The following is a 115343-nucleotide window of genomic DNA, read 5'->3' on the forward strand; positions in this document are numbered from 1 at the left end:
AAGTTATCGATTTAAACGCGCAGCCCCAAGATCTTCACTTAAAAGGAGCCGGCCCGACGCCCTACTCTAGGCACGCTGATGGGCGAGCCGTACTGCGTTCTACCCTAAGAGAATATATTGGCGCTGAGGCACTGCATTATTTAGGTATTCCTTCTAGCCGTTCGCTGTGTCTTTTTACCAGTGCTGATACCATATACCGAGAACGCGCCGAAACCGGTGCCATGATGATAAGAACAGCCCCTAGTCATATACGCTTTGGTCACTTTGAATATTATTTTTATGCTAGCCAAACTGATAAGCTACAACGCTTGCTCGATTTTACCATTGCGCATCATTTTGCCGAATGCAAAGAGGCGACAAACCCTTATGCAGCGTTACTAGGCGCGGTAGTAAGGCGTACCGCTAGATTGGTCGCGCTGTGGCAAACCCACGGTTTTGTACATGGGGTAATGAATACAGATAATATGTCTATTCATGGCATTACCTTTGATTATGGCCCATTTGCCTTTTTGGATAGCTACGAGTCTGGCGCGGTCTTTAATCACTCTGACCATCAAGGCCGTTATGCCTTTAATCAACAGCCGAGTGTGGCCCTATGGAATTTAAACGCGCTGGCTCATGCCTTTTCAGGTCATTGCTCGGTAGATGAAATAAAAGCCGCTTTATCTACCTTCGAGCCCAATTTCATTTCACAATATCAACACCTGATGCTCTCTCGTATGGGTCTTGAGACTAGTGAGCAAGAACAAAGCCTTGCGCTAATGCAGTCATGGCTACAAATACTTGAAACCGAAAATCAAGATTACACTTATAACTTTCGTCAGTTGGTATTAGCAGATGTAAGCAGTATCCAGTGTCCTTTTCGCGATACATTCGTTGACCGAGAAAAACTAGATGTATGGTGGGAAAGCTACCGCCAACTGCGTTTAGCAAGAGAAGAAGACACTGAGCTCTTGTCGCTAAACCCAACGGTTATCCCTCGCACGCATTTGCTTCAACAGGCAATTGAATTGGCCGAAAAGGGTGACTTTTCACTTTCTGAAGCCTTGTTAGAAGCTACAAGCACCCCCTTTGATACTAAATGGGACACGCATCCATTTTCAAAGCCACCTTCATCATCGAGACACACGAGCTTGTCATGCAGCAGTTAACTATTCAAAACATTAAAGCTTCAGCGAAAATAAACGGGCAATCTCTGTTTATCGATACGCCACTTCCCGCTACGCCTTTAAAAACTCAGCAGTGGGAGCAAACCTTCTGTTCACTTTTTAATTTAACGGCAACGCATCAAGAGTGGGGAGCCGATCGCTATCAAGTTACGTTGAGCAACGGCGGCTTCAGCTGCATGTTATTTATTGAGTGGCTCTGTGAAGCCATTTGGCTTGAACCAATAGGAAGTTATGAAAATGCGCAAGACCTGTACGACTATCTATTTAATGAAACGTGAATGACTTTTCATCATTCTTTTCATTATTTCTTTCCCCAAAATCAGAATCTTCCGTTACTATTAGTTTACTGATCTTTGAGAATTTACGTTAATAAGGTAGCTATGCCATTCACAAGAAAAGGAATGTTGGCATTCTTCATTGCTTGTATCACCTTATGTACATGGGCGTTAAGTGACGCCATCCAAAATTCAGCTGTCGCGTCAGAGCTTACCATTGACCAGTCTTTTCGTGTTGCCACTATTAACGAAAGCAGTTCGTTTTTTGTCGCACACAAATCAATGACGTATTTAGATGTACTTCACCCGTCTAGCCCCTTAACCAGCAGTATTCCCCTTGATAGAAATAATAGTCGACTGTGGATTTCTAATGAATTGAGGAACGAGGGGTTTAGTACTATTCCCCTCGTGCTAAATATCGACAGGCTAAATATTAACGACCTGCAAATTTACCTGCTTGATGGTAATGCACGAATTATTAAGTCTTACCGTTACCAAGCGGGTAAAGGGGACTTTTCATTAAAAAAACCCTTCTCTGCCATTCGTCTAAACTTCTCACTCACGCCACAAGAAAATGTCAGGCTTGTTATTGGTGTGTATGACGATGGCCTTCGTTATTTCCCTATATCACTATGGGAAAAACAAGCGATTCAACAATACGATGAAACCATGCTGATCTTACTTGGTATCGTGCTGGGAATGCTCACGGTATTAACCGGCTACTTCCTGCTGTCATATTTATATCAGCGCACCCCAGCTCGGTTCTGGCTAGCAGTAACCAATTTTGTCTTATTTGCGCTGTTTTTTATGGCGCAAGGCGGGCTCGCGACATGGCCTTCTTTAACCAACGCGAGCGAAATAACCTTTGCTGTGCTCATTAGTCTTAGTTTTGTAACACTAGCTAAAGTGACCCACAGTTTGTTTTCTCCCATTCCATTAGTGCTAAGACTACTTAGCTTTGCACTCCCTATTGGTATGGCTATCGCGGCGGTGGCAACAAGCGCATACGACGCGACCCGCATCCTTTTTGCCGCCAGCCCTTTTATTGCTGCTTATCATATTAGCTTAGCGTTTATTTTTAAGGATAAACAAAACCTCGCATCCAGCCGGCTGTTCGCCTTCGCCTGGGTGTTCGTATTCATGCTGTATGCTGTATTCGTAAAAATCGCCTTCGACGATGCCTTTTACACCGCGCCCATTGTCATGATTATTTTAACCCTACTGACCTTGTCTTTGCTTTGCATTGGCTTTGCTGTTGAATTAAAAGAGCAAAACGTGAGCAGGCTACAATTGTCTGAAAGTGAAGCTACTATTAGTAGCCTTCATCACTTTTATGATTTGTTTAGAAATTCCAGTGAAGGTCTATACACCTCAACCTTAGACGGTGAATTAAAAACGGTTAACCCTGCCATGTGTGCCCTCTTTGGCTATCCAGATGAAGCGAAAATGTTAGCCCAGGTGAAAAACACCAAGCAGTTTTACGCCAACTCAGAAGACCGCGACGTATTGGTAGGAGAGCTACTTCATAGCGGGCAGGTAGCGGCGCGGGAAATTAAAGGTATGCGCGCCAACGGCAGTGCATTTTGGTTTTCTATATCTTGCCAAGTACGAGAAAACGACAATGGTAGCTTTTTGTATGGCTCTATTATCGATGTAACCGAGAAAAAGCAGTCAGATACTAGCCTACAATTTATGGCTACTCACGACTCGCTAACGGGGGTTTATAATAGACGACAGTTTGAAACTACGCTTACCGCTAGGCTAAGCGAAAAGTCTCCCATTCCGCCGTGCGTGCTGTATTTGGACTTAGATCGCTTTAAAATTGTTAATGATACCTCTGGTCACAAAGCCGGCGATGCCCTGATTAAAGACATTGCCCACTTGCTAGAAAAGTCACTTCCCAATGAGGCAATGCTGGCGCGTATCAGCGGCGATGAGTTTGGCGTAATATTTGAAAATCAGCCTGAAGAACAAGCTTATTTGCAGGCAACCACATTGTTAAATGCCGTTCAGGCTTACCGCTTTTCTTGGGAAAACCGTATTTTCAGCTTAGGGGTTAGCATTGGTATGGTAGTGTGTACCGACCCAGATGCCAGTGCCGAGCAATACATTTGCATGGCTGATGCCGCCTGTTATTACGCTAAAGATCAGGGGCGTAATCAAATTCATAAGTACAGCAAAGACGATGAAAGTACGCTGCGCTACCAAAATGAGCTTGATTGGGTAAACAGCATTCATTCGGCATTATCAGAAGACAGATTCCTACTTTACTACCAGCCGCTTAGACCATTAAGCCGACCTAATGACGGCCATTATTATGAAGTACTTCTGCGTATGAAAGAAACCGACGGTCGCATTGTTGAGCCCGCCGCATTTTTGCCTACCGCTGAACGTTTCGAGATGAACGTTAAAATAGATAAATGGGTCATTGTTAATACCTTTAGTTGGCTAAATGAGCACCCCGAGCATTTGGCTGAATTAAAGCGCTGTAGTATTAATTTAAACTGCCATTCCTTAGCCGACAGAGACTTTAAGCTCTTCGTGCTAAATGCGTTTGAACGTTACAACATTCCGTACGATAAAATTTGCTTCGAGATGATTGAGTCTGTCGCGATTATTAAAATGGAATACACCATCGACTTCATGCGTACCTTCCATCGTTTGGGCTGCTCCTTTGCATTAGACGATTTCGGCAGAGGGTTTGCGTCATACGGTTATTTGAAACATCTACCTGTAGATATTGTCAAAATTGACGGTACTTTCATTAAAGACATGCGAGCAGATCCTGTTGATGTGGCTATGGTGTCTTCCATTAAAGATGTGGCAAAAGCCTTAGGAATGCAGACCGTAGGTGAATTTGTAGAGTCTGATGCCACTATGACGCAGCTAGGTAATATGGGCATCGATTTCGCCCAAGGCTACGGTGTAGCTGAGCCCGCTCTGCTTGACGACTTCAAACCGTTATAACCTAAAACCGATTAGGCTATGGTATTGCTACACTTTAAAAGGGGTATATTGTAACATTCGCGGATTAATGAATGGGGAGCTGTACCTGTCTTAAGTCCTTGTAAAAGGCAAGAACACCCCCACATAACGCTTATGATCCAGGTGTAGAAGTAACATGAGCAGCAAACAACCTAAATACGAATATGTCAGTTCCGCAAAATTACCTACTCGTCATGGTAATTTTAAAATCCATGGTTTCGTTGAAACCAGTGGACAGGAGCACGTGGCGCTTTCCTATGGTGAATGGAAAGAAAACGATGTGGTACCCATCCGCATTCATTCTGAATGTCTAACGGGAGATGCCCTTTTCAGCACCCGTTGCGATTGTGGTTTTCAGTTAGAAAAAGCCATGCAGAACATTGCCGAAAATGGTTTTGGCGTTTTACTTTATCTTCGTCAGGAAGGTCGAGGTATTGGGTTACTGAATAAAATTCGCGCTTATAATTTACAAGATAGCGGCATGGATACGGTTGAAGCCAATGAACATCTAGGTTTTGATGCCGATTTACGTAGCTATGATATTTGTAAGCTAATGCTCGATACCTTAGCTGTGCATCGCGTTGAGTTGATGACCAATAATCCTAAGAAGCTAGCGGCATTAAAATCGTTAGGCATTGATGTAGTGGCACGTAAGCCTATCGATCACGGTATTACGGAAGACAATAAGAACTACATCAAAACCAAGACTGAAAAGCTTGGTCACGCATTCGACCCCCACTCTTTCAAATAAGTCACTTTTCCATTCAATCTATTCCAACCTGAATGACAATAATTCAGGTTGGTTCAGGTTACGTTAATAACCGATGGGCTATAACAGATACAGACTTTGTGACATTGCCTGTAAAAGTGCTTAGTTTAAGCACTCTCATGCAGAGTAATGTAAGGAGAACGTATGAAAAAACTGACTTTAGCTTTACTCGTAGCCATGGGAACTCTATCAACATCATTCCCCATGCTCGCATCGGCAACGGTTGAGCCAGAAACTAGTGTAGATAACTACCAGTATTCAGACGCTGAGCTAGATAGCCTACTTGCGCCCATTGCGCTCTACCCTGACACCTTGCTTACTCATATTATGATTGCGGCCACCTACCCTCTTGATGTAGTGGCAGCAGACAGGTGGCGTCAAAGCAATTTGCACCTTACCCCTGAACAAGTAGAGCAAGCGCTAGATCCGGTTACTTGGGATCCGAGTGTAAAAGCCTTGGCTGCATTTACCGATATTCTGCACACCATGGCCGAAGATCTAAACTGGTTACAAGCGCTTGGTGATAACGTGCTAATTAGTGAAGCCCGTGTACTGGATAGAGTACAGTTGCTTCGCCAACACGCCCTTAACACCGGTAACTTACAATCGAATGATTATCTTGAAGTAGAGCGTGAGATAGAACAAGAACGTAGCGTGATTGTTATCGCACCTCGCCATAGAGATGTGGTTTACGTGCCTTACTACGACCCGCTTATTGTGTTTGGGCTTTGGTCTCATGCCATAGCGCCTGTGCACTGGCATCATAGGGTTAGCTACCGTCATCGCGGGAATTTTTTCTGGGCACCGCAGGTTAGGCTTTCAAGTTTCTTCTATTTTGGCGGTATTCGTTGGACCAATCGCCATGTAGTGATCCACAGAGAACCAGTGCGTCACTATTACAAAGGCACCCCAAATAAACGCGTTTATAGCAAAGGTTATCAGCGCTGGCAGCATAATGCTGACCACCGTAGAGCTCGCTATTCTAACCGCGTGGTACATAGTGCGCCTAAACGATATAGCGCCACTCGCTCAGTGAAAGTAAGAAGCCACGAGCGTGGTAACACTAGGGTTATCAACGCTAAGTCTTCAAGGCACACGCAGACAAGCGTCTCTCAAAATAATCATCGAAACATACAACACAATAACCAACTTAAAGGACAAACTTCGCACAATGTAAATGTGGCAAACAAGCAGTTAAAAACACCACGCACGGTGACTCCTAGACATAGCACTACGACGCGAACAGTCACGACCACTAAAACCGTGAAGCGTGAGAGTAATAAGGCTTCAGGGCAGAAGTACCAGCAAGGCGCTTCTACCCATGTAAAGCGGACGCAAACTAGCGCTAAAAACACGCAAGCTAGGGATACTCGTACAGCGTCTAACCGTCCGTCAATGTCGCAACAACGTACTACACGGAATGTTGATCGCAGCGCGAGTCGCGACAGAAGTGTAAGTCGAGAGAGAAGTGTAAGCCGTGAAAGGAGCGTAAGCAGGCAAAGCAACGTTAACCGTAACAGAAGCGGGCAAAGTAAATCTCATTCACAGAAGTAGGTTGAGACTAAATCGGTTGGGGCAAACACGCCTCTAACCTAAAAGCCAAACGCGCCTTGTTCATACAGGCGCGTTTGTTTTTAATGGCAAGCGGCATTATCTCTGCGTAGTATAAGTTAAAATTTTTGATAGTATTAGGTTTTCATGCACGCAGCCTCACCTCCTCAAGCCTTGTTATGGGCTTATTTACTATCTCCCAATGGTGACGTTACAACCATTGAAGCGAAGGCTATTCCCGACGCCTTAGCACAGTGTGCATCCAGCGATAATTACCTTTGGCTGCATGTACAGTCAGATGCTGAAGACGCTGGCGCCTTGTTGCAATCTAGTGGTTTACATCAAACCGTGATAGACAGCTTACTTGCGTTAGAAACAAGACCAAGAGCCATGACGCTGCATCAAGGTACCTTAGTGTATTTGCGAGGCATCAATAAAAACCCTGATGCCGACCCAGAAGATATGGTGTCGCTACGTACATGGTACAACAGCCGCATTATCGTAAGTGCTCGACGTAAAAACAGACGATTAGCCTCCATTCAAAATCTTCGCGATGAAATAGCCTCTAAACAGGTGCCTATTAGCCCATCGGCACTTTTGCTTAACATGATCACAAAAGTCGCCGATACCATTTTGGACACGGTTGATGAAATGGACGAGAGCCTAGTAGGGTTTGAAACCCGTGAACAACTTCGAAAGGAAGATAGGCAAAATTTGTCTATCGTAAGACGCCAAGCCGCATCTATCAGGCGCTACCTAGCGCCACAACGTGATGCGTTGGATGCCCTACTTCGTTTGCCCGATGCGTTATCGCAAAATCAGAGTTTTGAACTGCGTGAGCAAACCGACCGCATGAGCCGATATGTAGAAGACATGGACTTATTGCGAGAAAGAGCAATTGTACTTCAAGACGAATTGCGAAACCGCATAGCGGAGCAACAAGGTGTTCGCATGTATGTCTTGTCGATGGTAACGGCTATCTTTCTGCCTTTGTCTTTTTTAACGGGAGTGTTTGGCATGAACGTTGGAGGATTACCTGGCACAGAATCTGCCAATGCTTTTCTATATTTAATCCTTGGAATGGGTGCACTAAGTCTCTGCATGTTGGTCGCAATGCTATGGAAGCGATGGCTTTAATAGCGCGTATCTATCCTATCAAATTCATTAAAAATAATTAATTTTCAAGGTATTAGTATAAAGGCTAATAGATTTTAATTTTTTTAATCGTATGATTGGTCAAAATAGCGCTCTTAGCATTTTTTGCCTACACTTAGGCAAACTGCTTTAGTGGAGAGAAAACAATATGCAGTACCCTTGGATACAAGAAGGACACAAGATCTTTCGAGTAGTTATACTTATTCAATTAGTCATTTCTTTTATCATAGGCTTTGTGACAGGCGATATCATCACAGCCGTGGTGCTTGGCATTCCTATCGCTGCTCTGCCTCTATACTTCAGCTTTCAACAGCCTCAGTCAGTTATCAGCCGTCATGCAGTAGCCATTGGCATTCAATTACTCACAGCACTGCATATTCATCAAACCTTCGGGCTTATTGAAATGCACTTTGAAATATTCGTGACATTGGCGTTTCTTTCTTATTTCAGAGACTGGAAGGTAATTGCGACAGCCACTGCCGTGGTTGCGGTACACCACATCAGCTTTTATATTCTGGCTACGCAAGGTGCTCCTGTATTTATCTTCCAAGAGGGAGATCTAACGTTCCCTATTTTATTAATGCACGCGGCTTTTGCATTAGCGGAAGGCGGCCTTTTGATGTACATGGCCAAACAAGCCCATCAAGAAGGGGCTGGCGCCGCAGAATTACGTATTGCTATAGAAAATATGCAGAGAACTGAAGGGCAAATAGATTTATCAGTATCCTTCGAGCGAGAAAACGAGATACTTCGTCCATTTGGCGAACTTATTGACCAGGTTAAAGACTTAGTTGCTTTAGCGTCTTCATTAATGAATGAGGTCGTTAAAGGTTGTGAAAAAATGGAAACTGCGGCGAGCAATATGTTCGAAATTAGCCGTAATACCGACCAAGAAATTGCCATGGTGTCAGCTTCGTCTGAAGAAATTGCGCAAACCATGCAGATGTCTGCCGAACAGACAACACGAGCTAGCGACAAAGCGTCTGCGGCAGAGGCCTCTTCAGGTTCAACTCGCGACTCTATTGTCACCACCAGCAGAACTATAGATTCGCTGCGTAGCACGCTAAATAACGCTGCAAAAACTAACACTGCACTTAACGAACAATGTTCGCACATTTCAGAAGCCATGCGCGCCATTACTTCAGTGGCAGAGCAGACTAACCTGTTGGCGCTTAACGCGGCTATCGAATCGGCCCGTGCTGGTGAGCACGGTAGAGGGTTTGCTGTGGTTGCCGATGAAGTACGTACCTTGGCTATTCGTTCAAAAGAAAGTGCTGACCAAATTACCTCGGTTACCGAGCAGTTAGTAAGTCAAACGGCAAGTTCGGTCGACCAAATGCAAACCTGTATTCAGCTTGTTGATGAAGCGGTACTATCGGCTGATACTGCCACCCAGGCAATGTCTGAAATCACGACGCAAATTCAGTTTGCCAGTGAGAGCATGACAGAAATTGCGACCTCTGCCGTTGAGCAAGAAACTGCATCGGCTTCCATCGCAGAAAGTACAGCACGATTAAGTGAACTGACTTCTGAAGAGCTAGCTACGGCGGAATCGTTATCAGCAGAAGTGGAAATTTTGTCTCAAATTTCACAACAAATGCGCGGTGCTATAGGTCGCTTTAAGCTGTAATGTCGAAAAAGGGAAGTTGGACGCTGCTGCTTGTATGGGCAATCAGCTTACTAAGTGCTGTTTTGTTTTATAGCCAGCGTCAGATTTCTGAGTTCGATCCTAAAGGCACTTTACTGCATCAATCAACAAGCGTCACCTTTGACGCTTCTTTGATAACGCTGCTTAAAAACTATGATGTGCCTGCTGGCAGTATTGTTCATGTGGGTACGCAGGAAAATTGTTACTGCGACACCCTTACCGATCCCCATCAAACTCAGCTGATTAACAAACTAGGTCAATTAGACTACAGCGGTTTTAGGCTAGACATTGAAAATGTGCCAGAACTCGCCGCTATATTGCCTTCTGTACCTGCACTTATGGTTGTGGACACCCAATATAACCTTCGCTACTTGGGCCCTTATGCAACAGGCTATGGCTGCTTCACCGGCAAAAATTTAGTGGACGAAATTAGTGGGTATGCATCAAATTCGTCTTACATAAATGCTGTGGTAAAAACCGAAGCCGATGGGTGTTTTTGCAGCTCGCACCGTTAGGGGTGAGATAGCCCTTTTAAATGTGCTACCACACTGCGCCCAAGCGCACTTAAATCGTACCCCCCTTCAAGCGTACTCACAACACGGCCATTACAGCAAATATCAGCAACACGCCTGATGCGCTGGCTCACCCAAAAATAATCGTCTTCGGTAAGGCGAAGGTGCGCCATAGGATCTTCAGCATGGCCATCAAATCCTGCCGATATAAAGATAAGCTCAGGCTGAAAATTCTCTAGTGCATTAAACCAATGGGAGATTTTTTCTCGAAACACCTCGCCGGTAGAACCTGCTTCAATTGGCACAGATAAAATATTACTTGCTGACACAGGCGCACCGCTATGAGGATAAAACGGATGTTGAAAGCTAGAGCACATCATTATGCGCTGATCCCCTGCAATAATATTTTCAGTACCATTGCCGTGATGCACATCAAAATCGATAATAGCCACACGAGAGAGCTGATAGTTTTGTAAGGCATAGCGAGCAGCAATAGCCACGTTATTAAACAGACAAAACCCCATTGAACCGTCGTAGGTAGCGTGATGCCCTGGCGGACGAGCCAGACAGAATGCCTGTCTATCATCACCCTGCATAGCCCAATCTACGGCATTACAACCCGCCCCTGCCGATTCCAAAGCCGCAGGCAGGGTGTATTCCATCAACCCAGTATCATCATCTAGCCAAGTAACTGGGTTACTGTCGTTATGATTTACATCGGGATGTGCCTTTGTGGCTGCTGACAAGTGTTGTGCACGGGAAAACACACTTTTCACATACTCTGGGCTATGTGCCAAGGTAAGATAAGCTTCAGCAATAGGCTTTGCATCAGCGTGTTCACACACCATTTCTAAACCTGACGCTAATAGCTGGTCGTCTATTGCATACAATCTATCAGGCGACTCAGGATGCTCTGGCCCTAAGTCGTGCTTAATACCATGTTTTGTGCGATAAATTCGAATGGTCATGGTAACTCACTCACATTTAATACCAATTCAACGTCACTGGGGTCACCGGTAAAAAGCCGTTTAAACTGCATTTGTTCAAAGATTGTGATCATGGGGGTATTTTCTCCCCTAACATAGGCCACCATTTGATTTATTTCACGGGCTTTCGCTATACGAATAAGCTCGTTCAATAGCCTACTTGCCATGCCTTTACCCTGCTGTGTTTCTCGGGTTACAAACGCCACCTCACAGGAGTTATTACTGGCGTTGTAATAAAACCGGCCTACGGCATGAATGGTAATTCGAGACCCTTCTTGACGCACTATGCACAAAGCCACGTCAGAGGTTTGATCTACACTCACCAAGTTACACGACTTCTCTCTCGACATTTGTTTGGGGTCGTAGTTGTAGCGAAGTCGCAAGGTTTCTTTGGTGTGCGAATAAAAGAACTCTTGAAGGCGGCGTTCGTCAGCGGGATTCAGCGGGCGCATGTAAAACTTCTCGCCTTGAATATTTAGCCTTTTAAGCTGAATAGCGCCTAGTTCTGGAATATCTGTCGGGTACTTTTCTTGGTAATGCGGCACCCAATAATGTTGCCTAACTTCTTCTAATAGCTGAGATCTGAACTTAGGGTGTGCCACCCGAATAAGCTCTAGCGCCCGCTCACGAATACTTTTACCTTTAAGCGAGGCAATACCGTACTCGGTAACAACATATTGCACGTTTCCCCGCGAGGTTACTACCCCAGCCCCTTCGGCAAGACGCGGCGTAATACGAGATATGGTTTCATTTTTAGCCGTTGATGGCAGCGCAATAATAGCTTTGCCCCCTTTGCTAATAGATGCACCGGTGACAAAATCGACCTGACCACCAATACCACTATAAAAATCATAGCCCAGTGAATCGGCTACCACCTGCCCCGTTAAATCAACTTCTAAGGCACTGTTAATTGCCACCATATTGTCGTTTTTAGCCACATTGGTGGGCTTGTTCACATAACTGCTAGGGTAAAATTCAATATGCGGATTGTTGTCGATTAAATCGTAGAGCTTACGAGTACCAATGGCGAAACTAGTGACTACCTTTCCGGGGTGGAAGGTTTTTTTCTTATTGGTCACTGCGCCTGATGCTAGCAGCTCAATAATACTGTCGGTAAGCATTTCGCTGTGAATACCTAAGTCTTTGTGATGACAAAGGTACTTAAGCGTGGCACTGGGAATTTTGCCTATACCGAATTGCAATGTAGCGCCATCATCAACCAGCATTGAAACGTACTGGCCGATACGCTCGGCTACGCTATCAATAGGTGGCGGCATCACTTCCACTAAGGGCTCGTTTGCTTCAATACATGCGGTAATTTCACTGACGTGAATATAGGAATGACCAGCGGTTCGGGGAACTTGCGGGTTTATTTGTGCAATCACGTATTTGCTTTGGCGCACTGCCGACATGGCAATATCAACCGCCGCACCTAATGAGCAATAGCCGAATTCATCAGGGGGACTGACATTTACCAGCGCGGCATCTAAAGACAGGGTGCCATCACTAAACAAACTTGAAATTTCAGAGAGAAATACGGGGGTGTAATCGGCTCGGCCTTCATCAACGGCTTGCCGCATGGCTTGACCACCAATAAAGAAAGTATTGGCTTTAAATAGATTTTTGTACTCATCGTTCACCCAGCGCGTATCGCCAAGTGCAAGCATGTGTACTAATTCAATATCGCTAAAGCCATCGCTATTATCAATTAAGTGCTGAATCAGTGCGTAAGGTACTGATGCATTACCACCTACAAATAATCGACAGCCTGATTTTATCAGCGCTTTCCAATCTGGTTCAGACGGTAAACCTATTGCCATACCCTCGGCCTTATTCCCGCTAATCTGTACCACTATAATGACACATTTTTCCCGTTGTGCGTTACCAAGCTGGCAAGACAACGGGAAAAACGTTAAAGCGGCAAATCATCCACTAGTTCAATGTAAACGGATGCAACCAATTGCGGAAGAAAGGTGATATGGCAAACATGCTCTTTGACAGTCTGTGACCATCTTCAAGCAGCAACAGTTGGGAATTACGCAGCTTCGCGTAATCAATACTGTGGGCAACGGGAATGACATCATCATTCCAGCCGTGGATAACACTGGTTTTACCGGTGTAGTTGTACTCTTGCACTTCATAGTTTGGCATATACAGCGCTGGCGCTAATAAGAACAAGCCCCTTGCAGATACACGCTCAGCAGCCACTAAAGACACATAACCGCCCATACTAGACCCAACCAGTATGACTTCATCGCCTTGCTCTTCTACCGTATCCACCAACCGGGTAATACGATCTTCCGGCGAAGGTAAATCTTGGTAATCCACACTAATAACATTAAAGCCAACATCGCTAGCTACATTAGACAATGTAGTGATCTTACTGCCCCAAGGGCCGCTTTCTTTTCCATGAGAAAAAATGACAGTTGTCATCGTAAAACCTCAACGTCTAAGTTATTTATCTTGTTTATGAAACAGCTTTTCAACCATTACGTAGAACATAGGTACGAAGAAAATGGCTAAGAAAGTGGCAGCAAACATGCCCCCCATCACCGCAATACCTATCGCGTTTTGGCTTGCTGAACCTGCACCACTAGCCAAAGCAAGGGGTGTTACACCGAGTATAAAGGCCATAGATGTCATTAATATTGGGCGAAAACGCTGAGAAGCTGCGTTTGATACCGCCGTCATTAAGTCTATGCCTTCTTCATATTGGTCTTTTGCGAACTCAACAATAAGAATAGCATTTTTCGCCGCCAGACCCACCGTGGTCAAAAACGCAACTTGTAGGTAAACATCGTTTGGCAGATTGAATAAAAACGCTGCTGTCACAGATCCTAATATACCTAAAGGTACCACCAGCATTACCGCAAATGGCACAGACCAACTCTCATATAATGCCGCTAGACATAAAAATACGATGAGAATAGAAATAGCATACAGCATAGGTGCTTGCGAGCCAGCTTGTTGTTCTTCAAAAGATAACCCTGACCACTCAATGGCATAACCGTCAGGTAATTGCGCAACCAGCTTCTCCATTTCTTCCATGGCTTCACCGGATGAAATACCTTCAGCAGGGCTACCTTGAATGTTGACCGACGAAATACCGTTAAAACGCTCCAGTTTAGGCGAGCCATAAACCCACTGGGTAGAGGCAAAAGTACTGAAGGCCACCATGTCACCGTCGGCGTTGCGTACAAACCACTTATCTAAATCGTCTGGCGACATGCGATATTGAGCATCCGCTTGCATGTACACCCGTTTAATACGGCCTTTATCAATAAAGTCATTAACGTAGCTTGAACCCCATGCGATTTGTAGCGCACTGTTTATTTCGCTTAAATTTAACCCCAATGCAGAAGCTTTTTCACTGTCTATATTGACCTTAAACTGAGGTACGTCGCTTAATCCATTCGGGCGAACACCCGCAAGTTTAGGGTTTTGTGCGGCCATACCTAACAACTGATTACGGGCATTCATCAAGGCTTCGTGACCGTTGCTTCCGCGATCTACAAGTTGCATATCAAAACCTGTGGCGTTACCCAATTCCATAATCGGCGGCGGTACAATAGGAAATGCCGATGCATCTTCAATCTGACTAAATGCCCCAAAGGCCCGGCCTACTAGTGCAAATGCTGAGTCGTTTTCGTCTCGCACGCTCCAGTCATTCAAGTTAACAAAACCCATACCCGCGTTTTGTGCTTGGCCAGCAAAACTAAAACCAACGACCGTAAATAAGCCGTTTACTGCACCTTGCTCTTGGTCTAAGAAAAAGTCTTCAGCTTTTTTAACCGATTCTAATGTACGACCCGCTGTAGCCCCAGGCGGTGTGCTTATTAGCACCATTAAGCGGCCTTGGTCTTCATCTGGCAAAAACGCGCCTGGTAGTTGCGCAAAAATATAAGCCATGCCCGCGACTAAGATGCCGTACACTGCAAAGTAACGTTTTGCGCGCTTTGCCATATGGGTGGTGGTGCGCTGGTAACGGTCTCGCCCTTTGTTAAAGGTGCGGTTAAACCATCCAAAGAAACCTTTGTCTTTGTCGTGTTCTGGATCGTGTTGTTTTAACAATGTGGCACATAAAGAAGGTGATAAAATGATAGCCACTAAGACTGAGAATCCCATGGCTGATACGATAGTAATTGAAAACTGACGATAAATAGCGCCTGCAGAACCACTGAAAAAGGCCATAGGAATAAATACTGTCGACAAAACTGCCGCAATCCCTACTAACGCGCCTGTGATTTGAGACATAGACTTTTTAGTCGCCTCAGCAGGTGGCAAGCCTTCCTCTTCCATAATACGTTCGACATTTTCTACCACGACGATGGCGTCATCTACCAACAAGCCAATGGCCAATACCATAGCAAACATCGTCAGCACGTTAATGCTATAACCAAACGCAAGCAGTACCGCAAATGTACCGAGTAAAACAACAGGAACCGCAATGGTAGGGATAAGGGTAGCGCGCCAATTCTGCAAAAACAGAAGCATAACGAAAAAGACCAATACCACGGCTTCGATTAGCGTGTGAACTACCGATTCAATTGATAGTTCGATAAAGGGTGACGCATCAACCGGATAAACAACTTTTACGCTATCTGGTAAATTGCTGCGAAGCTCTTCAACACGTTGTTTTACTGCATTAATCGTATCAAGCGCATTCGCACCTGACGCTAAACTTATCGCCATGCCCGAAGCAGGATGACGATCGTAACGAACAATGACATCGTAGCTTTGTGCACCAAGCTCAACTCGCGCCACATCACGCACACGAACCTGAGAACCATCGGTATTAACTCGCAACACAATACTTTCAAAGTCGTCCACGGTTTGCAGACGAGACTGTGCTTGAATAGTTGCGTTAATCTGCTGACCTTGAATAGCAGGTAGCCCACCTAATTGACCGGCTGACACATCAGTATTCTGAACTTCTACCGCACCTTGAACATCTACAGGCGTTAGGTTGTAGCTATAGAGTTTGTCTGGATCTAACCAAATACGCATTGAACGCTGGGCGCCAAAAACACGTACGCTACCGACACCATTAACTCGAGATATTGGATCTTGAAATTGAGAGACTAACAAGTCACTTAAATCATATTGACTCATTTGCCCTGTTTCGTCATAAAAACCAACAGCAAGTGAGAACGCAGAGTTAGATTTGGCAACGGTTACACCTTGTTGTTGCACTTGGGTAGGTAACAAAGGTAGTGCAGATTGCACCTTATTTTGGGTTTGAACCTGGGCAATGTCTGGGTCTGTGCCTGGTTCAAACGTGAGGCTGATGGACATACTACTATTTGAACTACTAGCCGAAAAATAGCGCAGGTTATCTATGCCTGAAAGGTTCTGTTCAACCACTTGTGTTACTGAATTTTCAACGGTTTCAGCTGACGCACCAGGATAAGATGCCGTAATAGTGACCGTCGGCGGAGCGACTTTAGGGTATTGTTCAATAGGCAGGGAAAATATAGCAAGTACCCCTGCCATCATGGTAATGATGGCAAGTACCCAAGCAAAAACAGGTCTGTCGATAAAAAAGCGAGCCATAGTAAACTGATCCTATCTTAACGTGAGCCGCGTGACGGTGACTGCCACTCGCTGGTGTTTACTTTGCTACCGGGTTTCACTTTTTGGTAACCAGAAACAATTAATCTATCGCCTTCTTTAATACCCGATGTGACAATATATTGGTCTTTATAGATGTCGCTCGTTTTGAGTGCGCGAGCTTCTACTTCGTCATTACTGTTCACTACATATACAGATAATGAGCCGTCTTGTTGACGCATAGTGGCGCGCTGAGGCACTAACAACGCTTGTTCTGTACCCGTAATAACATGGCCTTTCACGAATAAACCTGGTAATAACAAGCCATCTGGATTTGGCATTTCGGCGCGAAGGGCAACTGACCCCGTACTTTCATCTACGGTCACTTCTGAAAACTTCACACTACCTGTGTGTTCGTATTTTTTACCTGTGGCTTCATCGAGAGTTAGCTCAACAGGCATAGAGCCTTGTTCTTGCATGGCCTGGCGAAGGGTGAGTATGGCGCGACCCGACTCCTGCATATCTATAAAGATAGGGTTCAACTGAGTGATTGTGGCAAATTGCTGCGTTTGGTTAGTCGTCGCTAGTGTACCTTCAGTGACGAATGAGCGACTGATACGACCGCTAATTGGCGCATACACTTTGGTATAACCCAAATTAACTCGTGCTAAATCCACCGCTGCTTCAGCAACAATAATGGCGGCTTGCGCTTGTTCTTTTTGCGCAATCACATCGTCGTATTCCTGGCGACTAATTGCATTTTGTTTAATAAGGTCGTCGTAGCGACGAGCTTTTGCTTCTAACGTTTTCAAATTCGCTTCGGCACTTTTAACATCAGCAATGGTGCTGTTTAACTGAGCACGGTAGCGTGCATCATCAATTTGATAAAGCTGCTGGCCTTTTTCAACTTGTGCACCTTCTTCAAATAGACGCTCTGTAATTACCCCATCCACTTGAGGACGCACTTGAGACTGACGAGACGGTGTGACCCTTCCAGGAAGAATCATTTCATGGGTTACCGATTGGCGAGCAATCGTAAGTACCGACACAGACTGTGGCGGCATACCTTGCTGCCCTGCACCCGCCTGTTCAGACTCAGACGAACACCCAATCGCACCTACCAACAAAGCTAGGGTAGTGATGACATAAAAAACGCGTTTCATAATAATTTCTCGAATTTTAAAAACTAACGGTTACCGGCAAACGAGAACGTTTAACCCATAAACTTAAATTTTGAACCTGTCTCAACTTAGGTAGCATTCATGCGCTGAACTATAAATACCTTGGCATTACTCAGCGCGATCACATCAACTGGACTAATGAGATCGTACGCTCCAAATGCAGCGTGACATTACAGTAATTCAACAATGTAACAACCTGCTGTGACGAAAGGATGATTTACCTGCCAGCATGAACACTGGAATATCCTTACTCGCGTATATACCTGACACAAGTTTTACATTGTGTGCGCTTATACTTAAGATTAAAAGTAAAGGGAGTTGAAGATGCTGATCTTGTCGGTCAGCTGCATCGTTTTTATACTATATCGCACTATTAAGCATGTAAAACTCGCTTTTCATTCAATTTTTAGCGTTAGAGCCCGTAATATCGCAATAAAGTTTGGTACGCTGAAATAACATCTTGCGCCGCTTCATGGCTGCCCCCCTTGTCTGGGTGCACTGTTATTAACTGCTTTCTATACTGCCTTTTGAGGGTGGTTAACGTAATAGTTTCTGCCTCATCGATATTGAGTATCGCATGACAGTGCGCAATATTTTCTTTTGAATCATAAATAGGCTCACCGCCCATCATTTGCTGCCAAAAACCATTCAATAAGGCTTCTACATCGGCTTCGCCAGTACTGGTTAAGTTTTGCCAGTTCAGATAGTAATCAGCAAGTGAATCGCTTTTACCCAATGTGGTGGCGTTACGCTCACCGTCGCTTTGACTACTCGCTTTTAAGGGCAGTAGCACTATACGGGTAGCATGAATATCTAGCTCGCCCACCAAGGCATCACGCCAAAGGTTCCTTAGTAAATATAGGGTATGAAACAAGATGAAGTGCGTATTGAACAAAGCGAGGGAGTCGCGCAGCGCATTGTCATTAAACAACTGATAAGGAGGTGACTTAAGTTGCGAAATTAGCGCGTACTCTGTCATCCCTTCTTCAAACTCTGCTTTTTTGGTGGAAAGTATGTCTAACAACAACTCCACTTTTTGCGCATTAGTCGCGTTAAAAGAAGGTATCTCTTGAGCATTCCCCATGGTAAACCTCATGTTTGTATCAGCCTATAGCATAGCAGAGGATGCTTACTTCCCCTTATCTAAAAACGCACTTGGGCTTCTGGTACCTTTGTAATTTCACTGCTTTATATGATTTTTGTAATATATCAAAAATTCCTCTTACAAATTTAGTTGAAAATTTGAACCAAAATAGCCAAATGGCTGTTAAAGTTATGTTATTCAAAGCAACAATAATAATTAGGAGCTCACTTGAAAGCACTCATTGCATTGACCAGCATTATTGGATTTTTAATGGTGGTATTACCAGGCCCGCTATATCAATACGCAGGCGTCGATTTAGGCATCGCATTTACCTCGCTGCGCTATGGCGTATATGTGGGTGGTGCAGCCATTATACTTATCATTCTACAAGTACTAATAAAACGTAAAAGCGTCAGCTGGGGAAGTACATTTGTTTTCGCTGTATTAGCGTTAATTGCCGTTGCCATGCCAGTTAGCATGATGGGCAAAGCCAGTACCGTACCGCCTATTCACGATATTACTACCGATGTGACCAACCCTCCGGCGTTTGTGGCTATTGCACCGCTGCGTGAAAATGCACCAAATCCTATTACTTACGAAGGTGGTGAGGTAACGCGTCAGCAAATCGATGCTTACCCTGAAATTAGAACCCAATTATTGGCGCAAAGTATTGATGAAGTCTTTGCCGCTAGTGAGCGTACTATTGACGCACTAGGCTGGGAGCGTGTTGCCGATGGCGCACTGCCCTACACTTTGGAAGCGACTGATACCACCCAGTGGTTTGGATTCAAAGATGATGTGGTTATTCGCCTTAAAGTTAAAGACGATAATACCCTGGTAGATATTCGTAGTAAGTCTCGGGTTGGTAGAAGCGATTTAGGTAAAAACGCCGAGCGCATCGATACCTTTTTAACTGCACTTCGCGCCCAACTAAACCCTAGCTAGACGCTAACTAATCGTTACCCTTAGGCTATACACAAAAAAGCTCAGGTACTACCTGAGCTTTTTTATACCCGACATTCTGATAGTGGTATTAGTGGGCTAATTTCAATACCACCACGCCTGCCACGATAAGGGCTGCGCCGAAGTAGCGCGCGATAGAAGTAGGATCGCCATAAAACACGACCCCAACTAAAAACGTTCCTGCTGCGCCTATGCCTGTCCACACAGCATATGCAGTACCTATGGGAATATTTTTTTGCGCCATCCATAGACAAAAACCACTGGCCGCCATAAACCCTATCGCTAACGTTATCCCCATCACGCGGGTTTCAGCTTCTTGAGACAGCTTCAATCCTACAGGCCAACCTATTTCCAATAAGCCCGCCACAATCAAATAAACCCAGCTCATTTTTTCTCCTTTTACCCTCAGCCTTTCACCAATCGCTTTCACTACTGGCTTTGCACTACAAGCTAGCCAATTGAATGCTTACCGCCCCTAATACTGCTGCGTTCAAGCGGTTGAACCAACGCCAAAATGACGGGCGCTGCATATGGTGCGCGAATTTAGCGGTTAGGGTACTTAGCCCAACAAACCATACAATAGATGCCCAAATTGCACCGAAGACAAACCACCATTTATCCAGTTGCCACTGGCTGGCCAAATTTCCCATCAACAACAGCGTATCTAAGTAAAAATGAGGATTCAACCATGTCACCGCCATGGCAATAAGGAACGCTCGCTTAAATGACGTTTGCTTCTTCGACATTTCAAGCACAAGCGCATCATCAGCCATAGAGGCTTTAAGCTTGTTAAACGCAAACCACAAAAGAAACACAACGCCGGCCCACTTAGTTACTGATACCAACAAAGGATATTCTTGTAACAGCAACCCGAACCCCATTGCTCCTAAGCTAATAGAAATGGCATCGCTCACGATAAACAGCAGTACGAACAACCCTGTCCATTGACGCTTCAAAGACTGTTCGATTAAAAAACTATTTTGTGCACCAACGGCAATTATTAGGGTGCCGCCCATCACAAAACCACTCAACGCTGCCGCAAACATGAACTAGACCTCAAAAATTGAAATGAATGAATAAGATGCGTTGATTTTAGCCACTCTTTTATACTAAATTAAATTAATAATTTTTCTTTGTTATTAAATTAATTAATACCACTGTAAGTGCTTAGTTATAAAGAGAACGAGCCTTTATCATGCTTGATTACGCCGCCCTACATAGTTTTCGCGAAGTACTACGCTACGGCAGTTTTGAGCGCGGTGCACAAGCGCTCAACCTGACTCAGTCGGCAGTTTCACAAAAGATAAAGCGACTAGAACAACAAGTGGGCGGGCCGGTTTTAGTACGAATGAAACCGTTAAAAGCCACGCCACTTGGCGAACAACTCTTGTCCCACGTGCAAAAAGTGAGCGTATTAGAAGAGCAGCTAACCACACGCCGCGGGGCGGCGGATCATGCTTCGCCACTGAGTGTCGCAGTAAACAATGATGTGCTAGCTACATGGTTTACTGAGGTGATGGCAAGATTCAGCGAGATACGTTCTAACCCCGTACATATTTATAATGCTGATCAAACCCAAACCCGCACCCTATTGCAGCAAGGTAAAGTCATGGCCTGCATTAGCCAAACTGGCACTCCCATTACCGGCGGGCAATCAGCTAGGCTGGGTACCATGAATTATCAACTCTATGCATCACCTAGCTTTATAGAACGTTACCTTAAAAATGACGTAAGCCCTGAACGGGTAATGGGCACACCGGGCTTACTTTATGACGAATTTGATGCCGCCCTACTCACCGATTATCAGCGAGAGTGTTTAGACTTCGCACCGTCACTCACCACATGTCATTGGTATCCGTCGTCTCATGGATTTGCAAAAATGGCCGTAGAAGGCGTAGCGTGGGCGTTACTGCCAACCTTACAAGTTAAACAAGAAGTTACATCGGGCCAGCTCATCTCGCTATTTCCTAGCAAACAATTAGGTGTGCCTTTGTTTTGGCATTGGACAGAACAGGCATCAAATGCCCTTGGCGATTTTAGCCAAATGGTTAAACACATATCAAAAGAACAGCTAAAACCATGAAGTACAATAAACACATCGCGTATTACCACCAGCATGCTTCAAAGCTTGCTTCACAATACACTAGCGTTGCATTTGAGGATGTACATGGCGATTGGTTGTCACATATACCATCGCTAACCCATACCACTATATTAGACATAGGTGCGGGGGCAGGCAGAGACGCGAAAGCCCTGGCTGATATGGGAAATCACGTTACCGCTATTGAGCCTGCAAGCGCGATAATGCAATCGGGCATGGCCTTTACAGGAGAGTCGGTAACGTGGATTAAAGATACCCTGCCCTTACTGACATCACAAAAAAAACAACACTACGGGTTAATTTTAATTAGTGCCGTTTGGATGCATCTAACCCACGTTCAGCAACAGCAAAGCTTGCAACGATGTAGCCAATTGCTTTTTGCCGAAGGACATTTAGTAATTACTTTACGACACGGCGAATTTGATGACGAACGGGTAGCTAATCCGGTGAATGTAAGTGACACCATCGAGTTCGCAAAATCTTGCGGCTTAACCTTAATGCATAACATCGCCTCTAGTGACAAATTGCACCGTCAAGGGGTGAGTTGGCAAACATTGATCTTTACAAAATAAGCAGAAATGTCGCTTCACTCCGAACACTTTTCATACTAACCTAGTGCTCGATTGCAGGTTAAATAAGCAACATAAATCCCAGCAACGTTATTCAAGCACAGTTAATTAAGCAAAGTTGTAGCCATCCGGAGGGCTTTTTTTGGCTGTAGTAAATAGACGTACCTGTTTCTTAATACTTTTCGCCGCATTGGGGATGCTGTTTAGCCTTTCTTTTTCTGTGTCTGCAATCCCTGAGACTGAAGCCACAGCTGCTTCTGACACTACACCAGGTGCAATTAGCGAGAATGCATTACGTGATTTTGAAGAGTCCATTTTTCTGCATCCTCAGCAAACCTACCGCAAATTAGTCACACTCGCGCAAGCAAATGACTTCAGCAATGAAGGCCGAGTTTGGTTACTGCTACGAAAAGCACAGTCCGAAAATGTATTAACCCTATACAAAGAAATGGATGCCACCCTAGTTACTGTTGCACCGCTCGCCAATGTAATGACCAACGAGCAGCATGCGCTGTGGCTTTATTTACGAGGGAGTCGGATGCACCAAACAGGCAATATTTCAGGCGCTATCGACACTTTAAAGTATGCAGTTGAAGTCGCCAAAGAAAACACTAACAGTACTATTTATGTGCTCGCTATTAGAGAATTAGGTTATGGGTTTGCACTTTCAGGGGACTACTACCGCGCCACCCTCATACTGCAAGATGCTTATAAAAACCTTGTCACTTTAAACAACCCCTTTTTTAATGGGTTATTAGAAGAGAGCTTAGGCGACACCTATAACTATTTGGGGAATTACACAAAAGCCATTGAGTATTACGAAGGTGCTCTTACCTTCTTCGAGTCAATTGGCTACCAACCCCATGTTGCCAGTACCTTGTTGGGTTTAGCTATGGTGAACCGGAAACTAGAGAGTTGGGATGATGCACTTTCCTATTTTAACCGTTACGAAATAGCACTCAGCTTTACTGACAATCACAGCGAAAATTTCTATTTGCATTATGGCCGCGCCATGACGATGGCAGAAAAAGGAGAGTGTAACCTTGCTATTGGTGCTATCGATGATGCATTGAGCTTATCGGGGCCCATTGATTACAACGCAGAACTATACAAAAAGCGCGCCCTATGCAATTTGACCCTTGATAACTTGTCTGCAGCTAAACAAGATTTATCGAAAGCACGCACTATCTTTAACGGCATAGAAGCATTGCACAATACGCAGTGGCATTTAGAGCTTGATTACATTGCAGGTTTAGTGGCATTTAAAGATAATCGCTTCGAGCAAGCTTTTGAATATATTCATATGTATTACAAAGACTTTCTTGAATTGCAGCGATTAAACAATTCAGAATATGTCACGCAAGTACAGGCTACGATGGAGGCCGAGCGTAAAGACAAAGAAATAGCCCTATTAAAACAACAAACCCAACTGCAAGCGGTAACGGCAAGGGAGCAATCGCTGAAAGTACGACAGAAAAATATGATGCTATCAGGAGTAGCATTAATATTTGCCTTATTGCTTATTTTTGTGATTTTCCAAAATAAAAACGCAAAAAAACTACTGGCGTTATCTATTCGAGACGAGCTTACTGGCCTGCACAATCGGCGTTATTTCTTTGATTACTTTGAAAATAACTTGGTTAAGCTGAACCCCAACCATGTTGGATTGGCACTCATTTCTTTCGACATAGACAACTTCAAACACATTAACGACAACCTTGGTCATCACGTGGGCGACGAAGTCATTAAAACCGTGGCGCAAACTGCAGCAAATACACTACGTACTAATGACGTTATTGCACGTATTGGGGGAGACGAGTTTATTATTGCCCTTCCCCGCACCACACTGTTACAAGCTAAAGAAATAGCCAAACGAATTCTCGAGAATATTAGAAGTCACCGTTTTATCACGAAAGAAGGCGCAGATTTTAGTGTAACGGCTAGTTTGGGCGTGGCTTATCATGATCAAAATAAGTTTATTGCTTTAGACGTAAAATCACTAATGGAGTCTGCCGACACAGCGCTATACCAATCTAAGCGTGCTGGCAAAAATCGCTTCACGGTTGCAGCTTAGGAAAAACGCGTGCAAGGCTTTATTTCTGGCAAAACTGACCTATTATTTAGGTAACCTTCAAGAAAGGGACGTTATGATCAAAGCGATATTGTTTTGCCTAGGCTTTTGTTTAATTTCATTTTTCAGCTGTGCAAACACGGGCTCTCGCCTAACTGCAACGGGCGGCATTACCGGGTTTGAAGGTACCGCTGGTGGTGGTATCACCCCTTGGGCCTTTATTAGCGGCTATGGCAGTAAAGAAGAAATTAACGGCACCGCCAACGTTCAATACCTACATTTAAACGACTACACCTTAACCACCTTTGGTGCCAGCTTAGGCATTTACGACCGCATAGAATTAAGTGTGCAGCGCCAAAGCTTGGATATTTCATCTGGTATTACTAGCAATGTCTTCAGTTTACTCACCGATGGAGCAATTAGCGCCGCCCAATCTACCCGTATCGACATGGATATTGTGTCTGCAAAAGTGAAAGTGTTGGGTGATGGTGTATTTACTCAACGTTCTTGGATGCCCCAAGTGGCTGTTGGTGCCCAATATAAAAAGCACCGAGATTTTGATACCACCCTTCTATTGCCTGATGGCAGCGGCCCACTTCCCAATCAAGGTGTAGCACGCATACTGGGCGCTAAAGATGATAGCGGTACTGACTTTTTTGTTTCTGCCACCAAACTTTATTTAGGCCACATTAACGGCTTTAACTTATTGACCAATTTAACTGCCCGCTATACCAAAGCTAACACCTTTGGCTTACTTGGTTTTGCTAGTGAGAATGACGATAGTTATAAAGTGGAATGGGAAGGCTCCTTAGCGCTGCTAACTAGCCCTTCAACCGTAATCGGCGTTGAGTTTAGAACTCAAACCAATCGCCTAGGCGGGTTAGCTGAAGAGGATACGGTAACCGACGCCTTCATTGCTTACTTTCCCAATAAGTCATTTTCCCTCACCGCAGCTTATGTAGATTTGGGCAACTTGCCTATGCAGCCTAGTTCGACAGGCTTCTATCTAACTGCCACTGCAAATTTTTAAGTTGGTGATGATGAGTAGCTATTTACAGAAAAAAAGAATAACGACAGCCGCAATCGCGTTACTTTTAAGTATGTTAGGAGGTATAAGCGGGTGCACTTCTACGCTAACGGCAAGCCAAACTTCTGCTAGTCTGTACGATGAAATAGGTGGCAGTAAAACCCTTAACACTGTGTTTGGTGTTGCTATTAATCGAATTTATAAAGACCCTGTTATAGGGCATTATTTTAATGGCGTGCCTAAAAGTCATTTACGCAAACAACTGGTATCACAAACTTGCGAGCTTATTGGCGGCCCTTGTGTTTACGAAGGCAAAGCCATGTTAGAGACCCACAAAGATTTAAATATTAAAGAACGAGAATTTTATATTCTGGTGGAGTACGTTCAGGGCGCTATGCGAGATGTAGGGCTGACTTATCAGCAAGAAAATCAAATACTGCAAAAATTAGCCCCGATTAAATATGAAACTATTTATCTGTAATTAGTGAGAAGGTGCCCAAGACAGTTGTCTTATAAAATCTAAATATTAACTCTTACGAATAAAAAAGCTGCGTCCAATACGTTATCTTACGCGTAAGGTTAATATCACCATCAAAAAAGACAACTTTTCATGTATTTACGCTGTGCTCAATTGCCTTTACGTTTCTCTTCCGTTTCCATTGCGCTTGCATTGTCATCAACACTTTTCATACCCGTTAGTTACGCACTAGACGATCCCGACGCGGTACCAGAACCAGATATTGAACGCATACGCATTCAAGGCAGCACGCAAACACAAAGTGGGCAATTTGTTTCAGCCTCTCAAGGTTGGGTATCGGGCGATACATTAGTCGAGCGCCCCATGCTTCGCACAGGCGAAATGCTAGAGTTTATTCCAGGCATGATGGTGACCCAGCACAGTGGTTCAGGTAAAGCGAATCAGTACTTTTTACGGGGCTTTAATTTAGACCATGGTACCGACTTCGCAGTCAGTGTAGATGGCATGCCAGTAAATATGCGAAGCCATGGCCACGGACAGGGTTACTCAGATCTTAATTTTGTAATTCCTGAAATGGTAGACAACTTAAGCTATTTTAAAGGCACCTACTACGCCAACATTGGCGATTTCTCTAGCGCTGGCGGCGCGTATTTTAGTTCTAAAGATAGCCTTGAAAGTAACCAACTGTTTGTAACCTTAGGTGAAGACAACTATCGCCGTGCCGTAACCCTAAATTCAGCCAGTATTGGTAAAGGGACGGCTATTGCCGCTTTGGAATACCAAACCTATGACGGCCCATGGACAGACATTAACGAAGACGTAAAGAAAAAGAACGCTAATTTACGTTATATAGTGCCTTTATTTGATGGTGAATTAGCCATTAGCGGCATGGCTTATGAAAACAATTGGAATAGCGCCGACCAAGTCCCTGCTAGAGCTATTGAAAGCGGCCTAATAGACCGATTAGGCTCGATTGATACTCAAGTAGGCGGTGATTCGTCGCGATACAGTTTGTCAGCGCAATACAGCAGCGACACGATAAATGCATCGCTTTATGCTATCGATACCGACCTTACCCTTTTCTCTAACTTCACCTATTTCTTAGATAACCCAGATATGGGAGATCAATTCGAACAAGCTGATGATAGAAAAATCTATGGGGGTGAATTATCTACAACACTTCCTCTTTCTACTCCATTTACCGTTGTCGAAGGAAGCAGTATTACCTTGGGTGGGCAATGGCGATATGACGATATCGATAATGTAGGGTTGTATCGCACACAAGACTTGCAGCGTATAGGTACTAATGGCGAAGGTATCATTCGTGAAGATGCGATAGAAAGTAGTTCTTACGCTGCCTTCGTCCAGTCAACAATAATGCTCTCAGATGCACTGTCTCTATCACTAGGTGGACGTTACGACTACTTTGACGTAGAGGTAGACGGCCAAAGTGAAAACAGCGGTAGCGAAAGCGAGGGTATGTTTAGCCTAAAAGCGGGCCTGAAATATCGCGTTACCGACACGGTTACCACCTTTGCCAACATAGGCCAGGGTTATCATTCGAACGATGCTCGAGGGACTACCATTACTCAAGACCCGGTCACAGGTGAAGCCGTAGAGCCCGCACCGTTATTGGTTCGCTCACTAGGTTACGAAACCGGCATTAACTGGACTGACGACAAAACGTACAATATTTCAGCTGCGCTTTGGCAGTTAGAATTAGACAGTGAGTTAGTATACGTAGGTGATGCGGGCTTTACCGAAGCAAGCCGCCCCTCTAAACGTTACGGGGTGGAGCTAAGCGCTTATTACTGGTTAAGTCATCACCTTACTGCCGATGTAGAAGCGGCATACACCAAGGCACGCTTTAGCGATACCGTTGATGGTGAAGGGGATCATATAGACGGCACAGTACCTGTAGTAGTCAGTGCGGGTGCTACGTGGTACCAGCGAAGCAATCAAAAAGGCTTCAGTTATACCTTGCGTGCAAGGTACTTAAGTTCACGCACAGTAGATAGCTTTGATGTTATTGAACCGCCTTCAACCTTTTTGTTAAACACCCAAGTTGCTTATCAACATAGCGATTGGCAAGTGGGTTTAGAGGTATTGAACCTGCTTGATAACGATGCACACGACATCGATTATTACTACGCCTCTCGTTTACCTGGCGAGCCAGAAGAAGGGGTAGAAGACTTACACTACCACCCCGTAGAACCAAGAACCGTTAGGCTTACCTTTGGGATTAAGTACTAGTTTGATAATGCCGCGCAAAGTGCTTGTTGTAATACATCATTTATAAAGTACTTTGCGCAGCATACAAACAAATTTTTCACTATTCAGCATAGGTAAAAACGTCTTCTTTTTACCTGAATATTGATTGACTTAGCGTTCATTTTTCGTTCATCTCACATCCCCTATTCTTCTTATTAGTTCTCCCAACCTAATAAGGATATTCAATGTATAAACTACTTATCGCTCCAACCTGTTTTTTAGCAGCCAGTGCTGTATTTGCGGCTGATAAACCTATTAATAATGCCCCCTCCTACGACTTTGCGCAGGTTTCATTAGTGCAAACGGAATTTGCTGATATAGATATGTTTACCCCGAAAGGCTTTGAGTTCAAGGCAAGTAAAGAATTTGGCATGAACTTCTTTGGCGAAGCCACCTACTTTATGGCTGATGACAAAACCCAAGGGGTAAACATGGATGTGGATCGCTGGAAAGTAGCACTTGGCTACATTCACCATTTCTCGAACCGCACAGTACTAGACGGTAAAATTGGCTATGGTGAAATTGATATTAAAATAAACGACAGTGACAATGCCGTTTCAGCAGGCACCGAGTACTTTACCGGTGAAGCCAATATTCGACATATGATCACAAACAATCTGGAAGTATATGGCGGATTAGAATGGCAGAAGTGGGATGAAGGTTCTGATCAAAAAGCCTATAAATTAGGCACGCAATACTTTTGGGATTCAATAGCAGTTGGCGGTGAATATAACAAATTCTCCGATTCTGAAGTGTTTGCCGCCTTTGTTCGCTATTCCTTTTAAAAACCCTTAATCATCTGATTAATATAAATAAAGCAGTGGAAAAATTGCTTATTTCACTGCTTTACTTTCACCTCTTCATACTATTGATGAATACCTTTAATGTTGATTATGGCCTATAACATAGCGGCTTGAAGCACCCTTACGAATCATTAAAGAATAATCATCGTTATGAGGAATTTTAACATGGAAGAATTTATTGCATCACTTGATGTTGATCAGTATCTCCCTGGCGCACTAGCGTGGGCCACCAATATACTACTTGCGTTACTTATATTAATTATAGGCATGTGGGTAGCAGGCAAAGCCTATAAGGGCATGGTTGCACTAGCCGGTCGATACCCCCAATTAGACGACACCCTATTTAAGTTTTTTGGCAGCGTAATACGCTATACCATCTTAGCGTTTGTGGGCATAGCCGTACTTAACCGCTTTGGTGTACAAACCGCTTCTATCATTGCATTACTGGGCGCAGCCGGGCTTGCCGTAGGCCTAGCGCTACAAGGCACACTGTCTAACTTAGCCGCTGGCGTTATGCTTCTTATCTTCCGCCCATACAAAGTAGATGACTTTGTAGAAGCAGCAGGCAAGTTTGGGAAAGTCACCGAAATAGATATGTTCACGACTATTTTGCAAACTTTCGATAACCAACACATTATCATTCCAAATAGCCAAATTTGGGGCGAGCAAATTACCAACCACTCACACCATGAAATTCGCGGTGTAGATATGACCTTTGGTGTCGCTTATGGTGAAAGTATCGATGCAGCTCGCGCCGTTATCGATAAAGTACTTGCTGAACACCCGCATGTACTTAAAGAGCCAGCACCGTTTGTTGAAGTTGAAACCTTAAACAACAGTTCGGTAGACTTCATTGTGCGTCCTTTCTGTGAAGGTCAGCACTACTTCGATATTCGTTACTCAGTGCCTGAGCAAATTAAGAAAGGGCTTGATGAGGCGAACATTGAAATTCCATTCCCACATCGTAAAGTTATTTTGGTTAACGAAACTAACCAGTAACTAGTTTTGATGTGACACAGGTAAGCACAAAAGCAGCTATGTAAAAATAGCTAAAAGTGACTGTTCAATGTTACTGAACAGTCGCTTTTTAGTATGCGCATTTTGACTTAATTTATGACTTGATTCATAACTTGATTTATAACTATTGATAAACATAAATAAACTTTGCCAAGTTATAAATAAAGATTGCCAATTGAATTGTGTCGAGAACACCTTTGCTAGTAGTCTGAAATGGGATATCGAATAAAGGCTCTCATTGAAAGTGCTCTACTCAACTTAAGCAGAACACTCTTCTAAAGCAATTCCCATAATTAATTTGTGGGATATCGCTGTTAGTGGTACGCAGTAGCTCTGAATAATAATATCGTATATAAGCTTCACCCATATAAGCTTTTCACTACTCCCAACGACCAATATCTTGTTTTAACGTTCAAAAAGACGACTCTCGGCTTGTACTAACTTCTTAATAGCCAGTGACTCAAAAGATCGCGTAGAAACAGGTTCACATGATCAGTTACAGCGATTCAAAAATTTCACCAGAACTACTCAGGCGATTCTAGCCGTTATTTTGAGGCCTCCGTCACTAGCATTATAGTTGCGCCTCCTACTAGAGCCGATGGTCTTTAGGGTTAGACTAAAATTGAGCTTTACACCATAAATATATTGGCAACTGAAATTAGCACTAATCAAAAAGCTATTCGATGATTGAGGCCTTTAATTTAAAGCTGACAATTCCATTTAGGTCAAAAGTTTTAGATTTAACATTTCCTGCCATATTGTTTGCTTTTTGACTATGTTGGCGCTCACGCAAGACAAATTATTTTTCATGGCACGAATATCGCTGGAAATATGCGTTGGTTTTCTTAAATGAATTTCCACTGACTAATCATTTGGTTATCAATCTGAATTGTAGAAGGCAAAAAATATGAACATCGATAGAGCTCAATCTCCTAACAGCGCCATTCACACGACAATAGCTCAGACTACTGGGGAGAATAAACCTAAAGACAACAGTAGTTTTAGCGGTGTCATTGTTCACGAATCTGAAATAGTTGATACAAGTAGTCAACACAAGATACAGCAGTTAGAAGAACTGAAGTCAGACATCGCAAGCGACTCAGGTCTTAACGAGAACGATAGAGGAGCACTACTCTCCCAACTAGAAGAGCAAATACTGAAACAATACGCCAAATCGTCAGAAGATAAAGATGAGAAAATAAAAGCAGATAGTGCTCAAAGCCAAGCGGAGCGAACTTTGAAACAACTGGAAATAGCTTATAGTTCTGAAACAAACAAGCCTAATCGCAATCAAAGCTTTTCTGAAAAAGTTTAGACTGAACAATTGAATCTCAATGAGACGTTCCTGAAATTGATTTCAAAACGTTGACCTTGATTCTTTGTCATTCACGATCAACAAGTTAATAGGTGAAACATGAACATTGGAAGCACATTAACCACCCTGACGGCAAATTATGTACATAAAAGCGGAAATGCGTTACCGCATGGCCAAGTAAATGACTTACAGCCACAGCAAAGCGAATCAATCATACGAAACTTGGCAAAATCTATTGATCCCACTAATATGACTCGCAATGATGCTCGAACCATAGCTGCAGCGCTATTCCCCAATGACCCAGGCGCAGTATTTGAAGCACAAGGTTTAGTGCTAATCAACGACACTGGTCAACTACGGCCAGCTGTTGAATCAGACCCGATCATGAACGAAGAGTTCAACATGTTTGATTCATTAAAAAGTCAGATTGAGTTCAATAAATCTAAAGGATTTTCAACTGTGTCGTTGGAGAAAGGCCTGGAGTTTTTAGAAAAATTCAAGATTGCGCAGAAGTTAGGCTCAGTCGATACTTTCATATAGGAGCTCTCATAAAGTTGTTTCTTAGGGGAGGTTTACACACTCACATGCTTAGTTTTGTTATTCGTTGTACGCTCAAAACTAGCATTTTGTTGTTTGATAGTCGAAACAGCTCGAGGCAAACAAAAAAGACAGCCAACCAAGGAAATCGAACCAATCGCTGGAAGAACTTCAAAAAGGTCTGGGCTGAAAAGAATTTAGCTCAAACCTAATCTGACAGCAGCAACTAAAACAGGTAAGTGCCAGATCAAGTATGAGCTAGTACAAATTATAATGTTACAAATTATAAAATGCTGAATCCTCACTATTGTTAGTGTAAAACGTTACTCAAAAAAAGCTGCAGCGAATTGACTATTCACATCCACGCATTACCAGAATAGCTGTTGCGGTACACTTTAAAAAGGCCCCTTCAAACATCTAAGATAGCGGCCTCTTATGAAAATTTTAGGACCTTAGAAACATATTTTCTCGAACCTAGAAGAATTAATCCCATTAGTGATAGCGCAAATGCAGATGGCTCTGGAACATTTGTTACCGGTGCATTTGAACCACTGACCAGCTCTGCTTTTAAATTATCTATACCAATAAGGTTATAATGGCCAAATTGCGTATACTCAGTGCTACCAAACAAGCTACCGCGTCCTAGCCCTACCCTTAACGTATCGAAGAAATCTTCATCAGACCAACCTAATGTTGCGGGTATGCCAAAATTGCCAAATCCTACTTCTATGTCTCGAAACAACCCTGCTCCAGTTTCAACGCCATCTCTTAGTGTTTGCCAAACCAAATTACTAAGCCTTGCACCAGTCCCTGAGAAAACATCCATTTCGAGTCCACTGAAGAGGAAGCCTTCCTGAGATGTAATCTCAACAAACGATCTATTGCCGCCATTACTGTAATAAATTCCCTCGAAGCCAAAACGCCCATAGGTATCATCTACCGAGACGTTTAAACCTCCTTCTTGGTAATTCAATAGCGATTGTCCAAAGACCAGTTCGTCAAAAGTCGCCTGATTTGTCGCGCTACTAACGGCACTACCAGCCCCTTGAGAGGTAATAATTGCGGCATTTACTATCGAAGATGATGCGAGTAAAAAGAAAGAGACCAAGCCTCTTTTGAAACCAACTTTCATTTTATTGCTCCTAAAGCGATTAACTGCATTCCATGTTATTTAACTAAATTGTGCCCCCCTCAATTGACATGAGAATCTATCAACTGAAGGAGTGAGAAGGCTATTTCAAACGGAAGGCTTCGGATATGACTTTTACTGCCAATTTGTTAGCACGAAATAAGAATCTGATTGCTCTTACCTTCATTCACAAGGAATGACTGTTTGATAGGAAGCAGAAATTGCACAAAGGCGCAATTTATGAGAGGAGATATTAAAGCTTTCTGGATGTGGCTCTCATCTAATTTGCTTTAGTATCTTACTTTTAATATTAGAAGCTAATCGAGGTCTTTTAACAACCATGGATTAAGAAAAGAGCAGCGGCTGCGCTGCTCTTTGAGATGTCTTTGCTGAGTTATTGCGGCGTTTCGGGGCTTGGTAGCCTATAGTCCTGTGACGCCTGAATTAATGCTCGACGCTTCGGTGCATCTGCCAAGGGTTGCCCATGATATTCGAGCGTCCCCCACGCTCCGAATTTACTTGTGGCACTGCCCATGTGGCTGAACACGGCAAATAAACTTCCACCGTTTTCAAACCAGACTTTATAGTATTCATTGTAAATCGCTTCCATCACTGGATGCCTCTGGAAAGCGGTTAATTTATCCATCAGTACACTATCGTTACAAAAGTCATATTCGAGCGATTCATTGTATCCGCACAGATAATGCTGCCCTCCTTCATAAGCAAAAAGCAACATTCCTCGCTCATTAGCCATAGCAGCATGTCTTGAAATACTACCCCTTACGTCATCATGATGAATATCGTCGTAAGCCATTTGTTGTAGCTCCTCAAACGAAGCGTTCACAAAAAAGTCACGTCTTTCTTGTGTATCAATTTGCGGGTAGCCTCCAAAATAAGGCGCAATCGCAAGAGCATCAATAGTCTGATTGTTAGGGTTAATTTGCTCATCATCTAATGCTAGTAAAGATTGCTCCGTGCGATATATCCAAGAACCTTGTCCGGAGAGAATCGTAATAATTCGATGGCTTTGGTCCCCGAACACGTCCTTAAATATCGTAAAGATTTCCAATGAGCGCTTTGTTTGTAGACGGCGTGCGGATACTTCAACATTACACTCGCCAATGGGAAGTTCTGGGTCGTCAAATTCGATACGAGTAATTGGGTCCTCACAAGCGGCTTGTTCTAACCAAGTTGTCTGAGGAAACATCCAGTTCCACAATTCGTTTGAATACTCAACAAAAACATATTTGTCTTCATCTAAATTAGTGAGTACTAATTCTGCATAGGCTCGAACATAATTGTCATCGGCCCTATGCGGCAGCGTCACCCAAGGATGAACATCCAAGTGATTTACTAGTGCCATCAAGGTCGCCGGAGGGTGACCCGCAAATGCGCCTCCATTACAAACAGTTCCTGGACAATCATTCCAAGTATAGTATTGTTGAGGAGTTAGATGGCTAGCATCAATTGCCGCATTGCCGTTGGTAAACATCATATCCATTAATCTTACGACGCTAATATCATCCAGACTCGCAGGAAGCCTTTCATTGAACGGTTGATTTTCGTAACTCGAAAAGTCGTCCTCGTGAACCATTACGAAACCGTGCAGTGGGTCTTCCGCAGCCGATTGCTCAATCCCAAGAAATACTTCGTCGCCAAATTGGTATATATGATGTCCAGCAGAAACCTCTTCGATGAGTCTCGCTCCAAATAAATTGAACTCCCCTTGCCCTTCAAACAACACGTGATAGTTACCTGCATTACGCCTTTCACCAGAACTAATCGGCATAACAACAGTCTGCGGTAGATCGGTGCCAACAACAGAAAAAGGCACATGAGTTGGGTAACCATCACTTCGTTTTGGAATTTGGTCGAAGTAAATATCATTTTCGAACCGAGTCCCGTTCACGTCCGAAGTCTTCCAAGGGTCCGCTGCTCGCATTTTGTCTTTATATATATCAGCCGCGGTATAATAAACCTCACCTGTTAAATTCATTCCCATTAAGGATTTACCACCAAGGGCTTCTGTAAGTTTAAGGCTAGCCCCGGTGTTGTAAATTGGTTGAGACGGCAAAACATCCTGTCCGTTTACCGTGATTCTTACCATTCCTGAAGCTAGTCGATTGGCCTCATCCTGTATGGTATAACTGAGACTGGCTTCTCCGACGAACTCAGGGTTGGGTGTAAATATAACATCCCCTATTTCGGCTGCTTGCTCAAACGTCCCATGTGTCGGTTCATGAAAGTCGACGATACGAAGTTGACCTAGACTGCCTGTATCGTTTGCTAACAAACTGTCACCGTCAATGAATAGCGGAACGCCCACTTGGGTAGTAAGTGTGTCATCTACGGCAACCAGCGAGTCAGCCTCTCCAGCGACTAGAATATGCACCTTTGCATAGGCCATATCGGAGTTGGGGGTACTGCTTACCTTGAATCCATAAGTAAAGCTTGCTGTGCCAACGAACCCCTCGTTGGGTTCGAAAGTCAGACTGGAGCCTGATTGATTTCTGCGAACTATCCCACCTTGCCAATCATCTATATAGGCTATCGTTAGCTCTTGAGGTTTGTTTGTATCATTACTAAGCAAATCACTTTCTTCAATCGTTAGGCTATCGGAAGAAAGCAAAAAATTATCATCGGTGGGATGGATTACTAACGGTACTTCGTTAATATCATTCGTGACGTCAATACTGACTCTACTCCATGATTGTCTCGCTTCTTGATCTATGATGCCATAGACAAAACTGGCAGTACCTATGAAGTCTTCATGGGGTTGAAAATGGATAACCCCCGTTTGTTGGTCATAACTTACCTCTCCAAATTCAGCATCATCAATGTAATTGACATCGATTATCGACCCCTCTCCCACACTGTCGTTTTTAGTAAGAGAAAGTACGGATATGGAAATGGGCGAATTTACATATGCGACAAAAGTATCGGAGACGGCGACGGGACCTGACGCACTAGCTGCAAAGCTAACCGACAGTATTGGTATGAAGATAAAGGGAAAACGAACCATTTAGTTACCTCGAAAAAGTCAGAACTATCGTAAAATGGACGTCGACGATAGGTTGGTTGAGATATTTTTGCCATAACAGTCTGTGCCAATTCGTTAGCATTGATTGGTATTTAAGACCCAAAGGTAATTTTCGCAAAATTGCCAGTATACGCTGTCGACAAAGCACTTTTTATAATTCGTCAAAGGCCTGAAAATAGCGTAGAGCACCATTCGTATTGTCCAAGAAGAAGGCGGCGTAATTGAAGATACCCAAGTAAGAAGTTTGACTTGGAGGCTAACGTTTCGGCCAGGTCAACCACTCACTTCAACTAAGTGAGCCTGAATGATTGGTATTTATATATAGAGATGTTAACACTTTGGCAGAATTTGCTATCTAAAGGCTTTCTAAATTTTTTTAGAATTACCAAAATTAAATTGCGCAAAGAGTAACAAGTAAAAACATGAAGACTTACGTAGTTGTACTGTTAGTTTTAATACTGCTTAGCCAACGCGCCGTCGCGTCAAACGACGGCCTGACGGAACTGAATAATAGTGAAATCATAGATGCGGCACTAATATATATGCGACTGAATGCAAAAGTTGATGTAGATGCCGAGTGCTCTGCAAAGGCTAAGAAGAAGCTCGATCAATTCTATGCTGACTACACTGCAAAAGAACACACTGATGAACGCTTAGAAGACTATAACCTTTGGGGAATAGAATACTTCAATTTAGGGCGTCTCTATCAAGTTCGAGGCTGTCAAAAAATGGCAAACATCACCTATCAGTCAGCGGAGTATTTTGCAAATATGCATGATGATGATGACTTACACAAGATGATTCGGGATATGAAGGCGCAATGATAAGTAGATCACAGATCCTCATAACCATAATGGTTTTTATCTTTGCAAGCGAGGCGAGATCGTGTGACCAAGTGTTGGCTGAAGAAATATTTTCACTGATCAATGAGCGGCTAAACTATATGGAATCGGTTGCTGAATATAAAAGCAGTACTGGTATTCCTATTGAAGATAAGGAAAGAGAAAAAGTTGTTATCGACAACGCTATCTTGTCTGCTCGGAAATTAGGCATCGATGGCGAATCCATCCAACAGTTTTATGAGGCACAGATTTTAGTCGCTAAAGCAATCCAGTACAGAACTAGGGCTGAGCTATTACACGAGCCTGTATTGGTAACGCAAGACTTGAACGACAAAATACGACCAACACTGTTAGTGATAGGTGATCAACTAAATCACAAACTGGCTAGATTTATTGTCAACTGCCGATTTTCTCTAGAGCACAAGAACCTGTTCATTGAGAGTCTTGACCAAACATATTTGTCTACAAAAGATAAAACGGCTTTGTTCGAGGCTCTGGTTAAGATAAAGCCCACTTCATAGCTTCGTTGGAAATACGGAAATGTTTGCCAAGAACAAACCTGCTTGCATGAGAAACCCTATGGTCACAGCCAGCAACGATTTAAACTCTGCAGGCACACGACTTGCCAGTATCGATGCCCTAAGAGGCCTTGTTATAGTTATTATGTTCATTGATCACCTAAGAGATTATTTCTTTAGTTATCTAATTATCGATGATCCGATAAACGTTACAACTGCTGATACCGCACAGTTTGTCATACGGCTTTTTAGTTCGGTGTGCGCACCTATGTTCGTTTTATTGACGGGAATTTCAGCCTATCTGTATGGTCAAAGTCATAGTAAACGTGAAGTATCAACTTTTTTATTAAAACGCGGTCTGTTCTTAATGCTGTTGGAATTAACAGTTGTGAACACCGCATGGACAGGAAAAATCCCTCCTGATACGTTTTATTTACAAGTGATTTGGGCCATTGGATTGAGTATGGTTGCGTTATCTCTGTTTATACACTTGCCCAAACCAACCCAGTGGTTAATTGTTTTAACGGGTATCGCCGGTCACAATGTCTTGGACGGTTTTGTACTTTCAAGCAACCATAGTTTACATACCGCTTGGTCACTTTTTCATCAAAGGGACTGGATTATGATTACAGATTCAGTCAGTGCTCGTACAAGTTACCCTTTATTACCATGGCCCTGTGTCATGTTGCTAGGTTATCAATTAGGAAAGGTATTTGAGCCTAAAATAAATAGCAAAACTCGCCAATTGAGTTTAGCAAAGCAGGGATTGCTATCTTTAGCAGTGTTTTTTCTTGTACGTACAGTAAACGTATACGGCGACAAGCAGTGGACTGCAAATGGAGATGGAGGCACTACCTTAATGAGTTTTTTCGCACTAACAAAATATCCACCGTCTCTGTTGTTTTTGCTCTTTACTCTGGGCGTGGGTTTGTTGCTTATGGCCTGCATTGAGCGCTGGAAGGACTCTAGACTTACGCATTTATTGGTCCCTCTTGGGACAGCACCTATGTTTTTTTACATCTTACACCTCTATCTGATTGGTATTACCTACTTGTTGTGTGTTAGCTTTTTTGGCGCTAACCATGGCGAAAGGTTTGGTTTTGATAAAATGTGGCAACTTTGGACAGTATTCGCGATTTTAATGCCGCCACTCTATTATGCGACGTTGTGGTTCGGGCAACTAAAACAACGACGTAAAGATATACGTTGGCTGAAGTACTTTTAAGTATCAAACTAAATATATTCACATAGCAAATTCAATTATAAGTTTTATGTTCATACGACTTTTAGTTTTGAAAGGAATCTCATAAGAACATTTGTTAAAATTCAATTTAGTCAAAAACGACCCGTGGACTTGACCGCCGCATCCCAGCCAATAGTCGTTGTCTAATAGATCAATCTCAGAAAGACACTAGTTTATAGAACAGATCTTGCACTGCGAAAAATATGAAGTATTTAAAACTAAACGGTGGTTTTTCGGGGTTGATATGAAGCGACATCTGGCAATGCTTTTAAGGGTACCGTATCGTTGATTTGTTCGTTTAACTTGTTTAACTGCTGCTAAATGCAGACTTAAGTAAACCAATACCAGCAAATGCAAATACGCCCGCAACCACTCGGTCAATCCAATGCCCAATTTTACGGTACATATTCATTACCCCATTCATAGAAAATAAGAATGAATACATGGCATTTACAAAAAAACCGATCAACATGCATAGTATTACAGCAGAGATTAAGAACAATCTATCTTGTCCTTCCCCAAGCCCGAAAGAAAGTGCAGCTATCCAAGCAACAACCGTCTTAGGATTAGATGTGTTCAGTATAAACCCTTTCCAAAACCATTTTGTATAGCTCAGTTCACTAGTCATATTACTCAAAACTTTGTCTCTTGGAGTTAGTGATGATTTGAAAGAATTATAGGCCAACCAGAGAAGATAAACGCCGCCTAGAAGCTTTAGCGACATAAACAGATAAAGTGTACCCTGAAGAACAGCCCCCAAGCCTGTAGCAGCAACTATGCCCCAAATCAGTAAACCAAGCGAAAGCCCTGCTCCATATACAAGACTCACTCTCCTACCTTTACTCATCGCTAGCGTCGCATTGGATATTGTTGCAGGACCTGGGGAAACCGCGATAAAAAAGAATGCTAAACCAGTAGTAGCTAGTAATGTGACGTCAATCATTTTTACCCCTTTTTTAATAACTTATCGTCAAATCAAAAGTCTGACATCTCACGTCTTCGAATAAATGTATACCGACGGAATCCCATGATATCTGTCAATCATTGTAGAGCCACTCACCAACAAGTGACCGCCAATTGAAATTAGGGGAATACCATAGGCTATATTCATATTATCTTTGACATTGTGCACGAGACTAAAGTCCCGTCTATCAAATATACATAATCCAAATTTGTTGTTAACGGTAATAAAATGCTCGTCGGTTTGCACAAATGAAGTAAATTCATACTTCCTAAAGTCTCTGCCGAGTGGCGTAAAACTCAAAGTCTGGCCGGATTCTAAATCAATCTCATGATGGGCACCTAAAGTAAAGTTGACTAAGCTATTACGCGTTTCGCTTAGTAGATATCGACTGTCTTCCAATTTTGAAATTGATCCAATCGTAGGCGCTTGAACCCATCGAAGCTGACCTGTATTTTCATCCACGGCGTATACGGCATTGACATCTTCGCAACCATTGCGAGGATCGTACTCAAATTCACCAAGTTTAACTTTTTCTTTTAACAATGCTTTGCCATGAAAAATCATTAAAGACGAAACACGTTCAGGCTCTAAACGATTGTCAATAGAATGACCGATTGGCAGTGTGAGCTGCCATTTCAATGATTGACTGTCCGTGTCAAAACAACTGAGAATACTTTTGTCTTGGCTGACGAAAAATACGTAGTCAGTAATATCACTCCGCACGACCTTGTAGTAAGTATCACTTATCTCAACGTCAAATTGTTTATCAGTTAAAAAGTTATAGAAACGCCAGTACCCCTCATTTTTATCGAAAGAATAAACAACATACGAACCGAGAATGTGCTTTGTTCCGCTTCCCAAAAATGGAGTTGTGTAGTCCTCTTGTTGTCCTTTGCCTAACAAGCGAATGGTGTTGTCTGACAAATCTAATAGAGACAGCGCGTTATTGTGAGACCGCGTTAGCTGCACTGCAGGGTCAAAATCTGATACGAATTGCTCATCGCGGTTTTGTAGGTTAAATGAAGTAATCGGCCCATTCTTTTTTATATCAAAGAACTTTAGGTCAACGTGATCGACAAAACAGTCACAGAGTAGGATTTTATCTTCTGATAATGAACCCAAAAACGCCTTATTTGCCAGATAATGCTGCAATTTGTACATCGCTATGTTCCTTCAAAACTAATGTGCTTATAGCTTGAGCACGATTTCTACTCGGCGATTTTTCGCCCGGCCGGTATCTGTGTTGTTCTCCGTTGCAGGCGAGACAAAACCGATACCAACACTGGTTAATTGAGTGCCTTTGACTTTAAATCGTTCGACTAAAGCTGCTTTCACCGCATCAGCTCTAGCTTGCGACAGAGAAATATTGTATTGATAACTTCCTTTGGTATCGGTATGGCCAACAATGTAAAAGGCTGAATTAGCATTGGCTTTGACATAAGAAGCAATCGCTTCCATCGAACTATCGGATTGTTCGGTCAAGGTCGCACTATTGTATTCAAAATAAATGCCTGAAAGGACCGCGCGACCAGATTCGTGAACATCCTTAGCAATCTTGCCAGATGTCAGGACCATTTCTTTTAGTTGCAAATCACTCTGTTTAAATACATCAACAGCGTATTGAATATTAGGGGAGTAAACAGACTTAGCGACTACCATCCATACACTTTCGGCTCCCTTGGTCGCGCTGAGCATGCCTACTGTTGCTTTGTTGAGATTGTAAAAGTTCTTAAATGACTGAAATCGGCTTTTTGCTGTTTTTTCCGTCACGATTTGTTGATGGAGAAAGTAACCGCATTCTTCAAATTGGGACTCAGCAAGACAAGATAAATGAACATCAAATCCTTGTTTTTTTAATCCTGCTTCAAGTGAATAAAGCACCTCTGATACCGTGGCATTCGTATCGCTTGGCACGTCATAAATTATTGTAGTGCGGTCGCCGGCAACTTTTTGTTTTTTAAACTCGGAGGGGTTTTCATAGCTGTTAGCGGTTAACGGTAGTAAACCTTTGGCGTAACTAGCATTTGAGTATTGTTTGATATTAGCATTCGGAAAGCGTCCAATACCGGGATAGTCTGATGCTTTTATATCATTTGCTAAGGTTTCATTAATAACCAAACCACTGGCTAGTAGAATGACAAACCCTCTAATATACTCGATATACTTTTGCATACTTTCTCATTGGTTCAATTCGCTAAAACAGCGCACTAGGATAGCTAAAACCTGCGCGCCGCACTTAACATTTTGCGCCAACCGTTATGCGTATTCCGCCAAATAACGTAGTTTGTCCTGAGCTTCTGCTATGCTTGCCTCTTTTTCATCAACTCCACCAAACTGGGTTGGCTGAGCGATAACAAACTGAGGGTCAGTTACGCCGATAAAACTCAACATATGCCGCAAATGAGGTTCATAACAATTCATATCCGCCATCGGGGCTCCTTTGCGGTAATCTGCGCCGAAACTGGCTATAACAATGACTTTCTTGTTAGCAAGTTGGCCGACATAGTTTCCCGAATCATCGGGTATAAAAGTTCTACCCAAGCGAATAATCATATCGAAGTACGCTTTTAAGGAAGCTGGAATGCCAAAATTGTACATAGGAGCAGCAATAACAATAGTATCAGCGGCTAACAACTGATCGACATAGTCATCACTGGTTTTCAGAGCTGCACGCAGTTTGGCATCGCGTTCGGTCTCTGGCGTGTACATAGCAACATTGTGAAGTTCTGTAATAGTTGGGGGTGGATTCGAGGCTAAATCTAAATATTGGTATGATTCCGTGCCGTTTTCTAAAAGTATATCAATAAAAAAAGTCGATAATTGTCTGGTCACCGAACTCTGATATCGCGCACTGGCATCTATATGCAAAACTCCCATAAACAGTCCTCTTGTGTTGTCAATGTATTGAACTCGGAGTTAATATATATTTATGCAAATGTATTTAGAATGCATGTAAAAAACAAAACACTGATGCACAAAACGCAAAGGTAAATATGTTCGCTTATATACGTACTTTTATTAAAGTTGTTGAAACTGGCAGCTTTTCAAAGGCCGCCGCTGTGTTAAATGTAGCGCCGTCCTCAGTTGCTAGAAATATCGATGCCCTTGAACAAGAATTAAATTGCACCTTATTTTTGCGTAGCACTCGCTTCTTAAAGCTGACAGACAAAGGAAGTGTTTTTCTGCAGGGGGCAATAAAGCTGTTAAATGATGCAGACCACTTACAGGCCTCGCTAAACGAAAAATTAACTGAGCCTGCGGGAGCTTTACGTATTTCAACATTTGAAAGCTTTGGTCGACTGCACCTTTGCCCTATCACCTCAGGTTTTTTAGCGACATACCCGAAAGTTAGCGTTGAACTTGAGTTAGATAATAAAATGAGAGACTTATTTTCAGATGACATAGACATTGCCATTAGAATAGGGGCTCCAGCAGACTCCCAGTTAAAGTCGCGCACCTTAGTATCAAATGATGCCGTGATATGCGCAACACCGGAGTATGTAAGTAAGTTTGGTAAGCCTATCGCGCCAGAGGATCTGGCATTGCACAATTGCTTGCTACTTAATCAAAATCGACAACGAACATATTGGTACTTCCAAAAGGGGCGACAACAAAGAAAAGTGCAAGTAGAGGGTAATTTAAAGTCGAAAGGGGGGACACCTTTATTAAACGCATGTCTAAACAACCTAGGAATATCCCTATTACCTTATTGGATGGTAGCAGAGTATGTAAAAACGAGTGCATTGGTCACTTGCCTAACCGATTGGCAATGCAGTCCGATACAGAGAAACAAAAGTAGTGTTTACGCACTATACAAACAAAGTAATTATCCCAATCCGTTAATAAGGCTATATATAGACTATTTGCTTGGAAACTTACCTGAGCCAAGACCCCACTAGCTACAAGGTGTATTTCTTTATTCGAAACTTGTATTAATATACAAAACATAATGTTTTAGTGCTTTTGTGACATGATTTAATTGACTGAATCAATTACCTTGGACTTAACATGAGGTTCGGACAAAACCATTTTTACCCTTGAGCTTATACTAGCCTCAATAGTAGCAAGATCGACTTTGGCCCTTGCCCGGAAAACGATCCCTTGTCGAATATCAAACATAAGCTGTGCTCGTTCAAGTGATGGGAAATCTCTTGGCAGCGTCCCTCTTGCTTTTTCCAATTCAAAGCGTCTAACAAAACGCACGTCGGCATCTCCAATCACTTCTTGTAATAAGGCTTGTGAGCCATCGACACAGTCAACACTCGTGGCAACACAAGAACCTAAAAAACAGCCTGTTGCACCATTTTTATCACTAGTGCTGTATTCGATTACCGCATTAAAAAAAGCGTAAACTGCACGTTCAATATCAGGCTCAGTCTCAAAAACTAATAGCGGTGTACACTCATCACTAGAAACATAATATTTAATGGCCTCTAAGTAGAGCTGGTGTTTATTTTCAAACACAGCATAAAGGCTTGGGCTGTTAATACCCATGGCATCTGTAAGATCTTTCATAGATGCGCCGTCATAGCCCTTCTGCCAAAATACATACATGGCGGACTTTAGTGCCTCTTGCTTATCAAATGTTCTGGGCCTTCCGGCTTTTCTTTTCATGAATATGTAACTTTCATTATATATTAAAAATCTGTCTTGAGACTCATTGAGCATTGGCAGCCTACAATTCTTGTCTTTTCTGCAGTACTTGTCAATTTTTCCTTAACTACATAAAAATAATATCTTATCAATCGTTACAAAAATAATTGAGTTCAACTAATTATTATGTTTTCATAATGATCATTACATAATTAATTATGTTATCCAAACACACCATTACGAAAGCCATTGGTTTAGGATTTTCGTTAAACCATTACTTGAGGAAGTAGAAATGAAAGTAATCCCATATCCCAATGATTGGCTAGCGTACGAGCCAATAGATTTTATGAAAAATGAAACACTAGGTATTTTTGCACATAGCTTTGCTAAAAACGGCGAACAAGGTAGCATCAAAGAAGCCTACAAAAAAATTGTCGACATTGCGATAGAAGAGCAAACCTGTTCAGTACTATCAGCTTCGCAGTCATTGGTACTCCCTAATCATCATCTGCTTTATGAAGAGTGGACAGATTACGATGAATTTTTTGATGTGCAAGTCAAAAGAAACTATAGAAATGCGTTTTACAAATGGTTAGACCCAATTCGAAAAGGGCCTATCAGCCCTGAGTTTACCCGTATTTTTTGCTCGTCAGGCATACACCCAAGTGATGTCGCAGCGCAGAATGCCTATGCATTGATTCAAAGTTATCAGGTAGAAGCAAAAGATTACGCGACAGCGTTTCATCTATTTAACGATTACATCGTAAGTAAAAATAAAAGCGAAAAAAATACTTTCGCCAATGCTCATCAGTCTATTAATAATCCCAACCATTTTTTACTTTATGAGGTGTGGTCGGACTTTACAGCCTTAATAGAAAGCCAGCAGCAAAACTATATAAGGGCTGAATTACAGCAAAAACTGGAGAGAGTGGTATCAGCAGCAAGTGCTGAACCTTGCTCGGAGATCTTTCAAATCTACTATGACCCACAAAAATATCAGCATCAACACTAATCTATTTTTTAACATCTAACCCAAATATAAGGAATTTAAAATGAACAATACTTACCCTATAAGCTGGCACCAAAAAGCAGTAATCATCACCGGTGGCAGTTCGGGTATTGGTAGAGCAACAGCACTCGCATTGGCGGATATGAATGCCAACGTGTTAATCACAGGCCGGTCAAAGGAAAAGCTGGAAGAGGTTGCTGCACCATACGAAAACATACACTATCTTGTCGCCGACAGTGGTGATACAAACAGTGCCCAATCAATCGTTAATCATACACTCAATCTTTTCGGCCGCGTGGATACTATTATCAATAATGCAGGTGCTGGCGGCTTACGCCCTATTGAAAGCTATGAGGCACAATTTATTGAAGGTATGTGCGCCACCAATATTGTTGGTCCTTCATTATTATTAAGTGCAGCATTGCCTTCACTCAAAGAAAGCAAAGGTACCGTTGTTAATATCTGCACCGCAGTATCCAGAAATGCAGGTCCAATGATTGCGCATTATGGTGCGACCAAAGCGGCTCTAGAATATTTAACTCAATCTTGGGCTATTGAGCTTGCGCAACACGAAATTCGTGTGAATGGTGTGGCTCCCGGTCCCGTTAAGACCGGAGCTCTTACTGGAATGATGGGTTTGGATAGTGAAATGGCAGCTTCTATTGAAGCCATGGAAGCGCAACAGGTCCCCCTGGGTAGACGCGGTTTTACCGAGGATATCGTGCCATGGATAGTCGAGTTTGCAAATTCTGAGAACAAATGGACAACTGGACAAATTTTAACCGTTGATGGTGGCTGGTCACAAAGAGTTCAACCTTAACTTTTAGTACTATCAATTTTTAGCCTAAACAAGCGAAGGCCTCAAGCGCAATGGAAAATACATACGAATACGCTTCGCAAACCACAAAAGCGATATATCATGCAATCGTTGAGGTTGGCGCAGAGCCAGAAGCCTTACTCAAAACCGCAGACCTGACAATAGAACAGGTTGAATTTGATGATTATGATAAACACATAGCTCTGTGGCAGGCTGGTGAGGCATTACTCAACAGCCCTGACATCGCTCTCCTTGTTGGCTCAAAGAATAGCCCCTTCGACAGAGGTATCGTTGGAGGGGTGTTTATCTCTAGTAAAACACTATTGGACGCAGTACAGGCAGCTACTCAGTTCCTGCACATCTTAGTTGATTATATTCACGTTGAACTTCGCTCAGATAAGCGACACTTTTATGTAAAATTTAGCTACTCCAAAGAAATCTTCCATCACTATGGTCTTGAGCATATCGCACTGTCTTTTTTGAACTGGCTCAGGATATACAGTAATAAACCACTGAGGCCATGCCATGTACAATTCCAATTTCCACAGCAATATTGTCAGTCTAAATATAAAGCTTCATTTGGCTGCTTTGTAGAATTTGACCAGAGTGAAAACTTGCTTGTATTTCCGTCTACAGTAATGCGTGAAGAACGTATGAACTACAGCAAATACATCAATACGCTATTACTCAAACAAGCGACAGAAATTGATCAAACCCAAGTTAAGAATGAATCGTTCATCGATCGAGCGGTTCAGGCAATAAAGGTTTGCACTCACCAGCGTAATTCATCATCCCGTGATATTGCTAACCAACTCAATGTGAGCCAGCGGACTTATCATAGAAAACTATTAGCAGAAGCGATTACTCATCAACAATTACTTGACCAAGTCAGAAAAGAAATTGCTATATCCTACCTCCCTGATCCGAATAGCAGTATTAAGTACATCGCCTATCACCTTGGTTATGGTGATTTGAGTAGTTTTAGTCGAGCGTTTAAACGTTGGACTGGATACTCGCCTAGTAACTATATCAAAAAGTTAAAATCACTCTCGGCTTGATTCTATTAACACTGTTTCTCTACAATCCAGTAGAAGCGTTATATAAGCATTTAAAACTCGCTCTTAGGTCGCTAATATCGAGCGCTTTCTTCTCTACTGTCAACGGTAATCTAATTTTGACCCACTTAGCGGTAAAGTAAAATTGACCCACCTTTGGCGTTTATACTTCATTTTGTTTATTGGTAACTGGGGCTATTGGTGAAGAAATAATCAAAAAGAGACATGAAAAAAATCCACAAACAAAAATTCGCTTTTAAGCGATCGGTTTGCAAATATCGGGGTAGTGAATTCAACACTTAGTTGAGTCACAATGAAGCACGTCAGACAGTGTACATACAACATCTCGCAGACCTTACGTTTTTTCTATCCGCGGGTCTCATTTAAGTCTGCTTAACGGCATGTACCTTTCCCTAGATTTAACTAATTTATTGTTTAGTTCAAATTACACATGTTAAGGCGATAAACGCGCTGGCTGTGGCGGAGGTAATACACACATTAGCCAAGAGTGGTCGTGATTGTATAACCAATACGCAGCGGCATTATTTTCCGCAAAGATATTTTTTCTTGTTGTACCTGGATGTAAGGATAAAAAGCGTAAAATTGTGACGCGGTATTTGCGCCTCATAGACTCAAATTTAATTTGGCGTCGACGAGCAACGAGGCCAGGAATTGACGATATCAACATTTCTACACTTCCTGTAGATACATCAAACTGTTTTGCAATCGCGTTTCTATGCCAACCTCGAGAAGCCATATTAGCAATTCTGTTGCGCATTTTTCGATCTATAAGTCTCGGCGCAAGACGAGACGTCAGGCCATATTTGAGTGCAATCGATTTTACATAAGTACGACTTTTGCAAGTTAATTTTGCGGTTTCATTCAAGCTAGTTCCATTAGAAAGTAATAAGTAGCACTGCTCTTCCTTTTCAGTTTTATTGGAGTGGGGAGGCGTAGCTCGAGGTATAGTTATACCATCGTTGTGTCCGCACAAAGATAACCAGTATAAAAATATACACATGCGTCCGGGATGGCAAAAATGCTCCTGAGACAGCACGTTGGAAAGAAAGGCATAGTCAAACTCGCTTTTTGGAATCCAGTAAGGCTGCGTCGGATAAAGGCTCTTCACAGCGTTGAAAAATGAGAGACAAAGCGCTTTACGCCTAATTCTATCTTTGTCCGTTAGGTATCCCAGCGTACGCAATTGGGTATAAACAAAGTTTAGTAACTCCGCTTTATTTGCATACTTGGCTCGTTCAATTGCATTAGAACAAAATCTAGCGTAGTCCAAATCTTCTGGATTTGCATGCGATGATTGATTGCTAATAGGTGGTAGTCCCACAGAGAGATGGTAGCGAGACGGCAAAGTTTTGGAATTAAGGACTGTGCCATGAACAGGACAAGCAACTACATTGGGTATTTGATGCGTTCTTCGCCAATACGGTACACCCCAAAGTTTCAAATCATCGAAAGTGCATTGCGCACAGTATTGTATTCTGTGTTTTTGTTGCCCCCGTGAATTGGGCATTTGCCAGAGACGACTGATGTTATTTAACCCACCTTTTAACATTCGCTCTTCCATACTTTGACACGATGTTGGCAAACACATCTGAAACAAAGGCCCTAAAGTTTGTCCATAAAGCGAATTGGAGGAACCGCCGCTATAGTAGCTTAGCCTCCGATGATGTTGAGTTAAAGTGGGATGAGCACAGACTCGACTACTGCCAAAAATCTTTTCTTGAATTTGTGTCGTCTTCAAGCCGGAAAATACAAGAAGGCGAACGATACGACTGAATAGAAATTCATCAGGAAATGCTTTGGGCAAAAAAATAACGGATAAGACTTTTCGTCTTTCTTTGCATCTGACTAGTCAAAAAACCTATCCGCTAGCGGGTCTTCACACAGTAACTGCTTTTCACGTAGGTAGGTGACAGCGCAGCGTGCGTCTTTTGCCTGACGGATTTCATCGGGATTGCTAATATCTTCACGAAGCGTCGTTGAATTAAAGACTTTTTGCAAAAGATCATAAAATTCAGGGTGCTGTGGTCTATCGACACTGGGAATAAAAGGCTGACGGTGTTTTGTTTTCGAGGAAGTCTCTGCTTGATCTGCACCCGCCGTAATCTTGTTTTGATTGAGCTCTTCTCTTGCATTCAAGGTATCAGCAGAGCGGGAAGAGAATATACATTCCCGTTCATAGGCATCTTGCAGAACCGCCTCGCAAATTGACTCATCACCAGTACCCATAACTAGACGTTGTGCCCTTGTATACGTGCGACGCGCTAAATCTATGTTCCCTACTGTCAAATCATAGAGCTTACGACTAAACGCATCAGTTAATGGAGTTTGCACATTGGTCCATTGCAACTGCCACAATTGGATATGAATGCAGTCCAACTTGGACTGTCATAGGCCAACCTATCCATGTAGTAGGCACCTCCACTCTCGCCTCTACGCGCGTTCTGTGACAACCGCATAAGTGTCATATCAAAAGGGGGATTTGCGCAAAAGACAATAGGCACTCCCAAACTGTTGACGATTTTTTTGATGAATTTGAGTAAACCAGACTCGCCGGAAGTGCGCTCAAAATGTATGTTTTGCATTTCATCGATGACCAACAAACCCAGATTGCAAGATTTGATACGCTGCTCTATCTGGACCATTAAATCACTTGTTCGAGACTCTGGCTTCGTGATATCAACGCCTGCGGCCTCGTCTAGGGCAAGCAAAATCTCTAGACACAGCTCTCTTACACTGGATTTATCAGGACATTCTACTTTTATCCAAACTATCTGATCGCGAAAACCCAGTGTTTCTTCTTTGTAGATACGGTGTTTAATCACTTGTGGGAAGTGGAGCAATATTTGTTCAAGCATGGTGGTTTTGCCTGTTCCACTCTCACCAATCAGTGTAATCCCGCGAGCCGTTGACACAAAACGTCCTGTATCGGGCGCTACTGCGCATCGATTGTCGACAGGGTAATGAAGAAAATGTTGTGTCGTCGCGGATAAAAGGTTCTTCGCGCAGTAACCCTGCTTTATTACGCGCTCAATGTCTCGAAACGCCTCGAAATAAATTTCCAAAGGCTGCCTGAATATGTCTATGCGAATGAGAAACTCTTCCCTGTCTAAAGCATCACCTGTGTAGCGGAATTCGTCTGGCAAATCTGGATACACCGCGAGCGAATTAAGCACAGCAGCTTGCGACTGTTTTTCAGGTAAAGCTTCAATCAAAGGGTTGCCAGTATACTCTGGCAAAACAAGGGTTTTATATTCAGCATCTACAACTCGCCCGAGTAAACTCATTTGTTGTCTCCACGACTTGGAAGCGTCAGAACGTTATTCGAGTACTGACGTTTTTTAGGCTCAGAATGAGGTTCAGAACATGTTGATTTATCGGTCGCATTTGCACTGTTTCGTTCAAGGCTACGCGCCATTTCTTCGACACGATTTTTGCGTCTATTGTCAGTTCGAGCTTTCTTCGTTTTGGGTTTCGGTGCAGCTTTCGCTTCACGTTTGGCCTGACGGGTAATGGCGTTTTTGACTGACAAAGACTCAATAGATGATATGGGTAAAGTGCGTTTAGCATGTTGATCATCAGCCCAGTCTTGAATGTAGTAAACATCAGCCAGCCCTAAACCTTTCATTTCCTGACTACGTTTTAACAGTCCGCAGCGCGTGAACGTAGTCTCATTTGGAAGCTTCACATAAATATAGTCAAAACACTCATCGTTCACTCTGCCCTCTAACTGAATTCGCCCGTTGGTTTTGGCAATCGCAGACAGGTTGAGTTTTCGTACCTTATCGTGAGAGTAATACATCTCTTGCCAAAAAATACCATTCGCCGTCACACTCACACTAACAGGTCTCAAAAGGCGAGCCTCAACTTCCTGCTCAGACACCTTTTTTAATGCACTCATGTAATTTGCAACATGAATATGCCAGAATTCTAACGGAGTTGGTGGTGTATCAGTCTCTACCAGAAGCTTACTTTGAAATGACAATCGATCTCGCGTCATGCTGTTTTTATCTAACACATCTCTTACGATTATCTTCGTAAGATCCTCAAGGGTATATATTGCGCGACTTCTTGGATCGGGAGCACTCTTGATGATCTTTCCCTTATCTCTTACTGAGCCAGCCAAAGCATGAAGTTCGCTTCGGTTAAGTGTATTAAACCGACCTTCAACAAAAGGCTTAAAATCAGGACGCGACAAACCTGCCCACTCCAATGGCACCATAGGTACAACAGATTCCTCAGCGCGTAAACCCAGCATTTCTCCATTATCGGCAATCAGTCGACCAGGTAAATGCTTACACGGCCACTCTCTTTCTGTGATATCAATCCCCAAAGAATGACAGTACGGGACTTTTGACGAAAATGCATTGAACAACGCTAGACGTGCTGCATCCCATGACGCGTAAAATAGGGACACGCTCAACCCGACTATCATTCCACTTGCACGATCAACGATAAAATATAGTGTGGGTCGCCCAAGCACTTTGTTTCTATTCCACTTTGAAACGATATGGACATCAATAACCGTAGCATCAATTTCAAAACAAGCTCCGGGTACAAGATTGTCTGATACGATACTGCTTTCATTACTGCGATAGTTTTGCAGATAATCTGTTTGGTGTTTCGTAAAGGCGATCATGTCATGTTGAGAAAAAAGCTTTTTCGCCCAAGAACGAAACTGTTGTGAAGATGGAATATCAGGCCTTGTCTGAGTAAAGTCTGCGTCAATAATTGCAGCAGGAAAATACGTTTTCAAGAAATCCTGATACGCCTGCTCCATCGATACGCCTCTTGACTTGAGGTAAGTAAGTTTTAGAAATTTTCGTATATTGACCTTGTCTTTTTCTGTAACAATGTACGATTCGCGAACTGGAAATGCACCAGTCCGGCTTACAGACTTTCTACCTAAACTTTTCGTCACATTTTTACGTTGTTTTCCTCTTCCTCCACAAAAATAATAGTCTGGAAGCATTGCATCACGAACCTGTCCCAGGCGCCAAAATCTATTTAACAATCGATATATTTTTTTAGCGTCGACGCATGTCTTTTTTGCTAAGCATACGATATCAGGTTGGTGATATTGCGTTGCCATTGATAGCGCTAAATCCTTTCGGTTTGCGATGGATGAGATAATTGCCCAGTTTTTTTCTCGCTTTGTTTTGACAGCCTCCGTTAAAAGCGATTCGTCCACAAGTAAATGACCGCTCAATATGTCTGCCGCTGGACGAACATGCTTATTGCGAACTGCATTTTTGAAAACATTGATTTGAACAGCTCGTGGGCGAAGCACTGAGGTTGTCTTTTTGGTGTTAAAAAAGACAAGTGTTTCAATCTCTGCAAAAATAGACAGCAGTCTAAATTCCCCCTCTTCGCCCCCAGACTGACTCAGAGATATGCCATAGGGAATTAACCTCCAATGACACGACGAAGCTCCTCTTTGAAGTACCGATTTTCAATCACCGTGACAGTGCGTGAAACATCTAAATGTTGCTCAGCCAGTTCAACGTAAATATATTTTTTCCCAATTAACAGGCGTAAAACATTCAAGGCATCAATCGTATCTAACTTAAAATGCTGCTCAAACGTTTCACATAGTTCCTGTTTGGAAGACTGGCCCAGCGGAACATGTTTCACCGCATCAACCAAAAACGGCTCGAGATGACCCGCAAGGCCATGTCGCTGTAAGTCTGTCGCCCACAATATATTGTGGCTTTGGGTTTTCACGACATCATTACGAAAATCTATAGTGAGAAACAGTGATAACTCGAGTGAGGATAATAAATGATGAGGGCGCGCAACGATCAAGCCAATCAATTCTTTTCGAAATGCCGTTTTATTCTTTACGTCTCTGACGGTAAACCATGGTTTATAAGCTTCTTTTTACCTATTTCCCATTTGCGCCTTAGGTGACGTTCGTAATCTTCAATACTTTTAAAGCGTCTGGCCATCTCATTCTCACGTGTTGTTGGTCTAACCTTGGCTGGTAAATTAATTAGGAAATCAATAATCTAAATCAAGCCATCGGTATTAATGGCATTTCATCATGTTTACCATTAAATTCCTGCCATTTGCCATTTTTGGATAATGATGCGTTTGAGCTTTCAAAATTTGGGCAAACTAGCAACTTTCACATGATCTTTAGTATCAACTTTATTGAATAGTAATTCCATCATATTTGGGATAATCGACGTCTTGCCAGCTTTAACCTATGCTGCCGAATAAACTCTGCTGTTTTTTCAAGCAGCAGTTTGTGTTTTTCTTCTGAAAAAACGGGTTTGTCATCTCTTAAAAAGAAGTACTGGGCTCTATTTCGGTCGTCAATAAATACGTCTGTTGAGAAGTTCCAATTGTCACTTTGACATTTGTCGCAGAATCCTGTGAGCGATGCTATCAAATTGTCTAAGATATTCGCTCGATGGCCACAACAGCGATGCCATAACTGTGATACATGGTGCAAGCGCAGCTTTGTGAACAGAACATCTGGCTGAATGGAGCCAATCTATTTTAAAATAAGAATATCCTAAGCTTCGCAATTGTAACTCTGCACATTCAACGCAGTAGCGAAGTTGTGTTCTACTTGCTGGATCACGATATGACCTATCAGCATTATTTTCTAAAACATGCTTAGCGATTTGAGTCCTGACTTTTAAATCTGCACCGAGGTAAGGTGCATTGTTATCAATAATACTTGCAAACTGGGTGGTATCGATATCTCGTATACACTCCGTTTGTTTTTTATTCAAAGTCGGAAGACCATAAACTACGCCACTAGGGCTAATCACACCTTGAAGATCTTTAGGCTTATGTAAAACACCATGGAGAAGCATCCGTCGAATAATCAAACTATGTACAGACTCATCATTATTAATGGGTGCCATTCATCAATACTCCAGAAAGGCTAGAGATAAGAAAACGCTCGGGTACATTTGAAAAACTATGACTTTTATTGAGTTTTGATTACCTAAAAATTAATACTTGGAAAACTTAATAAATAAATTTGGCAAACTTTATTTTAACTTGGCAAAGTTTATTTATGCCCTTCATAACTACACTACCTGCCCTGCTGCCCAGCCGCTGCTCCAGGCCCACTGGAAATTAAAGCCGCCTAGCCAGCCGGTTACGTCTACCACTTCGCCTATAAAATACAAACCTTCTACATTCTTAGCCATCATGGTTTTAGACGATAACTCGTCGGTGTTTACACCACCTATGGTAACTTCAGCGGTTCTGTAACCCTCGGTGCCGTTGGGTTTTATTTGCCAGTTTTCTAGCGTATTGGCAATAGCCTCGCATTCACTGTGGCTTAGTTGCTTCACCGGCACGTTGCGCCATTGATGGTATTCAATAAAGCTTTGTACCATGCGTTTAGGGAACACCTTGTTTAAACAGGTTGCCAGTAAGGCATCTGGGGTGTCGGTGCGAGCGGTGTTGATAAGCGCCTGCGCATCTTCGGTAGGCAGCGTATTTATGCTTAGCGCATCGCCAGCTTCCCAGTAGCTTGATATTTGTAGCATGGCTGGGCCACTTAAGCCGCGGTGGGTAAATAGCATGGCTTCACGGAATGAGGTGTCGTTACATTCTGCATTTACATCTATGGCAATGCCACTTAGTTCTACTAGTACGTCTTTGTCTTTATCTTGCAGAGTAAAAGGTACTAGTGCCGCTCGGGTGGGCAGCACATTTAAGCCAAACTGCTCTGCCACTTTGTAGCCAAACGGTGTTGCGCCTAGCTTCGGCATGCTCAAGCCGCCGGTGGCAATAACGAGTGACTCACACTGGTATTCACCCATAGAGGTATTGAGCGTGTAACCTGTTTCGGTTTTCTCAACGCTTAGTATTTCACAGCGAGGGGTAATGGTTACACCCGCTTTGTCGCACTCTTTTAGCAGAAGCTCGACAATATCTTTCGCGCTGTCGTCGCAAAATAACTGGCCTAGGGTTTTCTCGTGGTATGCAATGCCGTGCTCGGCAACCAATCCAATAAAGTCCCATTGGGTGTATCGGCTTAGGGCCGACTTACAAAAGTGCGGGTTTTGCGATAAGAAGTTTTCAGGCCCAGCGTACATATTGGTGAAGTTGCAGCGTCCGCCTCCTGACATAAGTATCTTGCGGCCCACCTTTTTGGCGTGATCGAGCACTTCTACACTGCGCCCACGGGCACCGGCTTGCGCTGCACAAAACAGCCCAGCTGCACCAGCACCAATTACGATTACATCACGCTGTTTCACACTACTCACCTTTAATTGCTATACCTGACTTAAACTTTTGCTTAGCCAAACACGAAAAAAGTAAGGCATTAGGGCAAAAAAGAGCTGAATTATACGTAATTGCTGGGGGGCTACAATGTGTGCCAGCAGTTTAATTTTAAACCACTGGCATAGGGTATTGGTAGTTAGGGGTTTTTAATCTTTAAGTGCGAAGACTTATGCTTGCGCAAACACCGCTAATGGGTGCGTAGTAATTAGCGCCATGTGTGCTCTAGCACCAGGTTTGATAGCGTTTTCGTGGCTGACGCGTACCTTTAATTGACTACCGCTGTCTAGGGTTACCGCATAAAGGCGACTTTCCCCTTCGTAACGCACCCAATCTACGGTGCCATTGGGTGATTCATGCTGCGCACTTAAACTTAAATCATCGGGGCGCACCAACAAATCCACTTTGCCGGTAGCACCATCTACTGAGGTACCGGGCACTGTGCCAATGTCAGTGGTGACAGTATCGTTCGTGAAAGTACCGGGAACGAAGCTAGCTTCACCCATAAAGCGGGCCACAAATCGGCTAGCAGGCTCTGAATAACAAGCTTCTGGGGTAGCAAGTTGCTCTAGTACACCTTTGTTTAAAATACCGACTCTATCACCTACACTTAACGCTTCTTCTTGGTCATGAGTTACCCAAATAGCAGGTACACCGGCGGTTTTAAGGGCATCACGTATTTCCCAACGAAGGCTGTCTTTTAAGGCGGCATCTAGGTTTGAAAGCGGTTCATCTAGCAACACGAAAGCGGGTTCGTGTGCCAAGGTGCGGGCTAGCGCAACTCGTTGTTTCTGACCACCGGATAAGCGAGCAGGCTTGGCATCACGAAAATTTTCAAGACCGAGAAGCTTCAACCAGTGATCGGCAAGTTTAGTGTCTTTTAATCGAAAGCAGACATTTTGCTGAACGGTTAAATGGGGAAACAGGGCGAAATCTTGAAACACCATACCCACATTACGTTTTTCAGGGGGAACAGTTTTCTTAGGTGTGGCGGTCCAATTCCCTAAGGTCATTTGCCCTTCTGAAATAGGAATAAGTCCAGCTAATGCCTGTAAAATAGTGGTTTTACCGCAGCCTGTTGGACCCACCAGCATAAGAATTTCGTCTGAACCTAATGCTAGGTTTAGCTTATTCACTACACGGGTAGCACCATAATCAACTGACAACTCACTAACTTTAAGCATTAACTACGTTCATCCTCGGAAACGGTAAACTGGGCGCGGCGTTCGCCAGAAAGCATTAATATTAATCCAAAGCCTGATAGCAATACCAGCAATAAACCTGGAACAGCTGCGCGGCCAAAATAACCTGCTTCGTATACTCGCCACATGTAGGTGGCTAGAGTTTCAAACCCTGTGGGCCCTAACATTAGAGTGGCAGGTAGTTCTCGCATGGCTTCTAAAAACACCAGCGCGGCACCGGCTATCATGCCTCTTAGGGTAAGTGGCAAGGTAATACGCATAAATGCTTCACGAGGGCTTGCACCTAATACTCGCGCCGCTTTCACTAATCCAGTATCTAAATTTTCTGCGGTACTACGCACACTGCCCACAGCAAGGGGGATAAACCGCAGTACATACGCCATTACCAACAAACCCAAAGTTTGATATAGGTAGGGCAACTGAAGTCCGACATAAACCAACGCGGTACCCATTACGATACCGGGTACGCCGAAACCAAAATAAGTAATGCGTTCCATTAAACGGCCGGCTTTGCCTGCAATAGCCGCTTGGGCAACGGGTATGGCTAGAATAACCGCCACAATCGCCGCCAAGAATGAAGCATAAGCCGAATTCCATGCATAGCTGAATTCAAACCCACCGGTCCCTTCCCGTATTAACCACAGGGTAAATACCGCTAGAGGCAATACAATTGCCAGCAATAATATAGGCATTGCAGCTAGTAACATAAGGTTACACTGCCAACGTGCTGGCCATAGACTTAAATGCCTACCGGGGCGTTCTTTAGCGCCGCTAATTCGACTTTCTATAAATAAGATTAATCCTACAATCACCATTAGCTGCAAGCTCAGCATGGCAGCTTGGCTTAAGCCAAAGGCATTGTATTCAACAAATATAACCCGAGTGAACGTGTCTAACCCCATGATGGCAGGCGTACCGAAATCAGACAGAGCGTAAAGTGCAGCTAATAAGGCACCGGCAGCAATACTGGTCGCGACGCGGGGCAATACCACACGCCATAAGCTGGTGTATAAAGATACGCCAAGGGTGCGAGCCGCGTTTATTAGGCTGGCATCAAGGCTTAGTAACGATGCCCGTGTGGTCATCATCACAAAAGGATAGGTGTACAACGACATAACCAGCGCTGAACCCCATAGGCCATCAATACTGGGAGTGGAAATACCTAATACGTTTTCTATTTCGCCGCCACGACCAAATGAAAAGTACATGGCAAAGGCGCCAATATAACTGGGTAAAGCTAAGGGCGCGGCTAATAAAATTAACCAAAACCGCTTGAAGGGCATTTGAACATAGGCAGTAAACAGCGCTAACGGCACGCCTATTAGCACCGAGCCAATAATGGTTAACACCATAAGAGATACGGTATTCCCGAGTACGCGCAAATTGTGGGTGTCGAAGATTTCTGCGCTATCTGATGCTAACGAAAATAAAACGCCTACTGGCAACAATGCCATTAACGCGATAATTAGAGCCAGCGGGTACGACTTTGGCCAGTTGCTCACAGCACCCCGACTTTTCGCATAAGGTTAAGCGTAGGGCGTAAATCTGCTAGTTTTCGAAGATCCATATCCGGCGGTGATATTTCAGATAATGCAGGTAAACCTTGCGGTGGTGTTACCCCCTGTACCAGCGGAATTTCATACGCTTCGCTTGCCAAATAACCTTGCACTTCACGGCTAAGTAAATAGCGAATGAAGTTCACAGGTAAATCACCCTCGCTTAACGCCACAATACCAGAGGCATTCACTAAGCAGCCTGCATCGTTTTGCGTATAGGCAAGAGCAACATTCGCGTTTGGCTTACCGGCCTTTAAACGCAGTGTGTAGTAATGGTTTGCAAAGCCCATATCCACTTCGCCTCGTTCAACGCCCATCACTACGCCAAGTTCGCCTGCGTATTTTTTCGCTTTGCTATTAACGCCTTTAAGCCAATCGACCGTAGCCTTTTCGCCTTCTAAAATGCGCATAGCGGTAACAAATGACTGGAACGATGCATACGCAGGTGCCCAGCCTAGTGCTAAATCACTATCGGCTAAGGCCATTACGCTATCGGGAATTTGGTCAGGTGTTACACGTTCTGTGTTATACGGCAACGTACGAATACGGCCGGTAACCGGTGTCCAACTAGGATACTGGAAACCGTCTTTCAATTGGGTGGTTAAGTCGGTAGGTAACGGCTTAGCTAAACCTGAGTCGGTTACCATGCCGATGCTACCGGTATCTACTGCCCAAAATAAATCGGCGCGTTTCACCCCAGCTTTTGCTTCCGCAGCAAGGGTGTTAGCTAACGCGGCTGAAGCGCCGCGCCTAATTTTTAAGTTAAGCTTTGGATTTCGTTTTTTAATGGCATCGAGCACATTTTCATACAAACCACCTTCACCACGCCCCAAATAAAGGGTGAGATCACCTTCCAACTTAGGCAGTGATTCTACCGACACACTTGCGATAGTGTTGGCAAAGCTCAAACTGCTGATAGGTAAACTACCTAACGCACCTGCGGCGGCTAAACCTTGTAAAAATGTTCTACGTTGCATTTGAAAAAACTATTCCTTAGAAAACGTCTTTACGACTTTTTTCTGCTTCTACTAACAAGGAACGAGCGCGATCTAATTTCGTTTGCATAGTTTCCACTACGCCACGCACCGCTTCTACACCTTTACCGCCAGTAATTGCTTGTGGAAGGGTTACGTTGAAGTCTTTCTCTAAGTCTTCAACTAGGTCAGCGTCTAATTCAATTAACGCCCCTTCTACCCCTTCAAAACGCTGTAAGTAAGTATCGTGAACCAATGTAGTGGCAACTTCAGTTAGTTGCTCTGCCGACTTAGCCACCACGCGATCTAAACGCTTTTTAATATCGTCGATAACTTCAGGCGCTGTAGTTGGTTCAACTTCAGTGGTTTGTACTTTGGCAACCAAACCCTGCTTTTGATACTGTGACGCAAGTTTAACTGCGCCTAACGCTTGCCACAAGGCTTGATTAAGTTTGGTTTGCTCTGCGCGAACATCTTCTACTGATTTACCGTTTTCGATACCCATTTTAATGCCATAGATACCTTGCCAGATAGATGCGTAAACAGGCACGTACTGGGTTTCGATAGCAGAATGAAAATCGACTTCTTCCCAATATTCAATGAGTGCGTCTGTGTCTACGTTCTTGCTGTCTTTTTCGTAAGCATCTACAACACTGCCGAATTTTTCTTCTAACCAGTGTACTTCTTCCGTGTACTCACCAATATGAGCCTGAAGGTTGTTTACATGTTCGCTGATCACACCATTTGCAAAGGCGCTGCTTGTGCCGAATGAAAAGGTCACTGCTAATACTAATACCGAGGCACTTAGCTTCTTAAGTGTTGTTGTCATCATTTTTCCTAGTACGCTTTTAATTATGCAAATGATACTTATTATCATTAATTAAGTAAAGGTAACTCGACGTATGATTATGTCATACTTTCGCATTACCAAATTGGCTTTAAAGTCAGTAACCACGGTGTTTTCAGTGAAAGTAGCGTTAAGCAATTCATCGTATAACCGCCATTTGCTGGCTGTTTACAGCATAGTTATATTACATTTTAACGACTCAATGCGATCAACTTTATTGATGCCAAGCAATCGTAAAAACCTATTGATACTTTTTATAATGATCACTAATTTAAGCTATTAGGCTAGGTTCAATTGAGATGGGCGGGTAAATATTAATAAGATCAAAAAAGGCCTGAGCATCACTTCACATTATGCTCAAGCCTTTCAATAGGTTTAGTGCTAAGTGCTACACTTACTGTTACAAGCTTTTTAACATGCTTTCAGCGTCACTGACTTCAAAGCGGCCTGGATCTTCTACACTGATTTTTTTCACAACGCAGTCTTCAACTAACATGGCGTAACGCATAGAACGCAGACCACCAAAGTCACTGGTATTCATGTCTAAGCCAATTTGCTTAGTGAAGTGACCGTTGCCATCTGCCAGCATCATAATCTCTTCAGCGTTGTTCATCTTACCCCATGCATCCATTACAAATGCATCGTTTACCGATAAGCAAATAACCGTGTCTACGCCTTTTGCTTTGATTTTGTCTGCCAATGCGACATAGCCAGGTAAATGTGCTTGAGAGCAGGTTGGCGTAAACGCGCCAGGCACTGCAAACACTACTACACGCTTGTCGTTAAAAAGCTCGGCAGTGCCGGGATTTGTCATCTCACCATTTACTAAAAGGCTGAAATCCACCTCTGGCAAGGTGCTACCTACTTCTATCATGCTGCTCTCCTAGGATTTTTGACGTAAATACACATCGAATCTATGTTTTTTACTTTCTATTGCCATTGATGGATTGTTTCCGGCTAACACTGCTGCGCTGTTAGGCCGTTTCACCACTACTCTAGACGACGCTAATGCCAACGCGGGCGCGAGTAAGGCGTCGGCGTCGGGGTCGTGTCCAAGCAATTGTTGAAACAATCGCATTTCCTTCTTCACCAAGGCTGATTTCTTTTTGTGCGGAAACATAGGGTCTAAGTAAATCGCATCTACGTTCTCACCATTCCAGTATTGCATTACATTGGCACTATTTCCATGTTGTAGGGCGAATCGATCTGCAAGCTCGGGGTAGGCAGTTTTTAAACGTCGAATACCATCTTCAAGCAACGCCGCTACAATTGGCGAACGCTCAATCATAGTGACCTTGCAGCCTACGCTTATCAACACAAAAGCATCTCTTCCTAAACCCGGCGTAGCGTCTACTACATGCCATGGCTCTGTACTTTTAAGATCAGTATTTTTAAAATCAGTACTTTTAAGCGTATTGCCTTTAAACCCTATGGCTTTCACGATAGGTTCTTTTCTGCCACCGCCATGGGCTTTGCGATATAAACTGGCAGGAGAAGCAAAATCTACCACAACAGGCAGGGTTTTCTTTTCGTTTGCATCTGCAAGCCCAAGTACATTGTCGTTAACCTGCAAGTAAAAACCTTCAACAGGTTTTTCATCAATAGGAAAACCCCAGTTTCCACTGATAGTCAGGGCGAGGGCTTTGTCGCTTTCAAAATTCGCATCTATTTCGGTGCTAGCAATCACTAGAGGCAGAGTACTAAGCATGGCCATATTGCTCCTTATGCCCTATCCAGCGGTTGATAATCGCTTGTGCGTGGGAAGGATATTGTTCCCATAAGGTATACGCAATTTCTTGTACTTTGGGAATAAGCGCGGCGTCTCTCACTAAATCAGCAATTTTAAGCTCTGCCATGCCGGTTTGACGAGTACCCATAAACTCCCCTGGGCCACGAATTTCCAAGTCTCGCTGCGCAATATAAAACCCATCATTAGACTCACGCAGTACGCTTAATCGCTGAGTTGCCGTTTTAGACAAGGGGCTTTGGTACATGAGTACACATTGGCTTTCTACTGCGCCACGCCCTACTCGGCCTCGAAGCTGATGCAATTGGGCTAAACCTAACCGTTCAGGGTTCTCAATAATCATAATACTAGCGTTAGGAACATCTACCCCTACTTCAATTACCGTGGTGGCGACTAACAAATCGAGCTCACCAGCTTTAAAATCGGCCATGACTTGTAGTTTTTCAGCAGGCTTCAAGCGTCCATGCACTAAACCTACGTTAAGTTCAGGTAATGCGGTGCGAAGAATAACCGCAGCATCTTCAGCCGCTTGGCATTCCAATACTTCCGACTCATCAATAAGGGTACAAACCCAGTAGGCTTGCCTGCCATTTGCTTTGCACGCCGTGCGAACTCGCTCAATCACATCGGCTCGACGTGAGTCAGGTAACACCACCGTGGTTACTGGGGTTCGCCCTGGGGGTAGTTCATCAATAATAGATGTGTCTAGGTCGGCATAGGCGGTCATGGCCAGCGTTCTAGGTATAGGGGTTGCTGTCATAATTAACTGGTGAGGGTATCGCCCTTGTTGTTCACCTTTATCGCGAAGCGCAAGGCGCTGATGCACACCAAATCGGTGTTGTTCATCCACAATCACCAAGGCGAGTTGTTGGTATGTCACGCTTTCTTGAAATATAGCATGGGTGCCTACCAACATTTGCACGTCGCCACTTTCAAGCCGCGACAATACTTCGGTGCGGGCTTTGCCTTTAAGCTTACCGGCTAACCACCCGATTTCTATGCCCAGCGGTGCAAACCATTCGCGAAAGTTGTTCGCATGTTGTTCGGCAAGCAATTCGGTAGGCGCCATTAATGCTACTTGATGACCTGCGCCAATAGCGGATAGCGCAGCTAGAGCTGCTACTAAGGTTTTCCCTGAGCCCACGTCGCCTTGTACTAAGCGCATCATAGGCCTGGGGTGTTGCATGTCTTGCTGAATATCAGCCACAACCCGCTGTTGTGCCCCTGTGGGTGAAAATGGCAGCTGCGCCAACATCTTTTCGATAAGAGGTTTGTCTACCTTTATGCTAATACCGGGCTGTGCATCTGAAAGCTTACGTACTTTGAGTACACTTAAATGGTGTGACAAAAGCTCTTCTAGAATTAACCGGTACTGAGCAGGATGAAGCCCTTCTTCCATTTCGTGCACATCGGTATCGGGGGCTGGCCGATGCACTGCATGTAATGCTTCGTTTAGGCTTATCTGGTCGCTGTACATGCCTTCAGGCAGTAAGTCGGCCAGTGCGCCTTTATCTAACATTTTAAGGGCTTGGTCGGTTAAATTTCGCAAGGTAAGTTGCTTTACCCCTTCGGTGGTGGGGTAAACAGGTGTTAGAGATTCTGCTTCAAGCGGCGCGTCTTCATCAATGAGTTTGAATTCAGGGTGCATCATTTCAATGCCCCACTTACCGGTGCGAACTTCACCAAAGCAACGAATAACATTGCCCGGCGTCATCATCGTGCGTTGTACTGCCCCAAAGTGAAAAAAGCGTAAAGTAATAGTGCCTGTACCATCGCTTAGCTTCACCACTAACATGCGTTTTTTGCCGTATTGAATGTCGGCGCTTTTTACTTCGCCCTGTACACTAACATGGGTAAACGGGCGGCACTCGGCCACACTGTAAATCCGAGTTCTGTCTTCATAACGTAGCGGCAGGTGAAACAGCACGTCTTGTAAGGTAAATAAGCCAATTTTAGCCAGCTTTTCGGCCACTTTAGCGCCTACCCCTTTTAGGGCGGTGATGGGCGTGGTGGCAAGAGTTTGCATTTGACCGACATTCCTTAAAACAAGCGTATGATTTCATTAGGGTAATGAAAGCAATCATTTATTAGAAACGAAGTGTAATAGATTGCGAGAAGCTTGGCGAGTATGGTTTAAGACCAGTATGACAGGTACTATAAGTATGAGCAGGCTAGGCGCGCGTAGACAGTGTCTCGTCATTGTCAGATAGGGCGTGTAACGCTTCAGGCGTTAGCTGCATTTGCTTCCACCAACTTGCTGGTGCATCAATGCGGCCAATATCATCAATCGCAGGGTATGGAACCCCCTTCGTTTTACTTAAGGCGCACAGCCTTGGGTAACCCCTTTCAAACAAGAGTTTTTGACATTCTTCTTCCGGTAAATGCTCAACATCATACATGCCTGCCAGTTCACGTTGGCGCTGCGCTTCATAAAGCACAAGTGCTGCCGCTACAGACACATTCAACGACTGCACCATGCCTGCCATAGGGATGATGATATCCTGATCGGCCATGGCAATGGCTTCATCGGTAGCACCGTAACGTTCCTGCCCAAAAATAATCGCGGTAGGTTTGGTGTAATCAACTTCACGAAAGCCCACCGCAGTATCAGATAAGTGAGTGACTAATACCTGCATACCCTGCTGCTTTAGCGCACCTATAGCATTACCTAAACTGTCGTGATTAGTTTGGCGAACCCATTGCTGGCTGCCCATGGCGGTGTCGCCACGAAACTGATATTTCTCTTCCCACACGGTGTGAACACGGTGAATACCAATGGCATCACAGGTACGAACTACCGCCGATACATTATGGGGTTTGTGTACATTTTCAAGGCAAACCGTAAGGTCGGTTTGCCTTTTTGCCAACGCACTACGAATGCGAAGGTAGCGCTCGGGCGACATTGCTTACTCCGGCAATTCCATCACGCCGTCGATTTCAATTTGTGCGCCTTTAGGCAATGCAGAAACTTGTACTGCAGCACGAGCCGGGTATGGCTTGTTGAAGTAACGGCTCATAATTTCATTAACCGTAGCAAAGTGACCTAAATCGATAAGAAAGATGTTCACTTTTACCAAGTCGTTGGTGGTGCCACCAGCGGCATCACACACGGCTTTTAAGTTTTCAAAAACCTGTACCGCTTGTTCAGCGAAGTCTTCTGACACCATTTCCATGGTTTCTGCAACCAAAGGAATTTGGCCTGAAAGATAGACCGTAGTGCCAGCCTTAACTGCTTGACTGTAAGTACCAATAGCGGCAGGTGCCTTATCGGTCTGAATAATAGACTTAGACATAATGGATCCTAAAAATTTTTTAAAAAGTTAGTGTCTGGACTGACTATGACGTGACACTTTCTGAACCTCTGGCATGGTGCGGATTTTTTTCATCACTCGAGCCAAATGTACGCGATTTTGCGTGGTAATTTCGATGTCGATAAAGTAGATATTACTCTCTTTTTCTTCTGTTTGCAGTCCAATAATATTGGAATCGCACCCAGAAATTGTGTTCGTTAGGGTAGCAAGGGTACCCTGATGATTAAACAGTTCAATTCGCAGCGAGGCTTTAAATTCACCTTGAGGTTCTTCGTCCCAACGCATAGGTAATACGCGTTGAGGCTCTTCTCTTGAAAGCTTGCGAATGTTGTTGCAACCAATTTGGTGAATCGTCATACCACGACCAGGGCTTAACACCGCCACAATTTCATCGTCAGGAATAGGGTGACAACAACGGGCATAATGCACCAATAAGCCTTCAGTACCACGAATAGCTACGTTACCTTTCTTCTCAGGTAAGTCTGTGTTTTCACCTAACAATCGACGGGCAACAATAGCGCTTAGCTCATTACCTAAGCCTATATCGATAAGGAGAGAATCAAAGTCGTCGTGCTTAGTTTCAGCCACTACCCGTTCAATATCGGCCTCTGGAATATCGTCCAGCTTCACTTCACCTAAGGCATGGCGCAGTAAGCGGTTACCCATGTTCACCGCTTCTTGAGAGTGCTGTTTACGCAAATATTGGCGAATACGAGTGCGTGCACGAGCACTAACTACAAAGTTCAGCCAGTTAGCATTGGGCTTAGCTTTAGGCGAGGTAATGATTTCTACAGTTTGACCATTTTGTAATGGCTTACTTAAGCTGTAGTTTCTGCGCTCTACTCGCACACCTACGCAGGTGTTACCTATATCTGAATGCACTGCATACGCGAAGTCTACAGCCGTGGCACCCATGGGCAGTTCAATAATGCGGCCATCTGGGGTAAACACGTAGATTTCTTCTGGGAATAAATCTGTTTTAACCGATTCAATAAATTCGAAGGATGAGCTGGCAGACTGTTGAAGCTCAAGTAACGACTGCATCCACTTACGCGCTCGTAGTTGCGCAGTAGTGCCGTTGTCGCCAGGCTCTTTATAAAGCCAGTGCGCAGCAACCCCTTTATCTGCCATCTGATCCATTTCTTGGGTACGAATTTGAATTTCTACCGGAATACCATGGGGGCCAATAAGCGAGGTGTGCAATGACTGATAGCCATTAGTACGAGGTATAGCAATGTAATCTTTGAAACGGTTCTCGATAGGTTTATACAAACTGTGCATAGCCCCTAGCGAGCGATAACAATTATCTACCGAGTCGACCACAATACGAAACGCATAAATGTCCATTACTTCGTTGAACATTAGCTCTTTGTTACGCATTTTACGGTAAATAGAGTACAAGTGCTTTTCGCGGCCGAGTACGTCCGACTCAATTTTATACGCCGTTAAGCGGGTACTTAGTTCTTCACGAATATTTTCAATAATTTCTTTACGGTTACCACGTGCTTGGCGAACCGCCGATTTTAGTGCGCGATGGCGCATGGGGTACATGGCAAGAAAACCTAAGTCTTCTAGTTCATTTTTAATATCGTGAATACCTAAGCGATGGGCAATAGGCGCATAAATCTCAAGGGTTTCTAGGGCTATACGGCGGCGCTTATCAGGGCGAAGCGAACCTAACGTACGCATATTATGCGTACGGTCAGCTAGCTTAATCAGAATAACCCGGATGTCTTGCACCATGGCCATCATCATTTTACGAAAGTTTTCAGCTTGAGCTTCTTGCTTACTGCTAAATGCAATTTTATCTAGCTTACTGACTCCTTCCACCAGCTCAGCAACGGTTTCACCGAACGCTTCAGCAAGATCTTCTTGGCTGTAATGGGTGTCTTCAATCACGTCGTGTAGCAAGGCTGCCATGAGGGTTTCATGGTCTAAATGCATGTCGGCAAGAATACTGGCAACAGCAACAGGGTGCGTAATGTAGGGGTCGCCACTTGAGCGCATTTGTCCATCGTGGGCTTCTTGCGCCAACACAAACGCCTCTTGTACCAGCTGAACTCGGTCAGCAGGCAAGTACTTTATTACTTTCTGTTTTAAGCCTTCAAACAAATACACGGACTAGTGCGACTCCTGATTAACGTTACAACCTTAAGAATACGTAGAATTGAGCCTTTAGCCAATACCCAAAAAGCAAAGCGCCAGTGCTTTTTTCAAAGCACTGGCGCTTAAACATACAATAGTTACCCTTGTGGTGTAACTATTGATCAGAAAGAATGTTTGCTACTGAAGAAAATTCAGCGTGTTCTTGTTGTTCCTGATCACGCAAATCGTCTTGTTCTAGTGTGCTAGCAGTTACCAAACCTTCTTCGATTTCACGAAGTGCAGTTACAGTAGGCTTATCGTTTTGCACATCAACCATTGGATCTTTACCTTCGGTGGCAATTTGGCGAGCACGACGAGCCGCTACCAAAACCAAATCAAAGCGGTTACCAATTTTATCTACGGCATCTTCAACTGTTACGCGGGCCATGTATTTCTCCGAAAATTAGGTTGATCAAGTAATTCAAAAAACGGCCGCGTAGTATACACCCTTGTAGGGCGCGATCCTAGCGGTTTGTTTGAAATTAAAACAATATATATATTAAGCAGATCCGAGCAATTCGTCCAATAAAGGCTGATAACGCATTTGTTGTTTCATTGTTCGTAAACGCTGTGAAATCACAATCGCTTCTAAATCGTTAAGCGCAGTAGCGAAATCATCGTTAACAATAACGTGGCTGAACTCACTAAAGTGGGACATTTCTGCCACCGCTTCTTTCATTCTACCGGCAATCACTTCATCGCTGTCTTGGCCGCGATTGGTTAAGCGCTGCTCTAGCACATCGATTGAAGGGGGCAAGATGAAAATACCACAGGTATCTGGCATGAGCTTTTGCACCTGGCGTGCGCCTTGCCAATCGATATCTAGAAACACGTCGATACCACGGTGCAAGGTTTGCTCAATGGTCACCCTTGATGTGCCGTAGTAATTACCGAACACCTCAGCCCACTCGAAAAAAACGCCTTGCTCAATCAGCGCTTCAAATTGCTCACGGCTTACAAAGTGGTAGTGCTGCCCATCAACCTCACCCGGTCTAGGTTTACGAGTAGTGTGGGACACTGACACTTCCATCGCATTGTTGCTATTAGACGCGTACTTTTCCATTAACGCCTTTATAAGGCTGGATTTTCCTGCGCCTGAAGGCGCTGCAAGTATAAATAAATTACCGAGTAATGATGCCATGAAAGTATTAAATATTTTATAAAATATGGTGATTTTGTAGTGCAATGATAGCATATTGAAGTGGTAGGTAGCAGCAACAATAAAAGCAAACTGCTTTGGATATGTTTGCGCTTACACTCTACACATAAAATAATGAATTCATTGCGTGCTTACCCTCACGCTGTTTTGGGAAAAAATAAATAAGTAGGAACACACTAACATGGCTCAAGAACTTCTGCCGTACGTTGAACAAACTCCCAATACCACACCATCTGCATGTGTAATTTGGCTGCATGGCTTAGGTGATTCTGGTCATGGCTTTGCGCCCATCGTGCCCGAATTAAAATTACCAGATAGTATGTCGGTAAAATTTATCTTCCCTCACGCGCCTGAGCGCCCTGTGACTATAAACGGTGGCATGCGCATGCGTGCGTGGTACGACATCAAATCACTTGATTTTAATAGCCGCGCTGACTTAGACGGTGTACTTGAGTCGGCGAGTCAAGTAGAGGCCCTTATTCAAGAACAAGTAGATAAAGGCATTCCCACCAACCGCATTGTGTTAGCAGGTTTCTCTCAGGGCGGCGTAATTGCGCTTCATTTGGCGCCTCGTTTTAAGTACAAACTCGCGGGTGTGTTAGCTTTATCTACTTATATGTGTGAACCAAACTTATTGGCTCAAGAGGCAACTGATACGAATCGTGACATACCCATTATGATGGCCCATGGCGATCAAGATGAAGTTGTGCCTATTTTTATGGGTAATGCGGCATATAAGACGTTAACCGATAATGATTTTAATGCCACTTGGCAAACGTATACCATGCAACACAATGTCTGTATGCAAGAGCTAAACGATATTTCTGCTTGGCTACAAAAAGTGCTTGCTTAGTATGCCTTTAGGCTTAGCTTAAACGCGTCATTTAGCTTTATTAGATGGCTAAATGACGCGATTTCTCCCAGCACCTTTCGCTTCGTAAAGGTGCTCGTCTGCCAACTTAACCGCGGCATTAATATTGGCGTCAGTCAGTGCTGTTGCCACGCCAAAACTGGCTGTGATTGGATGGTAGATTTCACCTTCTTCGAAGGGTGAACTTTCAATTTCCACTCGAATTTTTTCAGCCAACTTTACGGCCATACTCAAGGTTGTTTTGGGGTAAAGAATTAAAAATTCCTCCCCCCCTGTGCGTGACACAATATCAGTAGCTCTAATGGCATTTTTCATCAACGTAGCAATGTGAATTAAGACCTTGTCTCCCACATCATGCCCATAGCTATCGTTTATTCTTTTAAAGTAATCGATATCCACTACCACAACACTTAAGGGAAAGTAATCAGCGGGGTTTTTCATTGCTCGCTCAAAGTAAACTGACTCTAAAAACCGCCTGTTTGGTACTTTGGTTAGCGGGTCAGAATTAGCTTGCCGTAGTTTCTCTAGATTATCGGTCAACATCTCCTTTCTGCTTTGATGCCAAAAGTATTCAGAAATAAAAGCCACGGTAATGAAACAACAAAGCGCGATTAGGAAGCGGGATACATCCTCTGCTCGATAGTTCGCGGGAATAGATTCTTGGTGATAAACGATGAACGCCACCACGGCTACCGTGCCAGTAACGTAAATAATAGCCGCTCTAAAACGCACGATAATAATTTGTATCAAAATGAGCGGGTAGACAAAGTGCAGCCCGGTATTGTGATAACCGCCCGTTAAGGTAATTACCGCCACCATAATCACCACAATACCGCCTGCGAAATAATAGAAAACGTCATTGTTTTTATATACATGTGACAACATTGCATTGGCAAAGACGGAAAACGAAAAAAGCCCAAGCCAAAATGCAAGAAAGTGGTCGCCACGAGCAATATTTTGGACTGTCAGCACAGCCATAATAGTGCCACCGATATACGAAATGAAATACAGCGTTAAGCGGCGACGTTTCGCTTCAGCACCATTTAAATGTGTATTTTCCAGAAATTGACTTAAGGAAGAACTATCCATATAGCAGGAGGCTTATCCATATATAATAATTGCAATAAGCATAGACACCTTACTCACATTTTCGCAACCGTAAACCTGTGCGCAAGATAAAGATTTAAGTACAATAGACTTATAAGTCGTAAAAAAGCCTTAAGCAAGCGTCGTCTGATTGCTTCAGGTTCTATGCCTTAGATAAGGCCCTAGACAGGATATTAATGATGCAAGCAGCACCTAAGAGAACAATTCGTATTGCCACACGCAAAAGCGCCCTCGCGCTATGGCAAGCAGAGTACGTGAAAGCGAAACTGTTAGAACACCATGATTCAATTGTCGTTGAACTGGTTCCTATGAGCACTCAAGGTGATCGAATTCTTGATACGCCGCTAGCAAAAATTGGCGGTAAGGGCTTGTTTATCAAAGAACTTGAAGTTGCCATGCTAGAAGGCAGAGCCGATATTGCGGTGCATTCAATGAAAGATGTCCCCGTTGAGTTCCCCGAAGGCTTTGGCCTTCACGCCATTTGCGAACGTGAAAATCCGTTCGATGCCTTTGTCTCAAACCACTTTGATGATTTAGATGCATTGCCAGAAGGTGCGGTGGTTGGAACCTCTAGCCTTCGCCGCCAATGCCAAATTCGTAAACATCGCCCAGACCTGAAAATTAAAGATTTGCGCGGCAACGTAAATACCCGCCTAGCCAAACTCGATGCTGGCGAATACGATGCTATCATCCTTGCCTCTGCTGGCCTTATCCGTTTAGGCATGGAAGAACGTATTAAAACCGGCTTACCTGCTTCTGTATCGCTGCCTGCCGTTGGGCAAGGCGCTGTTGGTATTGAATGTCGCAATGACGATGCCGAGCTTATTGCGTTGCTTCAAGCGTTGAACCACGGTGAAACGCAAACCCGAGTAAGTGCAGAGCGCGCGATGAACGAGCGGTTAGAAGGCGGGTGCCAAGTACCTATCGGCAGTTTTGCTACGCTTGATGGAGACAGCATAACCTTAACAGGTATGGTAGGACAGCCAGATGGCTCAACGTTATTGTTTGCCTCTGCCACAGGCCCTACAAAAAATGCGAAGAGCATAGGCGTAGAAGTCGCCGAGGCACTGCTTGAACAAGGCGCTGGGGAAATTCTTAGCGCATTGTATAACTAGTATATGTTATTGATAACCCGCCCTCTTCCTAAGTTACAGGCAAGTGCAGATGCTTTCGAGCAGGCGGGTATTAATGCTGTAGGGGTTGCTACATCCGATATTCAAAGCATCCCTAGTAAGGCCAGTGAGCTCCAACAGTTTTTGTTGGGCCCGCCCATCGTTAATAGCATTATCGTTACCAGCATTTATGCCGTGCCAGCGACACTCGATGCACTCAATCAAGCCACTTTTTTATCAGTGCAGCCTACGTTAATAGCGGTTGGCGATGCCACGGCTGATGCATTACATAGCGCGAATTTACCTTTCAAAATCGTTACGCCTTCGCTACATACATCCGAAGGTATACTGGTCATGCAGCAACTTAATGAGGCAAACTGTACACAAGTCGTTATTATTAAGGGCGAAGGTGGCAGAGATACGCTTTCTCACGTTTTAAGCCGTAGAGGTATATCGGTTACCGAGTTTTGTGTTTATAAAAGACAACCACTTACAAACCCAATTTACACAAAGATCTGGAAAATTGGCGATGTTAGCGGCATTATCGCTACAAGCGAAAATATGGCAAAACAGCTTATTTCTAGCCATAGTATGCAATTATTAGCGTTGCCCTGGTTAACGGTAAGTGAACGAGTTGCAACGAGTTTACGTAATCTTGGGATAGCACGCGTTTCGGTGTGCAACCGCGCCACCGATCAGGCATTAATTGCCTGGGTAAAGGAAAATTGGGAGTATTAAATGTCTGACAAGAATGAGAAGGACCCTCAAAACGGGGAATTGGTAAGCGTGGAATCATCATCTAGTACGACATCAGAATCGACGTCAGCGAACGCGGCATCAAGCACAGATACCGTCTCACCTAAAGGTACGTCTAAAAACACACCGAAAAAAGCGAAAAAATCATCAGGAACCAAGCTTCTATGGTTTGTGGTTATTATTATTTTCCTTTTAGTTCTAGGCATTATTGGTGCTGGGTATTGGTACTACATGCAACAACAGGGCAGCAGCGATACCCTTGTCCAAACCCAACAGGCGAATACAACCCAACTTAACAACTTAAGTTCTGATCACAAGCAAACAGCAGATGCCTTACGCATGCTCAACATGCAAAACGGTGAACTAAAAGACGCTGTGGATGCATTGCAGCAACAAAATAGTGCCTTAGTGCAACAAGCCGAAGCCACACAACAACAACTTAATAGCATGGAAGGTCAACGCCCTGCCGATTGGCTTATAGCCGAGGCTGATTATTTAGTTCGCATGGCGGGTAGAAAACTGTGGTTAGAAAACGATGTACGCACAGCAACCTTGCTGTTAGTGAATGCCGATAAGCGTTTAAAGTCACTAGCAGATCCTTCGGTATTACCGGTTCGCGCCAAGCTTGCTGAAGACATTCAAACTCTTCAACAAATGAATCCTGTCTCTCAAAGTTCGGTGGCTCTTGCCCTTACCGGCATGCTTGCGCAAATTGACAAGTTACCGTTAGATACTTTTGAAAAGCCAGTAGATGCAGATGCTGATAGCAATGAGCTGTCTGAATCGGCAGACGACTGGAAAGAGAACCTGGCGAAAGTGTGGCACTCTATTGTTGATGGCTTTTTAACAGTGAAAAGTTTAGAAGGCCCGGTTGAACCTGTCATGTCCTTGCAAGCTCAGTTTTTAGTGAAAGAACAGCTTCGCTTGCAGTTAATGCACGCACAATCTGCTGCACTTAAAGCAGATTCAGGCCTGTATGAGCAATCTTTGCTTTACGCTAAAGCCATGCTTGAAGAGCATTATGATGTTGAAAAGAGCCAAGTTACTGGCTTTATCTCAGCACTTGATAACCTTGTTGATACCGACATTTCTCAACCCATTCCTAGCCAGTTAGCTTCACAAAAGCCGCTTGAGCAGTTATTGGAGTCTCGTGTAAAGCAAGCATTCAGCCAGGGAGCTAGCGCATTATGAAATGGTTAGTCATTGCCCTTGCGGTGCTGGCCGCATTTATTGTTGCGCTTATTGTTGGCCCTATGATTTTGGGCGACAAAGGCTACGTACTCATTTCGTTAGGTAATACCGCGATAGAAACCAGCCTTATTGGTTTTTGCATTATCATTATTTGCGCCATTATCAGCTGGTATATTATCTCTAAATTGGTGTTATGGACATTAAGCTTGGTAACGGGTTCTCACCGCTGGTTTGGTGCTTTAGGCGAGCGTAAACGCAAACGTGCCTTTTACCATGGTTTACAGTCATTGGCTGCGGGCGACCTAAAAAGTGCTCACAAGGCACTTAGCCAAACCACCAACGGCGATTTTGAAGGAGTGAACTACTTGGCCGCTGCGCAAGTGGCTCAAAGCCAAAACGACCCGCAAAAAGCCCGTTATTTCTTACTGCAAGCGGCAGAGTATGACAACGCTAAAGTCGCTGCCACTATAGTGATGGCGCGTATAGATGTTACCGAAGGTAAATATACCGACGCACTTGAAAAGCTAGATAGCTTAGATGAAGAAGAAGCCAACAACCCGCAAGTGATTAAACTTAAAGCATCGATAATGGCGGAACAAGGTCAATGGCAAGCCTTGCAAGAAAAGCTAAGTGGTTGGCGCAAAGCGTTACCGAAAGAAGATTACACCTTATGGTCGCAGCGAATTGCCAAGGGTAAGTTAGCTGAAATTGCCAGTAAGAACGGTGCCGCTGAGCTTAAAACCCACTGGGAAGGATTACCTCGTAAAATTAAGCAAGACGATGCTTATCGCGCAGCTTATATTCAGCAATTGCTTGAACAAGGCATGCATGCCGAAGCACAAACTCTGCTAGTAGAATGGCAGAAACGTGGTCCGCACCCTGCTCTATTCCCTTATTTCACCCAGTTAAATATTCCGAATGCTGCACCATCGTTGCGGTTGCTGGAAAGCTGGATTAAACAAGACAGCGAAAATGTAGAATTGTATTCTACGTTGGGTAGAGTCGCATTCAATGCAGGTGACGATATTCTGGCCGAGAAAGTATTGTTAAAAGCAGTGAAGATGGAATCAAGCAAAGATGACTTGTTATTGCTGTCAGCCATTAGTGAGCGTAGACACGATAGCACTACGGCACTGCAATATTACAAGGAAGGTCAACAGCTGGTGTAGTTTTACGCTGTTCACTTTTAATTTGAAAGAAAATACAAAAAAGGCCAGTCATTTCAATTGACTGGCCTTTTTCTTTATTATTGTCCGTTTTACGCTGAAGTGCGGTCTACCGCTTTAGGTTCGGCCAATGCCTTACGCTTTTGTAGAGACTGATAAAATGGTGCATAAGTAGGACGCATAACGTATTTACCGTCACCTGCCTTCGCTAATAACTCACCGTTTTGCCACGCGATATTACCGTTACAAATAGTCATCACAGGTACACCTGTAATTTCCATCCCTTCAAAGATATTGGTTTCGATATTAGACATATGGGTTTCAGCAGAAATTACTTTTGTGCCTTTCGGATCCCATATCACTAAATCGGCATCGGAGCCTTCCCGTACCGCGCCTTTGGCCGGGTACATATTGAAGATTTTAGCCGCATTGGTAGAAGTAACTGCGACAAACTCATTAGGAGTAATTTTGCCGCCGTTCACACCTTTTTCCCACAATACTGCCAAGCGCTCTTCTACCCCAGCAGTGCCGTTTGGAATTTGGGTGAAGTTGTCTTTACCCATGGCTTTTTGTTCGTTACAAAAAGCGCAGTGATCGGTAGCGGTAGTTTGCAACGTACCCGCTTGCAAGGCTTTCCATAGCACGTCTTGGTGTTTCTTAGGACGAAATGGCGGGCTCATTACGTGGGCTGCTGCGCGTTCCCAACTTACATCTTGATACACACTATCATCTACCGTTAAATGCCCAGCTAATACTTCACCATAAACGTGGTGCCCGCGCTGCTGTGCATAACGAATCGCATCAACCGACTCTTCTACCGAGCAATGCACTAAATACAGAGGTGCGCCTAGAGTTTCAGCAATGCTAATAGCACGGTAAGCCGCTTCACCTTCAACCATGGGTGGACGAGATAGCGGATGGGCTTCTGGCCCAGTAATGCCTTTATCCATTAGCTGTTGTTGTAAGTGGTACACCAATTCACCGTTTTCAGCATGAACCGTGGCAATAGCACCAAGTTCCATACATCGGGTAAAGCTTGATACTAAAATATCATCGGTGGCCATAATGGCGTTTTTATACGCCATAAAGTGCTTAAAGCTATTAATACCGTATTCAGTAGCGAGGGTTTCCATATCTTTGTGAACACTGTCATCCCACCACGTTATAGCCACATGGAAGGTGTAGTTTGACATGGATTTTTCAGACCAATCTCGCCACTGCTGATAGGCTTCCATTAATGGCTGACCTGGGCTTGGGATAACGAAATCGATAATAGTCGTGGTGCCACCAGCAAGGGCGGCAGCTGTACCAGAAGCAAAGTCATCGGCGGCTACCGTGCCCATAAATGGCAATTGCATATGGGTGTGCGGATCGATACCACCTGGCATGATTAGCTTTTCAGATACATCAACAATTTCTACATCTGTGTCTTCTACAGAAAGGTCTTCGCCAATCTTAGTAATTTTGCCGTCTTCGCAAAGTACATCGGCTTTGTAAGTCATTTCGTGGGTAACGACGGTCCCACCGCGTAATAATATGGCCATTTTTGTGTCCTTTTCGCTTTAAATTATGAAGCTTTTGCTAGTTCACCAACGTTCGTGTTCACGGTGTTAACTAGCTTGCCTGCAGCAAAGTAATAAATGATGGCGCCCGAAATAGAACCGGTAAACCAGCCGTAGCTATAGAACCACGTTAGTACATCTGCGGTTATGGCTAGCAAGGTAATACCTACTGGAATTAAAAAGGCAACAAAACCGGCCCAATTCACTTTCGGGTAGGCAGCACTGCTGGTGTAAAGTGCCGCTACATCTAGTTCTTGTTTTCTAATTAGGAAGTAATCAACAATCATAATGCCCGCAATAGGGCCTAATAAGCTTGAATAGCCAAGTAGCCAATTTGAGTACAAGCTATCTACGCTTACGTCAGATTCAATAAGCCCAGCTTTTTTCAGTAGCTCCCAACTCATCAATAACACGCCAACTATGCCAGTCAGTAGTACACCACGGGTGTGGTTAATATACTTAGGGGCAATATTTTGAAAGTCGTTGGTGGGCGATACTACATTTGCGGCGGTGTTCGTAGATAAGGTCGCTACAATGATAAGTAACATGGCTATAGCCACAAAAAATGGGCTATCGATATGACCTATTAAGGTAACAGGATCTGAAACTGTTTCGCCTACCAGCGTGGTAGATGCTGAAGTTAACAACACACCCAGGGCGGCAAACATAAACATGGTAAGGGGTAAGCCAATAATTTGCCCTGTTACTTGGGCTTTTTGGCTTTTCGCGTAACGACTGAAATCAGGAATATTCAGCGACAATGTTGCCCAAAAACCTACCATGGCGGTAAGCCCTGCAAAGAAGTAACTAAAGAAGCCAGCATCTTCCGGCCTTGTGCCTGGGGTAGCCAACACCTCGGTTACCGATACTTTGTCGCTTGCCCACCAAATAAGCCCAGCACCTACTATTAAGAGCAAAGGGGCAGCTAGGGTTTCTAACCATTTAATCGACTCTGAACCTTTAATAACGATAAATACGTTTAACGCACCAAAAGCAAAAAAGCCTATTACTTCCCCTAGGCCGCCAAGCTGTGCCCAACCGTCTGAAATAGAAGATAGAAACAAGTGTATGGCAAGGCCGCCGAACATGGTTTGAATGCCAAACCAGCCGCAGGCCACAAAACCTCGAATTAAGCAGGGAATGTTAGAGCCTACAATTCCAAACGACGAGCGCAGTACTACCGGAAAAGGGATACCGAACTTAGTCCCAGGAAATGCATTTAACGTAAGCGGAATAAGTACCACTATGTTCGCTAGCAAAATAGTGAACAAGGCTTCCATTACCGACAAACCAAAGTACGTGGTTAATACTCCGCCTAGGGTATAGGTAGGCACACAAACCGCCATTCCTACCCAAAGTGCGGCGATATTTCCCGTACCCCAAGTACGCTCCGATAATTTAGTCGGCGCGAGATCTTCGTTAAAATAATCGCTCTCGGTTACCGATTTACTGAGTGCGATTTCACTAATTTCTGCACTCATACGCTCGCTCCCTCATCTTCAGCAACTGGGGCTCCGGCAGCTTCAGCAATACGCTTGCTGGCGGTTAGCATGGTATGAAGCAATACGTTTGCGCCGTCTTCACACTGCTCTGGGCTAGAGTATTCAATTTCGTTGTGGCTGATGCCGTTTTCACATGGAGTGAAAATCATGCCCGCTGGTACTAGATCTGCCATGTAACAAGCATCGTGACCAGCGCCGGCGTAGATATCCATGTGTGAATACCCTAAGTTTTCAGTAGCGGCTTTTACATCGTCCGAGGCATTAAATTCAACTGGCGCAAAATACCAGAAGTTATCCACGGTGATTTCCAAGTTACGTTCTTTGGCTACCGAGTCGCAGTAAGCCACGAACTCTTCATGCATGGTGGCCAACACTTCGGGGTTAGGGTTACGTAAATCGGCGCTAAACTTCACGTTTCCTGGAATAGTATTTCGTGAATTAGGATAAACTTGCATGAAACCTACAGTGCCAAGGCCGTTATCATAACGGTTAGCTATCGACTCGATTTCTGCCACAATTTTACCTGTGGCTACCATTGCGTCTTTGCGTAAATGCATTGGCGTGGTGCCAGAATGAGATTCTTGGCCTTGTATTTCTACGTTGTACCAGCGAATACCTTGGCCTAAACGTACTACACCAATGCGCTTTTCTTCATCTTCTAATATTGGGCCTTGCTCGATATGGGCTTCAAAGAATGCCCCTATGTTGCGGCTTCCTAATTCTTCTTCACCTAAGTAGCCTATGCGAGCCAGTTCATCGCCCAAACGTAAACCGTTTACGTCTGTTTTATCTAGTTCTTCTTGCAAATCAAAGCGGCCTACATAGACACCCGAACCTTGCATGGCAGGCTGAAAGCGTGAGCCTTCTTCGTTAGTCCAAACGCTCACTTCAATTGGCGTTGGAGTAGTAATATTGTTTTCATGCAGGGTGCGAAGTACTTCAACGCCGGATAATACACCAAATACGCCGTCGAACTTTCCGCCTGTAGGCTGAGTATCTAAGTGGCTTCCGGTTGCCACTGAAGGTAGTTCGTTATTGATACCAGGGCGTTTAGCAAAAATATTACCGAACTTATCTATGCTAATTTCACATCCAGTGGCTTCACACCATGCGCAAAACAAGTCTCGAGCTTGCTTGTCTAGATCTGTGCCGGCTAAGCGATTACATCCGCCCTTTTCAGTGCCGCCAATTTCGCCCATTTCCATCAGGCTGTCCCATAATCTTTGACTATTAATTCTAAGCTTATCCATTGTTTTGTCCTCGCAGGTGGAAGGTATTCCTATTAACACTTTGCCCCAAGTTAGCTCAACGAACGTACTATAAGAGTGCAATCTTGATAACTTTATTTACCAAACGGTAAATAAATTTTTTCTCTGATTTTATGCTGATTGTTCACTATTTATTATGTATCGCTACTGTTGCTGAGACGCCTAAAGCAAAGGGCGTGATTATTCTTTTGTCTAATGCGCTGTTTTATTTTTAGGCGCTTACTTAATACCGGTAAAACGATAAAAATTGACCGAATGGTAAATCTTTATATTTTGAGCTTTCAACATTTATGCCAGCGGTCGTACTAGAGGCCGTGCACCGGTTTTTTATGACCAACAAAGTTCGCTGATATAGCGAACTTTGTTGGTTTAAATACTAGTTACTTGGGAAAGAAAATTGACTGCCTTCACGCAGGTTCGTTGAAGGCCAGCGTTGTGTAATGGCTTTTCTGCGCGTGTAGAAACGGACAGAATCTGGCCCGTAAGCATGTAAGTCACCAAACAATGAGCGCTTCCACCCACCAAAGCTGTGGTATGAAACCGGCACAGGTAATGGCACGTTTACACCCACCATGCCTACTTGAACTTGGTCGATAAAGAAGCGTGCAGCTTCGCCATCACGAGTGAAGATACAAGTACCATTTCCGTATTCGTGCTCGTTAATTAGCTCAAGTGCCGTTTGCATATCCGGTACACGTAGCATCACAAGGACAGGGCCAAAAATCTCTTTTTGGTAAATTTCCATGTGAGGTTTTACTTTGTCGAACAAAGTGGCCCCTAAAAAATAGCCATCTTCAAAACCTTCTACACTGAGCTTTCTACCATCGCTGACTAAATCCGCTTCTTGGTTAACGCCGGAGTCAATGAATCCACTCACGGTATCGAAATGTTGAGCGCTAATTAACGGCCCCATGTCATTGCTGTTATCGTTACCTGCACCCACTTTTAGGGTTTCGATTTGTGCTGATAACCTGTCTCGCAGGGTATCGCCCATTTCATCACCTACTGCAAGCACTACCGATAACGCCATACAGCGTTCGCCGCATGAACCAAACGCAGCACCCATTAGTGCATTCACTACGTTATCAACATCAGCATCTGGCATGACAATCGCGTGGTTTTTAGCACCACCTAACGCTTGGCAACGCTTTCCGTTAGCACTGGCTTTTTGATAAATAGCTTCGGCAACAGGGGTTGAACCTACAAAACTTACCGCTTGAATCGTGGGGTCTTCTAGTAATTGGTCAACGGCAGATTTGTCGCCGTTTACCACGTTAAGCACACCCGGCGGTAAACCGGCTTCTGCCGCAAGTGCTGCAATGTACAACGCGCTGGAAGGGTCTTTTTCAGATGGTTTCAACACAAAGGTGTTGCCACACATGATAGCGCTGGGCCACATCCATAACGGCACCATAGCCGGAAAGTTAAACGGCGTAATACCTGTCACTACACCTAGCGGCTGAAATTCACTCCACGCGTCTATACCTGGGCCCACGTCTTTACTGTGTTCGCCTTTAAGTAATTGAGGCATGCCACAAGCAAACTCAACGTTTTCAATACCACGTTGTAATTCACCTTTGGCATCGTGTAGCACTTTGCCGTGCTCTTCACTGATCAATTCACAAATTTTGTCGCTGTGTTGCTCTAGCAATACTTTCAAGCGAAACATAACCTGTGCACGCTTTGCAGGTGGCGTGGCGCGCCATGCTGGGTACGCCGTTTTCGCTGAATCTATCGCTTTTTGTACCAATGCCGACGACGCCATTTCTACTTGTCCGCACACAGCGCCAGTAGAAGGGTTGTGAATATCAATCAAATTTCCATCTTGCGGCGCTACGTGTTCGCCGTGAATAAAGTGTCCTACCAATGAAGTCATATCTGTGTCTCTTTTTTGCGTAAGTGGATCAAAACGGTAAAAGGCTACTTGCCCATTAGGGTGTCTTGCATCGCGTTAATTAAGGTGTCGATTTCCGTTTTTTCAGTGGTAAACGGAAGGCCTAACTGAATAGTGTCGCCGCCGTAGCGTACGTAAAATCCTTTCTTCCACATGGCGTCAGCAATTTCATAAGGGCGCCTAGCCGGTTCGCCTGGGTAGCTTTCAATGCTAAACCCTGCAGCAAAGCCGAAGTTTCGAATATCGCTAACGAATGGCATGCCTTTTAAGCTATGCACCGCTTCTTCAAAGTAAGGGCTAAGTTCGGCAACACGGCTGACGAGTTTTTCTTGTTCTAAAATATCGAGCGCAGCCATGGCGGCCGCGCAGGCAACAGGGTGGCCTGAATAGGTGTAACCGTGTGGTAATTCAATGTTGTAATCGGCACCGCCAGCGTTAACTACGGTGTCGTAGATAAACTCGCGAGCCAGAACCGCGCCCATAGGAACGGCGCCATTGGTGATTTGCTTGGCCACGTTAATCATATCGGGCACTACATCAAACGCATCGGCGCCGAATAAGCTACCTGTGCGGCCAAAGCCGGTAATCACTTCATCGAAAATAAGCAAAATATCGTGCTGGTTACACAATTCACGTAAACGGCGTAAATAGGCTTTTGGCGGAACAATAACCCCTGCAGAACCACTCATTGGCTCAACAATTACCGCCGCAATATTCGACGCATCATGTAATGCCACCATTTCGATAAGCTCATCAGCAAGCTCTTCACCATAGTTCGGAGCGCCTTTGCAGAATTGATTATTCGGCAGCAAGGTATGTGAAAGGTGATCAGACTCCATGGCTGGCCCCCACATCTTGCGGTTTGCGCCAATACCGCCGAAGCTAATGCCGCCCCAGCTAGCACCGTGATAGCCCTTCGCGCGACCAATAATTCGGGTCTTGGTAGGCTGTCCTTGCTGGCGCCAATAAGCACGAGCAATTTTGGTCGAAGTATCAGCCGCTTCAGAACCTGAGTTAGTGAAAAACACTTTATTGATATCGGCTGGCGCCATGTTGGCTAACCTGTCTGCGAGTTCAAATGCCAGATTGTGGCCGTACTGAAAGGCGGGGGCATAATCTAGCGTTGTTAACTGTTTAGCGACTGCTTCAGCAATTTCAGGGCGGTTGTGCCCTGCGCCGCATGTCCATAACCCAGATAATCCATCAAAGATTTTACGACCATTGTCATCAATGAGGTAATTGCCCTGTGCACCGGTAATCATTTTAGGCGATGCTTTAAACTGGCGATTTGCAGTGTAAGGCATCCACAACGCGTCCATTTGCGGTTGTGATAGCTTGGAAGCCCACTGGGTCATAATTGTTTTCCTATGGTATTTGTTCACTTGGTCTACTTTACCCAGCCACATAAGTTCGATAAATTATAAATATTCAAATCTTACTTTCATAAATATGAAACTATGCGCGCAATCCTTGGAAACCTATCAGACACAGACATTCGCTTATTGAGAGTATTCATAGTGGTAGCACAGGCTGGCGGCCTTTCTGCTGCCGAGCTTGAACTCAATATTGGGCGTTCTACCATTAGCCGGCATTTAAAAGATTTAGAAACCCGGTTAGGCATGGTGCTTTGCCATCGTGGCCGCGGGGGTTTTTCGCTTACCGAAGAGGGCAAGCGAATTTATGAGTCTACACAGCGATTGTTGCTGTCGTTGCAAGACTTTAGAAACGAAGTCAACGATATGCACAGACATTTGCAGGGCAATGTGGTGGTCGCCATGTTCGATAAAACCGTGTCGAACGATGCTTGTAAGGTGAATGAAGCCATTTACACCTATCAACAACAAGCCCCTAATGTGAACGTAGAAATTCATGTGGTGCCAGTAAATACTATTGAGCAGGGAATTTTAGATGGGCGTTATCATATTGGTATTATTCCCACCCACCGCTCTTCTTCAAGTTTGAATTACTTACCCTTGTTTGGTGAGCAAATGCACCTGTATTGCGGAAGAAAACACCCTTTCTACATTGAGCTTGGAGATATTCCCCGTGAAGAAATATGTGAAGCCAAATATGCCGGGCTAAGCTTTCACAGCCCTAATATGGATAAAAGTATGTCTCTGGGGCTCAATAAAATGGCGGTAGCGAACGACCAAGAAGGTATTGCCACACTTATTTCTTCGGGGTGTTATTTAGGCTTCTTGCCTGATCATTATGCGGAATCTTTCGTAAAGAAAGGCCAGATGCGGGCTATCGAACCTAAAAATTTCGCCTATCATTGTGAATTCGCGGCCATCTATCGTAAGTCACCTAAGCCCACACGTTTGGTAGAGCTATTTTTAGAAGCGCTTGCCAAAGAACATGGGAAGGAAGAACCCATTACTATTTAGCATCGCAACTACAATGACTAAGTGACATTCGAGCTTAGTAAGCGGTAAAGAAAACGAAAAAAATAACAGGTGGCAGATGTTAACAACGCCACATGGAAGCGGTAACAGGACATAAAAATGACAAAACCTACAAAGACGCAGGCCAATCGTGCAAAAACAGAGGCCGGAATTCTTCGCGCCGCCGAAGAGGTATTTGCACAAAAAGGGTTTGCTGGCTCTTCAATGGATGCGGTGGCGCAACAAGCCGGTATCTCTAAACAGCTCATTTTGTATTACTTCCCAGGCAAAGATAAGTTGTACCAAGCCGTACTCGAAAACATGATTGATTTATGGCTTGAGAAAATGCAGTTCAATGACGACCCTGAGGCATCTCCAGCCAGTACCATTCGTCAGTACATTCAGCAGAAAATAGAATTATCTCGTGATTATCCCAATGGGTCGAAAGTATTCGCCCATGAAATCATAAACGGCGCACCGGTACTGAAAACGTATTTGATAGAAAATTTAAAGCCTGCGTTTGAACGAGACGTGAAAATTATTGAGCGTTGGATAGCCGCTGGCCACATTCGCCCTGTTGATCCTAAGCATCTGTTTTTTACCATTTGGGCTGCCACACAAACCTATGCCGACTTCTCTACGCAAATTCAATTGCTATTAGGAAAGCCGTCTTTAGATCAAGATGATTTTAACGAGGCCACTGAATTTTTATGCAATTTCGTTTTAAGTGCCCTAGATGCACAACACTAGTGCATAAAAATTAATTTACCCTGCTTTTTTTGGCGCGCTTCATCTTAAAAGCGCGCCTTTTACTTTCTACTCCCCCTATTCCACCACCATCAAAGAAAAACAATAAAACACTGTTATAAAAGAACTTTAAGTATAAAAACCTTATCATTTATACCTATTAAATACCCTACTACCACACCCAATTTGCTCTATTTTGATACACACTTCGCACCAAAAAAACCTGCAAATATTTTCTTTACCATTTGGTAAAAACCGTGGTAAAGATTAAAAAAGCAACAGCCTAAATTGAATATTTAGTGCATTAACTTTACTTGCAGGAGACGCCCATTATGCTATCGCGCCAACACGCCATTGCCCTTGAACATGCAACAGGTTCACAGCTAGATGCACTTTGCGAACAAGCTGCAGGCGTTCGCGATACGCACTGGCCTAACACTCTTACTTACTCACGAAAAATCTTTATTCCGCTGACTAACATGTGTCGGGATACCTGTGGTTATTGCACATTTGTAAAACACCCAGACTCAGGCCAAGCCAATATCTTAAATCCAAGCCAAGTATTGGCTTCCGTTTTAAAAGGCCAAGCCCAAGGGTGTAAAGAAGCCTTGTTCAGCTTGGGCGAAAAACCCGAGAAGCGTTATCGCTACGCGAAAGATTGGTTGGCAACATTGGGCCATACCAGCATGGTTGATTACCTTACCGAAGTGTGCGAGATGGTGCTGGATAAAAGCTTGATGATCCCTCACGTGAATGCAGGAACGTTAACTTTTAACGAACTAAAACAGTTGAAAAACGTAAGCGGCAGCATGGGTATGATGCTCGAATGTACCAGCGACCGTTTGATGAAAAAAGGCCAACCCCATTATGCATGTCCTGACAAGGTACCGGGTATTCGCATAAAGACGCTGGAAGACGCTGGAAAGCTAGATATTCCCTTCACCACCGGCATTCTTATCGGCATTGGTGAAACCTGGGAAGAACGTGTTGATAGCCTCATTGCCATTAATAGCTTGTACCAAGAGTATGGCCATATTCAAGAAGTGATTATTCAGAACTTTCGCGCAAAAGCAGGAACTGCTATGGCCAATGCACCAGAACCTACTCTTGATGACATGCGCCGCACGTTGGCCATGGCTCGGTTAATTTTAGACCCAGCAATTTCACTGCAAGCACCGCCTAATTTAGCCCAAGAATACCCTCATTACATAGCCGCTGGTATTAACGATTGGGGTGGTATTTCACCGTTAACGAAAGACTTTATTAACCCCGAACGTAGCTGGCCGCAAATCACAGAATTGGCAAGTGCTTGCGAGCAACAAGGCTACGCATTGCAAGAGCGTTTAACCGTTTATCCGAAGTACCTACAAGCTGGCGAACGTTACGTTACCAAAGCGCTGCATCAAGCCATGCCTGCTTGGCGCAACGACGGCCTTGCCGTAGAGCAATGTATTGATAACACCACTTTTCAAGGAGTTGCTCATGGGTAACATACTGCAAAACATCACCTCGGTTTCACCTTGCGACTTAACGCCAGCAGGCGACTTCACCTTGCCCTACAGCGATACGCCAATTCAAAGTAAACTAAGCCAGCTGCGCCCTGCTATTGCCCATATTTTACAGCGGGCTTTAGAAGGCAAAATGCTTAACCACGAAGAAGCTGAAGCCTTGTTTTACTGCCAAGGACCGGAAACTGATGCTTTGTTGCACACCGCTGATATTGTGCGTGAATTGCGCACCGGCAATGATGCGTCGTTTGTAATAACTCGCAATATTAATTTTACCAACGTATGCCATATGGGCTGTCAGTTCTGCAACTTCGGGGTGAATAAAAACGCCGGCGATGCAGAGTTTTTAGCCCCTCATCAAGTAGCAGCTAGAGCCAAAGAAGCCCACGCTCGTGGCGCAACTGAAATATGTGTTCAAGGTGGTTTGCATCCTGACTTACCCGCCAGTTTTTACGGCGACTTACTCGATACGGTGTCGTCTACCGTGCCCGATATTCATATTCATGCCTATTCGCCTTTTGAAATTTGGTATGGCGCAATGAAAGGCCGCAAAAGCTACACGGATTTATTAACCGACTTAAAACAGCGCGGCTTGGCATCAATGCCTGGTACGGCTGCTGAAATTCTAGATACTGAAGTAAGACGCAAACTAACTAAAAACAAACTTAGCACCGAAAACTGGCTTAAAATCATCGAAACTGCGCATAACGTTGGGTTACCTACCACGTCCACCATAATGTATGGGCACATAGATGGGCCATCTCACTGGGCCGCACACCTTATTTTATTGCGTGACATGCAAGCGCGAACTGGCGGCTTTACTGAATTTGTTCCGTTAGGCTTTATACATAACGACAGCCCCCTTTATAAGAATAATCCTAGCGAAGTAAGAACCGGCCCAACTGCCGATGAGCACTTCAAAATGCACGCCATTGCGCGATTAGTATTACAAGGCTATATCGATAACATTCAAGCCTCATGGGTAAAAATGGGCCCCGATATGGCGTCGAAAGTGCTTCGTGCAGGCGCCAATGATTTGGGCGGCACCCTAATGAACGAGAGTATTTCTCGTGCAGCTGGGGCTAGCCACGGCCAAGAAATTGTCCCTCGGGATATGGTGAACTTTATCCAGCGCGCTGGGCTAAATGCACATCAGCGTAATACTTTGTACGACGTAATTACCCCGTACGGCCGTGACAAAAAGCCTGCTCACCAAGCGGCACTTGTGGGCTCAGAAACTGCTAGCCCCGCAGCCCCACTAAAAGACACAACAGCCTTTAGCCCTTTTAACGCAGCATCTCACATTCCCGTGAAGGTAAGCGCATGAAAAACATTGTGTTGTTAGCCGGCGGCGTAGGCGGTGCAAAAGCCGCTAAAGGACTTTATCAATCTGCCTACAAAGAGAACCTAACCATTATTGGCAATGTGGGTGACGACGACGAGTTTCACAATTTATGGGTATCGCCCGACCTAGATACACTTACCTACACATTAGCGAACGAAGTAAATCCAGTTACTGGTTGGGGGCTGCAAAACGACAGCTGCCGTATATTGTCTCGGCTTGCACAGTTTGGCTCAAGCACCTGGATGCACTTAGGGGATATGGATATTGCTACCCATATTTTTAGAAGTGCTAAGCGGGCTGAAGGGACTAGCATGACGGCAATCACGCGCCAAATTACTACCCGATTAGGTATTACCGTCCCTTTGCTGCCAGCTACCGACGATACCCTGCAAACTCGTCTTGAAACTGAAAATGGCTGGGTAGATTTTCAGACGTATTTTGTACACCAACGCTGCGAAGCTAACGTAACCAATATTGCGTACGAAGGGGCAAATCTTGCTTCTGCTACACCTGAAGTGTTGGCGGCCATTAGCGCTGCTGACATTATCGTTTTTGCCCCTAGCAACCCATTACTCAGTATTGCTCCCATGCTAGCTATACCCCAATTTCGCGATGCAATAGCAGCAAGCGACGCCACGAAAATTGCGGTGTCACCACTTATTGGTGGCAAAGCCATAAAAGGCCCAGCTGAAAAACTACTACAGCAAATGCGTTATACACCTGGTAACAAGGGCATCGCTGAGTTTTACCAAGACCTTTGCGATGTATTGGTCATTGATAATCAAGATGAAGGCGATACAGACGTCGTCGAAAGCTGCGGCTTATACGCCCACTGTACTAAAACCTTGATGAAATCAGATCAAGACAAAGTAGCCCTAATGGAAGAGGTTATTTCGGCGGCCACCGCTTATCAACCGGAGGTGCCTTGTGCATAAACTATGCGTTGTTATTCCAATGAAAGATCCTGCATTCAGCAAGCAGCGTTTGTCACCACATTTGCCTGCCAGCGTGCGCAAGGCCTTGGCCATTAAGCTGTTTAAGAAAACCGTTATGTCGTTAAACGGTTCATTTCCACAATGGCAAAAACTGGTCGTAACGCCGTCGCTTTACATCGCCGATTTAGCCACCAGCTTGGGCTGCAAAGTGATATTTGAAGCCAAAGGCAGCAACTTAAACACAGCCTTGGCGCAAGCCACCGAATGGAGCATGTCGAATGGCTTTAGCCACCAACTTATCTTGCCTGCAGATATTGCTCGGCTAGAGGAAAAAGAGCTGAATTCTATTGCGGCGCTTGCTTCAGGCGACACCTCGGTAGTCATTGGCAGTGCGTATGATGGCGGCACCAACGCACTATGCACCACGCCCCCTAACGCTATTGATTTTGCATTTGGTAAATCATCATCTTATGAGCACCATCAGGCAGCCATGGAAAAAGGCTTAAAGTGCGTGACCGTTCAGCCTAAATACTTAAGTCAAGACATCGACCATCCAGACGATCTTCGTCACGTGAATGACGTTGTCGATTCTTTGATTGCTTAAGGTAGAAAATATGCGAGCACTTACCATCAATACCATAGAAGGCTTACCGGATATTCGCGAAGGCGACAATCTTGTGGGCTTGATAATTGAAAAGCTTACCGCACAGCAACAGGTTTTGCGTGAAAGCGATGTACTGGTTATAGCCCAAAAAATCATATCAAAAGCCGAAGGCGCAGTTTGCCATATTGACGATATTACTCCTACCGAAGAAGCCATCGACGTGGCTGAAAAGGTAAATAAAGACCCTCGTAAAGTTACCGTCATTCTGTCCGAATCTACCCGCTTGGTAAAAGTGCATAAACACCCTGCGGCCAACGAAGGGATTATTATAACCGAGCACAGATTAGGTCATATAAGTGCCAATGCTGCGGTGGATGAATCGAATACCGACAACCCAGGCGAACTGATTTTATTGCCTAAAGACCCTGATGCCAGCGCTCGCATTATTGCTGAAGGCTTATGCAAATATTACGGCGCACCAAAGCACAGTATTGGGGTAGTGATAAGCGACACCTTTGGCCGCCCATGGCGTTTAGGCCAAACCAACGTGGCCATTGGCGTAGCGAATGTGCCTGCGCTAAACCCACTTTATGGTGAATGTGATGCGTGGGGTCGCCCCCTAAAAGTTACCGCACCAGCCCTTGCCGATGAACTTGCCGCAGCCTCAGGCTTGTTGATGAGTAAACAAGGTAAGTGCCCCGTTATTTTATTTAAAGGGCTTGAATGGGAAAGTAACCCAGACAGTAAAGCCTCAGACCTGTTAAGACCAACCCAAGAGGATTTATTCGCATGAAGATTGCTATTTTAGGCGGCACTGGCCCGCAAGGCTCAGGGCTAGCAAAACGCTTCGCCCTAGCGGGAATAGACGTTGTTATTGGTTCACGAGACGGTGAACGGGCAGCAGAAAAAGCCATAGCACTACAAGAATCTATTGCATCGGCAAGTACTGCTACCACTGGCACCATCAGCGGCACTGATACTATTGCAGCCACATCGGCGGCTGATGAATTCGTGATTATCTCAGTACCCTGGGCCGCGCATCACGCTACGTTAGATCAAATCCGCCCATTGCTTCGCGACAAAGTTGTTATCGACATTGTTGTGCCTTTAGCTGAAAACAACCCTAAAGCAGTTGCTATGCCACCAGAAGGCTCGGCCACAGAGTCTGCACAAGCACTATTGGGAGACGACTATGCCGTAGTAGGAGCACTTCATAATGTCTCAGCTGTCACCCTTAACAACCTTGAGCAAAGCATTAACTGCGACATTTTGGTGTGCGGTAATCAACTAGAAGCTAAAAACAAAGTGATTGGATTGCTAGATAGCTTAGGCGTGCAAAGTTACAACGCTGGCCTAGCGGAAAGTGCACGCTGTATTGAAGCCATTACCCCTATTTTAATTCGCTTAAACATATCCAAAGCAGTGCCATTTAGTCATGCGGGGATTCGTATTTGCCCGCCAGATCATTAAACCGCGATGTGAAAAACAATGTAAGCCGCTAGTGATTAGCTACTCGTTGTTAGCGGCTAAATAAATTAAGCAAAGACACGTATTAAACAAAATAGAAAAAGCAGAGGAAGAACTCATGGAATTTGGTATCACTTTTAAAGGCTTTGTTAGCCCAGATCGTGCCCGTAAGTTAGTAAAAATGGCTGAAGAAGCCGGTTTCGATTATTGCTGGTTTTACGATTCGCACATTCTTTGGCGTGAGTCATTCGTGGCAATGGCAATGTGTATGGAGCACACCACCAAAATGCGCTTTGGCCCGTGTGTAACCAACCCTAACGTACGTGATTGGTCGGTAGCGGCAAGTTTGTACGCCAGTTTGGCACTACAAAGTAATGGCCGTTTCGACATTGGTTTAGGCCGGGGCGATTCTTCTATGCGCGTAATGGGTAAAAAGCCTGCGAACCTCGCCCGCTTAACCGAATTCACTCATAAAGTGAAAGCCATGGTGCGCGGTGAAGAAGTCATGTACGGCGAATGCGAAAAGCCGGTTAAATTCCCATGGGCAACAGGCTATGAACTACCTGTATGGGTAGGCGCTTATGGCCCGAAAGCCCTAGCAGTAGCTGGCGAGCATGGCGATGGCGTTATTCTTCAAATTGGTGACCCCGATTTGGTGCAGTGGTTTGGCCAGCAGTGCCAAGATGCAGGGAACAAAGTTGAGCGCGACATGAGCAACTTTAAAGTACAAGCCGCTGCGCCTGCTTATTTCGGTGATATGGAAACCTGTATTGAAAAAACCAAATGGTTCCCAGCCATGGTAGGTAATCACGTAGCTGACATTGTTGAAAAATACGGTACAGATTCAGGCTTAGTACCAAAAAGCTTAACCGATTATATTGAACAACGTCGTGGCTACGATTATTCGAAGCATGGTCAAAGTGATAACCCTTACCTAGACTTTATTACTGACGACATCGTAAAAAGCTTCTGTGTATTGGGTGAAGCTGAAGATCACATTACTAAAATCCAAGCGCTTAAAAACGCTGGAACCACGCAATTTAATATCTATTTAGATAACGGTGATGAAGAAAATATTATCACTCGTTACGGCAAAGAAGTTATCCCTGCTTTCCGCTAAATTCGATGACTAGCCTAGGGCAAGTTTCACGTAAATTATTGTCATTTAATTTGCGCGTAACTTAGCCCTACGCTATCGCATTTTCTTATACCCATATCAACTAATCCTTCACCCCAAAACAGCTTTGACGCCCCAAAACCCTCACTTTATCTATAAATATTATCTACTTAAGAACAAACCGTTCGAAGTAACCAATACTGTCTTATTGTTAATATATTGTAAATTTAGGAAAGTAAGTGCCGCTTAGTTTCATAAACATGAAACATGACTTCGACACATGAATATTTACCCCTTGGTAAAACCCCTTTAGTTTCGTTAGAACAAAAGTTAATCAAATAAAAAACAAAAAAATACTTCTATGTAGTTTGTAGATGTAACAACAACAAGAAGGGAACACATGATGAAATCGAAACAGACGCTATGCGCTTTAGCAATAGGATTAGCACTTCAATCTTCATACACTGCAGCAGCAGATTCGGTGGTACTTGAAAAAATTACGGTTACTTCGCAAAAGCGTGAGCAATACATAAACGATGTAAGTATTGCGGTAACTGCATTTAGTGGCGAACAGATGGAGTCATTGGGCTTTGAAAGCAGCACCGACCTCATTGCATTTACGCCAGGTGTTTCCCTAGCTGGTGATATTGGTGGTCAACGTGCCATCTTTAACATTCGTGGTGTGGTACAAAACGATTACGCCGACATTGCTGAAGCACCTGTAGCGGTTTACGTAGATGGCGGGTATTTAGCCAGTACACAAGCGCAAACATTTGGTTTATTCGATATATCTCGTGTTGAAATATTAAAAGGCCCTCAAGGCACCCTTTTTGGCCGTAACGCCACTGGCGGTATGGTAAATACGATTACTGCTAAGCCTACTGAAGAAGTGGAAGGCTACGCTGAACTTACCTTTGCCAGTTTCGAGCAAAAACGCTTTGAAGGCGCAGTATCTGGTGCACTAAGCGATAAAGTATCTGGCCGTATTTCTGTTATGGCCAACAGAATGGGTAACATTTTAGAAAACGTATACGAAGATGAAGCAGCGCCAGATACTCGCGCCGGAAGCATTGGCGGCGGTGAAGACGGTTACAACGATGACACCAAAGCGTTTCGCGCGCAGTTAAACTTCGATTTAAGTGCGAATTCAAATTTATTAGTTAGCGCAAACTGGGCCGATACCACAAAAAGTGAAGGCCCTTATCAAGTGGTGAATACCACAGAAGTTAAAGACGCTGCAGGTAATGTTATCGATGTTATTTATGCCGCTGATGATCCACTAGGCTGTGACACTATTCAAGCTGGGGCTTGTGTAGACGGAAACTTTAACGGCGACCCACTGCGCCCAGTTCAAGGCGGTGATTTCAACGGTAACATCGACCCTGATGGCAGCGGCGAGAAAGTAAATAAAGATTTCGCTTTTGACGATCAAAACAAAATTAAGTCTCGCGGCCTAGCGGCAACCTATGAATATGACTTCGATGACTTCACCTTTACCTCGGTGACCGACTGGAAAAACTTCACCCGTGTTATCGGCCTAGATTCGGATCAAACCGCGTCACCAGAATTGATTTTCCAGTCAGATGGCGACATTACCCAGTTCAGTGAAGAGTTGCGAGTAAGCGGCAACACCATGAACAGTAAATGGGTAGCAGGTTTTTATTACTTAAGCATTGAAACCGACTACTTACAAGGTCTAGCAGCAAGCCCAACGGGTGGTTATTTAGCCGGTGAAGAGCAAAATACATTAGCCACTATCGATACCGATTCATACTCAGTATTTGGGCAAATCGACTACGATTTAACCGACGAACTCGTACTAGTATCGGGCTTACGTTTAGTACGTGAAAATAAGTCGATGGACGGCCAATTGCGCCAAAACGCTAACTTGGTAGACCGAGATATTGAAGTAGATTACAGCCTTGATCCATTGGTAGATGTAGCCATGGATAACGATGAAACCATGTGGTCTGCAAAGCTTCAGTTAGACTATAAACCAAACTCAGACACCCTATTGTACGCGGGTATCAACCGAGGCGTAAAAGCAGGTAACTTCAACGCGCCTTTAGGCGGTAGTTTTAGCACCTACGACGCCGAAGTACTTCTCGCCTATGAAGCAGGTGCTAAGCTAACTTTAATGGACGGCAAAGCACAATTAAACAGCAGTATTTTCTACTATGACTACTCTGATTATCAGTCGTTCTCATGGGTAAACAATGCCGGTGTGGTTTTCAACGAAGACGCCCAATTTACCGGTGCTGAAGTTGAACTACTATTAAACCCCATTGATGCGTTAGACATCATGTTTGGCGTGTCTTACACCGATGCAGTGGTAGAAGATTTAGAAGTGGCTTCAGGCGTATTTGTAGACACCACTCCACCGTATACACCTGAATGGCAATCATCTGGTTTAGTACGCTATACGTGGGATATAGACAGCGGCAGCGTTGCGGCATTGGTAAGCGGTTCATACCAGTCAGAATCTTTCCACAATGCTCGTAACTTTACGGCGCATACCATCGAAAGCCACTTCAAAGCCGATGCTCGCATTACCTGGACTGACAAAGAAGATTTATGGAGCGTAGCCGCTTACGTAGATAACTTGACCGATTCAGATCACGAATTAATTGGTTTTGACGTATCAGGCTTCTACGGTACTTCGCAAATTTCTTACGCTAAGCCACGCACTTACGGCGTTACCGTTAGACGTAATTTCTAATCGATGAAAGGTTAGCTGCGGATACAAATATAAAACCGCTCAACGAACATCCTGTAAGCAAAGGCCCCTTTTAGGGGCCTTTTTATCGTTTATTTACATGAATATAATTTAATCACACTTAACCACTTATACCTTCCCTCCCTTTAGCAAACAATAGCGAACTCACCTTAGAAACCTTCTGCAGCATCGATGCTGCCAGCAGAGGCCCTACACATCCCTCCCTCTCTAAAACTTCAAGGTTTGCTAGAGGGGGAGGGTGTGTTTCTCAGAAACCTTCTACAGCATGGATGCTGTAGAGAGGCCCCATGGAAGGGTCTACGCCGTGTTTCTGAGGAACACACCCTCCCCCAACCACGCCAAATCAAGGCTTGAAATTTCAATTTCTTTCGCTTTATACTAAATACAGTTACTTGTCGGAGTGCTCAACTGAATTAACCCAGTGAGCTGAGACCGCGAAAGCGGGATCCGTTGAACCTGATCAGGCTAATACCTGCGAAGGGAACAAGAAAGTACAAAGTGGTAAGTCGTAAATTGTAAAAGTGAAACCATGTAGTATGGCAAGAATTTATCCTTAGGGATTTTGCCTGCACCACCGGTTATGCTTTTGCGCCTTTTGTATTCTCTCCTCCACTCCTGACAAGCATTTTATAACCTAAACTAACAGGCGAAAATGCTATGTCGACTCGACGCGAACAGCGCCAACAGGCGCAAGACTTTATTAATCAATTGGCCGGTGAGGCCTACCCTAATTCTACCCGCCACTACGAAAAAGGCAGCCGCGACGATATTAATGTTGCTATGCGACTGATTCATCAGCACGACAGCTTAATCGGCGGTACTGAAGAAAACCCCATACTTGAAAGTAACCCTCCCATTGGGGTGTACGACACTTCAGGCCCCTATGGCGATCCTGATGTAACCATCAATGTGCAAAAAGGGTTAGCGCCGCTACGAGAAAGCTGGATTAAAGAGCGTGAAAACACGTACCAGCTTGAAGGGGTATCGTCGCACTTCGCGAAGCAACGTGAACAAGACATCATTACCGAAGACTTTCGCTTCACCCGCACATTGAAACCACGTAAAGCCCTAGAAGGTAAAAACGTGACACAACTGCATTACGCTCGCCAAGGCATTGTCACGCCCGAGATGGAATACATTGCTATTCGCGAAAATATGGGTCGCGATGCGCTTAAAGACAACCCGCTAAGTCAGCAACATAAAGGTGAACACTTCGGCGCCAATCTGCCTTCGAACATTACCCCTGAGTTTGTTCGCCAAGAAGTGGCCGCAGGGCGCGCGATTATTCCAGCGAACATAAACCACCCTGAACTAGAACCTATGATTATTGGCCGCAACTTTTTGGTAAAGATTAACGCCAACATTGGGAATTCAGCGGTAACTTCATCTATTGAAGAGGAAGTGGAAAAGCTAGTGTGGTCTGCACGCTGGGGCGCCGATACCCTTATGGATTTATCCACTGGCCGCAATATTCACGAAACCCGCGAATGGCTACTGCGTAACAGCCCTATCCCCTTAGGTACTGTTCCCATCTACCAAGCCCTTGAGAAAGTAAATGGCGTGGCCGAAGATCTTACTTGGCCGTTATTTAAAGACACCCTTATCGAGCAAGCCGAACAAGGGGTAGATTACTTCACCATTCACGCAGGCGTATTGCTTGAATACGTGCCCCTTACCGCAAACCGAGTAACGGGCATTGTGTCTCGTGGCGGCTCTATTATGGCTAAGTGGTGTTTAAGTCATCACAAGCAAAGTTTTTTGTATGAACGTTTCCGCGATATCTGTGAAATTTGCGCCGCTTACGATGTGTCGCTTTCGTTGGGCGACGGATTACGCCCAGGCAGCGTGGCCGATGCAAACGATGAAGCACAATTTTCTGAACTTCGTACCCTTGGTGAGCTCACTAAAATAGCGTGGGAATATGATGTTCAGGTGATGATTGAAGGCCCAGGGCATGTGCCAATGCACATGATTAAAGCCAACATGGAAGAGCAGCTAACCCATTGTCATGAAGCGCCCTTTTACACATTAGGCCCCCTTACTACCGATATTGCTCCGGGTTACGATCATTTTACTTCCGGTATTGGTGCCGCCATGATTGGCTGGTATGGCTGTGCCATGCTTTGTTACGTTACTCCCAAAGAGCATTTGGGTTTACCCAACAAAGAAGATGTTAAGCAGGGTCTAATTACCTACAAAATTGCGGCACACGCTGCCGATTTAGCTAAGGGCCATCCTGGCGCCCAAATTCGCGATAACGCCATGTCAAAAGCCCGCTTTGAATTTCGTTGGGAAGACCAATTCAACTTAGCACTAGACCCTCATACCGCCCGAGCCTACCACGATGAAACGCTGCCTAAGGCTTCGGGTAAAGTGGCACATTTTTGTTCTATGTGTGGCCCCAAGTTTTGCTCGATGAAAATTTCTCAAGAAGTGCGAGATGTAGCAAAAGCTAATCAAGACGCTGCACAGCAAGAAAAAGGCATGCAAGACATGGCTACCGCCTTTAACAATTCTGGCGCGGCGCTTTATCACAAAGCCGATAGCAAGGTGCAACTGCCGTGATCAGAACTACAACACACGCCACGAGCGAAGAGCCTGTGGTGTGGGCTATTGGTGGCATAGATACGAGTGGAGGCGCGGGTATAACCCGCGACGCCATAACACTTGCCGATATCAGTGTGCATGCATGTGTATTAACCACACAAGTTGCCAACCAATCACATTTAGTCATGCGAAGTGCATCCGCACTAAGTATCGATACACTAAATGCACAATGGCAAGCCCTAGAAAGCGAACTTCCCCCTAAGGCAATAAAAATAGGCGCCATTGCAAACACCCCGCAGGCCATGTTTTTGTGTGAGCATGTGGCAAAATTAAAACAATATAAAAACACAAATTGTTTTGTTGTTTGGGATCCTGTGTTGGTGAGTTCTTCTGGCGGCGTATTAAGTGAACTTAGCCAACAAAGCATTGATTCACTAATTGCAGCTGTAGATATTCTTACCCCTAACGTACAAGAGTTATCACAGTTAACGGGCTGGCCTGTGCATTGTGAGAAGTCACTATTAGCCGCTGCACAGGCGCTTATTACCCGTGGCGCTAAGGCTGTTTACGTGAAGGGCGGTCATGCGCACTGGCAAAGTACTGCAATTGATACTTTCGTGTCCACGCAGGCGATTCGATTTTTTCAACAACCTAGAGATAACATGGGGAACCTTAGAGGCACTGGTTGTATGTTTGCCAGTGCATTAGCAGGTTTTGTAGCAAGTGATTATGATGTTCAGGATGCACTAACGCTCGCTAATGCCTATTTACATAAAGTGCGTAACGCCTCTGTGTATTCGAGCAATTCAGTTTGTTCTGCCGATCATATCCATTGCGCAGAATTGGTTGGCTTTCCACTCACCCCTGTGCATTACCCTTCTGTTCGTTTTGGTGAAAACGATCCCGTTCGGCATTTAACGCCGATGCATTTCCCCAAATTAAACGACTGCGCTTTGGGTATCTACCCAGTGGTAAGTGATGTATCCCAATTGGAAGTACTGGTAAAAGCCGGTGCTGTGATTATTCAATTAAGAATAAAATTTGGCTCTCAGGCTCACAAATCAAAACAAATTGCTAAAGCTGTAGAAATTGTAAAGCACACGCCCTGTCAGTTATTCATAAATGATGACTGGGAGTTAGCTATTGAGCATGGTGCTTACGGCGTGCACCTAGGGCAAGAAGATCTCGAATCGGCTAATTTACTCGCCATTTCCCGCGCAGGTCTTAGACTGGGCATATCAACTCACGGTTACTGTGAGCTGCAACGTATAAAATGGCTAAACCCCTCTTATATTGCACTTGGCCATATATTTCCCACCACCACGAAAGACATGCCCTCGAAACCCCAAGGGCTCGATCGCCTTTCACGTTATGTTCGTCTTTGCGAAGATATCCCTACCGTGGCGATTGGAGGTATTAATTTGACCCGAATTAATCCGGTAGCCAGTACTGGCGTATCGGGTATTGCGGTGGTGCGTGCTATTACGCAAGCTACGGATCCCGCGGCGGCATTTCACGATCTGTTGCGACAGATAAACGATGGCGACGGTATTGGTGAAAGCATTGGCGAGGCTAGTACATCTGTTCCCCTCGGGCTTAGTTATGAATAGTCCGAATTTGTCTGCCGATGACATTAGCCGCTATAGTCGTCAGTTGCTACTAGATGACATTGACGATGCGGGTCAAGGGCGCCTTCAGCACGCTTTCGCCGTTATTATCGGGCTAGGTGGTCTAGGTGCCCTTGCAGCGCGTTACTTGGTAGGGGCCGGAATTGGCAAGGTGCTATTGGTAGACCATGACACCGTTGATAAAAGCAATATTCACCGGCAAGTGTTATTTAACCAAGCGCATATTGGCCAGCACAAAACTGAGGCAAGCTATGCCCAATTGCGCCTTTTAAACCCCCACACCCAAATTGAATTGGCTGAGGTTCAGGCAAATAGCAGTAACTTACCGTCGCTGATATCTGGGGCCCATTGTGTGCTTGATTGTAGCGACAACATCACTACCCGAAAAGCCATTAATGCCGCTTGCGTAAGTCAGCGCAAAGCGCTTTTTATTGCCGCCGCCAGCCAGTACAGCTGGCAAGCGATAAACCTGCGTTGCAATGGATCAGACAGTGGTTGTTATGCGTGTCTATTAGCACAAACCACAGTACAAGAAGACTGTATCAGCCAAGGTATTTTAGGCCCAGTGGTAGGCATGGCCGCGTGCTTCCAAGCTACTCAAGCGCTGCTGTATTTGGCCAACCCCAAGGCAAACATGACATGGGGCCAATACACCATCATGAATGTGGCCACCGCTCAGTTTCAATCTTTCTCACTTCCGGCCTACAAGCACTGCGAGGTATGCCAATGTCTAGCATAAGTATTTCACTAAATGGTACACAGGTGAGCTGTGCAGCAAATACGTCGGTGTTAGCTTTTCTAAACGCCCAAGGCATAAGCCAAGACGGCACTGCTGTGGCTAAAAATGGCAGTATTCTGGCTAAGCCACTTTGGGGTAAAAGCCAATTACAACATAACGACAAGCTTGACGTTTTCACGCTTGTAGCAGGAGGGTAAATGCTTACCTTAGCTAACCAAACATTTTCATCACGTCTATTAATGGGCACGGGTAAATTCAGCTCGCCTAGCATAATGAAACGCAGCGTGAAGAGTGCCAAAAGCACTATGGTAACGCTAGCCATGAAACGACTTTCGGCGCATATTGAACATGATAATTCCTTAACCTTGTTAAAAGAATTAGACGTGACGCTTTTACCGAACACCTCTGGTGCCAAAAATGCACAAGAAGCTATTTTTGCTGCTGAGCTAGCTTATGAAGTACTAGGTTCACCATGGATAAAGTTAGAGATTCACCCTGACCAGCAGCACCTTTTACCTGACCCTATCGAAACCTTGCATGCCGCAGAAGTATTAGTGAAAAAAGGGTTCAATGTGCTGCCTTATTGCCATGCCGACCCTGTGCTATGTCGGCGGTTAGAAGAAGTAGGCTGCGCAGCGGTTATGCCATTAGGCGCGCCTATCGGCACCAACCAAGGGTTACAAACGGCGCCTTTTTTACGCATTATTATTGAACAAGCCAATGTGCCCGTTATTGTAGATGCGGGTATTGGCAAACCTAGCGAAGCCATGGCTGCCATGGAAATGGGTGCAGATGCTGTATTGGTGAATACGGCTATTGCTACTGCAAGCAATCCTGTTGCCATGGCGAGTGCTTTTTCTAAAGCCGTTGAAATAGGCCGCAAAGCCTACGAAGCGGGCATGCCCAACACACAGCAACATGCACAGCCTTCTAGCCCCTTAACTCAATTTTTGGTGCAGGAGTAATTTAGTTATGCGTATTGCAAGCACACTTTTGTCGCAAGACTTATCGAATATCGCCCTTTCTATTCAAAGTAAAACCAGCAAGCATGTAGAGCAAGCGTTGGCTAAAACTAGCCGAAATATAGATGATTTTATGGCGTTAATATCGCCGGCTGCCGCCCCTTATGCAGAGGAAATGGCCATGCAGTCACAAGCACTAACCCGCGCACGGTTTGGCAATACCATGGGGTTATTTGTGCCGCTATACCTTGCTAACTTATGTGCGAACGAATGTACCTACTGCGGCTTCACCATGAGCAACAAAATAAAGCGCACGGTGCTAAACCTTAGCCAAATAGAAAAAGAAATAGCCGCCATTACCGACTTGGGATTTTCACAAGTATTGCTGGTAACAGGAGAGCACGAACAAAAGGTGGGAATGCCTTATTTTAGTGAAGTATTACCCTCAATCAGAGATAGCGTGAGCAATGTGATGATGGAAGTGCAACCGTTGCCACAAAAAGATTATGAAACCTTAAAATCGTTAGGGGTGGACGCAGTGCTGGTTTACCAAGAAACCTATAACCCTCAAGAGTACGCGCGATATCATACCCGAGGTAAAAAGCAGGATTTCTTATGGCGTTTGCAGGCCAGCGATCGTATTGGTGCAGCAGGTATCGATAAAATAGGCATTGGCGCCTTATTGGGCTTAGGTGATTGGCGTACCGATAGTGTCATGACAGCCTTACACGGCCAACTTATTCAGCAGCATTACTGGCGAAGCCGAGTGGCGATTTCTTTTCCGCGATTACGACAGTGCGAAGGCAATACTAACGACGCCGCTAATTTACTAACGCAGCAATTTCCAAACGAAACCCAACTGTTACAGTTAATTTGCGCTCACCGCTTGTTTAATCCACAAGCCGAATTGTCACTGTCTACCCGCGAGTCGGCGCGCTTTCGCGATGGTGTGCTGCCACTGGGTATCACGTCTATGTCAGCAGGGTCACAAACCCAACCAGGCGGTTACAGTGCGCCGTCAGAAGCGCTTAACCAGTTTGATATAGATGATACTCGCCCCGTTAATTCGGTGGCCGCCGTCATTGAAGCAAAAGGATTAGAGCCGGTATGGAAAGACTGGATGGCTTTCAGCTAGCCATTTTGTATATCTCTTTTTCTAACCACAAGCTTTCGCCTATTTCTAGTCGCTAGTTATGGCTACAACACTTTCCCGTCATGCTAGTTAAGCGATGAGTAAACGTTTATTGTTTCTGAGTGTTAATCCAAAAAGCCCTTTGTAAGCTACTATTACTAAGCAGCTTTGTTTTAACAGTGAAAAAAGGATGGCAATGAAGAATATCAATGTAAGAAGATTAGCGTTGATTGCAGGGGTATTAACCCTTGGTACACTCACCGCCTGCGGCGATCATTCCAATTCAGAATCTCATGTCCACGCTCAAAATGAAGCCAAAAGACAAAGCACAACCGCTTCACTCCCAACCATTACCGAATACTTTACTGATGACGTTACAATAAGCGACAGCCTTGTCGATTGCACATTAAGCGATGGAACTGAAACTCGCTGTTATATCGTTACTATGCCCGTAAATAGCGGCATTGATATCGGCCACGACAAAGGCCCGTGGTGCCCGCGTAATATCAGTGATACCGCCGAAGACACTGGAATTTGGCTAAGTGATAACCAAGTATACGATGCCGATGGCAACTTTATCGAAAATCTAGCCACCTTCTATAGTGATGACAATTGGCAGCTATTTAACCCTGAAACTGGCGAAATTAAAGTCACTGACAGCAAAGATGCTTGCCTTGCAGCTGCGCGACCCGATGTCGACCCCAAATATCAGAACTACTGCGTTGAATGCCTACCTGAATACGCAGAAGATGTTGAACCACAAAAGTACCTCATTCCCGCCTACCCTGAAAAAGCATCACGTATTACCCAATTCGACCCTCATGGTGGTGTCGGCCTTGCATTTAACGGTGTAAAGATGGATGCGCCGGCACCGGTTGATGCCATATTAGGCGCCTACACTCTGGCTCCTTTTGATGACTGTGGTGGCCATGTTAATCCGCATGTTGGGTACCATTACCATGCAATTACCGAGTGCTCATCTATTGATACTGCGCTTTCTACCCACGGCAAAATGTTAGGTGTGGCACTAGACGGTTTTACTATTTTTGAACGCAAACAGCCTGATGGACAAGTACCTGATGATCTTGATGACTGTGGTGGGCATGCTATCGATGGAAGTGGTGTTGGTGGACAAGAAGGAATTGGTTACCACTACCATGCAGGCGCAGCCGGCAGCAATCAAATTTTGAGCTGTTTTAGTGCCCCTAAAGGCTGCGCTATTGAAGGTGACAGTATGCGGTGTGATGTGCGACGAGGGCCATCAGGAAATCGTCCACCGCCACCCAAACCGTTTTAAAAATATGGATTAGTTTTTCTAACGTGAAAAAATAATAAATGTTTTTTGCGTTATCGTTATTTTGCCTCTACAATCCGCGCAAATTTTAGCCAAGCCTATTTTATCTCTCAATACTGGCTTGGTTTTTCTCGCTACCGCCCTATGCGGTGATTGCACTTTAGGTTTTATTGAAATACAGCCCCCAAGTAGGACAAGTCGTTGGACACAGTAGAATTTATTCAAATTCGGAGATTTATTGTTAAGCTTGGCAAAATGCTGCATAAATACGGCACGCCAGCTTTTCGATTAGAAGCTTACTTATTAGAAGTGGCCACCTACTTAGGCGTGCACGCCTCGTTTATTTCCACACCCACTTCATTAACTTTTGTTATTTGGAGTGACAGACACGAAGACGAATACAACCATGCATCCCGCCTACTCCCAGGCGACTTAGACATGAACGCGCTATCGCTTACTGACGAGCTCGCAGGCTCACTACTAAGCGGTGAGCTTACTCTTGCTGAAGCTGATAAGCGCCTTGATGAAATTGATGCTATGGGCAGCCCCTACGGAAAATGGCTTACGGGCGGTGCTTTTGGTATGGCTACCAGCGCCTTTGCCATGCTGATGGGCGCAAGCTGGGCTGAAATTGGTTGGTCAGGGTTACTAGGGTTACTTGCCTATGTATGGACGCTGTGGTCTGAGCGTTCTAAGCGGGTTAATTTAATGCTTGAGCCTGCCACGGCTTTTATTGCTGCCTTGTTAACTTGTGCGATCGGTACTTATATCGACCCAGGTATTAACATTCCTCTTATTGTGCTTTCTTCGGTGATTGTTTTTGTTCCTGGGCTTGCGCTTACCATGGGGCTTGCTGAACTGTCGTCCCGCAATATGGTATCGGGCACGGCCCGCACCATGGACGCGGTAATGCAGTTGTTTAAGCTTTATTTCGGTGCTTTTTTAGGTGTGTCGGCTGGCTTTAGCTTGTTTGGTGAAAACGTGTATCAACCGGCTGAATCTTTGCCTTATTGGGCAACATGGTTATCGGTATTTTTGTTATGTTTAGCGCTAGTGGCTATTTTTCGCACCCGGGTTAAGCATATTCCTTGGGCAATGGCGGCGGCCTTTATTGCCTACAGCGCGACGGCATGGAGTTCTGATTACATGAGCCCTGGGTTAGGCGCGTTCGTGGGTGCATTTGCGCTAGGGCTTTTTGCCAATGCTTTCACCCGCATTGCAAATCAGCCTGCTACGATTGTGGCTATGCACGGGCTAATTGTATTGGTGCCGGGATCTAAAACGTATATCGGGTTAAACTCGTTTATTTCGGGGCAAGACTTTGTACAAGCCGATCACTTAGGCCAAGAGGTGTTCTTGATTTTTATGTCGCTAGTAGCAGGGCTTATTTTCGCCAACGTTGTCATGCCCACCAAAAAAGCGTTGTAGTATATTGCAACAGAGCATTGGAGCTGAGTATCGGTAAGGGGTATTGGTACTAAAAATTAGAGCTGAGAATTAGAGCTGAGCACAGTTAACCGAATTTCAATTCGTATTCATACACTTAAAAAGTCCGATAAGAATAACAGCGTTATCAATAACGCTGTTATTTATTTTTCAGTAGCTTCATTTTAATAGCTTCATTAACGCCTTCCCTAAACGCACATTAAGCGCTCCTGCGGCAACAGCTTCGGCAGAATTTTCCATAAATTTTGCACTTAACGAACCACCAATTTGATTAGCGACTTCATCGGTGGCCAAATCAAATACACCCTGTGCGGCAATATTTTGGGCAAGTACGCCCAAAAGTTTCCAATTACCTATAGTACCAGGGCGAAGGCCATAAATTTTCGCCATTCGTCTTATGGTTCGAAAGCTTATCCACATTACCGCAAAGGTTTGAATTAAGTTATTCGGGCTAATAAATGCCAAGCTTCCTGCGGTAATCGACTCTTTGTTTAGCACTTTCTGCGCTTTTTGCTGCACCGCGTTTAACACCGTATCGTGATACAGCCCCAGCCGCTCTTTGGCAGACATGTCGTTGTGCAGCTGCTTTTGGTAAATAGCGAAACAGTGCGCAGCATAAGACGATGAAGTAAAACGGCTACCATGGCGTTTAAGTACTTTATCGACAACTTCAACGCTGTCTTCACCGGTTAACGATGCGATAGTTTGCCCATCATCAATGGCCTTATTGATTTGCTTATAGCCTCGCCACTCTCGAAAGCTTAAATAACTGAAACAGGCCACAAAACCGCTAAGTAATGCTGCCAAAGCAGTGCTAGCAATAGGGTGCTCGGCTACGCTTGCCGTAAGCGTGGTGTAGGCATCGAAAACGAAAAAGCCAATAATGGAAAGTACACCTAGCCCCAAGGTTAATCCGCCAGTAGAAATGCGCGCTTTTGCGCTGTCCATTTGCCATTCGTTGGTTTCAGTTTTTGCGGGCATCGCCGTATCGGGTGGCGTAATATCAAGACGCTGCTGTACTACTTTGGCCCGATAGGCTGGCGCTGTTGTACTTGTTGCGTCATCGGTATTGTTGTTCGTCGCATCTGACGTGTTCATACCTTGCGTATTAATCGAGCCTTGCTTATTCATTGGAAACTCCTTCGGCCAATAAGAATTGAAGTAATCTATCCAATCCTCTGCCAGATAGTATTCGCGCCATATAGTCTTGCGGCACTTGAGTGTTAAGCACTGGAAAATGTGCATCTGACTCCATGGCTTTTAACGAAGCAGGAATAGATTCAAATGCCGCTTCAACGTAGCCATTTTCGGCATCTTGATAACGTAATGCGTTCGGCGAACTGCCTTCATCAGTGACTTGTATTGCCGATACTAAAAAATGCTCAAACTGAATGGGCTTATCAACAAAACGGGCTCTGGCACCTTCGGTAACCTGCTTCAATAACGATAGTAAGTTTTCACGTTCAGACACTGGAATTAAATCGGCTTTAGTGGCCACAAAAGCCACCCTACCAATGGCTTCTTTGCGCATAACATTGCGGGCAAACCATCCTGTTTGGCCATACACAAAAGTGTCAGCCAAATGACTCAAGGTTTCTTTTAACTGGTACAAATGCTGACGGCTGTGATTTAACCCCTCGAACAAATCCACCAGAATAATTTGTTTATCCGTTTCCCGAAATACAGACTGCTTTAACGGCGTTAACCAGTCTTTTTGAAACGCGGAAAAATGGCTTTCAAAGGCGTTGAACCAAGGGTGAGATACATCGCTGGTAATACTTGAAGGTAACGGCGCAAAGCCAAGTTGCTGCCAATCAAAATCACTTGAATCTAGTAAGAAACTGCCAGGTTGTAGCAGGGAGATCCCGTTTTGTTTGGCAGTCACTAAATAACGTCGATAGGCACTTACAAGCTCGTTAATGCTGGTCTGCGTGGGCGGTTGTTCGAAGTCAAAAGCATTCACTACGTCCTTCCACTCATTCGCAAAATGCTGCTGGGGGCCGCTGCTTATTTGTGCCCATGCAGAATCAGACCACTGAGCATAGGTTTTACCTAACATGGGGATATCGGTTATCCACTCCCCTGGGTAGTCGATAAACTCAAAAACAATATCAGTATGGGGCAGCACGTGGCGCTTAATACTGGTGGTTTGGGTTAACCGCACGATAAGCTTAAAGCCATAAGCTTCTTCCGTAGCGGCAGGCCACTTGCCCGATGCCAGTGCATTCATGTTCTCTTCAAGAGGAAAAGGCTTATACCCGTCTATGGGTTCAATCCGCATGAATTCTACCTGTGAAGGAGGAAGGTATCGCAACAAAGGCATACAAGCATATCCCTCCTCACTACGACTTTTCAGCATGGTCATTAAGCTAGTGAACAACATAGATTTGCCGCTTCGGCTTAAACCAGTAATGGTAAATCTATGAATTTCTTTACTGAAGATATCAGACAGGGTTTCCCCCGAAGCAGACGCGGCTAGCCGCACCTTTTCAAGTAAAGAAGACAAACTGTTTTGCATGAGCCACCCATTTCCTTTTAGTTGCACGCAAGCATACGTACCTATACATGATGTGGTCATTAATTGATGTAAGACAAGCATATTGCACGTTTTGTTACAACTTTCTTAGTTTAGCCATTATCACGGTTGACCCATTCACGGTGCACTGGCATATAAGAATTTATCCGCACTGCATAGTGCGATTTATTCTTCCCTACTGGGTGATTTATTAGTCCCTACTGGGTATTTGTCAGCGTGAATTAACAGGCTGGTATTAACTGAGTAGTCATTAATTCGCCGAATAAAATCGATAACAAGGATCATCAAATGAGCAAATCGTACCCTGATATTACTAAACGCATTTCAGATAACATGAAGTCTCTTCGTGCTGGCATACCCGACACCATGCAAGGGTTTTCAGCCATGGCGAAAGCGGCAACGCAAGATGGCGCGCTAGATAAAAAAACCAAAGAGCTTATTGCATTAGCCATTGGCATTTCAACACGATGCGACGGCTGTATTGGCTTTCACGTAAAAGCATTAGTTGAGCTAGGTGTTACTAAAGAAGAATTGGAAGAAACACTAGGAATGGCCATTTATATGGGCGGCGGCCCTTCGCTGATGTACGCCGCCGATGCCATGTTAGCTTACGAGCAATTTACCCAAGGGTAATACAGGCTACCTGATGATAGCGTGCTGGCTTTGTATTAAAGCGGCTGCCGCTATTGCGCTTTTACATACAGCCGCTTTTGCACTATGCACTTTTGCTGAACCCACTAGTGCTGAGCGGTTTTGCCGAACAGCTTTCGGTTAATGCGGTTTTTGGCTGAATGCCAGTGATTCTTTGGCAAGGTTGGCGCATTCTCGATAACGTGGTCAAAGGGAATATCAACCAACTGTACCGGTGCCACATGCGCACAGAAAATCGTTTCTATAGACGACTGCGCAATGCGTTGTAACGACTTACGGTACTGATTTGGGTGACATAAGGGGTAAGGTGGTACTAACTCACCTTTCACCTTCACCAATAAATCGGCAACATACGCTTGCCGCGTGGGCTCATGCATGATGGTAAGGTCGTGGTCAGTGTGACCGGGTGAGTAAAGTACTTTCCACTCGTTAAACACGGGCAGATTTTGCTCATCTTCCAGCAGAATATCAGCACGCAATACGGGGTTATACCAAATAGATTCTCGCTGCTTGCCTATGCGGTTTGCTACCCACCATGTCAGGCCCAAATCAATGGCGTGAGCTGCTCTGCCCATTAAGCCTGCATACCAACTTTTAGCTTTTGGGTGCGCTGCTATAGGCGCTCCGGTTAACGCTTTTAGTCGAACCGCCCCACCAGCATGGTCGGGATGCATATGTGATACCACAATCAATTTTAAGTCGCTTAAAGGCCGATGTAAGGTATCAGTGATAAACCGGCTCACCGTTTCAACATCTGCGCGGCTACAGCCATCTAATAGCAGTAAGCCATGGTCGTGCTCTGCTAGGTAGATGTGTTGAATGTAGCCAGAAATGGTGTGGATCTTCATTTAGATTCTCGAGCCGTTAAACGCTGTCGTTGTTTATACGTGCGTTAATAGGTGCACTGTAGGTTTGGCTTTTTTAGCACAACAAGCCAATAATTTATGCTGAAATACTAGCAAACATTACGCCCAATAACCAGATCACGCAAACAACTGTAATACCAGCGCCTTTAGCCACATTAACCCTGGCTCGCCTTCTTGATGTTGATGCCAATACAAATGTGTTTCTAATGCAGGTAAGTCGAATGGCAGTGCTGCAATACTTAGCCTTTCGTCAGCAAGGGCGTTGGCAATGGAGCCTGGTAAGGTTAACAGTGCATTGGTGTTAGCGGTAACCTCTGCCGCAGCCCGATAGTTTTGACAACGCCATAACGAAGGGCGACTGACGCCAAGTTGCTGCAGGGCAATCTCTTCTACCGATGCCCCTTTAATTCTATTCGACACCGTAATATGACGGGCATTTAGGTAAGCCTCTGCACTTAGGCTGTCACGTAAAGCATGCTGCGTATTCATCAGAACGGCGTAGTTGTCACGAGTAAGCAAACAATGTTCAACTGGCGGTGAAATTGGCCGCCCTATGTCTACCACTAGATGTAAATTGCGATTGCTTAAGTCGGCCACCATAGTGTCGCGATTTAATCGCGCACTCACGATTTCAACATTAGGCGCATGTGCTTCAAGCTTGGCCAATAATGCCGGTAGTACACTAAGCTCTAGCGATTCTTGCATAGCAATAACAAAACGCTGATGGCTGTGAGCTGGGTTAAACGCAGTAAATTCACTTAATGCACGGCGAATATTAGCTAGCGCATCTAAAATTTGCGGTGCTAACCGTTCGCAGGCGGCGGTAGGCAGCATGTGATTTTTTTCACGAGCAAATAGTGGGTCGCCAAGAATTTCGCGAAACCTTCGCATAGCATGGCTAACCGCTGACGGGGTGATATGCAGCGATTCTGCGGCATGGGTCATGTTGCGCTGCTGCCACAAGGCCTCAAACACTTTCAGTAAATTTAAGTCGAGCTTTTCAAATTGTCGATTATCTTGCATGAAGACTTATTCCTTTAGTGCCTAAACCCCTCGGGTCACACGCTACTTAGCGAACCAGCTTGAATACCGTCATTGGGACTGGTTTTGAGACCGGCATTGGACCGGCTTTGGACTGGCTTTGTAACGAGATTGTAAGAGCAACATACCATGAATATCATTCACAATACTGGCGGACGATATTTCATTTCATTCATTTTAGTAACTAAACTACGCTATAGCTATCAAATTTATTACCACTGCTTTTTAAGCTACTAGCCATTTTTTAAGCACCCGAGGACAGTCATGGATTTTTCGCATAACGATAAAACAAACGCGCTACTCGAAAAACTTGATGCATTTATTGCTGAACATATCGAGCCCATTGAAAATGAAGTTTATGATTTTCATCATAAAGAGAATCACCACGGTGATTGGAAAAAATGGAAGCTACACCCTGGCACCGAGGCACTTAAACAAAAAGCGCGCGAGGCAGGGTTAGCCAATTTATTTTTGCCCGATGCTGAGCTTGGTAAAGGGTTAACGACCCTTGAATATGCGCCCATGGCTGAGCGTATGGGAAGATTTCTCTTCGCCCCTGAGATATTCAACTGTAACGCGCCAGATACGGGCAATATGGAAGTGCTTTATCACTTTGGTAATGATGCCCAAAAAGCTAAATGGCTTACCCCGCTATTAGCAGGCGAAATACGTTCCGTATTTGGTATGACGGAGCCTGACGTAGCATCATCTGACGCCACCAATATGGCAGCGACCATTATTGAAGATGGCGATGATGTAGTGATCAACGGCAAAAAATGGTGGTCTACTGGTTTGGGGCATCCCAACGCTGCATTTACTATATTTATGGGTTTATCTAACCCTGAAAACGACAAGCACAGCCGCCATAGCATGGTGATTGTGCCACTAGATACACCAGGAATTACCATAACCCGAATGCTAGATGCGTATGGCGATTACGATGCCCCTTTTGGTCATGGTGAAATGCATTTTGATAATGTACGGGTAAGTAAAGAAAACCTGGTGATGGGTTTAGGTAAAGGCTTTGCAATTGCTCAAGGCCGCTTAGGCCCAGGTCGAATTCACCACTGTATGCGCGCCATCGGCATGGCTGAAAAATCACTTGAACTTGCCCTTAATCGTGGCCACGAACGTGTCGCGTTTGGTAAGCCTATTATCCGCTTAGGCGGCAACTTAGAGCGTGTTGCTGAAGCACGTATGGCCATAGAGCAAGCCAGACTATTAACCCTTCATGCCGCATGGAAGATAGACAACCTTGGCGTGAAGCACGCCATGACAGAAATATCTGCCATTAAAGTGGTGGTGCCCAACATGCTGCAATCGGTAGTAGACATGGCACTGCAACTTCATGGTGGTGCTGGTATGTGTAGCGACTTCCCATTAGCAAGATTTGCCGCAGGCGCTCGCGCACTTCGATTAGCCGATGGCCCTGATGAAGTGCATAAGGGCATGGTGTCGCGTATAGAGCTTAGAAAGTATCAGTAGGTAGAACAGCCCTGAGCGAATAAACAGCCCTGAGCGAATAGACAGCCTGAGCGAATAGACAGCCCTGAGCGAATAGACAGCCGTGAGCGAGTAAACAGCCCTGAGCGTTTATAAATAGCCTTAAGCGTCGAACAAAAAAGGGGCCTACTCTTCTAAGTAGACCCCTTTTTTCATATTCACTATTCTTCGTTTACCGTCTATCGTCCCACATGAGTACTTAAGTTATTCACTGTCTTCATTTAAACGACTATGAAGAAACTCAAGTTTGGCAAAACTTTTGTTTAACTCAGGGTTCGTCATAACTAACGCCGCTACATGTTCATAGCTTTTTTCGCGAGTTTGTTTGGTTAAAAATTTAACCATTTCGTCGCTAGGTAATCTATTAAAGACAATCCCTGAGCTAGTAGACATGGTTTTGATATACAGTGCTCGCGCAGCTTTAACATACCGAGGCTCACAGGTTTTTTTGGCAATTTTACTGCCTAGAGGCCGATGGTAAGAACATAGCACGTCAAACTTCGCTACTTCATTTATTTCATGATACATATCCAAGAAATCAAATTTAGCTTTATCGAATTCACGCTGTAATTGCGGTTTTGTTTTTTGGCCAAGTATTTCAAACTGCTCATATTTTCGAGTTTTATCGTGCTGCGCAAATACTGCACTACTAAACAGTAAGGTAACAACTGTGAATAAACCTGTTAGGTACTTCACGGGGGTGCTAGATATAGCGAAAGTGGTGTATGACTTCATCATGTGTTCCTTTATTGATGTGGTAAACTTAACCTAGCACATGAACAATATTTAGGCAAAAAAATGGCATCCTTGCACACTTACTACAGCCTGTGCTCCACGCTTTCTTAGCTACACCTTCTTTTTTACGCCATGCTACCCACGGTGCTTTTGAAGCGGCGCAGAGCAATATAATAAAATGCCCCCCCAATGACAGTTAACGCAATAAGTTGAGGGTACACCACACTGATCCCAGCCCCTCGATACAGCACGCCTTGTGATGCCATAACAAAGTGAGTATTAGGCGCAATAAGCATAATATTTTGAATTAAGTCAGGCATGCTTTCTCTTGGTGTTACACCACCAGACAGCAACTGAAGCGGTAATAATACTAGAATCAATAACAGCCCAAACTGCGGCATAGAGCGCGCGATGGTTGCCATGAATATACCTAAACTACTCACCGCGAACAGGTGAATGGCCACCGCCAGCATAAATAACCACACGTCGCCATTAATGGGAACGCCCAGTACATATTGAATCACTAAATACACAGACATAAGTGTAGCAAGCCATACCATCAACAATGTAGCGGCAATTTTCGATAGCATAATTTCACTGCTTGATACGGGCATTGCCAATAAGTGCTCTACCGTACCCCGCTCTTTTTCTCGAATAAGCGCCGCGCCCGATAAAATAATGGCAATCATGGTCACCGCATTAATGAGCTCCATCACAGAGCCAAACCAAAAACTTTCTAACGCGGGGTTAAACCGTGCGCGCATGATTAAGTCTACAATGTAACTGGTTTCTGACTTATACCCAGCCACATAAGCGGCCACCTCTTCGCCGATAATTTCCGTAATATAGCCGTTGCCCGTAAAGGCTTGGCTAATGCGGGTAGCATCGACGTTTACTTGTACATCCGGTACTGAACCCTTCATCACATCTTTTTCGAATTCAGGCGGTATTGTTACTACAAAGGTGTACTTGCCTGTATCTAAGCTGGGGTTAACTTCTTGATCTGTAATAATATCAGGTGTTAAGAAATAAGGTGGCACGAAGCCGTCTATTACCCTATGAGAAAGCTGCGAACGGTCGTGGTCCACAAACGCGATAGGCGCATTGTGCAAAGATTCCGGTACTGCTGTGGCCGCCGTGTAAATGTTTAAGGTGAAAACATAGAAAATGAGCACCAACATCACAGGGTCGCGCCATAAGCTCCACAGTTCTTTTACGCTAAGGTGTAGTACATTGTTAAGTTTCATGACTTAGCGCTCCTGCTTCTTAAGTAGCACCACTGACAACCAGAGAGTAACTGGAATGCCAATAGCGATGGCATACACCGCAAAATCTAAGGAAGCAAAGCCCAACCCTTTGCTGAAAATGCCTCGACTGGCTAACAAGAAGTAGCTTATGGGGTGCATCTCTCCAATAACTTTACCAATACCCTCGAGCGCTGAAACCGGCGTGATCATGCCGGCGAATTGTACCGCAGGCACCATGGTCCCAATGGTAGTAAGTAGAATAGCGGCAATTTGGCTATTGGTAAAAACAGACGCCAACAAGCCAAAACTGGTAGAAAAGGTGACGAACAGTAACGCGATTAGGGCAAACGCGAATACATCGCCTTTTAGGGGAACATTAAAAAAGTACACCGCCATAAGCACCAATAAAATGAAGCTTACAAATGATGTAAGAATATAGGGCACTTGTTTGCCTAGCAAAAATTCGAGTTTCGATACTGGCGTTACATACAAATTAATAATTGAGCCGAGTTCTTTTTCTCGCACCACGGCTAATGAAGTAAGCAACGCCGGTATCATTAATAACAGCATAGGAATAACCGCAGGTACAATGGCAACTAAGCTTTTAATATCGGGGTTATACAAATAGCGAGATTGTACATCAATCAGCGAGGTAGAAGTGGTCGTGCTCATTTGAGAAGCTTGTTCTAACAACCAGGTTAAGTGAATGCCTTCAACATAGCCTTCGATAGTTTCGGCTCTAGAAGGCATAGAGCCATCTATCCATGCGCCAATTTCTACGTCTTCACCTTTATGGAGTTTTTGACCAAAATCAGGTGGAATCTCAATGGCAAGTGACAGCTCACCACTTTTCATTCGCCTGTCCATATCTTCATAACTAGTGATATCAGGCTGAGTGACAAAATACCGTGAACCCGCAAGGCTATTGGTGTATTGCTCACTAATGGCAGATTTGTCGCGGTCGAATACCGCGTATTGTAAGTCTTCTACATCCATGGTTATGCCGTAGCCAATGACCATCATTAATACGATAGAGCCTAAAAAAGCCATGGTCAGCCTGATTGGGTCACGCATTAACTCCAGCGTTTCACGGGTGGCATAACTCATTAAACGTTGTAGCGACTGTTTATAGTGGCTCTTTTGTTTTGTAGCCGCAGACACTGGGCGGGTATTTTCTTTTTCTGGGCTGGCTTCTTGTCTCGCTGAAGAAACACCGTTCTTCAAGCTAGCCTCTTCGCCTTGCACATCATCTTTACTTGGCTGCGCGGCTTCTAAGTAGTCGATAAACGCTTCTTCTAAGGTATCAGCTTGCTTGTGTGCCACAATGGCCTCAGGTGAATCGGTTACTAGTACTTTGCCAGCGTGCATAAGCGAAATGCGATCGCACCTTGCCGCTTCGTTCATAAAGTGTGTTGAAATAAAGATAGTGACGCCATCTTCTCTAGCTAAGCTGATAAGTAGTCGCCAGAAATTATCCCTGGCAATGGGATCAACCCCGGATGTGGGTTCATCAAGAATCAGCACCTCAGGCTTGTGTACCATAGCTACCGCCAGCGACAACCGTTGACGCAACCCTAGCGGTAACGATGCGGGTAGAGCATCTTTGTATTGGCTAAGTGAAAAGCGCTGTAGCATCTCTTGCACGCGAGCTTGGCGCTGCTTGTTATCCTGGCTATTGGACTTCGTAAATAGCCGCGCGTGTAATACCAGATTTTGTTCAACGGTAAGTTCGGTATACAAGGAAAAGCTTTGTGACATATAGCCCACACGGTATCGCGTGGCAATGTCGTTAGGATCTAACACACTGCCTAACATCCATGCTTCGCCAGAGGTTTGTGGTAGTAACCCAGTTAGCATTTTCATGGTGGTCGATTTACCACAGCCATTCGACCCCAGAAAGCCAAATATTTCGCCTTTTTTAATAGAAAAGCTGACGTTATCTACCGCTGTAAAATCACCAAACATCATGGTGAGACTTTTCGCCTCTATGGCAATAGGCGCGTGAGCACTTTCATCAATAGGGGTTATAATCACGGGCAAGTGATTACGTTTTATTGATTCCGGCAATAGGGCAATAAATGCCGACTCTAGATTATCGGTTTGGGTTTTCGCCAACAGCGCTTGCGGCGCACCTGTGGCTAACACCTTGCCATCGTTCATGGCAATAAGATGTTCAAATTGCTGCGCTTCATCCATATACGCAGTAGCAACCAGTACCGTCAGATCAACCTGCCCTTCTCGAATATCAGCAATTAAGCGCCAAAATTGACTGCGCGCTAACGGATCTACGCCGGTAGTAGGCTCATCTAAAATCAGTAATTTGGGGTCGTGTATAAGGGCACAGCATAAGCCTAATTTTTGCTTCATGCCGCCAGATAACTTGCCCGCAGGGCGAGATAGAAAAGGAAACAACCCAGTACGTTTGGTTAAATTGTCGATACGCTTGCGGCGCTCGGCGCGTCCGTGCCCAAATAGCTTGGCGAAAAACTGTAAGTTTTCTTCAACCGACAAGGTGGGATATAGATTCTTTCCCAACCCCTGCGGCATATAGGCAATATCAGCACAAATGGCTTCTCGGTGAGCCCGCTCACGCATATCTCCATTCAGCACATTAAGCGTACCTTGCTGCAACGCCCGTTCACCAGCAATGAGCGATAGCAAGGTAGATTTTCCTACGCCATCAGGCCCAATAAAACCGACCGTTGCACCACGCGGAATTCGAAGTGATATATCTGCGATTGCGGTAGTTGATTTGTAATGAACCGTCAGACCTTCACAGGTAATGACGTCGGTCATAGCGTTACCATTTCAGGCACATCACTTGGCCACGCTGCGCTATCATCAAGCTTTACCCACACTATGCCTGGCAGGCCTGTTTTTACCTTCTCGATATGTTCTTGTAGTAAGTCTTTAGGAATTTGTGCTTTTACTCGGAACATTAACTTTTCTCGCTCACTTTCAGTTTCCACCGAACGGGGCGTGAATTGCGCGACATCTGCCACATAAGAAATACTGGCAGGAATAGAAATATCCGATGCGGCATCTAAAACAATGCGTGCTTCAGAGCCAATAGATAGCCGGCCTACTTGAGTAGCAGGCAAATAAAATGTCATATAAACATTGGTTAAATCTACAAGGCTGAGCACACGACCACCCGCGGCCACTACTTCACCAGGTTGCACAACACGGTATTGAATACGCCCGTTGCGCGGCGCTTTTAGCAACATATCGTCTATTTCAGATTCGATTTGCGCGATGGTAGCATCGCTTGCTGTTACCGCAGCTTGGGCAGACAAATACTGAG

General features: G+C 44.5%; 99 protein-coding genes and 1 riboswitch (2 of these 100 running past the window's edge). Of the genes, 51 read left to right on the top strand and 48 right to left on the bottom strand.

All coding sequences use genetic code 11. The annotated features are described in order from the left end of the window. The 8 genes from J8L84_RS01530 to J8L84_RS01565 all read left to right on the top strand — a co-directional run. Nucleotides 1-1151 carry the 3' portion of a protein adenylyltransferase SelO gene (locus tag J8L84_RS01530; protein ID WP_211069141.1) on the top strand. It extends 277 nt beyond the left edge of the window, so the window shows 1151 of its 1428 coding nt (coding positions 278-1428); its start codon lies beyond the left edge, outside the window; its stop codon occupies nt 1149-1151. Continuing rightward, nucleotides 1139-1447 carry a DUF3630 family protein gene (locus J8L84_RS01535; RefSeq protein ID WP_211069142.1) on the top strand — a complete coding sequence of 103 codons (309 nt, stop codon included), beginning with the start codon at nt 1139-1141 and terminating at the stop codon, nt 1445-1447. Before J8L84_RS01530 ends, J8L84_RS01535 begins: the two co-directional genes overlap by 13 nt. Nucleotides 1448-1549: 102 nt before the next feature. Further along, nucleotides 1550-4411 carry an EAL domain-containing protein gene (locus J8L84_RS01540; RefSeq protein ID WP_247670486.1) on the top strand — a complete coding sequence of 954 codons (2862 nt, stop codon included), beginning with the start codon at nt 1550-1552 and terminating at the stop codon, nt 4409-4411. Between the two features lie 154 nt (nt 4412-4565). Then, the gene (ribA, locus tag J8L84_RS01545; RefSeq protein WP_211069143.1) at nt 4566-5180 is read left to right on the top strand and encodes a GTP cyclohydrolase II; all 615 of its coding nucleotides are present in this window, start codon (nt 4566-4568) and stop codon (nt 5178-5180) included. Between the two features lie 162 nt (nt 5181-5342). Next, entirely contained in the window at nt 5343-6752 is a 1410-nt protein-coding gene (locus J8L84_RS01550) for a DUF3300 domain-containing protein (RefSeq protein WP_211069144.1), read from the top strand. Nucleotides 6753-6896: 144 nt separating this feature from the next. Next, on the top strand, nt 6897-7886 hold the full coding sequence (locus J8L84_RS01555; RefSeq protein ID WP_211069145.1) for a zinc transporter ZntB: 990 nt from the start codon (nt 6897-6899) through the stop codon (nt 7884-7886). Between the two features lie 166 nt (nt 7887-8052). Continuing rightward, nucleotides 8053-9534 (top strand): methyl-accepting chemotaxis protein, encoded by a 1482-nt coding sequence (locus J8L84_RS01560; RefSeq protein ID WP_211069146.1) that lies wholly within the window; start codon nt 8053-8055, stop codon nt 9532-9534. Beyond that, entirely contained in the window at nt 9534-10067 is a 534-nt protein-coding gene (locus J8L84_RS01565; protein WP_211069147.1) for a DUF6436 domain-containing protein, read from the top strand. The genes J8L84_RS01560 and J8L84_RS01565 overlap by 1 nt, the downstream gene beginning before the upstream one ends. Here J8L84_RS01565 and J8L84_RS01570 read toward each other — a convergent pair. The 6 genes from J8L84_RS01570 to J8L84_RS01595 form a co-directional block, all read right to left on the bottom strand. Beyond that, complete coding sequence (locus tag J8L84_RS01570; RefSeq protein WP_211069148.1) at nt 10064-11032, bottom strand: histone deacetylase family protein; 969 nt, start codon at nt 11030-11032, stop codon at nt 10064-10066. The two genes, J8L84_RS01565 and J8L84_RS01570, sit on opposite strands and share 4 nt — an antisense overlap. After that, on the bottom strand, nt 11029-12870 hold the full coding sequence (locus tag J8L84_RS01575; RefSeq protein WP_013786040.1) for a bifunctional acetyl-CoA hydrolase/transferase family protein/GNAT family N-acetyltransferase: 1842 nt from the start codon (nt 12868-12870) through the stop codon (nt 11029-11031). The genes J8L84_RS01570 and J8L84_RS01575 overlap by 4 nt, the downstream gene beginning before the upstream one ends. Nucleotides 12871-12982: 112 nt before the next feature. After that, on the bottom strand, nt 12983-13483 hold the full coding sequence (locus J8L84_RS01580) for a YqiA/YcfP family alpha/beta fold hydrolase (RefSeq protein WP_211069149.1): 501 nt from the start codon (nt 13481-13483) through the stop codon (nt 12983-12985). A gap of 21 nt (nt 13484-13504) precedes the next feature. Continuing rightward, nucleotides 13505-16603, bottom strand: coding sequence for an efflux RND transporter permease subunit (locus tag J8L84_RS01585; RefSeq protein ID WP_211069150.1), 3099 nt, complete (start codon nt 16601-16603; stop codon nt 13505-13507). 17 nt (nt 16604-16620) lie between these two features. After that, a complete protein-coding gene (locus J8L84_RS01590) occupies nt 16621-17763 on the bottom strand; it encodes an efflux RND transporter periplasmic adaptor subunit (protein ID WP_211069151.1) in 1143 nt (380 codons plus the stop codon). 430 nt (nt 17764-18193) lie between these two features. Further along, on the bottom strand, nt 18194-18877 hold the full coding sequence (locus tag J8L84_RS01595; protein WP_247670487.1) for a DNA-J related domain-containing protein: 684 nt from the start codon (nt 18875-18877) through the stop codon (nt 18194-18196). A gap of 216 nt (nt 18878-19093) precedes the next feature. Between J8L84_RS01595 and J8L84_RS01600 the strand changes: the two genes are divergently transcribed. Continuing rightward, nucleotides 19094-19810 carry a DUF1499 domain-containing protein gene (locus J8L84_RS01600; RefSeq protein ID WP_211069152.1) on the top strand — a complete coding sequence of 239 codons (717 nt, stop codon included), beginning with the start codon at nt 19094-19096 and terminating at the stop codon, nt 19808-19810. Between the two features lie 88 nt (nt 19811-19898). Here the strand turns inward: J8L84_RS01600 and J8L84_RS01605 are convergent, their stop codons facing one another. After that, nucleotides 19899-20216 carry a multidrug efflux SMR transporter gene (locus J8L84_RS01605; protein WP_211069153.1) on the bottom strand — a complete coding sequence of 106 codons (318 nt, stop codon included), beginning with the start codon at nt 20214-20216 and terminating at the stop codon, nt 19899-19901. Between the two features lie 55 nt (nt 20217-20271). Next, a complete protein-coding gene (locus J8L84_RS01610; protein WP_211069154.1) occupies nt 20272-20874 on the bottom strand; it encodes a LysE family transporter in 603 nt (200 codons plus the stop codon). A gap of 149 nt (nt 20875-21023) precedes the next feature. On the opposite strand from J8L84_RS01610, the gene J8L84_RS01615 reads away from it, so the two are divergent. The 10 genes from J8L84_RS01615 (at nt 21024) to J8L84_RS01660 (ending at nt 32020) form a co-directional block, all read left to right on the top strand. Further along, nucleotides 21024-21911: an ArgP/LysG family DNA-binding transcriptional regulator gene (locus J8L84_RS01615; protein WP_211069155.1), complete on the top strand. Its 888-nt coding sequence runs from the start codon at nt 21024-21026 to the stop codon at nt 21909-21911. Beyond that, nucleotides 21908-22501: a class I SAM-dependent methyltransferase gene (locus J8L84_RS01620; protein WP_211069156.1), complete on the top strand. Its 594-nt coding sequence runs from the start codon at nt 21908-21910 to the stop codon at nt 22499-22501. Before J8L84_RS01615 ends, J8L84_RS01620 begins: the two co-directional genes overlap by 4 nt. Nucleotides 22502-22640: 139 nt before the next feature. After that, nucleotides 22641-24572, top strand: a complete 1932-nt coding sequence (locus J8L84_RS01625; RefSeq protein ID WP_156497415.1) for a diguanylate cyclase — start codon at nt 22641-22643, stop codon at nt 24570-24572. Between the two features lie 73 nt (nt 24573-24645). Beyond that, nucleotides 24646-25599 carry a DUF3034 family protein gene (locus J8L84_RS01630; protein WP_057794763.1) on the top strand — a complete coding sequence of 318 codons (954 nt, stop codon included), beginning with the start codon at nt 24646-24648 and terminating at the stop codon, nt 25597-25599. 70 nt (nt 25600-25669) lie between these two features. Next, nucleotides 25670-26077, top strand: coding sequence for a group 1 truncated hemoglobin (locus J8L84_RS01635; RefSeq protein WP_231751151.1), 408 nt, complete (start codon nt 25670-25672; stop codon nt 26075-26077). A 129-nt stretch (nt 26078-26206) separates the two neighbouring features. Then, complete coding sequence (locus tag J8L84_RS01640; RefSeq protein ID WP_211069157.1) at nt 26207-28327, top strand: TonB-dependent receptor; 2121 nt, start codon at nt 26207-26209, stop codon at nt 28325-28327. Between the two features lie 203 nt (nt 28328-28530). After that, entirely contained in the window at nt 28531-29130 is a 600-nt protein-coding gene (locus J8L84_RS01645) for a hypothetical protein (RefSeq protein WP_211069158.1), read from the top strand. A gap of 183 nt (nt 29131-29313) precedes the next feature. Further along, a complete protein-coding gene (locus tag J8L84_RS01650) occupies nt 29314-30147 on the top strand; it encodes a mechanosensitive ion channel family protein (protein WP_057794772.1) in 834 nt (277 codons plus the stop codon). Between the two features lie 925 nt (nt 30148-31072). Beyond that, entirely contained in the window at nt 31073-31480 is a 408-nt protein-coding gene (locus J8L84_RS01655) for a hypothetical protein (protein ID WP_211069159.1), read from the top strand. A gap of 99 nt (nt 31481-31579) precedes the next feature. Further along, the gene (locus J8L84_RS01660) at nt 31580-32020 is read left to right on the top strand and encodes a hypothetical protein (protein WP_211069160.1); all 441 of its coding nucleotides are present in this window, start codon (nt 31580-31582) and stop codon (nt 32018-32020) included. A gap of 430 nt (nt 32021-32450) precedes the next feature. On the opposite strand, the gene J8L84_RS01665 is transcribed toward J8L84_RS01660, so the two are convergent. Together J8L84_RS01665 and J8L84_RS01670 are read right to left on the bottom strand one after the other, a co-directional pair. Beyond that, nucleotides 32451-33149: a hypothetical protein gene (locus tag J8L84_RS01665; protein ID WP_211069161.1), complete on the bottom strand. Its 699-nt coding sequence runs from the start codon at nt 33147-33149 to the stop codon at nt 32451-32453. A gap of 391 nt (nt 33150-33540) precedes the next feature. After that, nucleotides 33541-36168, bottom strand: coding sequence for an Ig-like domain-containing protein (locus J8L84_RS01670; RefSeq protein WP_211069162.1), 2628 nt, complete (start codon nt 36166-36168; stop codon nt 33541-33543). Nucleotides 36169-36608: 440 nt separating this feature from the next. Between J8L84_RS01670 and J8L84_RS01675 the strand changes: the two genes are divergently transcribed. The 3 genes from J8L84_RS01675 (at nt 36609) to J8L84_RS01685 (ending at nt 38771) form a co-directional block, all read left to right on the top strand. Then, nucleotides 36609-37010, top strand: coding sequence for a hypothetical protein (locus tag J8L84_RS01675; RefSeq protein WP_211069163.1), 402 nt, complete (start codon nt 36609-36611; stop codon nt 37008-37010). A gap of 71 nt (nt 37011-37081) precedes the next feature. Then, the gene (gene aroQ / locus J8L84_RS01680; protein WP_211069164.1) at nt 37082-37549 is read left to right on the top strand and encodes a gamma subclass chorismate mutase AroQ; all 468 of its coding nucleotides are present in this window, start codon (nt 37082-37084) and stop codon (nt 37547-37549) included. Nucleotides 37550-37568: 19 nt separating this feature from the next. After that, nucleotides 37569-38771, top strand: coding sequence for a heparan-alpha-glucosaminide N-acetyltransferase domain-containing protein (locus J8L84_RS01685; protein ID WP_211069165.1), 1203 nt, complete (start codon nt 37569-37571; stop codon nt 38769-38771). A gap of 325 nt (nt 38772-39096) precedes the next feature. Here the strand turns inward: J8L84_RS01685 and J8L84_RS01690 are convergent, their stop codons facing one another. From J8L84_RS01690 to J8L84_RS01705, 4 genes are all read right to left on the bottom strand, one after another. Next, nucleotides 39097-39732 carry a LysE family translocator gene (locus J8L84_RS01690; protein ID WP_211069166.1) on the bottom strand — a complete coding sequence of 212 codons (636 nt, stop codon included), beginning with the start codon at nt 39730-39732 and terminating at the stop codon, nt 39097-39099. 48 nt (nt 39733-39780) lie between these two features. After that, nucleotides 39781-40914: a hypothetical protein gene (locus J8L84_RS01695; RefSeq protein WP_211069167.1), complete on the bottom strand. Its 1134-nt coding sequence runs from the start codon at nt 40912-40914 to the stop codon at nt 39781-39783. 27 nt (nt 40915-40941) lie between these two features. After that, complete coding sequence (locus J8L84_RS01700) at nt 40942-41925, bottom strand: OmpA family protein (protein ID WP_211069168.1); 984 nt, start codon at nt 41923-41925, stop codon at nt 40942-40944. Between the two features lie 84 nt (nt 41926-42009). Further along, entirely contained in the window at nt 42010-42630 is a 621-nt protein-coding gene (locus J8L84_RS01705; protein ID WP_211069169.1) for an NAD(P)H-dependent oxidoreductase, read from the bottom strand. 116 nt (nt 42631-42746) lie between these two features. Between J8L84_RS01705 and J8L84_RS01710 the strand changes: the two genes are divergently transcribed. Continuing rightward, entirely contained in the window at nt 42747-43652 is a 906-nt protein-coding gene (locus tag J8L84_RS01710; RefSeq protein WP_211069170.1) for a LysR family transcriptional regulator, read from the top strand. 76 nt (nt 43653-43728) lie between these two features. Here J8L84_RS01710 and J8L84_RS01715 read toward each other — a convergent pair whose 3' ends face one another. After that, nucleotides 43729-44367 carry a TetR/AcrR family transcriptional regulator gene (locus tag J8L84_RS01715; protein ID WP_211069171.1) on the bottom strand — a complete coding sequence of 213 codons (639 nt, stop codon included), beginning with the start codon at nt 44365-44367 and terminating at the stop codon, nt 43729-43731. 271 nt (nt 44368-44638) lie between these two features. Here J8L84_RS01715 and J8L84_RS01720 point away from each other — a divergent pair, with 271 nt between their 5' ends. From J8L84_RS01720 to J8L84_RS01730, 3 genes are read left to right on the top strand one after another with little or no spacing between them, the layout of a single operon-like run. Further along, on the top strand, nt 44639-45358 hold the full coding sequence (locus J8L84_RS01720; protein ID WP_211069172.1) for a hypothetical protein: 720 nt from the start codon (nt 44639-44641) through the stop codon (nt 45356-45358). Nucleotides 45359-45398: 40 nt separating this feature from the next. Beyond that, the gene (locus J8L84_RS01725; RefSeq protein ID WP_211069173.1) at nt 45399-46175 is read left to right on the top strand and encodes an SDR family oxidoreductase; all 777 of its coding nucleotides are present in this window, start codon (nt 45399-45401) and stop codon (nt 46173-46175) included. A 50-nt stretch (nt 46176-46225) separates the two neighbouring features. After that, on the top strand, nt 46226-47230 hold the full coding sequence (locus J8L84_RS01730; protein WP_211069174.1) for an AraC family transcriptional regulator: 1005 nt from the start codon (nt 46226-46228) through the stop codon (nt 47228-47230). A gap of 451 nt (nt 47231-47681) precedes the next feature. Here the strand turns inward: J8L84_RS01730 and J8L84_RS01735 are convergent, their stop codons facing one another. From J8L84_RS01735 to gmk, 19 genes are all read right to left on the bottom strand, one after another. Further along, nucleotides 47682-49052, bottom strand: a complete 1371-nt coding sequence (locus tag J8L84_RS01735) for a TnsD family Tn7-like transposition protein (RefSeq protein ID WP_211069175.1) — start codon at nt 49050-49052, stop codon at nt 47682-47684. 41 nt (nt 49053-49093) lie between these two features. Next, nucleotides 49094-49579 (bottom strand): hypothetical protein, encoded by a 486-nt coding sequence (locus J8L84_RS01740; protein WP_211069176.1) that lies wholly within the window; start codon nt 49577-49579, stop codon nt 49094-49096. Further along, entirely contained in the window at nt 49564-50532 is a 969-nt protein-coding gene (locus J8L84_RS01745; RefSeq protein ID WP_211069177.1) for an ATP-binding protein, read from the bottom strand. The genes J8L84_RS01740 and J8L84_RS01745 overlap by 16 nt, the downstream gene beginning before the upstream one ends. Next, entirely contained in the window at nt 50529-52535 is a 2007-nt protein-coding gene (locus J8L84_RS01750) for a hypothetical protein (RefSeq protein ID WP_211069178.1), read from the bottom strand. Before J8L84_RS01750 ends, J8L84_RS01745 begins: the two co-directional genes overlap by 4 nt. Before the next feature lie 116 nt (nt 52536-52651). After that, nucleotides 52652-52969: a hypothetical protein gene (locus tag J8L84_RS01755; protein ID WP_211069179.1), complete on the bottom strand. Its 318-nt coding sequence runs from the start codon at nt 52967-52969 to the stop codon at nt 52652-52654. Nucleotides 52970-53595: 626 nt separating this feature from the next. Then, nucleotides 53596-54123, bottom strand: coding sequence for a hypothetical protein (locus J8L84_RS01760; RefSeq protein ID WP_211069180.1), 528 nt, complete (start codon nt 54121-54123; stop codon nt 53596-53598). A 168-nt stretch (nt 54124-54291) separates the two neighbouring features. Further along, a complete protein-coding gene (locus J8L84_RS01765) occupies nt 54292-55473 on the bottom strand; it encodes an NAD(P)/FAD-dependent oxidoreductase (RefSeq protein WP_211069181.1) in 1182 nt (393 codons plus the stop codon). Between the two features lie 195 nt (nt 55474-55668). Then, the gene (locus tag J8L84_RS01770) at nt 55669-56682 is read right to left on the bottom strand and encodes an ABC transporter ATP-binding protein (RefSeq protein ID WP_211069182.1); all 1014 of its coding nucleotides are present in this window, start codon (nt 56680-56682) and stop codon (nt 55669-55671) included. Further along, nucleotides 56682-58202, bottom strand: coding sequence for an iron ABC transporter permease (locus tag J8L84_RS01775; protein WP_082604994.1), 1521 nt, complete (start codon nt 58200-58202; stop codon nt 56682-56684). Before J8L84_RS01775 ends, J8L84_RS01770 begins: the two co-directional genes overlap by 1 nt. Next, entirely contained in the window at nt 58199-59233 is a 1035-nt protein-coding gene (locus J8L84_RS01780; protein WP_211069183.1) for an extracellular solute-binding protein, read from the bottom strand. Before J8L84_RS01780 ends, J8L84_RS01775 begins: the two co-directional genes overlap by 4 nt. Nucleotides 59234-59249: 16 nt before the next feature. Next, complete coding sequence (locus J8L84_RS01785; protein ID WP_061996851.1) at nt 59250-60059, bottom strand: hypothetical protein; 810 nt, start codon at nt 60057-60059, stop codon at nt 59250-59252. 418 nt (nt 60060-60477) lie between these two features. After that, nucleotides 60478-60951: a peroxiredoxin gene (locus J8L84_RS01790; RefSeq protein WP_211069184.1), complete on the bottom strand. Its 474-nt coding sequence runs from the start codon at nt 60949-60951 to the stop codon at nt 60478-60480. Nucleotides 60952-60960: 9 nt separating this feature from the next. Next, a complete protein-coding gene (locus tag J8L84_RS01795; RefSeq protein ID WP_057796461.1) occupies nt 60961-61785 on the bottom strand; it encodes a class I SAM-dependent methyltransferase in 825 nt (274 codons plus the stop codon). Next, a complete protein-coding gene (gene recG, locus J8L84_RS01800) occupies nt 61778-63850 on the bottom strand; it encodes an ATP-dependent DNA helicase RecG (RefSeq protein WP_063458024.1) in 2073 nt (690 codons plus the stop codon). The genes J8L84_RS01795 and recG overlap by 8 nt, the downstream gene beginning before the upstream one ends. 145 nt (nt 63851-63995) lie before the next feature. Further along, a complete protein-coding gene (gene trmH / locus J8L84_RS01805; RefSeq protein WP_061996847.1) occupies nt 63996-64727 on the bottom strand; it encodes a tRNA (guanosine(18)-2'-O)-methyltransferase TrmH in 732 nt (243 codons plus the stop codon). 3 nt (nt 64728-64730) lie between these two features. After that, nucleotides 64731-65117 carry a RidA family protein gene (locus J8L84_RS01810; protein WP_057794787.1) on the bottom strand — a complete coding sequence of 129 codons (387 nt, stop codon included), beginning with the start codon at nt 65115-65117 and terminating at the stop codon, nt 64731-64733. 27 nt (nt 65118-65144) lie between these two features. Next, nucleotides 65145-67253, bottom strand: a complete 2109-nt coding sequence (spoT, locus tag J8L84_RS01815; RefSeq protein ID WP_211069185.1) for a bifunctional GTP diphosphokinase/guanosine-3',5'-bis pyrophosphate 3'-pyrophosphohydrolase — start codon at nt 67251-67253, stop codon at nt 65145-65147. Between the two features lie 142 nt (nt 67254-67395). Further along, entirely contained in the window at nt 67396-67668 is a 273-nt protein-coding gene (gene rpoZ / locus J8L84_RS01820) for a DNA-directed RNA polymerase subunit omega (RefSeq protein ID WP_129735716.1), read from the bottom strand. 111 nt (nt 67669-67779) lie between these two features. Next, nucleotides 67780-68421 carry a guanylate kinase gene (gmk, locus tag J8L84_RS01825; protein ID WP_211069186.1) on the bottom strand — a complete coding sequence of 214 codons (642 nt, stop codon included), beginning with the start codon at nt 68419-68421 and terminating at the stop codon, nt 67780-67782. A gap of 199 nt (nt 68422-68620) precedes the next feature. On the opposite strand from gmk, the gene J8L84_RS01830 reads away from it, so the two are divergent. After that, on the top strand, nt 68621-69292 hold the full coding sequence (locus J8L84_RS01830) for an alpha/beta fold hydrolase (RefSeq protein ID WP_211069187.1): 672 nt from the start codon (nt 68621-68623) through the stop codon (nt 69290-69292). Between the two features lie 48 nt (nt 69293-69340). Here the strand turns inward: J8L84_RS01830 and J8L84_RS01835 are convergent, their stop codons facing one another. Continuing rightward, nucleotides 69341-70399 carry a GGDEF domain-containing protein gene (locus tag J8L84_RS01835; protein WP_211069188.1) on the bottom strand — a complete coding sequence of 353 codons (1059 nt, stop codon included), beginning with the start codon at nt 70397-70399 and terminating at the stop codon, nt 69341-69343. Nucleotides 70400-70596: 197 nt separating this feature from the next. Here J8L84_RS01835 and hemC point away from each other — a divergent pair, with 197 nt between their 5' ends. The 4 genes from hemC to J8L84_RS01855 are packed head-to-tail and all read left to right on the top strand — an operon-like array spanning nt 70597 to nt 74645. After that, entirely contained in the window at nt 70597-71532 is a 936-nt protein-coding gene (gene hemC, locus J8L84_RS01840) for a hydroxymethylbilane synthase (RefSeq protein ID WP_211069301.1), read from the top strand. Between the two features lie 3 nt (nt 71533-71535). Beyond that, nucleotides 71536-72267 carry a uroporphyrinogen-III synthase gene (locus tag J8L84_RS01845; protein ID WP_211069189.1) on the top strand — a complete coding sequence of 244 codons (732 nt, stop codon included), beginning with the start codon at nt 71536-71538 and terminating at the stop codon, nt 72265-72267. After that, a complete protein-coding gene (locus J8L84_RS01850; RefSeq protein WP_211069190.1) occupies nt 72268-73476 on the top strand; it encodes a uroporphyrinogen-III C-methyltransferase in 1209 nt (402 codons plus the stop codon). It begins immediately after the preceding gene. Continuing rightward, the gene (locus J8L84_RS01855; protein WP_211069191.1) at nt 73473-74645 is read left to right on the top strand and encodes a heme biosynthesis HemY N-terminal domain-containing protein; all 1173 of its coding nucleotides are present in this window, start codon (nt 73473-73475) and stop codon (nt 74643-74645) included. Before J8L84_RS01850 ends, J8L84_RS01855 begins: the two co-directional genes overlap by 4 nt. An 89-nt stretch (nt 74646-74734) precedes the next feature. Here J8L84_RS01855 and hydA read toward each other — a convergent pair whose 3' ends face one another. From hydA to J8L84_RS01880, 5 genes are all read right to left on the bottom strand, one after another. Next, nucleotides 74735-76186, bottom strand: a complete 1452-nt coding sequence (hydA, locus tag J8L84_RS01860; RefSeq protein ID WP_211069192.1) for a dihydropyrimidinase — start codon at nt 76184-76186, stop codon at nt 74735-74737. 23 nt (nt 76187-76209) lie between these two features. Beyond that, entirely contained in the window at nt 76210-77685 is a 1476-nt protein-coding gene (locus tag J8L84_RS01865; protein ID WP_211069193.1) for an NCS1 family nucleobase:cation symporter-1, read from the bottom strand. Beyond that, entirely contained in the window at nt 77682-78956 is a 1275-nt protein-coding gene (locus tag J8L84_RS01870; protein WP_211069194.1) for a Zn-dependent hydrolase, read from the bottom strand. Before J8L84_RS01870 ends, J8L84_RS01865 begins: the two co-directional genes overlap by 4 nt. 394 nt (nt 78957-79350) lie before the next feature. Continuing rightward, the gene (locus J8L84_RS01875; RefSeq protein WP_211069195.1) at nt 79351-80850 is read right to left on the bottom strand and encodes a CoA-acylating methylmalonate-semialdehyde dehydrogenase; all 1500 of its coding nucleotides are present in this window, start codon (nt 80848-80850) and stop codon (nt 79351-79353) included. A 44-nt stretch (nt 80851-80894) separates the two neighbouring features. Further along, nucleotides 80895-82223 (bottom strand): aspartate aminotransferase family protein, encoded by a 1329-nt coding sequence (locus J8L84_RS01880; protein ID WP_062085542.1) that lies wholly within the window; start codon nt 82221-82223, stop codon nt 80895-80897. Nucleotides 82224-82325: 102 nt separating this feature from the next. Here J8L84_RS01880 and J8L84_RS01885 point away from each other — a divergent pair, with 102 nt between their 5' ends. From J8L84_RS01885 to J8L84_RS01970, 18 genes are all read left to right on the top strand, one after another. Further along, the gene (locus J8L84_RS01885; RefSeq protein WP_211069196.1) at nt 82326-83255 is read left to right on the top strand and encodes a LysR family transcriptional regulator; all 930 of its coding nucleotides are present in this window, start codon (nt 82326-82328) and stop codon (nt 83253-83255) included. Nucleotides 83256-83372: 117 nt separating this feature from the next. After that, a complete protein-coding gene (locus J8L84_RS01890) occupies nt 83373-84002 on the top strand; it encodes a TetR family transcriptional regulator C-terminal domain-containing protein (RefSeq protein ID WP_211069197.1) in 630 nt (209 codons plus the stop codon). A gap of 329 nt (nt 84003-84331) precedes the next feature. Next, nucleotides 84332-85489 carry a 7,8-didemethyl-8-hydroxy-5-deazariboflavin synthase CofG gene (cofG, locus tag J8L84_RS01895; protein WP_211069198.1) on the top strand — a complete coding sequence of 386 codons (1158 nt, stop codon included), beginning with the start codon at nt 84332-84334 and terminating at the stop codon, nt 85487-85489. Beyond that, nucleotides 85482-86834, top strand: coding sequence for a 5-amino-6-(D-ribitylamino)uracil--L-tyrosine 4-hydroxyphenyl transferase CofH (gene cofH / locus J8L84_RS01900; RefSeq protein WP_211069199.1), 1353 nt, complete (start codon nt 85482-85484; stop codon nt 86832-86834). Before cofG ends, cofH begins: the two co-directional genes overlap by 8 nt. Next, nucleotides 86831-87787, top strand: coding sequence for a 2-phospho-L-lactate transferase (gene cofD, locus J8L84_RS01905; protein ID WP_211069200.1), 957 nt, complete (start codon nt 86831-86833; stop codon nt 87785-87787). Before cofH ends, cofD begins: the two co-directional genes overlap by 4 nt. Next, on the top strand, nt 87780-88391 hold the full coding sequence (gene cofC, locus J8L84_RS01910) for a 2-phospho-L-lactate guanylyltransferase (protein ID WP_211069201.1): 612 nt from the start codon (nt 87780-87782) through the stop codon (nt 88389-88391). Before cofD ends, cofC begins: the two co-directional genes overlap by 8 nt. A gap of 10 nt (nt 88392-88401) precedes the next feature. Further along, nucleotides 88402-89184: a coenzyme F420-0:L-glutamate ligase gene (gene cofE, locus J8L84_RS01915; protein ID WP_211069202.1), complete on the top strand. Its 783-nt coding sequence runs from the start codon at nt 88402-88404 to the stop codon at nt 89182-89184. Beyond that, nucleotides 89181-89861 (top strand): NADPH-dependent F420 reductase, encoded by a 681-nt coding sequence (npdG, locus tag J8L84_RS01920; RefSeq protein ID WP_211069203.1) that lies wholly within the window; start codon nt 89181-89183, stop codon nt 89859-89861. Before cofE ends, npdG begins: the two co-directional genes overlap by 4 nt. A gap of 115 nt (nt 89862-89976) precedes the next feature. Continuing rightward, the gene (locus tag J8L84_RS01925; RefSeq protein WP_057794832.1) at nt 89977-90978 is read left to right on the top strand and encodes a TIGR03842 family LLM class F420-dependent oxidoreductase; all 1002 of its coding nucleotides are present in this window, start codon (nt 89977-89979) and stop codon (nt 90976-90978) included. 397 nt (nt 90979-91375) lie between these two features. After that, complete coding sequence (locus J8L84_RS01930) at nt 91376-93694, top strand: TonB-dependent receptor (protein ID WP_247670488.1); 2319 nt, start codon at nt 91376-91378, stop codon at nt 93692-93694. A gap of 404 nt (nt 93695-94098) precedes the next feature. Beyond that, nucleotides 94099-94212: riboswitch (TPP riboswitch) on the top strand. A gap of 157 nt (nt 94213-94369) precedes the next feature. Continuing rightward, nucleotides 94370-96277 (top strand): phosphomethylpyrimidine synthase ThiC, encoded by a 1908-nt coding sequence (thiC, locus tag J8L84_RS01935; protein ID WP_247670489.1) that lies wholly within the window; start codon nt 94370-94372, stop codon nt 96275-96277. Then, the gene (gene thiE, locus J8L84_RS20630) at nt 96274-97869 is read left to right on the top strand and encodes a thiamine phosphate synthase (RefSeq protein ID WP_211069204.1); all 1596 of its coding nucleotides are present in this window, start codon (nt 96274-96276) and stop codon (nt 97867-97869) included. Before thiC ends, thiE begins: the two co-directional genes overlap by 4 nt. Then, nucleotides 97862-98626, top strand: coding sequence for a HesA/MoeB/ThiF family protein (locus tag J8L84_RS01945; protein ID WP_211069205.1), 765 nt, complete (start codon nt 97862-97864; stop codon nt 98624-98626). Before thiE ends, J8L84_RS01945 begins: the two co-directional genes overlap by 8 nt. Beyond that, nucleotides 98614-98823 carry a sulfur carrier protein ThiS gene (gene thiS / locus J8L84_RS01950; protein ID WP_211069206.1) on the top strand — a complete coding sequence of 70 codons (210 nt, stop codon included), beginning with the start codon at nt 98614-98616 and terminating at the stop codon, nt 98821-98823. Before J8L84_RS01945 ends, thiS begins: the two co-directional genes overlap by 13 nt. After that, the gene (locus tag J8L84_RS01955) at nt 98824-99591 is read left to right on the top strand and encodes a thiazole synthase (protein ID WP_211069207.1); all 768 of its coding nucleotides are present in this window, start codon (nt 98824-98826) and stop codon (nt 99589-99591) included. 7 nt (nt 99592-99598) lie between these two features. Beyond that, a complete protein-coding gene (gene thiH / locus J8L84_RS01960) occupies nt 99599-100723 on the top strand; it encodes a 2-iminoacetate synthase ThiH (RefSeq protein WP_211069208.1) in 1125 nt (374 codons plus the stop codon). Between the two features lie 193 nt (nt 100724-100916). Beyond that, complete coding sequence (locus tag J8L84_RS01965; RefSeq protein WP_211069209.1) at nt 100917-102017, top strand: YHYH protein; 1101 nt, start codon at nt 100917-100919, stop codon at nt 102015-102017. 198 nt (nt 102018-102215) lie between these two features. Next, the gene (locus J8L84_RS01970; RefSeq protein ID WP_211069210.1) at nt 102216-103442 is read left to right on the top strand and encodes a threonine/serine exporter family protein; all 1227 of its coding nucleotides are present in this window, start codon (nt 102216-102218) and stop codon (nt 103440-103442) included. A gap of 177 nt (nt 103443-103619) precedes the next feature. Here the strand turns inward: J8L84_RS01970 and J8L84_RS01975 are convergent, their stop codons facing one another. Both J8L84_RS01975 and J8L84_RS01980 read right to left on the bottom strand, forming a co-directional pair. Then, nucleotides 103620-104591 carry a DUF697 domain-containing protein gene (locus J8L84_RS01975; protein ID WP_211069211.1) on the bottom strand — a complete coding sequence of 324 codons (972 nt, stop codon included), beginning with the start codon at nt 104589-104591 and terminating at the stop codon, nt 103620-103622. After that, entirely contained in the window at nt 104584-105978 is a 1395-nt protein-coding gene (locus tag J8L84_RS01980; protein WP_211069212.1) for a YcjX family protein, read from the bottom strand. Before J8L84_RS01980 ends, J8L84_RS01975 begins: the two co-directional genes overlap by 8 nt. Before the next feature lie 306 nt (nt 105979-106284). Between J8L84_RS01980 and J8L84_RS01985 the strand changes: the two genes are divergently transcribed. After that, nucleotides 106285-106629, top strand: a complete 345-nt coding sequence (locus tag J8L84_RS01985; RefSeq protein ID WP_211069213.1) for a carboxymuconolactone decarboxylase family protein — start codon at nt 106285-106287, stop codon at nt 106627-106629. A gap of 104 nt (nt 106630-106733) precedes the next feature. Here J8L84_RS01985 and J8L84_RS01990 read toward each other — a convergent pair whose 3' ends face one another. Then, the gene (locus tag J8L84_RS01990; protein WP_211069214.1) at nt 106734-107495 is read right to left on the bottom strand and encodes an MBL fold metallo-hydrolase; all 762 of its coding nucleotides are present in this window, start codon (nt 107493-107495) and stop codon (nt 106734-106736) included. A gap of 135 nt (nt 107496-107630) precedes the next feature. Further along, complete coding sequence (locus J8L84_RS01995) at nt 107631-108536, bottom strand: LysR family transcriptional regulator (protein WP_211069215.1); 906 nt, start codon at nt 108534-108536, stop codon at nt 107631-107633. A 282-nt stretch (nt 108537-108818) separates the two neighbouring features. Between J8L84_RS01995 and J8L84_RS02000 the strand changes: the two genes are divergently transcribed. Next, the gene (locus tag J8L84_RS02000) at nt 108819-110039 is read left to right on the top strand and encodes an acyl-CoA dehydrogenase family protein (RefSeq protein ID WP_211069216.1); all 1221 of its coding nucleotides are present in this window, start codon (nt 108819-108821) and stop codon (nt 110037-110039) included. Nucleotides 110040-110261: 222 nt separating this feature from the next. Here J8L84_RS02000 and J8L84_RS02005 read toward each other — a convergent pair whose 3' ends face one another. The 4 genes from J8L84_RS02005 to J8L84_RS02020 all read right to left on the bottom strand — a co-directional run. Further along, nucleotides 110262-110795: a hypothetical protein gene (locus tag J8L84_RS02005; RefSeq protein WP_247670490.1), complete on the bottom strand. Its 534-nt coding sequence runs from the start codon at nt 110793-110795 to the stop codon at nt 110262-110264. Between the two features lie 122 nt (nt 110796-110917). Next, complete coding sequence (locus J8L84_RS02010; protein WP_211069217.1) at nt 110918-112039, bottom strand: ABC transporter permease; 1122 nt, start codon at nt 112037-112039, stop codon at nt 110918-110920. Between the two features lie 3 nt (nt 112040-112042). Further along, the gene (gene rbbA, locus J8L84_RS02015) at nt 112043-114835 is read right to left on the bottom strand and encodes a ribosome-associated ATPase/putative transporter RbbA (RefSeq protein WP_211069218.1); all 2793 of its coding nucleotides are present in this window, start codon (nt 114833-114835) and stop codon (nt 112043-112045) included. Further along, nucleotides 114832-115343: the final stretch of an HlyD family efflux transporter periplasmic adaptor subunit gene (locus tag J8L84_RS02020; protein ID WP_348771795.1), read on the bottom strand. It continues 553 nt past the right edge of the window; the window shows 512 of its 1065 coding nt (coding positions 554-1065); its start codon lies off the right edge, out of view; the stop codon is at nt 114832-114834. Before J8L84_RS02020 ends, rbbA begins: the two co-directional genes overlap by 4 nt.

The organism is Alteromonas sp. MMG017 (assembly GCF_018100795.1).
Lineage (GTDB): Bacteria > Pseudomonadota > Gammaproteobacteria > Enterobacterales > Alteromonadaceae > Alteromonas.

What these genes read in the sequence shown, in the direction of transcription:
- J8L84_RS01690 (WP_211069166.1), bottom strand. Translation starts at nt 39,732, where the DNA reads ATGATTGACGTCACATTACTAGCTACTACTGGTTTAGCATTCTTTTTT.
- J8L84_RS01720 (WP_211069172.1), top strand. Translation starts at nt 44,639, where the DNA reads ATGAAAGTAATCCCATATCCCAATGATTGGCTAGCGTACGAGCCAATA.
- J8L84_RS02000 (WP_211069216.1), top strand. Translation starts at nt 108,819, where the DNA reads ATGGATTTTTCGCATAACGATAAAACAAACGCGCTACTCGAAAAACTT.
- J8L84_RS01830 (WP_211069187.1), top strand. Translation starts at nt 68,621, where the DNA reads ATGGCTCAAGAACTTCTGCCGTACGTTGAACAAACTCCCAATACCACA.
- J8L84_RS01795 (WP_057796461.1), bottom strand. Translation starts at nt 61,785, where the DNA reads ATGCTTAGTACTCTGCCTCTAGTGATTGCTAGCACCGAAATAGATGCG.
- J8L84_RS01630 (WP_057794763.1), top strand. Translation starts at nt 24,646, where the DNA reads ATGATCAAAGCGATATTGTTTTGCCTAGGCTTTTGTTTAATTTCATTT.
- J8L84_RS01605 (WP_211069153.1), bottom strand. Translation starts at nt 20,216, where the DNA reads ATGAGCTGGGTTTATTTGATTGTGGCGGGCTTATTGGAAATAGGTTGG.
- J8L84_RS01855 (WP_211069191.1), top strand. Translation starts at nt 73,473, where the DNA reads ATGAAATGGTTAGTCATTGCCCTTGCGGTGCTGGCCGCATTTATTGTT.
- npdG (WP_211069203.1), top strand. Translation starts at nt 89,181, where the DNA reads ATGAAGATTGCTATTTTAGGCGGCACTGGCCCGCAAGGCTCAGGGCTA.
- J8L84_RS01990 (WP_211069214.1), bottom strand. Translation starts at nt 107,495, where the DNA reads ATGAAGATCCACACCATTTCTGGCTACATTCAACACATCTACCTAGCA.
- J8L84_RS01560 (WP_211069146.1), top strand. Translation starts at nt 8,053, where the DNA reads ATGCAGTACCCTTGGATACAAGAAGGACACAAGATCTTTCGAGTAGTT.
- rpoZ (WP_129735716.1), bottom strand. Translation starts at nt 67,668, where the DNA reads ATGGCCCGCGTAACAGTTGAAGATGCCGTAGATAAAATTGGTAACCGC.
- J8L84_RS01870 (WP_211069194.1), bottom strand. Translation starts at nt 78,956, where the DNA reads ATGGATAAGCTTAGAATTAATAGTCAAAGATTATGGGACAGCCTGATG.
- trmH (WP_061996847.1), bottom strand. Translation starts at nt 64,727, where the DNA reads ATGTCGCCCGAGCGCTACCTTCGCATTCGTAGTGCGTTGGCAAAAAGG.
- J8L84_RS01845 (WP_211069189.1), top strand. Translation starts at nt 71,536, where the DNA reads ATGTTATTGATAACCCGCCCTCTTCCTAAGTTACAGGCAAGTGCAGAT.
- J8L84_RS01835 (WP_211069188.1), bottom strand. Translation starts at nt 70,399, where the DNA reads ATGGATAGTTCTTCCTTAAGTCAATTTCTGGAAAATACACATTTAAAT.
- J8L84_RS01660 (WP_211069160.1), top strand. Translation starts at nt 31,580, where the DNA reads ATGAACATTGGAAGCACATTAACCACCCTGACGGCAAATTATGTACAT.
- J8L84_RS01550 (WP_211069144.1), top strand. Translation starts at nt 5,343, where the DNA reads ATGAAAAAACTGACTTTAGCTTTACTCGTAGCCATGGGAACTCTATCA.
- J8L84_RS01710 (WP_211069170.1), top strand. Translation starts at nt 42,747, where the DNA reads ATGTTCGCTTATATACGTACTTTTATTAAAGTTGTTGAAACTGGCAGC.
- J8L84_RS01570 (WP_211069148.1), bottom strand. Translation starts at nt 11,032, where the DNA reads ATGACCATTCGAATTTATCGCACAAAACATGGTATTAAGCACGACTTA.
- hemC (WP_211069301.1), top strand. Translation starts at nt 70,597, where the DNA reads ATGCAAGCAGCACCTAAGAGAACAATTCGTATTGCCACACGCAAAAGC.
- J8L84_RS01885 (WP_211069196.1), top strand. Translation starts at nt 82,326, where the DNA reads ATGCGCGCAATCCTTGGAAACCTATCAGACACAGACATTCGCTTATTG.
- J8L84_RS01650 (WP_057794772.1), top strand. Translation starts at nt 29,314, where the DNA reads ATGGAAGAATTTATTGCATCACTTGATGTTGATCAGTATCTCCCTGGC.
- J8L84_RS01685 (WP_211069165.1), top strand. Translation starts at nt 37,569, where the DNA reads ATGTTTGCCAAGAACAAACCTGCTTGCATGAGAAACCCTATGGTCACA.
- J8L84_RS01770 (WP_211069182.1), bottom strand. Translation starts at nt 56,682, where the DNA reads ATGCTTAAAGTTAGTGAGTTGTCAGTTGATTATGGTGCTACCCGTGTA.
- ribA (WP_211069143.1), top strand. Translation starts at nt 4,566, where the DNA reads ATGAGCAGCAAACAACCTAAATACGAATATGTCAGTTCCGCAAAATTA.
- J8L84_RS01555 (WP_211069145.1), top strand. Translation starts at nt 6,897, where the DNA reads ATGCACGCAGCCTCACCTCCTCAAGCCTTGTTATGGGCTTATTTACTA.
- J8L84_RS01965 (WP_211069209.1), top strand. Translation starts at nt 100,917, where the DNA reads ATGAAGAATATCAATGTAAGAAGATTAGCGTTGATTGCAGGGGTATTA.
- J8L84_RS01575 (WP_013786040.1), bottom strand. Translation starts at nt 12,870, where the DNA reads ATGGCAATAGGTTTACCGTCTGAACCAGATTGGAAAGCGCTGATAAAA.
- J8L84_RS01780 (WP_211069183.1), bottom strand. Translation starts at nt 59,233, where the DNA reads ATGCAACGTAGAACATTTTTACAAGGTTTAGCCGCCGCAGGTGCGTTA.
- J8L84_RS01995 (WP_211069215.1), bottom strand. Translation starts at nt 108,536, where the DNA reads ATGCAAGATAATCGACAATTTGAAAAGCTCGACTTAAATTTACTGAAA.
- J8L84_RS01565 (WP_211069147.1), top strand. Translation starts at nt 9,534, where the DNA reads ATGTCGAAAAAGGGAAGTTGGACGCTGCTGCTTGTATGGGCAATCAGC.
- J8L84_RS01620 (WP_211069156.1), top strand. Translation starts at nt 21,908, where the DNA reads ATGAAGTACAATAAACACATCGCGTATTACCACCAGCATGCTTCAAAG.
- cofE (WP_211069202.1), top strand. Translation starts at nt 88,402, where the DNA reads ATGCGAGCACTTACCATCAATACCATAGAAGGCTTACCGGATATTCGC.
- J8L84_RS01535 (WP_211069142.1), top strand. Translation starts at nt 1,139, where the DNA reads ATGCAGCAGTTAACTATTCAAAACATTAAAGCTTCAGCGAAAATAAAC.
- J8L84_RS01615 (WP_211069155.1), top strand. Translation starts at nt 21,024, where the DNA reads ATGCTTGATTACGCCGCCCTACATAGTTTTCGCGAAGTACTACGCTAC.
- cofD (WP_211069200.1), top strand. Translation starts at nt 86,831, where the DNA reads ATGAAAAACATTGTGTTGTTAGCCGGCGGCGTAGGCGGTGCAAAAGCC.
- J8L84_RS01730 (WP_211069174.1), top strand. Translation starts at nt 46,226, where the DNA reads ATGGAAAATACATACGAATACGCTTCGCAAACCACAAAAGCGATATAT.
- J8L84_RS01790 (WP_211069184.1), bottom strand. Translation starts at nt 60,951, where the DNA reads ATGATAGAAGTAGGTAGCACCTTGCCAGAGGTGGATTTCAGCCTTTTA.
- J8L84_RS01865 (WP_211069193.1), bottom strand. Translation starts at nt 77,685, where the DNA reads ATGAGTGCAGAAATTAGTGAAATCGCACTCAGTAAATCGGTAACCGAG.
- J8L84_RS01635 (WP_231751151.1), top strand. Translation starts at nt 25,670, where the DNA reads ATGTTAGGAGGTATAAGCGGGTGCACTTCTACGCTAACGGCAAGCCAA.
- J8L84_RS01980 (WP_211069212.1), bottom strand. Translation starts at nt 105,978, where the DNA reads ATGCAAAACAGTTTGTCTTCTTTACTTGAAAAGGTGCGGCTAGCCGCG.
- J8L84_RS01875 (WP_211069195.1), bottom strand. Translation starts at nt 80,850, where the DNA reads ATGACTTCATTGGTAGGACACTTTATTCACGGCGAACACGTAGCGCCG.
- J8L84_RS01640 (WP_211069157.1), top strand. Translation starts at nt 26,207, where the DNA reads ATGTATTTACGCTGTGCTCAATTGCCTTTACGTTTCTCTTCCGTTTCC.
- J8L84_RS01610 (WP_211069154.1), bottom strand. Translation starts at nt 20,874, where the DNA reads ATGTTTGCGGCAGCGTTGAGTGGTTTTGTGATGGGCGGCACCCTAATA.
- J8L84_RS01695 (WP_211069167.1), bottom strand. Translation starts at nt 40,914, where the DNA reads ATGTACAAATTGCAGCATTATCTGGCAAATAAGGCGTTTTTGGGTTCA.
- J8L84_RS01760 (WP_211069180.1), bottom strand. Translation starts at nt 54,123, where the DNA reads ATGGCACCCATTAATAATGATGAGTCTGTACATAGTTTGATTATTCGA.
- J8L84_RS01585 (WP_211069150.1), bottom strand. Translation starts at nt 16,603, where the DNA reads ATGGCTCGCTTTTTTATCGACAGACCTGTTTTTGCTTGGGTACTTGCC.
- J8L84_RS01700 (WP_211069168.1), bottom strand. Translation starts at nt 41,925, where the DNA reads ATGCAAAAGTATATCGAGTATATTAGAGGGTTTGTCATTCTACTAGCC.
- J8L84_RS01985 (WP_211069213.1), top strand. Translation starts at nt 106,285, where the DNA reads ATGAGCAAATCGTACCCTGATATTACTAAACGCATTTCAGATAACATG.
- thiC (WP_247670489.1), top strand. Translation starts at nt 94,370, where the DNA reads ATGTCGACTCGACGCGAACAGCGCCAACAGGCGCAAGACTTTATTAAT.
- J8L84_RS01925 (WP_057794832.1), top strand. Translation starts at nt 89,977, where the DNA reads ATGGAATTTGGTATCACTTTTAAAGGCTTTGTTAGCCCAGATCGTGCC.
- J8L84_RS01785 (WP_061996851.1), bottom strand. Translation starts at nt 60,059, where the DNA reads ATGACAACAACACTTAAGAAGCTAAGTGCCTCGGTATTAGTATTAGCA.
- J8L84_RS01955 (WP_211069207.1), top strand. Translation starts at nt 98,824, where the DNA reads ATGCTTACCTTAGCTAACCAAACATTTTCATCACGTCTATTAATGGGC.
- J8L84_RS01850 (WP_211069190.1), top strand. Translation starts at nt 72,268, where the DNA reads ATGTCTGACAAGAATGAGAAGGACCCTCAAAACGGGGAATTGGTAAGC.
- J8L84_RS01580 (WP_211069149.1), bottom strand. Translation starts at nt 13,483, where the DNA reads ATGACAACTGTCATTTTTTCTCATGGAAAAGAAAGCGGCCCTTGGGGC.
- J8L84_RS01975 (WP_211069211.1), bottom strand. Translation starts at nt 104,591, where the DNA reads ATGAATAAGCAAGGCTCGATTAATACGCAAGGTATGAACACGTCAGAT.
- J8L84_RS01715 (WP_211069171.1), bottom strand. Translation starts at nt 44,367, where the DNA reads ATGAAAAGAAAAGCCGGAAGGCCCAGAACATTTGATAAGCAAGAGGCA.
- J8L84_RS01890 (WP_211069197.1), top strand. Translation starts at nt 83,373, where the DNA reads ATGACAAAACCTACAAAGACGCAGGCCAATCGTGCAAAAACAGAGGCC.
- gmk (WP_211069186.1), bottom strand. Translation starts at nt 68,421, where the DNA reads ATGGCATCATTACTCGGTAATTTATTTATACTTGCAGCGCCTTCAGGC.
- rbbA (WP_211069218.1), bottom strand. Translation starts at nt 114,835, where the DNA reads ATGACCGACGTCATTACCTGTGAAGGTCTGACGGTTCATTACAAATCA.
- J8L84_RS01675 (WP_211069163.1), top strand. Translation starts at nt 36,609, where the DNA reads ATGAAGACTTACGTAGTTGTACTGTTAGTTTTAATACTGCTTAGCCAA.
- J8L84_RS01595 (WP_247670487.1), bottom strand. Translation starts at nt 18,877, where the DNA reads ATGAGGTTTACCATGGGGAATGCTCAAGAGATACCTTCTTTTAACGCG.
- J8L84_RS01945 (WP_211069205.1), top strand. Translation starts at nt 97,862, where the DNA reads ATGAATAGTCCGAATTTGTCTGCCGATGACATTAGCCGCTATAGTCGT.
- J8L84_RS01745 (WP_211069177.1), bottom strand. Translation starts at nt 50,532, where the DNA reads ATGAGTTTACTCGGGCGAGTTGTAGATGCTGAATATAAAACCCTTGTT.
- J8L84_RS01540 (WP_247670486.1), top strand. Translation starts at nt 1,550, where the DNA reads ATGCCATTCACAAGAAAAGGAATGTTGGCATTCTTCATTGCTTGTATC.
- thiS (WP_211069206.1), top strand. Translation starts at nt 98,614, where the DNA reads ATGTCTAGCATAAGTATTTCACTAAATGGTACACAGGTGAGCTGTGCA.
- J8L84_RS02010 (WP_211069217.1), bottom strand. Translation starts at nt 112,039, where the DNA reads ATGAAACTTAACAATGTACTACACCTTAGCGTAAAAGAACTGTGGAGC.
- J8L84_RS01655 (WP_211069159.1), top strand. Translation starts at nt 31,073, where the DNA reads ATGAACATCGATAGAGCTCAATCTCCTAACAGCGCCATTCACACGACA.
- recG (WP_063458024.1), bottom strand. Translation starts at nt 63,850, where the DNA reads ATGCAAACTCTTGCCACCACGCCCATCACCGCCCTAAAAGGGGTAGGC.
- J8L84_RS01725 (WP_211069173.1), top strand. Translation starts at nt 45,399, where the DNA reads ATGAACAATACTTACCCTATAAGCTGGCACCAAAAAGCAGTAATCATC.
- J8L84_RS02005 (WP_247670490.1), bottom strand. Translation starts at nt 110,795, where the DNA reads ATGATGAAGTCATACACCACTTTCGCTATATCTAGCACCCCCGTGAAG.
- cofH (WP_211069199.1), top strand. Translation starts at nt 85,482, where the DNA reads ATGGGTAACATACTGCAAAACATCACCTCGGTTTCACCTTGCGACTTA.
- J8L84_RS01930 (WP_247670488.1), top strand. Translation starts at nt 91,376, where the DNA reads ATGATGAAATCGAAACAGACGCTATGCGCTTTAGCAATAGGATTAGCA.
- J8L84_RS01670 (WP_211069162.1), bottom strand. Translation starts at nt 36,168, where the DNA reads ATGGTTCGTTTTCCCTTTATCTTCATACCAATACTGTCGGTTAGCTTT.
- J8L84_RS01590 (WP_211069151.1), bottom strand. Translation starts at nt 17,763, where the DNA reads ATGAAACGCGTTTTTTATGTCATCACTACCCTAGCTTTGTTGGTAGGT.
- thiH (WP_211069208.1), top strand. Translation starts at nt 99,599, where the DNA reads ATGCGTATTGCAAGCACACTTTTGTCGCAAGACTTATCGAATATCGCC.
- J8L84_RS01645 (WP_211069158.1), top strand. Translation starts at nt 28,531, where the DNA reads ATGTATAAACTACTTATCGCTCCAACCTGTTTTTTAGCAGCCAGTGCT.
- cofG (WP_211069198.1), top strand. Translation starts at nt 84,332, where the DNA reads ATGCTATCGCGCCAACACGCCATTGCCCTTGAACATGCAACAGGTTCA.
- J8L84_RS01880 (WP_062085542.1), bottom strand. Translation starts at nt 82,223, where the DNA reads ATGACCCAGTGGGCTTCCAAGCTATCACAACCGCAAATGGACGCGTTG.
- J8L84_RS01665 (WP_211069161.1), bottom strand. Translation starts at nt 33,149, where the DNA reads ATGAAAGTTGGTTTCAAAAGAGGCTTGGTCTCTTTCTTTTTACTCGCA.
- hydA (WP_211069192.1), bottom strand. Translation starts at nt 76,186, where the DNA reads ATGGCCATATTATTACGCGGTGGGACCGTCGTTACCCACGAAATGACT.
- J8L84_RS01705 (WP_211069169.1), bottom strand. Translation starts at nt 42,630, where the DNA reads ATGGGAGTTTTGCATATAGATGCCAGTGCGCGATATCAGAGTTCGGTG.
- J8L84_RS01810 (WP_057794787.1), bottom strand. Translation starts at nt 65,117, where the DNA reads ATGTCTAAGTCTATTATTCAGACCGATAAGGCACCTGCCGCTATTGGT.